The organism is Cryobacterium sp. TMT2-42-4 (assembly GCF_004402645.1).
In the GTDB taxonomy this organism is placed as follows: Bacteria; Actinomycetota; Actinomycetes; order Actinomycetales; family Microbacteriaceae; genus Cryobacterium; species Cryobacterium sandaracinum.
In genome coordinates this window covers 1-115,343 of the sequence record NZ_SOFT01000024.1, presented here as the reverse complement: position 1 = coordinate 115,343, position 115,343 = coordinate 1, and the positions used below count along the sequence as shown (strand labels likewise).

101 protein-coding genes and 2 riboswitches (1 of these 103 running past the window's edge) are annotated in these 115,343 nt (G+C 67.0%); of the genes, 45 read left to right on the top strand and 56 right to left on the bottom strand.

Going from position 1 to position 115,343, the window contains the following annotated elements:
* The 4 genes from E3O18_RS08335 to E3O18_RS08320 all read right to left on the bottom strand — a co-directional run.
* Window positions 1-1,251 carry the 5' portion of a PTS ascorbate transporter subunit IIC gene (locus tag E3O18_RS08335; RefSeq protein ID WP_134393537.1) on the bottom strand. 276 nt of this gene lie to the left of the window's left edge, so 1,251 of the gene's 1,527 nt are visible here — the first part of the coding sequence; its start codon is at window positions 1,249-1,251; its stop codon lies off the left edge, out of view.
* A 42-nt stretch (window positions 1,252-1,293) separates the two neighbouring features.
* Window positions 1,294-1,566, bottom strand: coding sequence for a PTS sugar transporter subunit IIB (locus tag E3O18_RS08330; protein WP_134342816.1), 273 nt, complete (start codon window positions 1,564-1,566; stop codon window positions 1,294-1,296).
* A 64-nt stretch (window positions 1,567-1,630) separates the two neighbouring features.
* Window positions 1,631-2,089, bottom strand: coding sequence for a PTS sugar transporter subunit IIA (locus E3O18_RS08325; protein WP_134393536.1), 459 nt, complete (start codon window positions 2,087-2,089; stop codon window positions 1,631-1,633).
* Window positions 2,090-2,286: 197 nt separating this feature from the next.
* The gene (locus E3O18_RS08320) at window positions 2,287-3,471 is read right to left on the bottom strand and encodes an ROK family protein (RefSeq protein WP_134393535.1); all 1,185 of its coding nucleotides are present in this window, start codon (window positions 3,469-3,471) and stop codon (window positions 2,287-2,289) included.
* A 94-nt stretch (window positions 3,472-3,565) separates the two neighbouring features.
* On the opposite strand from E3O18_RS08320, the gene tkt reads away from it, so the two are divergent.
* Window positions 3,566-5,632, top strand: a complete 2,067-nt coding sequence (gene tkt / locus E3O18_RS08315) for a transketolase (RefSeq protein WP_134393534.1) — start codon at window positions 3,566-3,568, stop codon at window positions 5,630-5,632.
* 51 nt (window positions 5,633-5,683) lie between these two features.
* The gene (locus E3O18_RS08310; RefSeq protein WP_134417883.1) at window positions 5,684-6,058 is read left to right on the top strand and encodes a YccF domain-containing protein; all 375 of its coding nucleotides are present in this window, start codon (window positions 5,684-5,686) and stop codon (window positions 6,056-6,058) included.
* A 75-nt stretch (window positions 6,059-6,133) separates the two neighbouring features.
* Here E3O18_RS08310 and E3O18_RS08305 read toward each other — a convergent pair whose 3' ends face one another.
* Window positions 6,134-6,925 (bottom strand): GntR family transcriptional regulator, encoded by a 792-nt coding sequence (locus E3O18_RS08305; protein ID WP_134393532.1) that lies wholly within the window; start codon window positions 6,923-6,925, stop codon window positions 6,134-6,136.
* A 125-nt stretch (window positions 6,926-7,050) separates the two neighbouring features.
* Between E3O18_RS08305 and deoD the strand changes: the two genes are divergently transcribed.
* From deoD to deoC, 3 genes are read left to right on the top strand one after another with little or no spacing between them, the layout of a single operon-like run.
* Window positions 7,051-7,776, top strand: a complete 726-nt coding sequence (gene deoD / locus E3O18_RS08300) for a purine-nucleoside phosphorylase (protein ID WP_134393577.1) — start codon at window positions 7,051-7,053, stop codon at window positions 7,774-7,776.
* Entirely contained in the window at window positions 7,776-9,182 is a 1,407-nt protein-coding gene (locus E3O18_RS08295; protein ID WP_134393531.1) for an MFS transporter, read from the top strand. The genes deoD and E3O18_RS08295 overlap by 1 nt, the downstream gene beginning before the upstream one ends.
* A gap of 9 nt (window positions 9,183-9,191) precedes the next feature.
* The gene (gene deoC, locus E3O18_RS08290; protein WP_134417882.1) at window positions 9,192-9,896 is read left to right on the top strand and encodes a deoxyribose-phosphate aldolase; all 705 of its coding nucleotides are present in this window, start codon (window positions 9,192-9,194) and stop codon (window positions 9,894-9,896) included.
* Window positions 9,897-9,948: 52 nt separating this feature from the next.
* Here deoC and E3O18_RS08285 read toward each other — a convergent pair whose 3' ends face one another.
* From E3O18_RS08285 to E3O18_RS08255, 7 genes are all read right to left on the bottom strand, one after another.
* Complete coding sequence (locus E3O18_RS08285) at window positions 9,949-10,983, bottom strand: NADPH:quinone reductase (RefSeq protein ID WP_134417881.1); 1,035 nt, start codon at window positions 10,981-10,983, stop codon at window positions 9,949-9,951.
* Window positions 10,984-11,182: 199 nt separating this feature from the next.
* Window positions 11,183-12,469: a hypothetical protein gene (locus E3O18_RS08280; protein ID WP_134417879.1), complete on the bottom strand. Its 1,287-nt coding sequence runs from the start codon at window positions 12,467-12,469 to the stop codon at window positions 11,183-11,185.
* Window positions 12,470-12,863: 394 nt separating this feature from the next.
* The gene (locus tag E3O18_RS08275; RefSeq protein WP_134417878.1) at window positions 12,864-15,764 is read right to left on the bottom strand and encodes a DEAD/DEAH box helicase; all 2,901 of its coding nucleotides are present in this window, start codon (window positions 15,762-15,764) and stop codon (window positions 12,864-12,866) included.
* Window positions 15,761-16,159, bottom strand: a complete 399-nt coding sequence (locus E3O18_RS08270; RefSeq protein WP_134417877.1) for a (deoxy)nucleoside triphosphate pyrophosphohydrolase — start codon at window positions 16,157-16,159, stop codon at window positions 15,761-15,763. The genes E3O18_RS08275 and E3O18_RS08270 overlap by 4 nt, the downstream gene beginning before the upstream one ends.
* A 75-nt stretch (window positions 16,160-16,234) precedes the next feature.
* Window positions 16,235-18,967, bottom strand: a complete 2,733-nt coding sequence (locus tag E3O18_RS08265) for a UvrD-helicase domain-containing protein (protein WP_166784903.1) — start codon at window positions 18,965-18,967, stop codon at window positions 16,235-16,237.
* Between the two features lie 28 nt (window positions 18,968-18,995).
* Window positions 18,996-19,358: a hypothetical protein gene (locus E3O18_RS08260; RefSeq protein ID WP_134417875.1), complete on the bottom strand. Its 363-nt coding sequence runs from the start codon at window positions 19,356-19,358 to the stop codon at window positions 18,996-18,998.
* Window positions 19,359-19,440: 82 nt separating this feature from the next.
* Window positions 19,441-20,133: a zinc ribbon domain-containing protein gene (locus tag E3O18_RS08255; RefSeq protein WP_134417874.1), complete on the bottom strand. Its 693-nt coding sequence runs from the start codon at window positions 20,131-20,133 to the stop codon at window positions 19,441-19,443.
* 116 nt (window positions 20,134-20,249) lie between these two features.
* Between E3O18_RS08255 and E3O18_RS08250 the strand changes: the two genes are divergently transcribed.
* Window positions 20,250-21,095 (top strand): uracil-DNA glycosylase, encoded by an 846-nt coding sequence (locus tag E3O18_RS08250; protein ID WP_134417872.1) that lies wholly within the window; start codon window positions 20,250-20,252, stop codon window positions 21,093-21,095.
* A 41-nt stretch (window positions 21,096-21,136) separates the two neighbouring features.
* On the opposite strand, the gene E3O18_RS08245 is transcribed toward E3O18_RS08250, so the two are convergent.
* On the bottom strand, window positions 21,137-21,640 hold the full coding sequence (locus E3O18_RS08245) for a cupin domain-containing protein (RefSeq protein WP_134417871.1): 504 nt from the start codon (window positions 21,638-21,640) through the stop codon (window positions 21,137-21,139).
* Window positions 21,641-21,891: 251 nt separating this feature from the next.
* Here E3O18_RS08245 and alr point away from each other — a divergent pair, with 251 nt between their 5' ends.
* Window positions 21,892-23,058 (top strand): alanine racemase, encoded by a 1,167-nt coding sequence (gene alr, locus E3O18_RS08235; protein ID WP_241978151.1) that lies wholly within the window; start codon window positions 21,892-21,894, stop codon window positions 23,056-23,058.
* 20 nt (window positions 23,059-23,078) lie between these two features.
* Here alr and E3O18_RS08230 read toward each other — a convergent pair whose 3' ends face one another.
* Window positions 23,079-24,287: a PucR family transcriptional regulator gene (locus tag E3O18_RS08230; protein WP_134398297.1), complete on the bottom strand. Its 1,209-nt coding sequence runs from the start codon at window positions 24,285-24,287 to the stop codon at window positions 23,079-23,081.
* Between the two features lie 296 nt (window positions 24,288-24,583).
* On the opposite strand from E3O18_RS08230, the gene ald reads away from it, so the two are divergent.
* Both ald and cycA read left to right on the top strand, forming a co-directional pair.
* Complete coding sequence (gene ald / locus E3O18_RS08225) at window positions 24,584-25,720, top strand: alanine dehydrogenase (protein WP_134417869.1); 1,137 nt, start codon at window positions 24,584-24,586, stop codon at window positions 25,718-25,720.
* Between the two features lie 127 nt (window positions 25,721-25,847).
* Window positions 25,848-27,314 carry a D-serine/D-alanine/glycine transporter gene (gene cycA, locus E3O18_RS08220; protein WP_134417868.1) on the top strand — a complete coding sequence of 489 codons (1,467 nt, stop codon included), beginning with the start codon at window positions 25,848-25,850 and terminating at the stop codon, window positions 27,312-27,314.
* A 49-nt stretch (window positions 27,315-27,363) separates the two neighbouring features.
* Here cycA and E3O18_RS08215 read toward each other — a convergent pair whose 3' ends face one another.
* The 4 genes from E3O18_RS08215 to E3O18_RS08200 form a co-directional block, all read right to left on the bottom strand.
* The gene (locus tag E3O18_RS08215) at window positions 27,364-27,756 is read right to left on the bottom strand and encodes a hypothetical protein (protein ID WP_134398294.1); all 393 of its coding nucleotides are present in this window, start codon (window positions 27,754-27,756) and stop codon (window positions 27,364-27,366) included.
* Window positions 27,757-28,071: 315 nt separating this feature from the next.
* Window positions 28,072-28,524 (bottom strand): hypothetical protein, encoded by a 453-nt coding sequence (locus E3O18_RS08210; RefSeq protein WP_134417867.1) that lies wholly within the window; start codon window positions 28,522-28,524, stop codon window positions 28,072-28,074.
* 370 nt (window positions 28,525-28,894) lie between these two features.
* Complete coding sequence (locus E3O18_RS08205) at window positions 28,895-31,117, bottom strand: MMPL family transporter (protein WP_166784902.1); 2,223 nt, start codon at window positions 31,115-31,117, stop codon at window positions 28,895-28,897.
* A gap of 83 nt (window positions 31,118-31,200) precedes the next feature.
* Window positions 31,201-31,833, bottom strand: a complete 633-nt coding sequence (locus E3O18_RS08200; protein ID WP_166784901.1) for a TetR/AcrR family transcriptional regulator — start codon at window positions 31,831-31,833, stop codon at window positions 31,201-31,203.
* A gap of 991 nt (window positions 31,834-32,824) precedes the next feature.
* Here E3O18_RS08200 and E3O18_RS08190 point away from each other — a divergent pair.
* The gene (locus tag E3O18_RS08190; protein ID WP_198410614.1) at window positions 32,825-33,628 is read left to right on the top strand and encodes an ice-binding family protein; all 804 of its coding nucleotides are present in this window, start codon (window positions 32,825-32,827) and stop codon (window positions 33,626-33,628) included.
* A 307-nt stretch (window positions 33,629-33,935) separates the two neighbouring features.
* On the opposite strand, the gene E3O18_RS08185 is transcribed toward E3O18_RS08190, so the two are convergent.
* From E3O18_RS08185 to E3O18_RS08175, 3 genes are all read right to left on the bottom strand, one after another.
* Window positions 33,936-34,334 (bottom strand): nuclear transport factor 2 family protein, encoded by a 399-nt coding sequence (locus E3O18_RS08185; protein WP_134417863.1) that lies wholly within the window; start codon window positions 34,332-34,334, stop codon window positions 33,936-33,938.
* Between the two features lie 229 nt (window positions 34,335-34,563).
* Entirely contained in the window at window positions 34,564-35,853 is a 1,290-nt protein-coding gene (locus E3O18_RS08180; protein WP_166784900.1) for an HNH endonuclease signature motif containing protein, read from the bottom strand.
* A 131-nt stretch (window positions 35,854-35,984) separates the two neighbouring features.
* Window positions 35,985-36,956: a LysR family transcriptional regulator ArgP gene (locus E3O18_RS08175; protein WP_198410904.1), complete on the bottom strand. Its 972-nt coding sequence runs from the start codon at window positions 36,954-36,956 to the stop codon at window positions 35,985-35,987.
* Window positions 36,957-37,025: 69 nt separating this feature from the next.
* Here E3O18_RS08175 and E3O18_RS08170 point away from each other — a divergent pair, with 69 nt between their 5' ends.
* On the top strand, window positions 37,026-37,655 hold the full coding sequence (locus E3O18_RS08170; RefSeq protein WP_134417861.1) for a LysE/ArgO family amino acid transporter: 630 nt from the start codon (window positions 37,026-37,028) through the stop codon (window positions 37,653-37,655).
* A 219-nt stretch (window positions 37,656-37,874) separates the two neighbouring features.
* Here the strand turns inward: E3O18_RS08170 and nagA are convergent, their stop codons facing one another.
* The 4 genes from nagA to E3O18_RS16780 form a co-directional block, all read right to left on the bottom strand.
* A complete protein-coding gene (nagA, locus tag E3O18_RS08165; RefSeq protein ID WP_134417860.1) occupies window positions 37,875-39,029 on the bottom strand; it encodes an N-acetylglucosamine-6-phosphate deacetylase in 1,155 nt (384 codons plus the stop codon).
* 69 nt (window positions 39,030-39,098) lie between these two features.
* The gene (locus E3O18_RS08160) at window positions 39,099-39,884 is read right to left on the bottom strand and encodes a glucosamine-6-phosphate deaminase (RefSeq protein ID WP_134417858.1); all 786 of its coding nucleotides are present in this window, start codon (window positions 39,882-39,884) and stop codon (window positions 39,099-39,101) included.
* A gap of 31 nt (window positions 39,885-39,915) precedes the next feature.
* Entirely contained in the window at window positions 39,916-41,160 is a 1,245-nt protein-coding gene (locus E3O18_RS08155) for a PTS transporter subunit EIIC (RefSeq protein ID WP_104171484.1), read from the bottom strand.
* 57 nt (window positions 41,161-41,217) lie between these two features.
* Window positions 41,218-41,967, bottom strand: coding sequence for a GntR family transcriptional regulator (locus E3O18_RS16780; protein ID WP_134417857.1), 750 nt, complete (start codon window positions 41,965-41,967; stop codon window positions 41,218-41,220).
* Between the two features lie 171 nt (window positions 41,968-42,138).
* Between E3O18_RS16780 and E3O18_RS08145 the strand changes: the two genes are divergently transcribed.
* Complete coding sequence (locus tag E3O18_RS08145) at window positions 42,139-42,411, top strand: PTS glucose/sucrose transporter subunit IIB (RefSeq protein ID WP_255570053.1); 273 nt, start codon at window positions 42,139-42,141, stop codon at window positions 42,409-42,411.
* Complete coding sequence (locus tag E3O18_RS08140; RefSeq protein ID WP_134398288.1) at window positions 42,408-42,866, top strand: PTS glucose transporter subunit IIA; 459 nt, start codon at window positions 42,408-42,410, stop codon at window positions 42,864-42,866. Before E3O18_RS08145 ends, E3O18_RS08140 begins: the two co-directional genes overlap by 4 nt.
* 170 nt (window positions 42,867-43,036) lie before the next feature.
* Here the strand turns inward: E3O18_RS08140 and E3O18_RS08135 are convergent, their stop codons facing one another.
* Window positions 43,037-43,696, bottom strand: coding sequence for a cob(I)yrinic acid a,c-diamide adenosyltransferase (locus E3O18_RS08135; protein ID WP_134417856.1), 660 nt, complete (start codon window positions 43,694-43,696; stop codon window positions 43,037-43,039).
* A 259-nt stretch (window positions 43,697-43,955) separates the two neighbouring features.
* Between E3O18_RS08135 and E3O18_RS08130 the strand changes: the two genes are divergently transcribed.
* Genes E3O18_RS08130 through E3O18_RS16090 form a run of 4 tightly spaced genes read left to right on the top strand, consistent with a single transcriptional unit; the run spans window position 43,956 to window position 45,559 of the window.
* Complete coding sequence (locus tag E3O18_RS08130) at window positions 43,956-44,822, top strand: BCCT family transporter (RefSeq protein WP_166784899.1); 867 nt, start codon at window positions 43,956-43,958, stop codon at window positions 44,820-44,822.
* Complete coding sequence (locus E3O18_RS16100) at window positions 44,819-44,959, top strand: BCCT family transporter (RefSeq protein ID WP_166784898.1); 141 nt, start codon at window positions 44,819-44,821, stop codon at window positions 44,957-44,959. Before E3O18_RS08130 ends, E3O18_RS16100 begins: the two co-directional genes overlap by 4 nt.
* Window positions 44,960-44,972: 13 nt before the next feature.
* Window positions 44,973-45,254 (top strand): BCCT family transporter, encoded by a 282-nt coding sequence (locus E3O18_RS16095; RefSeq protein ID WP_166784897.1) that lies wholly within the window; start codon window positions 44,973-44,975, stop codon window positions 45,252-45,254.
* Entirely contained in the window at window positions 45,200-45,559 is a 360-nt protein-coding gene (locus tag E3O18_RS16090) for a BCCT family transporter (protein ID WP_166784896.1), read from the top strand. Before E3O18_RS16095 ends, E3O18_RS16090 begins: the two co-directional genes overlap by 55 nt.
* Before the next feature lie 28 nt (window positions 45,560-45,587).
* Here E3O18_RS16090 and E3O18_RS16560 read toward each other — a convergent pair whose 3' ends face one another.
* Entirely contained in the window at window positions 45,588-47,204 is a 1,617-nt protein-coding gene (locus E3O18_RS16560) for an ADP-ribosylglycohydrolase family protein (protein WP_241978149.1), read from the bottom strand.
* Between the two features lie 364 nt (window positions 47,205-47,568).
* Window positions 47,569-49,305: a diguanylate cyclase gene (locus E3O18_RS08115; protein WP_134417854.1), complete on the bottom strand. Its 1,737-nt coding sequence runs from the start codon at window positions 49,303-49,305 to the stop codon at window positions 47,569-47,571.
* Window positions 49,306-49,463: 158 nt separating this feature from the next.
* Here E3O18_RS08115 and E3O18_RS08110 point away from each other — a divergent pair, with 158 nt between their 5' ends.
* Entirely contained in the window at window positions 49,464-49,748 is a 285-nt protein-coding gene (locus tag E3O18_RS08110) for a glutaredoxin family protein (RefSeq protein WP_134393741.1), read from the top strand.
* A 62-nt stretch (window positions 49,749-49,810) separates the two neighbouring features.
* Here E3O18_RS08110 and E3O18_RS16285 read toward each other — a convergent pair whose 3' ends face one another.
* Window positions 49,811-50,767 carry a hypothetical protein gene (locus E3O18_RS16285; RefSeq protein WP_194087725.1) on the bottom strand — a complete coding sequence of 319 codons (957 nt, stop codon included), beginning with the start codon at window positions 50,765-50,767 and terminating at the stop codon, window positions 49,811-49,813.
* 185 nt (window positions 50,768-50,952) lie between these two features.
* On the opposite strand from E3O18_RS16285, the gene E3O18_RS08100 reads away from it, so the two are divergent.
* The 6 genes from E3O18_RS08100 (at window position 50,953) to E3O18_RS08075 (ending at window position 55,880) form a co-directional block, all read left to right on the top strand.
* A complete protein-coding gene (locus E3O18_RS08100) occupies window positions 50,953-51,996 on the top strand; it encodes a sigma-70 family RNA polymerase sigma factor (RefSeq protein ID WP_134417853.1) in 1,044 nt (347 codons plus the stop codon).
* Between the two features lie 83 nt (window positions 51,997-52,079).
* Entirely contained in the window at window positions 52,080-52,274 is a 195-nt protein-coding gene (locus E3O18_RS08095) for a hypothetical protein (RefSeq protein ID WP_134417851.1), read from the top strand.
* A 151-nt stretch (window positions 52,275-52,425) separates the two neighbouring features.
* Window positions 52,426-53,412: a ring-cleaving dioxygenase gene (locus tag E3O18_RS08090; protein WP_134393737.1), complete on the top strand. Its 987-nt coding sequence runs from the start codon at window positions 52,426-52,428 to the stop codon at window positions 53,410-53,412.
* Window positions 53,409-54,113, top strand: coding sequence for an alpha/beta hydrolase (locus tag E3O18_RS08085; RefSeq protein ID WP_134417850.1), 705 nt, complete (start codon window positions 53,409-53,411; stop codon window positions 54,111-54,113). The genes E3O18_RS08090 and E3O18_RS08085 overlap by 4 nt, the downstream gene beginning before the upstream one ends.
* A 7-nt stretch (window positions 54,114-54,120) precedes the next feature.
* Window positions 54,121-55,401: a maleylacetate reductase gene (locus tag E3O18_RS08080; RefSeq protein ID WP_241978148.1), complete on the top strand. Its 1,281-nt coding sequence runs from the start codon at window positions 54,121-54,123 to the stop codon at window positions 55,399-55,401.
* Between the two features lie 92 nt (window positions 55,402-55,493).
* Complete coding sequence (locus tag E3O18_RS08075) at window positions 55,494-55,880, top strand: hypothetical protein (protein ID WP_134393735.1); 387 nt, start codon at window positions 55,494-55,496, stop codon at window positions 55,878-55,880.
* A 167-nt stretch (window positions 55,881-56,047) separates the two neighbouring features.
* Here E3O18_RS08075 and ppsA read toward each other — a convergent pair whose 3' ends face one another.
* Window positions 56,048-58,438: a phosphoenolpyruvate synthase gene (gene ppsA / locus E3O18_RS08070; protein ID WP_134393734.1), complete on the bottom strand. Its 2,391-nt coding sequence runs from the start codon at window positions 58,436-58,438 to the stop codon at window positions 56,048-56,050.
* A gap of 501 nt (window positions 58,439-58,939) precedes the next feature.
* Here ppsA and E3O18_RS08065 point away from each other — a divergent pair.
* The 3 genes from E3O18_RS08065 (at window position 58,940) to E3O18_RS08055 (ending at window position 62,336) form a co-directional block, all read left to right on the top strand.
* The gene (locus E3O18_RS08065; RefSeq protein ID WP_134393733.1) at window positions 58,940-59,572 is read left to right on the top strand and encodes a vWA domain-containing protein; all 633 of its coding nucleotides are present in this window, start codon (window positions 58,940-58,942) and stop codon (window positions 59,570-59,572) included.
* A 296-nt stretch (window positions 59,573-59,868) separates the two neighbouring features.
* The gene (locus tag E3O18_RS08060; RefSeq protein ID WP_134393732.1) at window positions 59,869-60,672 is read left to right on the top strand and encodes an ice-binding family protein; all 804 of its coding nucleotides are present in this window, start codon (window positions 59,869-59,871) and stop codon (window positions 60,670-60,672) included.
* Window positions 60,673-61,551: 879 nt separating this feature from the next.
* Window positions 61,552-61,625, bottom strand: a riboswitch (cyclic di-GMP riboswitch).
* 273 nt (window positions 61,626-61,898) lie between these two features.
* Window positions 61,899-62,336, top strand: a complete 438-nt coding sequence (locus E3O18_RS08055; protein ID WP_134393731.1) for a phosphohydrolase — start codon at window positions 61,899-61,901, stop codon at window positions 62,334-62,336.
* 223 nt (window positions 62,337-62,559) lie between these two features.
* Here E3O18_RS08055 and E3O18_RS08050 read toward each other — a convergent pair whose 3' ends face one another.
* Complete coding sequence (locus E3O18_RS08050) at window positions 62,560-64,533, bottom strand: hypothetical protein (protein WP_134417848.1); 1,974 nt, start codon at window positions 64,531-64,533, stop codon at window positions 62,560-62,562.
* Between the two features lie 124 nt (window positions 64,534-64,657).
* Window positions 64,658-65,449: a nuclease-related domain-containing protein gene (locus E3O18_RS08045; protein WP_166784646.1), complete on the bottom strand. Its 792-nt coding sequence runs from the start codon at window positions 65,447-65,449 to the stop codon at window positions 64,658-64,660.
* A gap of 116 nt (window positions 65,450-65,565) precedes the next feature.
* Between E3O18_RS08045 and E3O18_RS16085 the strand changes: the two genes are divergently transcribed.
* Window positions 65,566-65,736: a hypothetical protein gene (locus E3O18_RS16085; protein WP_166784645.1), complete on the top strand. Its 171-nt coding sequence runs from the start codon at window positions 65,566-65,568 to the stop codon at window positions 65,734-65,736.
* 28 nt (window positions 65,737-65,764) lie between these two features.
* Here E3O18_RS16085 and E3O18_RS08040 read toward each other — a convergent pair whose 3' ends face one another.
* On the bottom strand, window positions 65,765-66,565 hold the full coding sequence (locus E3O18_RS08040) for a nuclease-related domain-containing protein (RefSeq protein WP_134393728.1): 801 nt from the start codon (window positions 66,563-66,565) through the stop codon (window positions 65,765-65,767).
* A gap of 138 nt (window positions 66,566-66,703) precedes the next feature.
* Entirely contained in the window at window positions 66,704-67,561 is an 858-nt protein-coding gene (locus E3O18_RS08035; protein ID WP_166784644.1) for an SDR family oxidoreductase, read from the bottom strand.
* 180 nt (window positions 67,562-67,741) lie between these two features.
* Here E3O18_RS08035 and E3O18_RS08030 point away from each other — a divergent pair, with 180 nt between their 5' ends.
* Window positions 67,742-68,341 (top strand): hypothetical protein, encoded by a 600-nt coding sequence (locus E3O18_RS08030; RefSeq protein WP_134393726.1) that lies wholly within the window; start codon window positions 67,742-67,744, stop codon window positions 68,339-68,341.
* 213 nt (window positions 68,342-68,554) lie between these two features.
* Here E3O18_RS08030 and rraA read toward each other — a convergent pair whose 3' ends face one another.
* From rraA to E3O18_RS07995, 7 genes are all read right to left on the bottom strand, one after another.
* Window positions 68,555-69,019, bottom strand: a complete 465-nt coding sequence (gene rraA / locus E3O18_RS08025; protein WP_134417847.1) for a ribonuclease E activity regulator RraA — start codon at window positions 69,017-69,019, stop codon at window positions 68,555-68,557.
* 105 nt (window positions 69,020-69,124) lie between these two features.
* Complete coding sequence (gene menC, locus E3O18_RS08020; RefSeq protein ID WP_134398279.1) at window positions 69,125-70,240, bottom strand: o-succinylbenzoate synthase; 1,116 nt, start codon at window positions 70,238-70,240, stop codon at window positions 69,125-69,127.
* Window positions 70,241-70,455: 215 nt separating this feature from the next.
* Window positions 70,456-72,726 (bottom strand): alpha-galactosidase, encoded by a 2,271-nt coding sequence (locus tag E3O18_RS08015; RefSeq protein ID WP_134417846.1) that lies wholly within the window; start codon window positions 72,724-72,726, stop codon window positions 70,456-70,458.
* A gap of 13 nt (window positions 72,727-72,739) precedes the next feature.
* On the bottom strand, window positions 72,740-74,074 hold the full coding sequence (locus E3O18_RS08010) for an extracellular solute-binding protein (RefSeq protein WP_134393722.1): 1,335 nt from the start codon (window positions 74,072-74,074) through the stop codon (window positions 72,740-72,742).
* 55 nt (window positions 74,075-74,129) lie between these two features.
* Complete coding sequence (locus E3O18_RS08005; protein ID WP_134393764.1) at window positions 74,130-74,936, bottom strand: carbohydrate ABC transporter permease; 807 nt, start codon at window positions 74,934-74,936, stop codon at window positions 74,130-74,132.
* A gap of 107 nt (window positions 74,937-75,043) precedes the next feature.
* A complete protein-coding gene (locus E3O18_RS08000; protein WP_134393721.1) occupies window positions 75,044-76,006 on the bottom strand; it encodes a sugar ABC transporter permease in 963 nt (320 codons plus the stop codon).
* A complete protein-coding gene (locus E3O18_RS07995; RefSeq protein WP_134393720.1) occupies window positions 76,003-78,039 on the bottom strand; it encodes a beta-galactosidase in 2,037 nt (678 codons plus the stop codon). The genes E3O18_RS08000 and E3O18_RS07995 overlap by 4 nt, the downstream gene beginning before the upstream one ends.
* Before the next feature lie 192 nt (window positions 78,040-78,231).
* Here E3O18_RS07995 and E3O18_RS07990 point away from each other — a divergent pair, with 192 nt between their 5' ends.
* The 3 genes from E3O18_RS07990 to E3O18_RS07980 all read left to right on the top strand — a co-directional run bounded on the left by E3O18_RS07990 (window position 78,232) and on the right by E3O18_RS07980 (window position 80,677).
* On the top strand, window positions 78,232-79,254 hold the full coding sequence (locus E3O18_RS07990; protein WP_134393719.1) for a LacI family DNA-binding transcriptional regulator: 1,023 nt from the start codon (window positions 78,232-78,234) through the stop codon (window positions 79,252-79,254).
* A 281-nt stretch (window positions 79,255-79,535) separates the two neighbouring features.
* Window positions 79,536-79,805 (top strand): acylphosphatase, encoded by a 270-nt coding sequence (locus E3O18_RS07985; protein WP_134393718.1) that lies wholly within the window; start codon window positions 79,536-79,538, stop codon window positions 79,803-79,805.
* 218 nt (window positions 79,806-80,023) lie between these two features.
* Entirely contained in the window at window positions 80,024-80,677 is a 654-nt protein-coding gene (locus E3O18_RS07980; protein WP_134393717.1) for a Pr6Pr family membrane protein, read from the top strand.
* Here the strand turns inward: E3O18_RS07980 and E3O18_RS07975 are convergent.
* The 5 genes from E3O18_RS07975 to E3O18_RS07955 form a co-directional block, all read right to left on the bottom strand.
* Complete coding sequence (locus E3O18_RS07975) at window positions 80,664-80,933, bottom strand: hypothetical protein (RefSeq protein WP_134393716.1); 270 nt, start codon at window positions 80,931-80,933, stop codon at window positions 80,664-80,666. The two genes, E3O18_RS07980 and E3O18_RS07975, sit on opposite strands and share 14 nt — an antisense overlap.
* 342 nt (window positions 80,934-81,275) lie before the next feature.
* Complete coding sequence (locus E3O18_RS07970) at window positions 81,276-82,733, bottom strand: NAD(P)/FAD-dependent oxidoreductase (protein WP_134393715.1); 1,458 nt, start codon at window positions 82,731-82,733, stop codon at window positions 81,276-81,278.
* A 347-nt stretch (window positions 82,734-83,080) separates the two neighbouring features.
* Window positions 83,081-84,985: a methyltransferase gene (locus tag E3O18_RS07965; RefSeq protein WP_241978147.1), complete on the bottom strand. Its 1,905-nt coding sequence runs from the start codon at window positions 84,983-84,985 to the stop codon at window positions 83,081-83,083.
* Between the two features lie 50 nt (window positions 84,986-85,035).
* Window positions 85,036-85,884, bottom strand: coding sequence for an SDR family NAD(P)-dependent oxidoreductase (locus E3O18_RS07960; protein WP_134417843.1), 849 nt, complete (start codon window positions 85,882-85,884; stop codon window positions 85,036-85,038).
* Window positions 85,885-85,900: 16 nt separating this feature from the next.
* Complete coding sequence (locus E3O18_RS07955) at window positions 85,901-86,950, bottom strand: LacI family DNA-binding transcriptional regulator (RefSeq protein ID WP_134393712.1); 1,050 nt, start codon at window positions 86,948-86,950, stop codon at window positions 85,901-85,903.
* 213 nt (window positions 86,951-87,163) lie between these two features.
* On the opposite strand from E3O18_RS07955, the gene E3O18_RS07950 reads away from it, so the two are divergent.
* The 5 genes from E3O18_RS07950 to E3O18_RS07930 all read left to right on the top strand — a co-directional run bounded on the left by E3O18_RS07950 (window position 87,164) and on the right by E3O18_RS07930 (window position 93,677).
* Entirely contained in the window at window positions 87,164-88,423 is a 1,260-nt protein-coding gene (locus E3O18_RS07950; protein WP_134393711.1) for an extracellular solute-binding protein, read from the top strand.
* Between the two features lie 6 nt (window positions 88,424-88,429).
* Window positions 88,430-89,524, top strand: coding sequence for a sugar ABC transporter permease (locus tag E3O18_RS07945; protein ID WP_134393710.1), 1,095 nt, complete (start codon window positions 88,430-88,432; stop codon window positions 89,522-89,524).
* Window positions 89,521-90,429, top strand: coding sequence for a carbohydrate ABC transporter permease (locus E3O18_RS07940; RefSeq protein WP_134417842.1), 909 nt, complete (start codon window positions 89,521-89,523; stop codon window positions 90,427-90,429). Before E3O18_RS07945 ends, E3O18_RS07940 begins: the two co-directional genes overlap by 4 nt.
* 109 nt (window positions 90,430-90,538) lie before the next feature.
* Window positions 90,539-92,584, top strand: a complete 2,046-nt coding sequence (locus E3O18_RS07935; RefSeq protein WP_134417841.1) for a glycogen debranching N-terminal domain-containing protein — start codon at window positions 90,539-90,541, stop codon at window positions 92,582-92,584.
* 877 nt (window positions 92,585-93,461) lie between these two features.
* Window positions 93,462-93,677, top strand: coding sequence for a DUF2945 domain-containing protein (locus tag E3O18_RS07930; protein ID WP_104194386.1), 216 nt, complete (start codon window positions 93,462-93,464; stop codon window positions 93,675-93,677).
* Between the two features lie 309 nt (window positions 93,678-93,986).
* Here E3O18_RS07930 and E3O18_RS07925 read toward each other — a convergent pair whose 3' ends face one another.
* Window positions 93,987-94,442, bottom strand: a complete 456-nt coding sequence (locus E3O18_RS07925) for an SRPBCC family protein (RefSeq protein ID WP_134394939.1) — start codon at window positions 94,440-94,442, stop codon at window positions 93,987-93,989.
* A gap of 109 nt (window positions 94,443-94,551) precedes the next feature.
* Between E3O18_RS07925 and E3O18_RS07920 the strand changes: the two genes are divergently transcribed.
* From E3O18_RS07920 to E3O18_RS07905, 4 genes are all read left to right on the top strand, one after another.
* Window positions 94,552-94,983 (top strand): alpha/beta hydrolase, encoded by a 432-nt coding sequence (locus E3O18_RS07920; RefSeq protein WP_134417840.1) that lies wholly within the window; start codon window positions 94,552-94,554, stop codon window positions 94,981-94,983.
* 511 nt (window positions 94,984-95,494) lie between these two features.
* Window positions 95,495-95,570: riboswitch (cyclic di-GMP riboswitch) on the top strand.
* A gap of 17 nt (window positions 95,571-95,587) precedes the next feature.
* Window positions 95,588-96,442 carry an alpha/beta hydrolase gene (locus E3O18_RS07915; protein ID WP_347232340.1) on the top strand — a complete coding sequence of 285 codons (855 nt, stop codon included), beginning with the start codon at window positions 95,588-95,590 and terminating at the stop codon, window positions 96,440-96,442.
* On the top strand, window positions 96,439-97,893 hold the full coding sequence (locus tag E3O18_RS07910) for a diguanylate cyclase (protein WP_134394941.1): 1,455 nt from the start codon (window positions 96,439-96,441) through the stop codon (window positions 97,891-97,893). The genes E3O18_RS07915 and E3O18_RS07910 overlap by 4 nt, the downstream gene beginning before the upstream one ends.
* A gap of 333 nt (window positions 97,894-98,226) precedes the next feature.
* Window positions 98,227-98,580 carry a type IV toxin-antitoxin system AbiEi family antitoxin domain-containing protein gene (locus tag E3O18_RS07905; protein ID WP_166784643.1) on the top strand — a complete coding sequence of 118 codons (354 nt, stop codon included), beginning with the start codon at window positions 98,227-98,229 and terminating at the stop codon, window positions 98,578-98,580.
* Between the two features lie 53 nt (window positions 98,581-98,633).
* Here E3O18_RS07905 and E3O18_RS16555 read toward each other — a convergent pair whose 3' ends face one another.
* From E3O18_RS16555 to E3O18_RS07885, 3 genes are all read right to left on the bottom strand, one after another.
* The gene (locus E3O18_RS16555) at window positions 98,634-100,712 is read right to left on the bottom strand and encodes an FAD-dependent monooxygenase (protein WP_241976638.1); all 2,079 of its coding nucleotides are present in this window, start codon (window positions 100,710-100,712) and stop codon (window positions 98,634-98,636) included.
* An 80-nt stretch (window positions 100,713-100,792) separates the two neighbouring features.
* Complete coding sequence (locus tag E3O18_RS07890) at window positions 100,793-102,046, bottom strand: type III polyketide synthase (protein ID WP_241976637.1); 1,254 nt, start codon at window positions 102,044-102,046, stop codon at window positions 100,793-100,795.
* A 55-nt stretch (window positions 102,047-102,101) separates the two neighbouring features.
* Window positions 102,102-102,953, bottom strand: a complete 852-nt coding sequence (locus tag E3O18_RS07885) for a phosphatase PAP2 family protein (protein ID WP_134394943.1) — start codon at window positions 102,951-102,953, stop codon at window positions 102,102-102,104.
* A 62-nt stretch (window positions 102,954-103,015) separates the two neighbouring features.
* On the opposite strand from E3O18_RS07885, the gene E3O18_RS07880 reads away from it, so the two are divergent.
* Both E3O18_RS07880 and E3O18_RS07875 read left to right on the top strand, forming a co-directional pair.
* Window positions 103,016-103,231 carry a hypothetical protein gene (locus E3O18_RS07880; protein ID WP_134417839.1) on the top strand — a complete coding sequence of 72 codons (216 nt, stop codon included), beginning with the start codon at window positions 103,016-103,018 and terminating at the stop codon, window positions 103,229-103,231.
* A gap of 218 nt (window positions 103,232-103,449) precedes the next feature.
* Window positions 103,450-104,388: a phosphodiesterase gene (locus E3O18_RS07875; protein WP_134394945.1), complete on the top strand. Its 939-nt coding sequence runs from the start codon at window positions 103,450-103,452 to the stop codon at window positions 104,386-104,388.
* Here E3O18_RS07875 and E3O18_RS07870 read toward each other — a convergent pair.
* From E3O18_RS07870 to E3O18_RS07845, 6 genes are all read right to left on the bottom strand, one after another.
* Window positions 104,318-106,048 carry a stealth family protein gene (locus tag E3O18_RS07870; protein WP_134394946.1) on the bottom strand — a complete coding sequence of 577 codons (1,731 nt, stop codon included), beginning with the start codon at window positions 106,046-106,048 and terminating at the stop codon, window positions 104,318-104,320. The two genes, E3O18_RS07875 and E3O18_RS07870, sit on opposite strands and share 71 nt — an antisense overlap.
* Before the next feature lie 149 nt (window positions 106,049-106,197).
* On the bottom strand, window positions 106,198-106,401 hold the full coding sequence (locus E3O18_RS07865; protein WP_134394947.1) for a hypothetical protein: 204 nt from the start codon (window positions 106,399-106,401) through the stop codon (window positions 106,198-106,200).
* Between the two features lie 157 nt (window positions 106,402-106,558).
* A complete protein-coding gene (locus E3O18_RS07860; RefSeq protein WP_134394948.1) occupies window positions 106,559-106,933 on the bottom strand; it encodes a DUF488 family protein in 375 nt (124 codons plus the stop codon).
* Between the two features lie 50 nt (window positions 106,934-106,983).
* Window positions 106,984-108,999 (bottom strand): DUF255 domain-containing protein, encoded by a 2,016-nt coding sequence (locus E3O18_RS07855; protein ID WP_134417837.1) that lies wholly within the window; start codon window positions 108,997-108,999, stop codon window positions 106,984-106,986.
* A gap of 81 nt (window positions 109,000-109,080) precedes the next feature.
* Window positions 109,081-109,764 carry a nicotinamide riboside transporter PnuC gene (gene pnuC / locus E3O18_RS07850; protein WP_134394950.1) on the bottom strand — a complete coding sequence of 228 codons (684 nt, stop codon included), beginning with the start codon at window positions 109,762-109,764 and terminating at the stop codon, window positions 109,081-109,083.
* Between the two features lie 136 nt (window positions 109,765-109,900).
* Window positions 109,901-110,668 (bottom strand): helix-turn-helix domain-containing protein, encoded by a 768-nt coding sequence (locus tag E3O18_RS07845; protein ID WP_134417836.1) that lies wholly within the window; start codon window positions 110,666-110,668, stop codon window positions 109,901-109,903.
* A gap of 121 nt (window positions 110,669-110,789) precedes the next feature.
* On the opposite strand from E3O18_RS07845, the gene hrpA reads away from it, so the two are divergent.
* Window positions 110,790-114,701, top strand: coding sequence for an ATP-dependent RNA helicase HrpA (gene hrpA, locus E3O18_RS07840; RefSeq protein ID WP_134417835.1), 3,912 nt, complete (start codon window positions 110,790-110,792; stop codon window positions 114,699-114,701).
* 224 nt (window positions 114,702-114,925) lie between these two features.
* The coding region (locus E3O18_RS07835) for a hypothetical protein (protein ID WP_134417834.1) at window positions 114,926-115,343 on the top strand (418 nt) is incomplete at its 3' end.

The window sequence follows — 115,343 nt, the reverse complement described above, 5'->3', positions numbered from 1 at the left end:
GCTGTTGGCGAAGCCGAAGTCGCCGAGGACCAGCAGCAGGATGGCGGGCAGGATGGTGATGATCACGCCGTTGACGAAGCCACCGAGCATGGCACCGAGGCGTCCGCCGGTCGCGTTGCCGTAGACACCGGCTCCACCACCGGTGAAGAAGTGCGGCACCATGCCGGGGAGGATCAGTGCGAGCCCGAACATCGGGTTCAGCCAGATTGCCAGCACACCTAGCGCAAGGAGGCCACCGGCGAACGAGCTCAGGAAGCCGATGAGCACGGCGTTGGCGCCGAACGGGAACACGATCGGGATGTCGAGCGCGGGACGCGCACCGGGCACAACCTTTTCGGCGATCCCCTGGAACGCGGGGACCAGCTCGCCGAGCACGGTGCGCACACCGTAGAGGATGACCGCGACACCCACACCGAACTGCAGGGCCTGGGCAAAGGCCGCCATGATGAACGCGCCGGCGTCGGCGGAGCCGAAGATGTCCAGCGCCTCCTGCAGCGGCAGGGCGATGAGGCCCCAGATGGCGAAGACCATGTAGATGAGAACCATCGACAGTGAGGTGGCGACCATCGAGTCGCGCAGGAATTTGAGGCCCTGCGGGAACTTGATCTCTTCGGTCGACTTGCTGCGGTGACCGACGGCCTGGCCGGCGGCACCGGCAGCGATGTAGCCGAGGGTGCCGAAGTGGCCGATCGCGATGGTGTCGTTGCCGGTGATCTTCTTGGTCCAGGGGTGCGCGAACGCGGGCATGACCACCATGATCACGCCGAGCAGCAGAGCGCCGATGACGACCACGAGCCAGCCGGCGCCGTCTCCGAATCCGACGGAGAGCACCACGGTGAGCATCGTGGCCATGAAGACCATGTGGTGCCCGGTGAGGAAGACGTACTTCAGCGGGGTGAAGCGGGCCAGGGCGAGCATCACGAGGAACCCGAGGGTGAGCACGTAGGCGCTCTGAGCGCCGAACTCATCCTGCGCTATGGCGGTGATGACCTCGTTGGTGGGAATAACGCCCTGGGCGCCGGTGACCGCGAGGATCAGTTTGCCCAGCGGGTCAAGGGAGCCCACCACAACGCCGGCGCCGGCGCCGAGGATCAGGAAGCCGAGCGCCGCTTTGAGTGCGCCGCCGATCACCTGCCCGGCGTTGCGTTTCAGCGCCATCAGGCCGATGGCGGTGATAATGCCGATCAGGTAGGCCGGCACATTGAGAATCTGTTGTCCGATGAAGTTCAGTACGACGACGAGCCACTCCATTGTGGGAGCTCCATATTCTGTGAGAAGGGAAGGTGAAAGGGGTTACTCGACTGCGGCGGTGAGCTTCTCGGTGATCTCCTCGAGATCGAAGAAATTGTTGATGACGATGACCTCGGCGGGAACATCGCCGAGTTCTTCGGCCAGCTCCGCCGAGGTGAGCACGATCTCGGCCGTCTGAGCGGCGCCGCGAGCCACGCCCATGTCGGCGGCCTCGACATCCGCATCGATCCCGAGCTTGGCGAGAACCTTCTCGGCGTTCATTTTCAGCAGCACTGAGGTTCCAATGCCCATTCCACAGACGGCGACGATCTTCATGGGGTGCCTTTCGATTGGGTGAGAGAAGAGTGAAGAAGAGTGGGGTGGATGCGTGTGCCGCGCTTTACGCGACCGAGGAGAGCCCGCGGAGCACGGCGCGAACGTCGTCGGGGCTGGTGGCCGCGGTGAGGCGCTCCATGGCCGAGCTGTCGGAGAGAACACCGGCGAGTGCACGCATCACGGTGAGGTGAGCGTCGTGGTCGACGGCGGCGAGCCCGATCACGAGGTTGACGGGGTCGTTGGCCTTGTTGCCGAATTCGACGGGGGTGGCCAGGCTCACCCAGCTGAGTCCGCCGGTGAGAACCGCCGACGACGGCCGTGAGTGCGCCAGGGCGATGCCCGGGGCGATGACGATGTAGGGGCCGTGCTTTTCGACCGCGTCGATCATCTCGTCGGTGTAAGCATCCGTGGTTGCTCCACCCCACACGAGGCCGTCGCCGGCGAGACGGATCGCGGCGCGCCAGTCGGCTGCATCCGCCTGGGTCACGATGGACGACAGTGATTCGGCGAGGTTGAATGCCACGAATTAACTCCGTTGTTTGGATTCGATCCACCCCCTGACTGCGAGGGCGATTGGGATGACTGTACAAGCCTAAGCGACCTTTTGTCTACAAATGTACCAAAGTTTTTGAAATTGACTATCTAGCGTCGCCAAATGGCGTCGTGGGCAACGAATGGCGGGCGCGGGAAGTGTGGAAACTGCCAGGACTCCAGCGCGAGTTAGATCGACGGGACGGGCAGGGAGAGAGCGGGCAGGCCGCCACGAGTGAGCCGGCTGATGCGGTCGGGTTCAAAGAGTGCGTCCTGGGCGATGAGCGAGGCTCCCGTGATGCCGGCGATGTGGCCGAGACGAGATTTCTCCACCACAAGCCCCTGTAGAGCGAAATCCCGGGCGCCGGCGAAGATAGCGTCGCGGATGGCGCCGAGGAACGGCTCGCCGGCCTGGGCAAGGTTGCCGCCGACCACCACGGCCTGCGGGTTGAGCAGACCGACCACGTGCACCAGGCTCTGCCCGATGGCGGTGCCGGTCTCGTTGAGCAGCCGCAGCGCCTCGGGGTCGCCCTGGTTGGCGAGGCCGACGATGTCGTTGCTGGTGCGCACCCGGTAGCCTTGGCGCTGCAGTTCGCGGCGGATCACCGCACCGCTGGCGCTCGTTTCGAGCCGTTCGGTGCGAGCTCCGCCGGTGCGCACAGGGCTGAGATCGCCTGCGCCTCCTCGGGAGCCGTGGTAGATCGCGCCGTCGAGCACAAACGCCAGACCGACCCCGATGCCGGCTTTGAGCACCGCGACGTCTCGGTATTCGCTCCAGCCCCGCCGCGCCTCGGCGAGCGCCATGATGTTCACGTCTCGGTCCACGGCGAATACGGCATTGTCGAAGCGGCCGGCGAAATAGTCCTTCACCAAGACGCCGTCCCACTGCGCGTCCACCTGCCCGGTGGCGAGCCGCCCGGTCACAAAATCGACCGGTCCGGGCACACCCACGCCGATCCCCACCACGTCGGCGCGGGTCTTGCCGAGCCGATCGAGCATGTGGTCGAAGACCTGGCCGGCCCATTCGAAGATCTCGGCCGGCCCCTCGCTCAGTCCGATGTCGGCTTCATCCTCACTGAGGATGGTGGACACCAGGTCGGTGATGGCCAGCCGGGTGTGCGATCCACCGATGTCCACGGCGAGCAACAGGCCGGCGTGCGGATTGACCGCGAACTCCTCGGGTGGGCGGCCGCCGCGGGAATCGAGTTGCCCCACACTCACCACGATCGACGCGAGCAACAGTTCGTCCAGGCGCCGCGCCAGGGTGATCCGCGACCAGCCGAGCTGGTCGATGAGGTCGCTGCGGGTGGTGGCGAGACCGGACCGGATCAGGCCGAGCACCACGCCCGAGCCCGTGGATAGAGTGTGCGCCATCGTATTCATACCCCTCCGACGCATCCGTAGGCGCGCTACACACCCGACGGATCCGTTATTGACTTACGTACATTTGTATACCAAAGTATCTCGCATGGCTACCGAAATCCCGAATCTTTCGTCAACGATGACGCATACCGAACTCGACGCTCGCGCCGTCGCGAGCGCCCAGGCCCTGGCCGCCCACATAGTGCAGGCAAAAGGTCACGGACACGGCGGCACCGCCATGGCATTGGCGCCATTGTCCCATGTGTTGTTCTCCCGAGTTCTGCGCCACTCCCCCGCCCATCCCGACTGGCCCGCCCGAGACCGATTCGTTCTTTCGGCCGGTCACGCCAGTCTTCTGCTCTACACCCAGCTGTTCTTCACCGGCTACGGCCTCACCCTCGACGACCTCGCCAAGAGCCGCACCCTCGGCTCGAAGACACCGGGGCACCCCGAGGTGCACCACACCGTGGGCGTGGAGATGAGCACCGGGCCGCTCGGTCAGGGCGTCGCCTCGGCCGTGGGCATGGCCATGGCCGCCCGGCACGAGAGCGCCGTGTTCACCCCCGGCTCCACCCTGCTCGACCACAGCGTGTGGGTACTGGCGGGCGACGGATGCCTACAGGAGGGTGTCTCCGGTGAGGCGTCGAGCCTGGCCGGCACGCTCGGCCTCGACAACCTGGTGCTGATCTGGGACGACAACGGCATCACCATCGACTCCAGCACCGCCGACACCTTCACGGAAGACGTGCGCGCCCGGTACCGGGCCTACGGATGGCGGGTGCTCGAGATCGACACCCCGAACGACCTTGACGCTCTGGAACACACCCTCCGCGCCGCAGCGGAACGCACCGGCCGCCCCACCCTCGTGGCTCTCCGCACGGTCATCGGCACCCCCTCCGCGAAGTTCGGTGGCTCGTCGGCTGCGCACTCGGGCGGCTTCGGCGCCGACGAACTCGCCGCGGTGAAGACAACACTGGGCTTCGCACCCGACGCTCCCCTCGAAGACCTCGTCGACCCCGAGACCCTCGAGCACACCCGAGGTGCGCGCGCCCGCGGCGAGCAACTACACAGCAGCTGGGAGGCCGACCTCACCACCTGGAGCACCGGCGACCCCGAGGCGGCGGCGCGCTGGACCGCCTTCCGCGGCGGCGAGTTCGACAGCTCCGCCCTCGACACCGTGAACGTCGGCAGCGCCGGCGACACCATCGCCACCCGCAAGACCAACGGCGCCGTGCTCCGCGCGCTGCAGGGCTCAGTCCCGCTGTGGGGCGGCTCCGCCGACCTCGCCGGTTCCACCACCGTGGAGGTCGACGGCGACCGCTTCTCCGCCGCGAACCCTGCCGGCGAGTTCATCCGGTTCGGCATCCGCGAGCACGCCATGGCCGCCATCCTCAACGGCATCGCCCTGCAAGGGCCGTGGCGCCCGTTCGCCTCCACCTACCTGGTGTTCAGCGACTACATGCGGCCGAGCATCCGTCTCGGCGCACTAATGGGACTCGGCGCGGTGTACGTGTACACCCACGACTCGGTCGCCGTCGGCGAAGACGGCCCCACCCACCAGCCGGTCGAGCAGATCGCGTCACTCCGCACCGTTCCGGGGCTCGACGTGGTGCGCCCCGCCGACTCCGTCGAGGTCGTCGCCGCCTGGCGTCGTATTCTCGCCTCCCCCGACCGGCCGGTCGCCCTCGTCCTCAGCCGGCAGGACCTGCCCGTGCTCGAGAGCCACGACACCACCCCCGCGGGGGTCACGGCCGGCGGTTACGTGCGCTGGCAGCACGGCGATGGGAACCACCTGGCCATCCTCGCCACCGGCAGTGAAGTCCACCTCGCGATCAAAGCCGCCGCACGCTTGGCTGAGGACGGCATCTGCGCCCGGGTCGTGTCCATGCCCTGTGTCGAGTGGTTCGCGGAGCAAAGTACCGACTACCGCGAGGTCGTGCTGCCGGAGGCCCTGCGTGCCCGGGTCGCCGTCGAGGCCGGCCGCGGCGATGCCTGGTACCGCTGGGTGGGCCTCGACGGGCGCGTGGTGTCGATCGAGGAGTTCGGCGAGTCGGGCAGCGGCCCTCAGGTTCTGCGGCGCCGCGGCATCCACCTCGACGCTGTCATCGCGGCAGCGCACGCCACCCTCGCCGCCACCCGGCTCAGGGAATCGGCAGGATCACGCGCTCGGTGAGCCACACCGTCGGCCCGGCGACCCGGCCACCAGGGAGAGAATGGAATCACTATGACAACCATCCTCAACGTCATCTGGCTCGTGTTCTCGGGCTTCTGGCTGTTCCTCGGCTACATGCTGGCGGCGCTGATCATGTTCGTGCTGATCATCACCATCCCCTGGGGCATCGCAGCGGCCCGGATCGGCGTCTACGCGCTCTGGCCGTTCGGCAAGACCGTGGTCGACAAGCCGAACGCGGGCGTCGGGTCCTTCCTCGGCAACGTCGTGTGGGTGATTCTGGCCGGCTTCTGGATCGCCCTTGGGCACCTCTTCTCGCGCATCGCGCTCTGCTTCACGATCATCGGCATCCCGTTCGGGATCGCCAACTTCAAGCTGATTCCGGTGGCGCTGATGCCGCTCGGCAAGCAGATCGTCGACATTCGATAAGGGTTCACCGTTGCGCGATAGAGACCGCAGCTTTGCGCATCGCCCGCGACTAAGCCCAGTCGCCGAAAAGCACCCCTAGTTCGGGTTGTGTTGCCTTACCGACAGTGACCCGTGCCCGGGCGCGACGACACATTTTGCGGCGTAGATCGGAACTCCGCCGTGCTCCGCTGTCTGGGTCAGAACGAGGACCGCCGCTGCCGGCTCTATGTTCAGCAGTTTCCCTCGCGTGGGGCCAGCGTCGGTTGCGACGATCTGGCACACGCTGTTTGTGAAGACGTGGCCGTTGGCCTGCATGGATGCGAGGAGTGTCCGTGGTTCGGCGGCGATCTCCGAGAGTTCGGATGCGATTCGCGCGCTCACATCACTGAGGTAGCGCCCAGCGGGGAGATGCTCTTGAACAGTGGCAACGGGAACGCCATCCTGCAGCAAGACGCTCTCGCGGATCCAGGCGTTGGCAGCCGGGTCGAGCGAGAGTCGGTGGGACACGAAGTCTGTAACCCCTTCCAACTCGAAGCGCACCGGCTGGACAGTCAACGTCATGTTCGGGTCGGCTAAGGCGATCTCAAATGGCCGCAGCTGCTCCAGTCCGCCGTGCGGGATGAAGTCCGTCACGAATCGTCCAACTCCGCGACGGGTGACGAGTAACCCGTCTTCTTCGAGGAGCATCAGCGCCTCGCGTACGGGTGTGCGGCTGACGCCGAGCATTGCCGAGAGCTCTGTTTCCCTCGGCAGCATTTCGCCGAGCCGGAACACACCAGAGCGGATTCCATCTGCGAGCCGCGTGTAGACGGCGACTCGAATCGGCTGGCCGACCGTGAGGTAGAGCTGCTGGTGAAAGAACGGGTGCGGTTCCAAACGGGTCGCCACGAGGCCTCCTTGTCACCCCGAACGTATCACATTTGATATGCTACCTGAGAGGTATAACTTCATACTATGCAGACGAAGGGGTCAATATGAGTTCAACCACCACGAGGGTCGGATCACCGTTAACGATGAAGGGTCTGTATCCCCCCACGAGCAGCACGCCGCACATTGATCCGAAAGGGGTGGACATCGCCGAGACGATCCTCCTTCCGGGGGACCCGCTGCGAGCAAAATTCATCGCCGAGACCTACTTCGACGACATCCGGTGCTTCAACGAGGTTCGTAACATGTTGGGCTTTACGGGCACTTACCGGGGGCGTCCCGTGTCCGTGATGGGCACGGGTATGGGCATCCCCTCCATCTCGCTCTATAGCTATGAGCTGATCCACTTTTTCGGGGTCAAGAACCTGATCCGGGTGGGCAGCTGCGGCGCCATGCAGAAGAACATGGAGCTCTACGACGTAGTTATCGCCCAGGGCGCGTCGACCGACTCCAACTACCTGCACCAGTTCAACCTGCCCGGTTCATGGGCGCCGCTGTCGTCGTACAGGCTGCTCGAGCACGCCAAACGGATCGCCGACGAGCGCGGTCAACGCACCCACGTGGGCAATGTGCTCTCGTCCGACCTGTTCTACGGCGCCGATCCGGACGCCATGGGGAAGTGGATGAAGATGGGCATCCTGGCCGCCGAGATGGAGTCGGCAGGGCTGTTCGCCAACGCCGCGGCCGGGGGCGTCGATGCGCTTGGCATCTTCACTGTTAGCGACCAGCTCGTCACCAACGCCAAGACCACCCCCGAGGAACGGCAGACCGCCTTCACCGGAATGATCGAAATCGCGCTGGAACTGATCTGATGAGCAACGCGAGTCACGCCAAGCGTCCAACCCCGGCCTTCACACCGACCCGGGCCGTTCCTATCCTGCTGTTCCTCTTCGTGTTTTCGCTGGTGCTGGACAACGGCTTCAAGTTCATGTCGCCGGCGCTGGCGCAGGACCTCAACCTGCCCGTCAACACCGTCAGCCTGCAAGCCACGCTGACCGGCATCCTGATCGGTATCGGTGCCGTAGTTTACGCCGCGCTGGCCGACTCGATCAGTATCCGGAAACTCATCATTTTCGCGATCCTCGTGATGACGATCGGGTCGATCGTCGGCTTCATCTTCCAGGCCAACTTCTGGCTGGTCCTGGTCGGCCGGCTGATCCAGACCGCCGGCTTGGCGGCCGCCGAGACCCTCTACGTGATCTACGTCACCAAGCATTTCAGGGGCGACGAGCAGAAGAAGTACCTGGGCTTCAGCACCGCAGCCTTCCAACTGTCGCTACTGATCGGCACCGTCGGCAGCGGCTTCATCGCCACCTACATCGGCTGGGCGGCCTTCTTCCTGGTCACGTTGCTTTCCCTGCTGACCATCCCGCTCGTGCTCCGCACGGTTGCTGCGGAGGAAACGAACGACAGCCACGTGGACGTGCTCGGGCTTTTCCTGATCGCGGTGTTCGCCACCGGCATCATCCTGTTCATGCAGAACTTCAACCCGTGGTACCTGGTGCCAGTCATCGCGGGGCTGATCCTGTTCATCTGGCACATCCGAACCAACGACAACGCCGTGATCACCATCGCGTTCTTCGCCAACGCACAATACTCGCTGATGATCAGCGTGGTATTCGTCATCTACACGGTCCAGCTCGGCTACACGTTCCTCTTCCCATTCCTGGTATCCGACATCTACGGCTACAACCTGGGTGAGGTCTCCCTGCTGCTGATCCCCGGCTACATCGCCGCCGTGATCGTCGGCTCGGCCACCGGCAAAATCGCCCGGTTCCTCACCTCCAAGCAGGCCATCACCACGGCGTTGATCGTGATCACCGCCTCGATGCTGATCCCGGCTCTGGTGGTGGACAAGTGGATCGGGATCTTCGTGATCTCGATGGTCTTGTTCGGCATGGGCTTCGCGTTGATGTACGGCCCACTCGTATCGACCGCCATTGGGCGGGTGCCGGTCGAGAAATCCGGTATCGCCATCGGCTTCTACAACCTCACCATCAACATGGCAGTGCCGATCGGCATCGCCTACACCGCAACCCTGATGGACCTGAAGCCCAACCTGCTCGGGGGCATCACCGGCACCGACCAGGCAGCCTCTTACGGAACGGTGTTGCTGATTCTCGCGGCGGTCGCCGCCCTCGGACTGGTGCTCTACCGCGCCTTCATCGTGGTCCTGGAGCGCCAAGGCGAACCCGCACCCGAACCCGTAACCAACTAAGGACATACCATGATTTCGACCTCCACCCTCTCCCTCAGCTCCGCGATCGTCGCCCAGCACATCGACCACACCCTCCTCAAGCCCGAGGCCACCGCAGCAGACGTGACCGCACTCATCGCCGAGGCCATCAGGCTCGGCACCTACTCGATCTGTGTCTCCCCGTCGATGCTGCCGCTCTGCATCCCCGCCGGCTCCGACCTCAAGGTCGCGGTCGTCTGCGGCTTCCCCAGCGGCAAGCACCACAGCGCTATCAAGGCCGCCGAGGCCGCCCTCGCCATCGAGCAGGGCGCGGACGAGGTCGACATGGTCATCGACATCGGTGCCGTCAAGGCCGGCCGGTTCGCGGACGTGCAGGCCGATATCGCGGCCGTTCGTGTAGGCGTCCCCGCACCGAAGGTGCTCAAGGTGATCATCGAATCCGCCGCGCTGACCGACGCCGAGATCGTCGGCGCGTGCCAGGCATCCGTCGCCGCGGGGGCCGATTTCGTCAAGACCTCGACCGGTTTTCACCCCGCCGGCGGGGCGACCGTGCACGCCGTTCGCCTGATGAAGCAGACCGTGGGCGACCGGGCCGAAGTCAAGGCCTCGGGCGGTGTGCGAACCTTTAACGATGCCCTGGCCATGATCGAAGCCGGCGCCACCCGCCTCGGCGTCTCCGGTAGCGCCGCGCTGCTCTCCGGTGCGTCTTCGGCCGAAGGCGCTGGCAGCTACTGACAACCGGCCGGGCTCGCACATTCCATCTTGTGTAAGCCCGGCGCGCATGTTCTTACCGGCCCACCGAGACGTCGATCAGCACCTTCCCGACAACGCCGCTCTCGACCAGGGCATGCGCGTCCGCCGTGTGCGCGAGATCGGTGCGGTGCAAAGGCAACCCTGCCTCCTCCCCCACGCCCAGCGCGCCGTCGACGAGGGCCGCGGTGATGTCCTCGGCCGCCGCCCGAATCACGTCGGCCCCCACCGTGTAGAGCAATACGAACTGGTAGCGCACGTTGAGGCTGAAGTGCTGGCGCACGTCGAGCGTCTCCTGGTCGCCGCCGTTGTTGGCATAGACCGCGATCGACCCGCGATTGCGGATGACGGCCAGGTCGAGCGGCGCATTCTGGGCCGGTGCGACCTCCACGATCAGGTCCACCCCCTCCGGCGCGATCGCCCGAATCTGGTCGACGATGTCCGGGTCGGTGTAGGTGAGCACGTGCTGCGCGCCGGCGGCCGTGGCGAGCGCCGCTTTCGCCGGACCGCTCACGGTCGTGACAACGGATGCCCCCGCCCACCGAGCCAGCTGGATCGCCGCGTGCCCGACCGCACCTGCTCCGCCGGCCACGAGCACGACCTTGCCGGTCAATGCACCCGGGTGCAGCCGCCGCGGGCCGTCTTCGGCCACCGTCAGCGCGCGGTACGCCGTGATCGCCGGCACGCCGAGGCTCGCGCCCTGGTCGAAGCTCGCATTCGCCGGCAGCAAGACGACGCGCTCCGCCGGAAGCACCGCGTATTCCTGCGCCGTGCCGCTGTGCGCACGTTGGTACGCGGCCAGTGCCAGCCACACCCGGTCGCCCACCGCGACGTGCGCCACGCCGACGCCGACCGCTTCCACAATGCCGGCGCCGTCCTGGCCGGGCACGACGTCGTCGAACGCGAGCGCCTCGCCCGGTGCCGAGCCGCGGCGAGACTTCCAGTCGGTGGGGTTCACGCCGCTGACCACGATCCGCACCCGCACCTCGCCGGCTCCGGGTTCTGTCACCGGCCGATCGACGAGCTGGAGCACGGACGGGTCACCGGTCTGGCTGTACACAATTGACTTCATGTCAGGGGTAACGCGGGTGGGGGCGGAATGTTTCCCACGGTGCCGATTGCACTCCCCGCGGCACAGGTGCCGGCAACCCGGCTCCGGACCCATGCTCGCCGAACGCGGCATTCACCATGACTATGACGACCTCGACCCCTCCGAGCGGGCGCAACCGCGACCCCCACCGAGCCAGGCTGTGGCGCCCCAACCGTCGCCCTCAGCTGTGCCAGTGATTACGGTTCTGAACTACCCCATCAATTCCAAGATCCTGCCAAACGGCTTCCGACAACCAATCCGAGTGGGAAAACCAACTGACCGGTGATGGCTCGTGTACGACAAAGTTGCTGGAATGGAAGTATCCATTTGAGGCCCTCCCAGACAGCCAAGGGAGTGGAAATCTTGAGGCGATCCAGTCCGCGAGGATCGCGTAGTCCATGTGCGTTCGCAGCGCGACAGCACCGCCTGTATTCCCGTTAATGGTGGCCCATGAATGGCGGCTGCGCACTAATGCTGGAGTGCTCAGGAGCACGAGGAATCTGACCTGCAGACCCTGCTCGATGGCTGACAATGCTACGTTGCCGCCGTGGCTGTGTGCATACAAGACGTCCAGTGGCTGGCCGTCGTTGGCTCGGTAGTTCCACTCGACGAGTTCCTCGGCCGCACGGTCCCTGTCTGAAGCCCGATACCGGCCAGACCACCGAAATGCTCCCTCAGCCTGTCCGTACAGCCCAGGAGAATGATCGCGGGCAAGGTATCGATAGAATTCGCTGTTCGGTGCGAGCGGGGACTTGCCATAGGGCGAGAACGTTCCGTGCACCCCAATGCCGAGGTCAGCCCGAGGCATGTGGATTGGCGAACTGCGCCGGGCCCGGGGGACTTGTTGCGGGGGTTCGAGCGCCTCCAGCATTAGTTGAGCAACAGCCCGGGCGCGGGGGTCATTTGAGCGGTTTCCCTCAAGTAAGACGCGAACGAGCCCGTACGGAAGTTCATCGATCGTGCTACCGGCAGACAATTCGAGCAACACGAAAGATCCTGCGGAAGACACTCTGACAAGCTCTGCCTCATCGTCCATGCCTTCGTGAACCAGCTCAATAGCTGCTTCGGTGTCACCCTCGCTGGCCGCATTCCACAGCTCCCGGTCGTTCCGCTTGGCTCCCGACTTCTCTCGAAGCTTTCGCACTGCATCACGGTCAGCCATACCGCCGTCGACTAACAGCGAAGCTAATCGTGGCACGCGGAGGTCCGCTGTCTCCAATAGATACTCGGACACGACCTCTTCACTCGGTAGGGAGCTGCCTGCGTCGACGAATCTCGTCTTGTCAGGCCGCGTGAGTTGCTCTGTAATCGACATGATTTGAGTAGCTCGCGACACGTCGTTTCGGCCATTCTTCTCTTCGAAAGCTTCCCGCCCGGCTTCGCTATGACCAAACACTGGATCAAAAATCATTGAGCCCCCGCCCGCCTCAATGTGGACTGAAAATCCACGACTCGCTTCAAATTCCATGATGGCAGAACTGCAGAACAATAGTCGACACATGGTCACGCAGGTACACCTCAATCCAAGCGACCCGCGCCTTCAATATCTCCACAAGCCCCGTGGGGTGACAGTTCGGAAGCTCATAACGAGGTTTGACAAGGAGCATGTGTCGGAAAGGCAGGTGGCTTCTGCAGTTTGGCGGTGGGGTGGCGCCGTCCGTCGCAGACCGGACCTCGACCATAGCTACTGCAGCTCTGGATCACGGCTACGTCAGCCTCCACGGATCGCGCCACTTTTGCTGATGTGCATTGCTATGGATGCACTCTCGCACCTCGGGCAGACCATGGAATCGAGAGCCTCACCGATGGCCTCGGTGCACGCAATCCCGAGTCCCGGATAAGTGCCCTGCGAGACGAGGCTCTTAGGCTGCCGAAGCCGAAGCCGCAAAGTACTCGTAGAGGCTCGACTCGATTGGGCTGGCCAGGCCAAGGGTCATGGAGACCACATCATGCCCACTCTCTCCGGACATCTTTGTCTGGCGAGCCTCCTGAGATTTGGCTCTGCCGAGATAGTAGAAGTCAGTGCCTTCCGCATCGTCTTTCTTGGCGAAGACATGCAGCGGAAGCCGATTCTCAACGATGGCTTTCACCTCGCCACTCGCGAGCGTTCGTCTGCTGCGGGTATACCAAGTCAAGGTTGATGGATTGAGGAACTCATCCTCATACTTCGTGCTCTCGGACACGTCTGACCCTTTGTGGTAAGTCACAAAAATCGGGCAACTATTAGAGAAGTAGTCGACCTTATATCCGTAGATGGTGCTCTGTTGGTTCGACTGCCAATTGAGCAAACGACAGACGTCCTTGCGAGAGTAGCGCTGCCCCACTTCCAGCTCCCCGCTCCACTTGTAGCGGTGGCGCGCAAGATACAGTCCCGTGTCAACGACATCGCGAACGTGCATTTTGAAAAGCGGATCTGCATCCCATGCCACCGCGAATTTTTCGCTCAGACGATATACGCCATCGTCAAGGGAAATAATCGGGGCTGAGCCATACTTGGCTGCTTCGGCTTCGGTGAAGAAAGTCAGGCTCACTACGGCCAGGACAGAACTGAGAGTCGCCTGATCATTGGCCAGGCCGCTTACCCCGAGCGCAGCTTGATAGCCCTCGATCGTCACTCCGCCAGAACGCGACAGGAGCTTGTCGAGAAGCAGTAGCTCGTGGGGTCGCTTTCCGTTGAGCAGTTCTCCGGAGAGGAACGTTAGGAAAGCATCCTCGAACTCCCCGGCCGTGGCATCCGTTGCCCCGACCTTGTTGAGAAATCTCCAGTAGTTCTTCTGCTTGGTCGCAATGACCGTCGGGTCGACGGTGTCGAAGCGTGCGAAGTCCATGAGCAGCGGTGATCGACCGAGGCGGTTCTTGAGGTCGACGAAGGCCTTCTTCAGGTTCGACATGCTGTCAAGTGTTGTGGTCGCGAGGGAAGCGAAGATCTTCTCTCTAGATATCGCGTCAAAGTTGACACTTGAGAGACCAGCTATCGCCCCAGCTTCTTGCGCATCGATGATCTTCTTGCGGATCGAATCCTTGTTAAGAGTGCTGTCACCGAAAAGCGCGATGGGGATCAGGTAGTTGTTGTCATAGTTGCCAATGAAATCGATCACGACGAGGTGGTCTTTGCCAGCAGCCTTGCGAAGCCCGCGACCCAACTGCTGGGTGAACACGATGCTCGATAGGGTCTGCCGGAGCATCACCACTTGATTCACCGAGGGGATGTCGATGCCTTCGTTGAAGATATCGACAGTCGCGATGTAGTCAAGCTCACCGCGCGCCAGCATCTGCACGGCCAGCTCGCGCTCCTCGACCGAGTTCTTCCCGCTCAACGCGCGTGTTCGAAGTTGCTGCCCGTGGACATCCCGCTGGTTGAGGATTCCAGAGAGCTCAGCAGCCTCGGCATTCTTGCTGCAGAAGATCAACCCTTTGACCGGCACACCTGCATGGCCATATTTTTCGATGGTGGACACGAGATGGTCGACGCGCTCAGACGCGACCAACCGGCTGAGATCCGCGACCTGATCGATGACTTCGCCATTCGATTTCACGTAGTCGGTGACCCCGTAGTAGTGGAACGGCGCCAACATGTCGGCTTCAAGCGCCTTCTGCAAACGGATTTCGTAAGGCACGTTGAAGTCGAACAGCTCAAACACGTTGAACTCATCGGTGCGCTCCGGAGTCGCTGTCATCCCGAGCAGGAACGCCGGCTCAAGGTGATCGATCAGCGTGCGGTAGCTCGCGGCGCCAGCGCGGTGGACTTCGTCGACCAGCACGTAGTCAAAGGCGTCGGGCGCAATTGCGAGCAGATTCTCTGGACGGGAAAGCGATTGAATCGATGCGAACACATAGCGTCGATCGAGCTCTTTCTTCGACCCAACGAACTTGCCGAAGTCACTGTCCGGGGCATCGAGCACGCGCTTGAACTCATCAATCGCCCGGTCCAAAATCTGCTCGCGGTGAACGACGAACAACATTCGTTCGGGCGCGTACGCCCGAACGTCCAGCGCGGAGAGGATGGTCTTTCCTGTCCCTGTGGCCGAAATTACGACGGCACGGCTCTCCCCAGCATCCCGCAAAGCCTGAATCTCAGCGAGGGCTTCTACCTGCATTGAATTTGGGAGGATCACTCCCTCCGGTAGCGAATCACCGAGCGGTTCAACCCCTGTTGTGGACCGGAGCGGGTTGTGAGGCTGCAGAATCCACGTGAGTGCGTACTCATCGATCCACGCCCGCGTCAAGGCGGTCGAAGCATCCCTATGCACTTGCACGGCGCACGTGAGTTGCTGCACGATGTCACCATCGGGCAGAGCAGAAAAGCGCAGATTCCACTCCTGGTTCTTCAGCAACGCCGAGGCCGTCAAGTTGGAGCTGCCGACGATCGCCGTGGTGCTCGACTCCTGCTCGAATATGTACCCTTTCGCGTGGAACCCAGCAGCGGAGTCCGGATAGACGAAGACGTCGATGCCATCGAGGTTGAGAAGCTCACGGAACGCGGCAGGCGAGTTGAATCCGAGATACGTGGAGGTGATGATCGTGCCCGTTCCTCGGTAATCGAGGAGTGCCTGTTTGAGCAGGGCGATCGCGCTTGGCGTGATGAATGCGACCGAGAACACGAAGTTGCGCGACCGCTTGAGCTCATCAAGGATTGCTTTGAGCATTGTCTGGCCATTGGCGTTCGATACAAGAGTGGGATGGAAGACCTGGTCAGCCTTGACGCTTGAATCCAAGAATCCAAAAGCATTGTCGAGCGTTAGTTGACTGCGAGTCTCACTCAAACCAGGAAGTCTTTCATCACACGCGCGACTGCGGGGATGTCGGCGGGCGCCCACTCAAGCTGATCAAGCTCAGCGGCTTGCACCCAGCGAATCTCCGAGTGCTCAGTCAAACGAGGTTCCTTGCCAATCAGCGAGCAGTAGTAGGTGGTGAGGATGACGATGCCAAAGTCATACTCATGCTCGGTGGTTTCGATATGCTCGCCAATTTCTGCGGAGCAGAGGAGCTCTTCTTCGAGTTCGCGCAGTAGTGCTTCCTGAGGCGACTCGTTCGACTCAATCTTGCCTCCCGGAAACTCCCACATGCCGGGCAACGACATTGTCGAGCTCCGCTGTGCCGCGAGGATAGTTGCGCCTCTAGTGAGGACGGCGCCGACGACTTCGATTCTCTTCTTCAAGTGCTCACTCCGTTGCTTGGCCGTCGATGCGTATTGCCAGCTTATCTAGCGGTGGGGACACCCTCAGGGCCGGATTCATACCAGTGCGAGCGTGCTCTTGCAGCGCGGATACCGCCGGCAGCCCAGGAACGCCCCGCGCTTGCTGGTGCGCTCGACCATGAACGCCCGGCCGCACCGGGGGCAGACGACGGAATCGAGCGGCTCGCCGATGGCGTTGGTGCGCACGATCTGGTGGTCCCGAATCAGTTCCATCAGGAACGGAGACTCCCTGTTCTTGACGGTGAAGAGCAGCACACCTCGCCGAGCGCGCGTCATGGCCACATAGAAAAGTCGCCGCTCCTCGGCCCGTGTGAAGTCCTCGGCAGCGGGCATCGCCATCCGTAGGACCGGATCGTTCGGAATGGTGCTCGGAAAGCCCCACTTGCCCGAGACCATGCCCGGGATCACGATGTAGTCCGCCTCGGCGCCTTTCGAGGCGTGGATGGTCATGAACTTGACGTCGAGCAGGTCGTTGAGGTCGCGACAATCCGGCACGCAGTCGATCTGGTGGCGGTAACGTCCGAGGACGAACACGGTGACCTTGACACCCACAGGCTGAGGGATTCTGCCCCGGACGATCTGAGTGTGCAGCGCCTTCAGCCGGTAGTGGATGGCTGCCTTCACGGCGTTGTCGGTGTCGACCGAGACGGCACTGATCGTCGGCGGGAACTCCGCGGTCGAGGACACGACCCGCTTGACCAGCTGGCTGGGGTTCTGCAACACGAACGTGCTGGAGACATCCGCTATCGATTGAGGAAAACGGAACGTGCGCTCGAGCCGCAGCACCTCACTCGGCCCGAACAGGTGCTCGAAGTCGGTCATCACCGACAGGTCGGCGCCGGCGAACCGGTTGATGCTCTGCCAGTCGTCACCGACGGCGAACAGGTGACGGCCGGGCTGGGCGACGAGGGCGCGGGCGAGCCTGGCCCGGGCGTGGCTGGCGTCCTGGAACTCGTCGACCATGACCAGCTCGTAGGGGCTCTCCCAGTCGCCGGCCTCCAGGTGCTCGGCGGACAGGTTGAGCATGTCCTCGAAGTCGATGCAGCCCTCGGCGGCGAGCTTCTTGTCCCATTCGCGCCGGATCGGGGCGAACAGGCGCAGGAACGCGGCGTCGCGGAAGCGCAGCTCACCATGCGACTGCGCCTCGAGGCGATCCCGCAGCTGGTCGTCGCTCAGGCGATTGCTCTTCGCGTGGGTGAGGAACGAGCGGAACGTCTGAAGCAAGCGCCCATAGTCAGTGGGTGCCTGCCCGGCCAGTAGCCGCTCAGGGTTGGCCTGCAAACGGATGCCGCGCGCGGTCAGCTCCTTCTCCAGATGGCTGAGGCCCTCACCGCTCCACAGCTGGGCCATCGTCGTCTCCAGAAGCGTGGTGCCGTGGTGGCGGTGGGTCTCGCGCTTCCACTGCATGCCGTCGAGGTAGCCGACGAACTCTTCCGGGGCCTCCCCGTTCTCGTCGACCGCCCAATGTTCGTGGTACGCGTCGATCTGTGGGTAGTAGAAGTCCGGGTGGTACTGCCGGTGCTCGGAGTCGGCCAGGTCGACCTCGTAGGAGCGTTCGTAGACGTACTCGACGCTGTTGAAGTAGAGCCAGTCGGCGATCATCCGTTCGCCGGTGCTTCTGACCTGCTCGCCCTGGGCCGTGCGGAAGGCAGTCGGCTTGTCCGTTTCGCTGGCCTCTGCGTCAGGGTCGGGATAGTCGCGAGCGAGCACCGCCCGGAAGAAGTCCCAGTGCAGGCGGAAGGGCGGGTTGGTCGCACGGAGGACGTCGACGATCCGGCCCAGCTGGACGAGGTCTCCCCCGTCGAGCCAAGGAGCCAACGACGACTTGCGGCCGGTGGCCTGCCCGATGATCTCGAGGCCAAATGCGTGGAACGTCTTTGCGACGACCTTGTCGGCATCCAGCCCCAGGGGCGCCAGCCGTTCCTGGGTGCGAGCACCCAGCTCCTTCGCCGCTGCATTGTTGAACGCCAGCATCAGGATCTTGTCGGCCGGAATCAGGTTGCGGTGCAGCGCGTAGCCGGCTTTGGCGACCATCGTCGAGGTCTTGCCGGATCCGGCTGCGGCGACGACGAGCATCCGGTTGTCGAAGCAGACGACCGCGCGCGCCTGCTCGAGTGTGAGGGGCGATTTTTCGACGGTCTCGAAGAACTCGTGGCACTCGTCGAGTTCGGCCTCGAGGTGGCGCTCGTTCTGGGCGGCCATGAACGCGGGAAGGTCCTCACGCCAGATCTTGACCGTCTCTGTGGCGACCGCGGAGAGGGCTTCGATGTGCGGCTGCAGATCGGGGTCGTCGAGCAGCTGGCCGAAGCCGACGGCGGCTTTGCGCGCAGCCCAGTATGCGGAGAACTCGGTGGTGAGCCAGCCCTTCGTCTTAAGCTGCGCGGCGACGGCGGTGGCGAGAGCTTCGGTGAAGAGCCGCACCTGGTTGGCGGCCTGATCGAATTCGTCGACCAGTTGCAGCAGCCTGAGCACGTGCTCGGCCTCGGCTTGGGCCGCTTTGAAGGCGATCGCAAAGGATGCCGCACGCCGGTTCGGGATGCCGCGGAACCGGAAGCGCCGATCCGGGTGGTCCAGCTCGAGGTGTGACCAGACGCGACCTGCGGTCACAGTCAGGCCGCCGAACGAGCCGATGTTGCGGGCCACTGGCTCACCGTCGAGGGTGATCGTGAGCTCGGGCCAGATCAGCGTCAGTCGCCAGTCACGGGATTTCGTGAAGCGCTTGCCGAGGGCCGACGGGCGCCAGGCCTGCGGTGCGGCCGGGACAGTCACGGGCGGCTGTGCTGGGCGAAACGGACCATCACGCTGCCGCTCGCCGAGTCTTCCATAGCAGCTTCGCGGTTCGAGATAAGAACGCAAGCAGCGCCAGCGCAGTCGAAAATGTGAGCAGGTATTGGGCAACCGTAGACATGCTGCCCAGCGTCACCAAGGTCACTGAGGGGTTTTCGGTCCCGATGTGCCACAGTACATACCCGATGCCGGCAAGCACCGCCGATATGGAGAAGGCTCCCAGTAGCATTTTCGGGCCATTGCCGCGGAGAATTTGAACGATGCCATCCAAAAGAAAGGAGGCCACGAACGGCAGGAAGACCGTTCCGACGAGAATCCCGCAATACGCCACGAGCAGCCCACTGAACCCGGCCAGTACATCTTCTGAACTCACTCTTCAGTCCCCCAACTGTTTCATCAAGTCAGTTTTTAACCGTCGCAGCCTCAGCGACAGTGCCAAACACCGCAGCCTATACTCAGTCGCCCAGGTGCCACGTGTAGGAACCATCGTCCCAATTCATGGTCGCGGAGAAGCGGTATCCGCTTGCCGTGCCATCCGCATTCTCTTTGTTGATTGCGATACAGGTGAATGTCGTTGTTATGGCGGTGAGGTCATCAGTGGAGCCGCCACCCAACGGCGTGCACGATGACTTGTCGATGGGGCCGTCGAGTATTCCCTCAACAACCCGGGCCTGCGCATCCGTCGTAATGGACGCCTCAATCTCACCAACAGTTGTCATGCGCACGTCACGTTCAGCAGAATCCAAAGCTTCCTGGGCGGCCTCTTCAGCAGCCACTTTGGCGGCCACGGCTACTTCGGCGGCCTTTTCCTTCTTAGCAGCGGCCTCTTGAGCAACAACCTCGTTGTTGTGCACGACGGTCCGTGAAATGACTGCGGTCCCCCCACCCAGAACGATTAGTGCAGCAATCGCGATTGCAGCGATCTTGACTGTTTTTCGGGATGCGCGCGAGTGAACGAAGGGTTTCCCGCAGTTGGGGCAGAATGCGCCATTCGTTCTGGACTGGGTGCTGCAGTGTGCGCAAACCTTGGTAGGCACATCGCTGTCGATTGGCTGCGTACCGGGTTCCTCGCCACGTTCAGTACCAGGCTCTTGAACTGGATTGTCCTGAGCTTCGTCGTCTCGGTCGGGTGTTTCTTGGTCTGCCATAGTGCCAGCCTATGGGCGTGGAAAGTCGCAAAAGATCCAGATGAACAGCCCATTTGACCCCAGTTGGGGGCGATCCCATTCTCGGGGCAACACTCGGTCACACCTAGGCTTCAGACATGACCCGACGGATGTCCGACCCAGCATTTCGCGACGACCAGATGAGCCGAATAGACGAGCCGCAGGTGCGCGCGATCAACGCACTCTGCGATGAGCTTATGCTCGAGAAGCCACAGTTTTCGGTGCCGTACATCGCGCCCCACTACGGAGCGTCAACCGCCGTCATCCTCGCCCTATCCTCAAACCCCGGGCCACAGGCCGGCGGTGCGAAGGGCTCCGGCATGCTCTCCCGAGAGAACAACGACGGCTCGGCTGCCCGGATGAGCGACATCTACGAGACCGTGGGCCTCACCGACGACCAGATCGTGCCGTGGAACGCGTACCCGTGGCACGTGCACGAAACGCACCCGAACGGCCTGCCGAACAATCTCATTGACGACGGTCTCGATGCGCTCAAGCGCGTTCTCGACCGGCACCCCAACATCCATTCCGTCGTTGCCCATGGCGGTGACGCTCACCGGAGCGTGAAGCAGTTCATGTCGAAGAAGCGATTCGGCGCCTACGCGGATGCCCGTGGGTTGAAGGTCTGGAACACGCGCCACACCAGCAACCGGGCTTTCATCCTGCGCGAGCCGGAGAAGTCCATCGCCCTGGAGGGGGTGTGCGAGGTCTATCGCGAAGCGATGCGGCACGCCGGGCTCAAACCTATCGCCGCGCTCAAGGTCGACCTGCCCGCTCCAATGACCGGGCCTGAGCTTCGTACGGCCGCTCGGGGCGAGCTCCTCCCCCTGCTGCCGGGTGCGGTCGAAGCCGAGGCTCGGATCAGCGAGTATGTGAACGCGCTGCCGGCGCAGAGGAGCCAGCGCTTACTCGTCGAGCTTCTGCTCCGGGATCTGGCTTCGTAGGCCACGGCAAGTCTGGCCTGCACGTGAGGTGTTGCCGCAGCTCAGAACACGAGCCCGTGCCGCTGCATCAGGGGCATGGTGGCCTCGAAGTCGACCTCGCAGCCGTATTCGGCCGCCAGCGGCGGGAGCGTCACCGGGTCGTACTCGCCCCCCGGTTCGGCCAGCTGGCGGAAGAGCTGTTCGATTCCGCCAGGCACGATCAGCTCGAGCACCCGCAGAGGCTCTTCGCCGGCATTCCAGAAGGTGTGCCAGCGACCCCTCGGCTTGAAGACCAGGTCGCCCGGCGAGGCAACGACTTCGTCGCCGTCCTCGAAGACTCCGAGCCGCCCGGCAAGCACGAGACTGTATTCGTCTTCCCGGCTGTGCCGGTGGATCGGTGCCGCGAGGGTGCGCGGCGCCAGCAGGTGTTCCACGACCGCGATAGCTCCACCCGAGTCAGCACTGTCAATGAGGTACCGGTCCAGAGCGCTGGCGTCTCCGGTCGACTCGATGTCGCGGGCAGTCTTCACACGGATGCCGGCCGACCCGGCTCGGTTCACGTTCATGATTCCTCCTCCTAGTGCGGGGACAGCGGGGTTGACGCGTACAGTGCGAACGCTAGGCCGCCCCCAGCCGATTGGATACCGGGATGGCGCCCCGGTTGAGGTCATTTACAACCCGTCACGGGCGCGCTCAGGTCAGCGCAAGCGTGCTCTTGCACCGCGGATACCTGCGGCATCCCAGGAACGGCCCGCGCTCGCCGGTGCGCTCAGCCATGAACGCAGGGCCGCACCACCCGAGGGTTAGGCTGCAACGTGTGAAAGCAGCAGCCGTGCCCACCGCCACCGAACGGCTGCCGGAGCGCGCAGCCGTGATCGACCTCGACGCGATCAGACACAACGTTCGCCACCTCGTTGCGCTCGCCGCCCCAGCCCGGCTGATGGCGGTCGTCAAAGCGGACGCCTACGGTCACGGGGTTCTCCCCGTCGCTCGCGCGGCGCTCGAGGCGGGAGCGGAGTGGCTCGGCGTGGCACACATATCGGAGGCACTGGCACTCCGCGCTGCGGCCATCCCGGTGCCGGTACTGGCCTGGCTGAACACCACAGACAGCGACTTCTCCGCGGCAATCGCCGCGGACATTGATCTCGGATGCTCCGGCTGGGAGTTGCCGCTCATCGCCCTGGCCGCGCAGCAGCAGCAAAAAACCGCACGCATTCATCTCAAGATTGACACCGGTCTGGGCCGCAACGGCAGCACCCCCACGGAGTGGGCCAACCTCGTGGCCCGCGCCCGACAGGCGGAAGCCAGCGGATCTGTGACCGTCGTGGGCATCTTCTCGCACCTCGCGGTGGCCGATGAACCCGACCGCGTCGAGACCGACGAACAGGTTGCGGCATTCACGACGGCCGTTGCTGTGACGCAGGAGGCGGGGCTGAGCCCGATGCTGCGGCACCTCGCCAACAGCGCCGGCACGCTGTCCCGCCCCGACACGCACTTCGATCTGGTGCGGGCGGGGCTGGCCATCTACGGCCTGTCGCCGTTCGCCAACCAGACCTCGAACGACCTCGGATTGCGCCCGGCGATGACCTTGCGCACGCTTGTATCGGTGTGCAAAGACGTTCCCGCCGGACAGGGCGTCTCCTACGGGCTCAACTACCGCACCACGGCCCCGACCACGCTCGCCCTGATTCCATTGGGCTACGCCGACGGCATTCCACGCATCGCCACGGGAGGCCCGGTGCGAGTCAACGGCGTGACCTATCCCGTGGTCGGGCGCATCGCCATGGACCAGATGGTCATCGACCTCGGTGAGGCCGCACTCGTGGCCTCCGGCTCGTCGGTGATCGGTGCCGAAGCGGTGCTGTTCGGCCCCGGCGGCGACGACGCATCCGTTGACGAGTGGGCGGCGGCCGCCGGCACCATCAATTACGAAGTGGTCACCCGCATCAGTCCCCGCGTGCCCCGCGTCTACCGAAACGTCTGAGACCAATCCGGGCAGGCCCGTCAGAGGCGCGGACGGCCAGCCCAGCGGTCGGCCTTGAGGGCCAGGTGCAGCTCAAGGCGCGCCTGCCCGCCGAGCGGGTCGACGCCCAATGCGGAACGGATGCGTCCCAGCCGGTTGTAAATACTGGTTCGGTGCAAATGCAGGTGCTCTGCGACCTCGGCCACGGACCCGTTCTTGTCGTAGAGCATCTCGAGCACGGGCAGCAGTTCCCCGTTTCGGTCGAGTGCCCGGAGTTCGGAGAAGAGCGCTGACTCGGACGGCAACACGTCTCGACTTGCGACGGCCAGGAATTGGTAGACCCCGGTAGCGCGAAACGATACGAGCGTGCCGAGCTGGGTATCAACCCTGGCCGCTTGCACGGCGCTCCGCGCCTCGGAGTAGGCACCGGGCAGCCGTCGCAGGTCGGTGAAGGGCTCGCTCAGCCCGATCAGGGCGGGTGCAGCCACCTGCCCACCGCGGCGGGACACCTCGAACTCAAAGCGCATTCGAACCTCGGACAGGTCGAAGCCGTCAATCTCGTCGTGGAGCAGCAGAACGGCATGCGTTTCGGTGCCGGCCGAGAACAGCACGGTATTGATGCCAAGCGTGGCATAGAGTGCGGCGAGACGGTGCAGCAGGCCGCTCTTGGCGGGGTCGCGCTGCGCGTTGTCACCACGCTCGAGCAGCGCGGCGAGCCGCCAGGGTCCGCGCCCGTGCACACCAGGCCAACCGTCCACCGCCACGCCGGCATTGCGGTCCCCCAAGCACGCGGCGAGGAATTGGGCCTCGTCGGTGCGCCGCGCTTTATAATCGGCGCTGGAACGGTTGAGCAGCATCTCTGCGAGGGCGTCCATCTCCGGGCGGATGAGCCGCAGCTCACGCAGAATCACCTCGGGCGTTTGCTCGTCGTCGAGCTGGAGGACCCACAGATACCCCACCCGGAATCCACGTGCCAGCAGCGGCACGCACACGCGGCCCAACATTCCGAGGTCGGCGTTGGCCGGCACGGGCACCGGCTTCACTGCCGAGGCGATACCGTGGCTGAGCTGCCAGGCGCTGACATCGGGCGGAACAACCTTGCTCAGCAGAAAGTTCGTGCGCACTCGGTCGGCCGTGGGTTGATGCGCGCTATACGCGAGCAGCCCGCCGTCGAGGTCTTCAAGCGAGAGAGCCCGGTCAATTCGCGCGGCGATGTTGACCACTGCTTGGTCAATATCGGCCGTTTTCATAGATTCAATCTAACGGAGCAGCGTGGACGTCAGGAGACGATCGACGCACCTGGGCGCTACAGATGTCGAGCCGACTGCGGGGTGTCTGCACGATGAATCCGCCCCTGACCACCGGCCTCGGGAAAGACAAATACCTGTGTAAACGGCAATTTTCTGCCTTGTGCACCGCGCGACGGAGTTGCCCTCGGCCTCCGTTGTCCCCATGGCGGAGCCGGGGCGGCCTTTAAATCCGGATTTATCATTTTAAAGCTGACCAAAGTCGATCAGCAGGCGTCTACAAGAAGCAGGAGTTCCCCATGATCATTGGCGTTCCAACCGAAGTCAAGAACAACGAGTTCCGCGTGGCCATCACCGCCGCCGGAGTGCACGAAGCCAAGATTCACGGCCACACCGTGCTGGTACAGGCCGGCGCGGGAATCGCCTCCGGCTTCGCTGACACCGACTACGAAGCCGCCGGTGCAACCATCGTCAAGACCGCCTTCGAGGTGTGGGCCAGCGCCGACATGATCCTCAAGGTGAAAGAGCCGATCGCGGCCGAGTACTCGTACTTTCGTGAGGGCTTGATCCTCTTCACCTACCTGCACCTCGCCGCCGAGCCCGCCCTCGCCAGCGCCCTGCTCGAGTCCGGCGTGACCGCGATCGCTTACGAGACCGTGCAGAAGGCTGACCGTTCACTGCCGCTGCTTGCCCCGATGAGCGAGGTTGCCGGACGCCTCGCCGTTCAGGTCGGCGCCGCGTCGATGACCCGACCGGGTGGTGGCCCGGGCATGCTGATGGGCGGGGTGCCCGGGGTGCGGGCCGCCAAGGTGACTGTGATCGGTGCCGGCGTCGCTGGCTCCAACGCCGCCGCCATGGCCATCGGGATGGGCGCTGACGTCACCATCCTGGACATCAACATCGACCGCCTGCGCGAACTCGACGCCCAGTACGCCGGACGTCTGAAGACCATCGCCTCGAACGCCTACGAGATCAACCGTTCCGTCACCGAGGCCGACCTCGTGATCGGCTCCGTGCTGATCCCCGGCGCCAGGGCCCCCAAGCTCGTCACCAACGAGCTCGTGTCGCGCATGAAGCGGGGCTCCGTGCTCGTGGACATCGCGGTCGACCAGGGCGGCTGCTTCGAAGGCACACACGCCACAACGCACGAGAACCCCACCTTCCCCGTGCACGGTTCGATCTTCTACTGCGTCGCCAACATGCCCGGCGCCGTTCCGCAGACGTCGACCCTCGCGCTGACGAACGTGACTCTGCCCTACGCTTTGTCGATTGCCGACCGTGGCGTGCGTGCAGCATTCGAGCGGGACGCCGCCCTTGCCGGTGGCCTGAACATCGCCGCCGGAAAGGTCGCGAACCGCTCGGTCAGCGTCGCCCTCGACCTACCGCTCACGGATTGGACCGACCTCGTCTCAGAGGTCGAGCTCGCGCTGGTCTAGCAGCACTGGTCGCGGATGCCGGGTACGGCCTGATCGGTCGGCCCCGGCATCCGCGACCCACAATTTCTGCAGAGATCGGTGACCCCGACACTGTGCCCATTGCCTGGACTACAAGGAAGTATCTCCGATGTCGCAAGTGAAAACCAGCACGCATCCAGCGCCGAACGCGCAACCACACCTGGCACGATCGCTCTCGAACCGTCATATCCAGCTCATCGCCATCGGCGGTGCGATCGGAACGGGCCTGTTCATGGGCTCGGGGAAGACGATCTCCCTCGCGGGGCCGTCCGTGATCTTCGTCTATATGATCATCGGCTTCATGTTGTTCTTCGTCATGCGGGCCATGGGCGAGTTGCTGCTCTCCAACCTCGAATACAAGTCGTTCAGCGACTTCGCCGGTGACCTGCTCGGGCCGTGGGCCGCCTTCTTCACGAGCTGGACGTACTGGGTGTGCTGGATCGTCACCGCCATCGCCGAGCTGATCGCGATCGCGCTGTATACGAGCTTCTGGTGGCCCGATCTGCCGCTATGGATTCCGGCGCTCGTGGCGGTAACGATTCTGCTCGGCTTCAACCTCACGAGCGTCAAGGCGTTCGGCGAGACCGAGTTCTGGTTCGCGCTGATCAAAATCGTGGCAATTGTCACGCTTATCGTCGTGGGCCTCGTGATGGTGTTCACTCAGTTCCAGTCCCCCAACGGCACCCCGGCGAGTTTCACCAACCTGTGGAACGACGGCGGGATGTTCCCGACCGGCCCGATGGGGTTCATCGCCGGTTTCCAGCTCTCCGTGTTCGCGTTCCTCGGGGTCGAGCTCGTGGGCACCACGGCCGCCGAAGCGCAGCACCCGGAGAAGAACCTTCCCAAGGCAATCAACTCCATTCCCATTCGCATCATGCTGTTCTACGTTCTCGCCTTGATCATGATCATGACGGTCACGCCGTGGCGTGAGGTCCGCGCCGATGTGAGCCCGTTCGTGGCGATGTTCGCCCTCGCAGGGCTCGGCGGGGCCGCGGCCGTGATCAACTTCGTCGTGCTCACGAGCGCGACATCCTCAGCGAACTCCGGTCTGTATTCAACATCCAGAATGCTTTTCGGGCTGTCGGTCGAGGGCACGGCATCGGGGCGGTTCCAACGTCTGACCCGCCACAAAGTGCCGGCCAACGCCCTGCTGTTCTCGTGCATGTTCCTGCTCATATCGGCTGTGCTGCTGTATTCGAGTTCATCGATCATGGCCGTGTTCACCGTGGTGACAACAATGGCGTCGGTGCTGTTCGTCTTCGTGTGGACCATCATCGTGGTGAGCTACATCGTGTATCGCAAGCGCCGCCCGGCGCTGCACGCAGCATCCAAGTTCAAAATGCCCGGCGGCGTGTACATGAGTTATGTCCTGCTCGCGTTCTTCGTATTCCTGATCTGGGCGCTCACCCAGAAGACGGATACGCTGCAGGCGTTGGTCGTGACGCCGGTGTGGTTCATCGGGCTCGGCATCGCCTGGCTCATCATCCGCCGTCGCCCCGAAATGGCCGCTAATCAAGAACTTCACCGGGCGAGTGTCGAGGCCGATCGGGCTTTGGCGCTCGCCTTCCGCGACTGAGGGTCGAGACGAGCCGGTCAGTCCGAGGCAGCGCGGTGCTCAGCCGGCGTCACAGGGGAGACATCCGCATGTACTGCAGCCTGTCCGCCTCCCGCCGGGCGTCCCGGAGGAGCCTCACCGTTCGCAGCACGAACCCGATCAGCGCCAGCACAGTGGAGACCGCGACCAGGTAGAGGGAAACCGTGACCATGAGGGCCGGCCTCTCCATTTCCACTCCGGGGTAGCCGGCTCCGAACTGCCACAGGGCGTATCCGGCACCGGCAAGCAGAACCACCAGGCCCAGGCTGCCCAGGAACAGCTTCGGGCCGTCGCCTCGCAGAAGCTGCACGATTCCGTCCAGGAGGAACGACGCCGCGAACGGCAGACACACCGTGCCCATCAGGATCCCGCAGTGCGCCACGACCAGCGCCCCCGTTGCGAGCAACACATTATCCGAACTCACGCTTCAGTCCCCCAACTGATTGGCTTTACTGCAAAGTTCAAGCCTAGGTGGGGGCGCGCCGCAAAAGAGGGCTTTGGCCTGCTTTTTTGTCCCCAGTGGGGGTGTCCCGGCAGTGAATAGGGATGCCTGCGCCAGGTCCGGAACAGACTTCACACCGATTCGGAGGCTCCTGATTCGCCCTACCGAAGCCGTGAGGGGTCACAAATCGACCTTCAATCGACTCAGGAAGGTCGATTTGCGACCCCTCACAGCCGTCTTCAGCCACCGTGGCGGTTGGCGCTATCGAAAGTCGGTGACTTTGAGCCGCCGCTAACGTCATGGAGATGCGGCGAACACCTCGCCAAGCGTGACCAATTCGTTCCCGCCGAAGTATTTTTGTACGTCGGCGGGACATTCCACGGCAGCGATAGAAGGGGGCATATAGACATCAACCCGGTCGCCCACGAACTCGACCTCGATGCTGACGCAGACCAACACGTTGGCAACCCTCGAATTGAATCCACTTCCGGTGGAGCTTTGCCCCGATGCGGCGTAGCTAACCAGCACCTTCGGGTAGGACATTGATCGATCGACTACCGCGCCGAACGCCGCTCCGCGAGCCCAACCGGGTGTCTGTTCATCTGTGTCTTCGCGGATTGTGGCGAACGCCGGCTTGGGCCAGACGTCTCCTGTGGACACCGCATCCAAGTAGCTGTCGAGGTTGTGGCCAATGGCGCTTTCGATGGCTAGGGCGGAGACCTTCTCTATGGTGATCCTGGCCTCAAACATTGCCTCCTCTCGTATATTCGGACGCGAACCTGAGCACGCCGAAAGAGGGAGGATCAGGCACAAAACGAGAGCGGTCTCAACAACCCGTCGTGAATGCCACGGCGCATGTGTATCTCTGCTTGACAATCGATCTCCATTTTTCGCGGTGGGGCATCAGTAATGCGGCGCCTGGATGGTGCTTGGTGTTGATCGTGAAGACTCCACCCGGGCCGAATCTAGCGGGCGTGGCACCGCTGGCTACATCCCCAGAACGGGCGGGCCGTCCCTCGTGACGCGGACCTGGGGATCTTCAGGAAAATGTAGGGCAGCCTGGCGCACGGTAGAACGTAAGCCAGTTTCCACAGGGTGCGCCTCGGCATCCGTCACGCGGCTATTTCTGCACCAACACCCTGGTCAGTCCTGCTGCTCCGGAGCCCGTCCCACCATCGGGGCCGGCCTCCGCATCGGCCGACGACCGGCGCTTCGGGCGCCCCCACGCTCCGCGGCCCGCGATCGCGAGCAGCGCCGGCACGAGCACCAGCATCACGACGAGCGCGTACACGGCGACGGACATCGCCAGGCCGAAGCCGAACATGGTCACGGTGCGCTGGTCGTTGAGAATGAAGCTGCCGAAGACGACGACCATGACGGATGCCGCGGCCAGGATCACCCGGGCCGTCGCGGCCAGGCCGTCACGCACCGCCCGGTCGGCGTCTCCCGTGCGGGCGAGCTCCTCCTTGACGCGGCTGAGCAGGAACACGGTGTAGTCGGTGGACAGCCCGAACAACACCGCGAACAGCATCACCGGAACGAACGATTCCACCGGGCCGGAGGACACCCCGAGCAGGCCGGCGGGCCACCACCCCCATTGGAACACGGCGACGACCGGGCCGTAGGCGGCGCCGACCGCGAACAGGTTCATGATGACGGCCATGGCCGCGATGAACGGCGCCCGGAACTCGATCAGCAGAACGATGAAGGCCAGCACGACGACGATCAGGATGAACCAGCCGATCTGCGCCAGGAGCGTGTCGGCCAGGTCGATGCTGGTCGCGGTTGCCCCGCCGACGTGGGCGGCCGCGCCCGGTGCCGCGGCCGGCAGCACGGTGTCGCGCAGGTCGTGCACGAGGGTTTCGGTGGCGGCGTCATCCGGCGAGCTGGTGGGGATCACGGTGAACAGCGCGGTCGTTCCGTTCTCGGCCAGCCGCGGGGGTGTGACCGCGCTGACGCCATCCGTTGCCGCCAGTTGCGTGTGCACGGCCATGCTTGCGGCCTGGCTCTCGGGCGGCGTGGAGTCGGCGCCGAAGTCGACCGTGACCAGGAGCGGGCCCGCCCACCCGGCGCCGAAGCCGTCGACGATGAGGTCGTAGGCCTTGCGCTGGGTGGTGTCGGCGGCCTGGGATCCACCGTCGGCGGTGCCGAGGCGAAGGGACAGCAGCGGCAGGGCGAGAATCGCCAGCACGAGCACGGCGGCGAGCGCCGAGACCCAGCGCCGACGCTGGATGCCGCCGACCCAGCCGCGCCAGCCGGAGGCGGGCCGCGGGTGGGAGGTGCTCGGGGCATCCGTCGCGGCATTCGTCACGGCCGTCTTCTTGCGGAGCTTGCGCACCCGCACGCGGTCCAGGTTGGTGCCGAAGATGGCCAGCAGCGCCGGCAGCAGGGTGACGGCGGCGAGCATCGTGGCACTTACCACGATGGCGCTGGCCAGCCCGAGGGAGGAGACGAACGGGATGCCGATGGCGTAGAGGCTGAGGATGGCGATGATCACCGTGGCGCCGGCCACCAGAACGGAACGGCCCGCGGTGGTCATGGCCGCCTCGATGGATGCGTTCGGGGCCAGGCCCTGGGACATCCCCTCACGGTGCCGGGTGACGATCAGCAGGGCGTAGTCGATGCCCACGCCCAGGCCGATCATGGCGGCCACGATCGGACCGGACGTGCCGATGGTCACCGTCGAGGCGATCATGGTGATCGAGGCGAGCCCGATGCCGAGGGCCATCAGTGCGCTGACCAGGGTGACCAGCATCGCGAAGACGGAGCCGAATACCAGGAGCAGCACCAGGGCGGCGGCGAGCAGCCCGTAGGCCTCGCTTCCCGACGGCCCGGACTCGGCCTGGGCGGCGGGGCCGCCGAATTCGACCTGGACCCCGGCATCCTGCACGCCGTCGAAGGCCGCCTGCGTCTCGGCCAGCGTCTCGACGGGGATGTCCTTGGCCCGCTCGGTGAACTGGATGGTCACCATCGCCGTCATTCCGTCTTCGGAGACCATCGGCTGCGGGGGGCCGTACGGTGAGCGCACGGCGGCGACACCGTCGAGGGCGGCCAGCTCGGCCACGGCCTCCTCCACCGCGGTGCGGGTGGCCGGAGACGTGACGGGCTCCGCGGCATCCGTGCTGTGCACAATGGCCTGCATGCCGTCACCGGACAGTTCCGGGAACTGCTCGCGCAGGGTGTCGTAGGCGGCCTGCGAGTCGGTGCCGGCGAGGGTGAGGTCGTTGCTGAAGGTGCCGCCGATCACCCGGCTGCCGACCAGGGCGCCGAGGAGCAGCACCAGCCACAGTCCGACCACGATCCAGCGGTGCCGGGTTGATATGCGAGCGAGTGCAGAGAGCACGGAGAGTCCCATCACGGTTCATCGAGTCCGGCAGCACCATTCGGGCTGCTGATCTGAGACTAAAGGAAATGAGACAGCGTTGTCTAGTTTTGTGCCTGGGAGTTCTTGTTGTCTGTCGTCTTGTTGTCTGTCGTCTTGTTGTCGGTCGCGATGCCGCCGACCAGGGTGCGGAAGATGAGGTCGGACACGTCGGCGTCGGAGTGCTTCGTGGTCGGCGCGGCCCGAACGGCGGCGATGAGCAGGGAGGCCATGGCCGTGACGATCCACTCCGGTGACAGGTCGGAACGGATGTCGCCTTCGAGCTGACCGCGCTTGACGACGTCGACCACGGGGGCGAGCACCTGGTCGCGCTGGGTGAGGAATCGCGGGCTGGCGTCCGACGCCTTCATCAGGATGATGCGGAAGCGCATCCCGTGCTTGCCCAGCGCGCCGATGACGCGCCGGAGCACCTCGAGCGCGTTCCCATCGTCGAGGCGACACGCGAAGAGGGTCTCCGACGCGCGGGTGAGGGCCTCCGCCTGGATCGCCTTGAGCAGGGTCTGCCGGGTGCTGAAGTGGCGGTAGAGGGTGGCGCGGGTCAGGTTCGCGGCCTGCGCGACATCCGCCATCGATGAGTCGGGGTCGCGGGCGAGCACGTCGGCCGCCGCCGCAAGGAGGGCCCGCTGGTGGCGTTCCACGTCGATGCGCGGCACGGCTGGCTGTTTAGGGCTGGGCATGGAACCTTTCCGGGGAGTGCGTCGCTGTCGAGAATACGCGACGGGGGCATCCATGGCGGGCTGGGCCCTCGATCTGCTGGCCTGCTGTCGAGGTGCCGGTCAGTGTCCACTCGGACACCCCGACACCGTCGTTGCACACCCAGTGCCGGTCGTCACCGTAGTGCACATCGGAGATGCCCTCGAACCGCTTCGCAAGCCCCGGCTGCGCCTCCCACCAAGGCACGGACGCTCCCCCGCCAACGCGAAGCGGCTGCTCGAGAGCATTGCGCCGGCAAAGCGGCCGAGCGCCCGTTGGCCGAGTGAATCTCGTACTGGTCTCGCCGAATCACGGAGGAGCACCGCCTGGTCTATGCCGTGGAAGAGGAGCGGATCGTCGTGATGGCGACGAAGTATCACCACTCGGGGCGGTCGGGCATCCGTGCTGGTCAGAACGGGACTGGTCAGAACGGCGCATCGTCCGGCGGCAGTGGCCGGGCGGGTCTCGCCGTACGGGGAGGAGTCCACTACTCACCCGGTGGGGCGATCGGGGTGGCCGGCTGTACTTCGCCACGTATGCTCGCCATCCACGGTTCTACCGCCCAGGACGTTTCCGTCTTCCACCGATGCGGCGCCATGCGGCGCCATGCCGATGACACTATCGGCCGCACGAGCCCGGCCCTCCATACTCATGGCGTAGTCGAGATATTCCCCTCAGTGGCACGTGGCTCCTCAGCGACGCGAACTATTCATCTGAACGCCACGCGCCGTGTTCGGGGGCGCAGTTATCACCCCTAGTCTGGGGTTAGACAGATTCGATTCGTTGGATTCCAGCTCAGTGGGGCGCACTTTCTCGTGCGCGATGCCCGTCTTTCCTTCGCGGCTGGAGAGGTGCATTCCCGGCACACTTCCGCCAGTGAGCGAAACCCGGCCATCGTTCCGGGGACCGCCATGTTCAGCGGCCCTGCCCTCGCGTCCGCGCTCGCGGATGTGTCTCACGGGAAAGGCAATCACCATGTCCACTTTCACTAAGAAACCACACTCCGGCATCCGTCGTTGGCTGCCGGCAATGCTTTTCGCAGTCGCCATCGCAGGCGTCGGCACGGCCGGCCTCGGCACCGCGGGCGCCACCCCGGCGTCGGCAGCCGTGCCCATCGGGTCCGTGCGCGCGCCGATCGCGCTCGGCTCCGCCGGCACCTTCGCCATTCTTTCCCAGACTGGTGTGACGGATGTCTACGCGTCGGCGGTCAACGGAAACGTCGGCGCCAGCCCGATCACGGGTGCCGCCATCCACCTGAGCTGCGGCGAAGTGCAGACCGGCATCATCTACACGGTCGACGCCGCCGGCCCGGCCTGCGCGGTCACCGACCCGGCCTACCTGAACACCGTCGTCGGCGACATGGGCATCGCCTACCAGGATGCCGTCAGCCGCGGCCAGGCTGACGCGATCGACTTGGGCGCCGGTGAGATCGGCGGCCTCACGCTGAACCCGGGCCTCTACCAGTGGACCACCGGAGTCACCATCTCGAGCGACGTCACCCTGACCGGCGGCCCGAACGACGTGTTCATCTTCCAGGTCGCCGGCAACATCAGCGAGGCTAGCGCCAAGCAGGTCACCCTCGCCGGTGGAGTACAGGCGAAGAACGTGTTCTGGCAGACCGCCGGCTCCGTGTCAATCGGCACGGCGGCGCACTTCGAGGGCGTCGTGCTCTCCAAGTCGCTCATCGCGGTGAAGACCGGCGCGACGGTCAACGGTCGCCTGCTCTCGCAGACCGCCGTCACCCTGCAGATGAACACGGTCACCCAGCCCGCACTCTAGCGCGCACTCCGCGCCGCCAGGTTCGTGGCCGCACCGGACACCTGTGTCAGCCGCCCGGCCGCACTCGTCCGGTGCGGCCACAATCAGCTGCTTGGCGCCGTCACCGGCTGGCATCCAGCGAACACCGCTGCAGCGGCCAACCTGATCGGATGCGCGCTAGCCGCGGCTCAGCCGATGACTTTTCACCGTGCACAAGTTCTCCTGCGGTCGTGGCGCGTGGTGTGGAAGCGGGCGCACGGTAGAACATGCGCCCACTTCCATAGGGTGCGCCGCGGCATCCGTCACACGAGCCTGGGCGCCGTTGGCGTCACTCGACGATCTTCCAGAAGGAATCTTCGCGGGTGATCTTGGCGTGCTCGTGGAACTCGAGCAGGTCGAGCCCGCGCACCTCGATCTGCTGGCCCGCGGTCGAGGTTCCGGTCAGCGTCCACTCGGACACCCCGACGCCGACGCCGTCATTGACACCGTCGTTGCCCACCCGGTGCCGGTCGTCGCCGTAGTGCACATCGGGGATGCCCTCGAAGCGCTTGGCGAGCCCGGCCCTGACCGCCTCTTTGCCCACGAACCGGTCGCCGCGCGGCTTCGCACCCCTCGGCAGGGAGAAGACGCAGTCGTCGGCGAAGTAGCCCATGATGGCGTCCAGTTCATGCCGGTTGAAGGCATCCAGAAAGCCATTCAGCACTTCGCGTGTCACTTTGTCGCTCATGTGAACCTGCCTCCTCGTGTGCCGTGCGAGCCCACCGGGCTCGAGCGATGAATCTGTGCGAGCGTAACCAGCGACGCGCAATGTTTCAAGGACGCGCAATGCTTCAAGGATTACGCCCAGGCTGCGCCTCCCAACACGGCTCGGATGCTCCCCGCCAACGCGACCCGATCGCGGCGAGGTATCGCTACTAGGGGCGGTCAGGCATCCGTTCTGGTCAGAGCCGTGCCGGTCAGAACGGCACCTCGTCGGGCAGTGGCGGCCGGGCGGGTCTGGACGTTCGGGGAGTTGTCGGGGGCGCACCCGGTGGGGCGATCCGGGTGGCCGGCTCCGTCACGAACTCGCGTCCGGACGGTGAATTCCAGGTGAGGATGCCGCCGGGTTCTTGTTTCACCGTCCACCCGGTCTCGGTCTTCAGCGCGTGACAGCCCGGGCAGAGATGGGCCAGGTTGTTGTGGGCGGTGTGACCGAGGTCTTGCCACTCATGGGTATGGTCGAGGTCGGCGGTGCGGGCCGGCTGATTGCAGCCGGCGAAGCGACAGGTTTCGTCGCGTAATCGGAGGAACCGCCGGAGCGCCTTCGGAACCTTGTACCGTTCGCGGCCGACCGAGAGCACGATCCCCGTCTCGGGATGGGTCAGGATGCGCGTGAAACTCGGCGCTCGCGAGGCCAGGTCGCGGGCTGTGTCGGGGTCGATCGGCCCGTAACCCTCGAGGTAGCCGGGTTCTTCGCTGTGGCCGAGGAGCGTCATCACCGGGACGGTGATCTGAACCGTGGCACGGATGCCCTTGCCGATGCCCGACGGGGTCACACCGTCGATCAGCAGGTCGCTGATCACGTCGGTGCGCACCTGGGTGAGGGACCGCTGCTCCCCCGGCCCCATCAGGCTGAGGGCGGCGTCGTTCGCCCGGGCGAAGATGGCGTGCACGGTGTCGGCGCTCGTGGTCACGGTCAGGGTCGCCATGCCGTCGGGTTCCGCCTGAAGATAGGAGGTGCGCTCCGCGAAGGATTTCTCTCGCCGGGCGGTGATGGATTCCGGGTGCAGGCGCTCGCGGAGCACGCGGGCCTTGTGCTTGAGCTTGGCCGCCGTCAGGGTGCGCGCGGCCGGCAGCAGCGCCTCCTCGAAGGCGGGTAGCGCCGCTTCGGGCACCGAGCAGGCCTGCCCGATCAGCACCTGGGCGTGACGGTAGCTGATCTCCCCGGCCTGCAGCGCCGCCCGGGTGCCGGGGAGGTCTTCGGCCAGGGCCCGGGACTCGGCGATCAGGCTCACTGCGGTGGGTTCGGGGATGCGCAGGGTGCAGGCCAGTTCGCTGGAGAATTCACGCCGGGCGATCTCGTCGGGCTCCCACCGGGCACCCGCTCGGCGGGGTGTGTTTGCGGCAAACTTCTCGCTGAAGCGGCGGGCGTCATCGATCAGGTCGGCCCGCTGTGCGAAGCCCCGCGCGAGGCTGCGGTCGACGGCGGCTATCGCGTCGAAACGCGAGCCGAGCTGGGCCTGCGAGGTGCTGACTGAGGTGGTCATAGCAGTCACGTTACGGGGTGCCACTGACATTCTTTGAGGGTTTCTCAGCGGCTCGAACAAGCTGGTCAAAGTATTTTTGGGGAGGGATTGTCGGCAGCGACGCCCGCTTCGCCGGGCGGCTCGGCGAGGCCCTAGGGGTGGAGACTGGCCGCTGCGACGCGGCCCACGGCATCCGTCACCTGGTTCAGCAGCCGGGAGGCGATGTTCCAGCGCTGCCAGTAGAGCACCACGTCGATCGGATGCCCCGGGGCCAGTTCCACGAGCCGGCCGTCGCCGATCTCGGTGAGGCATTGCTGCTCGGGCAGCAGCCCCCAGCCCAGGCCGAGCACCACCGCGCGGGCGAAGTCGGCCGAGGTGGGGATGTGGTGACGCGGGACATCCGCGGCCCGGCCGCCGATGCTGCGCAGGAACCGGTGCTGCAGGTCGTCGCGACGGTCGAAGTTGACCATCGGGGCGGTGTCGAGCCCGGCGAGGTCTGGCCCGGCGGTGTCTGGCCCGGCGAGGTCTGGCCCGGCGAGGTCAGGCCCGGCGAGGTCAGGACCGGCGGTGCTTGCCACACCGCCCAGCCAGGCCTCGACGAACCGGGGGCTGGCCACAGCCCGATAGCGCATCGAGCCCAGCCGCGCCGAGCTGCACCCCTGCACCGCCTCCGCCGTGGAGGTAACCGCCGCCATTACGGCAACTGAACGCAGCAGCGAGTTGGTGTGCTCCTGGTCCTCACGGTAGATATCGAAGACAGCGCCGCTGTCGGTGGGCACGGCGGCGAGCGCATCCAGGAGCCAGGTGCCCAGGGAATCGGCGTTGACCGCCAGCGCCAGCGAGGTGCGGCCGCCCGTCTGCAGGCCCGCGCCGAGCTCGGTGGCCACGTCGCTCTCGAGCAACTGCACCTGCCGCGCATGCCGCAGCACGATGTCGCCGGCAATGGTGGGCAGAACCGGGTTCACCCGCTGGACCAGCACTTGACCGGCATCCTGTTCCATGGCCTTGACCCGTTGCGAGACAGCGGATGCCGTCAGCCGCAGCCGCTGCGCCGCCGCCTCGAACGTGCCCTCCTCGACGAGCGCAACCAGGGTGTGCAGGTGGTCCAGCTGGAACGCCATCATTAGCCTCGCTTAGGTATGCTTCGAAGGTTTAGCTGTACTGCGTGTTGAGCGCCTCCTAGATTTGCCACCATGGACCTCGCCACCACCCTCCTCCCCGCGCTGCTCGGGTTCGGCACCGGACTCGCCCTGATCGTCGCGATCGGCGCCCAGAACGCCTATGTTCTGAGGCTCGGGATCGAGGGGCGCACGCGCACCATCCTGCCGGCGGTGCTGATCTGTTCCATCTCGGATGCCGCGCTCATCTTCGCGGGAATCCTCGGCATCGGCCTGCTGGTGGAACAGACCCCGGTGGCGCTGATCGTGATCCGGGTTGTCGGGGCCGCGTTCCTGCTGGCCTACGGGGTGTTCGCCGCCGTACGGACCTTCAAACCGGGCTCCCTGGTGGCGAATGCTTCGCCGACCCCGATCGGCACCAAGGTGGCGGTGGCGACCATGCTCGCACTCACCTGGCTGAACCCGCACGTCTACCTGGACACCCTGATCTTCCTCGGGTCGGTCGCCAACCAGCAGGGCGAGGCCGCCCGCTGGTGGTGGGGCGCCGGCGCCATCACGGGCAGCTTCGTGTGGTTCTTCAGCCTCGGCTTCGGCGCCCGCCATCTGCGGCGGTTCTTCGCCCGCCCGCGTTCGTGGCGCATCCTCGACGGTTTCATCGCCGTCGTGATGCTCTCGCTCGGGGTACGGATGGCTTTCGGGGTGTAGCGGCGCCCGGGGTAGGGGTTTGTTTGCCGCCCGCCGCGCCGCCGCCCGTTCCACACCGCCCGCCGCCCGCCGCCCGAACGAATTCGACGGAGATTTTGGCTCAAACGCCCGAAAAAGGCACTTTCAGGCACGTTTTGGCGAGAATCTCCGTCGAATTCGTTCGGGGCTGGGCGGGGGAATGGGTCAGGGGAACGAACGGGGAGTCGGAACACGGACGAGCTACCGCGCGCACCAGACCCCGGCCTGCATCGTCGCCGTGACACACAGGCCCGCGTCGAGCACGATCAGGTCGGCGCGGAGGCCGGCGGCGAGCCGACCGCGGTCGGGGAGGCCGATCATGTCGGCCGGGTTCTGGGTGGCCGCCCGCACCGCGACGGCCAACGGCACTCCGGCGGTGTGCACGGCGTAGCGCACGGCTTCGCTCAGGGTCAGCACGCTGCCGGCGATCGTGCCGTCGGCCAGGCGCGCCACGCCGTCGGCGACGCTCACGTCGAGGCCGCCGAGCTTGTAGGCGCCGTCGTCCGCGCCGGCAGCGGCCATGGCATCCGTGACGAAGACGGGCCGCGACGGGCTTTCGATGATGAACCGCACGACGGCCGGATGCAGGTGCACGCCGTCGGCGATGAGCTCGGCGAAGACGTTCGGGTCTTCAAGCAAGGCGAGAGCCGGGCCGGGCTCACGCTGGTGAATTTGCCGCATCGCATTGAATACGTGCGTTCCTGCCGTGGCCCCCGCCGCGATCGCCTGCCGCGTCAGGTCGTAGTTCGCGTCGGTGTGCCCGATCGCGGCCACGGCCCCGTGGCCCGCGATCTGCGTCACGGCCAGTAGCCCGCCCTCCAGTTCAGGCGCGATGGTGACCATGCGCACGGTGCCTCGCCCCGCCCGCATCAACCGGTCGACGGTCTCAGTATCAGGCTCGCGCAACAAGCTCTCGTCGTGGGCCCCGCGGTGAACCGGACTCAGCCACGGGCCCTCCAGATGGATGCCGGCCAGCACTCCCCGTTCGACCAGCCCGGCCAGGGCTGCCACGGTGCGCTCGAATGTGTCAAGGGGACCGGTGACGAGACTGGCCATCATCGTGGTCGTGCCGTGAGCCCGGTGGGTCGCGGTGATCCGCGCCACGGCGGCGTCGGTGTCGGCGTCGTTGAAGCTGCTGCCGCCGCCGCCGTGCGTGTGGATGTCGACGTAGCCGGGCGCCAGGGTGCTCTCCGCGAAGACGTGGTCGGGCGCGCGGGGCGGCTCGCCCGCGCCGCACGCCACGATCCGTCCCGCACGGATGTCCACCCACCCCGGCGTGTGCACCGCATCGGGTGCGATCACGGCCCGGGCAGCGAGGAGCGTCGAGTCGACCTGGGTGGGTGCGGGCGGGGTCATGAGGGTGTCTCCAGGAGTCAGCGAGTTGCACGGAACGGGGTGAGGAAACGCGTCAGGATTCGCGGCGCGTCAGATCCCCTGCCAGGCGTGCTTGTTGGCCCAGGCGTACTTGTAGTAGGCGAGGTTCTCGAGCCGGGAGGCGGCGGCCTCGTCGACGATGACCGTCACATGCGGATGCAGCTGGATGACGGATCCCGGCTTGCTCGACGTGATCGGTCCCTCGACGGCGGCGGCGATGGCATCCGCTTTCTCCTCGCCGAAGGCCAGCAGAATGAGGTGCCGGGCCCGCAGAATGGTGCCCAGACCCTGCGTCATGCAGTGGATCGGCACGTCGTCGGGGGATGCGAAGAACCGCGCGTTGTCGACGCGGGTCTTCTCGGCGAGGGTCTTGATGCGCGTGATCGACGCGAACGACGACCCCGGCTCGTTGAACCCGACGTGCCCGGTACGGCCGATGCCGAGAATCTGCACGTCGATGCCGCCGGCGGCGCGAATGGCTGCCTCGTAGTCGACGCCCGCGGTCTCGATTGTGGCCAGGTCGCCGTTCGGCACCTGGATGTTCCCGGGGGTGAGACCGATCGGCATGACGGCGTCGCGGGTGATCACGGAGCGGTAGCCTTCCGGGTGGTCGGCCGGCAAGCCGACGTATTCGTCCAGTGCGAAGCCGCGCACCCGAGAGACGTCCATCGGGTTCTCCGCCAGCGACGCGGCGAGCGCCGCATAGACCGAGAGCGGGGTCGAGCCGGTGGCCAGACCCAGCACCGCGTCGGGCTTCCGGGTGATGAGTGCGCGAATGGACGCCGCCGCGAGCGTTCCCGCCGCGGCCTCACTGTCAACAAAAACTACTTCAGCCATTATTCGTGCTCCAGATTCTGGATTGTGTGGACTAGACCGACGTCGAGGAGGCGGAGTCCGGCGCACTGGCGTCGGGCACCTCGTCGTCGCCGCGGCCGGGGGTCTTCAGATTCCACTTGCGGATCACGAAGCGGAACAGGAAGTAGTAGATCGCGCCATACGCCAGCCCGATCGGGATGAGCAGGAGCGGTTTCTCGGCGAGGCCGAAGTTGAGCACGTAATCGAACAGACCCGCGCTGAAGCTGAAACCGTCGCGAATGCCCAGTGCGTTCACCAGAGCCATCGACGTCCCGGTGAGGAACGCGTGGATGACGAAGAGGGGGAACGCCACGAACATGAACGAGAACTCGAGGGGCTCGGTGACGCCGGTGAGCATGGCGGTGAGGGCACCGGAGAGCATGATGCCGCCGACGATCTTCTTCTGGGACGGCTTCGCCTCATGCCAGATGGCGAGGGCTCCGGCGGGCAGGGCGAACATCATGATCGGGAAGAACCCGGTCATGAAGGTTCCGGCGGTGGGGTCGCCGGCGAAGAACCGCGCGATGTCGCCGCTGGCGCCGTTGTAGTCGCCGATCACAAACCACACCACGGAATTGAGGATGTGGTGCAGCCCCACGGGGATGAGCAACCGGTTGGTGGTGCCGTACAGGAAGCCGCCCCAGATGTCGTTGGAGGTGACGACATCGCCGAAGGCCGTCAATCCGCCGGCGAAGGCCGGGTAGACGAAGCTGAGGAGAACGCCGAGTGCGAGCGCCACCACGGCGGTGATGATCGGGACGAAGCGTCGGCCACCGAAGAAGGCGAGATAGCTGGGCAAGGAGATGCGGTGATATTTCTGCCAGAGCACCGCAGAGACGATACCCATCAGGATGCCGCCGAGCACGCTGTAATCGACGAGAACCTGGGGGTCACCCTTGGCCGGCAGCCCCAGTACGAGAGGCGACATCGCCTCACCGACCTTGGAGAAGACGAGATAGCCGACCACGGCCGCGAGGGCGGTCGAGCCGTCGGACTTCTTCGCGAAGCCGATCGCGACGCCGACCGCGAAGAGCAACGGGAGGGCACCGAACAGCGCCCCGCCCGCCGAGGCGATGACGGCTCCGCCCGTTTCGAAGCCGGGAATGGCGCCGAGCAGGTCAGGCTGACCGATGCGGAGAAGCAGCCCGGCGGCAGGCAACGCCGCGATGGGCAACATAAGGCTGCGGCCGACTCGCTGAGCCTGGCCCAGGCCCGGTATTTTTCGTCGCGTCCCGGCGTCTTCGGTGATGCTGGACATGAATTCCTCCTGTGATGGGTGTGGTGAGTGGGGCCCGGTCTCATGCCGGGCCGGAGATCAGAGCTGGTGCCGGAGATTCAGGGTCATGTGAATCTGGTAGCGATCACCGCGGTACCAGGACGTGACGTACTCGATGGCGGCTGACCCCGCCGACGAGGTGCGCCGGAAGACGATGAGCGGCGCCCCCGCGGTGACGCCCAGCGTCTCCGCGAGTTGGGGACCGGCAGCATCCGCCCAGACCGCCTGCTCGGCGTTGTCGATGCGCAGGCCGTATTCGGTCGCGAACGTCGCGTACAGGGAGCGGGTGAGGTCTTGCTCGCCAAGATTCGGCAGCAGCTCCGCCGGATAGTAGCCGCGTTCGAGGGCCATCGGGGTGCCGCCGGCCAGCCGGAGCCGTTCGACGACCTGCACCCGGGCGCCCGCGCCCAAACCGAGTGCCGCCCGCACATCGAGCGGTGCCTCGATCAGCGCGGTGGCCAGTAGGAGTGTTGCCGGAACAAGACCGCGACGGCGCATGTCCTCGGTGAAGGAGGCCAGGTGCAGATCGCTCTGCACACGCTCGCCCGCCACGAAGGTGCCCTTGCCCTGGATGCGGTAAAGCAGACCCTCCTCGACCAGCTGACGGATGGCCTCCCGCACGGTAGACCGGCTGACGCCGTATTTCGCCATCAGCTTGCGCTCGGGCGGAATCGCGGCGTGTGGAGCCAGGGTCTTCTCGACCAGATCCTGCAGGATCGAGCGCAGCTGCGTTTGCTTGGACACCGGCCCGGCTGCGAGCATTGAGCTCTCCTCCTGAGTCTGGCTCATGGCGTTGCCTTTCACTTGTTGATCGGTTCGGTCGGCGTCGAGCCCGAGTGGTGTAGTACCACTTCCACTGAGTGGTCCGTACTGGTACGATCCAATAGTTAGATCATGAAGGCAGGGCACCCCACTTGTCAACACCGAGTGCGGCCCGGGCCTTCGATCGAATCGCAGTCGATGAGCCCGTCGCAGTGCCCACCACAGAAGGAACAGAAGATGACTAGCAAAGCCGCGCAGATCCTGGCCGCCCTCGGCGGAAAAACCAACATCGTCGAAATCGAGGCGTGCATCACTCGCCTGCGCACCGAGGTGACCGACCCCGCGGTCGTGAACGAGGCGGCGCTCAAGGCCGCCGGAGCGCACGGTGTCTTCCGTTCCGGCACCATTGTGCAGGTCGTCGTAGGCCCCGAGGCCGACAACCTGGCCGAGGACATCGAGGACCTGCTGTGATCGTTCTCTCCCCCGTGCCCGGCCGCGCCGTGCCGCTCGCCGAGGTACCCGACCCCACCTTCGCCCAGGCCATCGTGGGCCCGGGCGCCGCGATCGACCCGCCGCGCGGCGTGGTCGACGCCATCGCCCCGATCAGCGGCACCCTGCTCAAGGTGTTCCCGCACGCCTACGTGATCGTCTCCCCCGACGGCCTGGGTGTGCTTGTGCATTTGGGTATCGACACCGTCGAACTGCACGGCGAGGGCTTCACCCTGCTCGCACAACAGGGCGACCACGTCTCTGCCGGCGACATCATCGTCACCTGGGACGTGTCGGCGATCGAGGCCACCGGGCGCAACCCGATCGTGCCGGTGATCATCCTCGAACAGAAGGCGGAGAACATCACGCTGGCGGATGCCGTCACGGCCGGCGCCCAGCTCGAGTCGGGCGACGTCTTCCTGACGGTCACCCGCTGAGCGTCCACCGCTGACCGTCGACCGCTGACGCATCCGCCGGGGGATTCATGGCGCTGGCGCTGGTACTGGTGCTGGTACTCGTGCTCATCGTGCCGCCGCCCGCGGCTCGCCTGCGGTCCGGTCGGAGGTTACGTGCGCGGCCGCGTCGCCGATCTCGGCGAGCAGCACCGTCAGGCGCCGCCGGCGCCCGTTTCCGGACGGTCGTCGCCGACCTCTTCCTGCGCCATCGCCCGAGCCGAAGCCTCGGGCACCCACATCACGTCGCCGTGCTCGGCGTTGGCTCCCCGGGCCAGCACGAACATCAGGGACGACAGCCGGTTCAGGTACCGAGCGGTGAGCGGGTCCACGGAGGTCGGGTGCAGGTCGATGGCAACCCACACCGCTCGCTCGGCACGGCGCACGACGCCACGCGCCTGGTAGAGCAGTGCGGCTGCGACCGTCCCGCCGGGGAGCACGAAGCCGCTCAGGTCTGCGGCCTGCTGCGCAAAGTGATCGACGGCACGCTCGAGCCGGGCACGGTGCGACTCGCGGATGCGTGCCGGTGCCGGCTCAGGGTCGTCGAGGGGCACGGACAGGTCGGCCATCAAATCGAACAGGTCGTTCTGCACGCTGGCGAGCGTACTGGTCACCTCGATGGGCAGGCCACCGGCAGCCATGGCAAAGCTGACTGCCGCGTTGGCCTCGTCGCAGGCTTCGTAGGCGGCGACACGCACGTCGGTCTTGGCCACGTCGCCGTGCCGGCCGAAGGTGGTGCGGCCGGAATCGCCCTTGCCGGTGTAGAGGGCCGGTTGGGCCGGTTGGGCCGATTCGAATTCTCCGAGGTCAGCCATAGCGGCCACGATAGTAATCGCCGCGCCATCCGCGTCGCGTTTAGGCGAGCCGCAAGCAGTTTTCTTCTCGCACCTTCGGCGACAGTGACGTGACGGGAACTGTCCGATCGACGGGTGTTCGATCACCGAGGAGCGATATGTCCAAGGATTCAGCAGATGGTATCGAGTCGGAGCTCGGGGACGCGGTCAGTGAACCGCACCGAGAGGGCCTGGCCACCATCGACAAAACGGTTTCGGCGTTTCCGCCGGCATCATCGTGGTGATCTGTCTGGTCGGGGTGCTGTTCACCGAGACCGTGGGCACCGTTTCGGCATCCGTTCTCGGCTGGGTAACCGGCAACCTCGGCTGGTTGTTCATTCTCGGGGCGTCGGGCTTCGTCGTCTTCTCGTTGGTGCTGGCCTTCGGGAGGTACGGCAGCATTCCGCTCTCCCGAGAGGGGCAGAGCACCGAGTTCTCGACAGTCTCCTGGGTGTCGATGATGTTCAGTGCAGGCATGGGGATCGGTCTGACGTTCTTCGGCGTGTACGAGCCGGTCACCCACCTGGCGACGCCGCCACCGTTCGTCGACGCGCCGGCGAACAGCCCGGAGGCTGCCAACGCGGCCATGGCGTACACCTTCTTCCACTGGGGTCTGCATCCGTGGGCGGTCTATTCGGTGGTCGGCTTGGCCTTGGCCTACTCCACCTACCGGATGGGCCGCGGCAACCTGATGAGCGCTCCGTTCCAGGCCCTGTTCGGCAAGGAACGGATCGAGGGCCAGGGCTGGGGCAAGCCGATCGACATCCTGGCGATCATCTGCACCCAGTTCGGTTCGGCGACATCGCTCGGGCTGGGCGCACTGAAGATCGCGGCCGGTGTCTCACTGCTTCGTTCCGGCCAATTCGAGGAGGATCCCGGAACGGTCGTGCCGATCATCACTATCTGCGTGCTGACCGTGGGGGTCGTGTTCTCCGCGGCGAGCGGGGTGGCGAAAGGCATCAAGTGGCTGAGCAACACCAACATGGTGCTGTCGGCCCTCCTGGACGTGTTCGTCTTTGTGGTCGGCCCGACCGTCTTCATCCTGAACCTGTTGCCGTCGTCGATCGGCGCCTATCTGACCGATCTCGTACCGATCTCGTACCGATGAGCTTCCACTCGGCGGTGTTCGGCGGCGACGACTGGTTGGCGAGCTGGACGATCTTCTACTGGGCGTGGTGGATCTCTTGGACCCCCGTTCGTAGGCACCTTCATCGCCCGGATCTCCCGTGGCCGCACCATACGTGAGTTCATTCTCGGCGTGCTTCTGGTGCCGACGGGGGTCAGCATCCTGTGGTTCGTCGTCTTCGGCGGCACGGAGCTGCACCTGCAGCTGAACGGTGTCGACATCGCCGGCACCGGCAGTGCGGCGGCCGGCTTCTTCGCGGCGTTGCAGCAATATCCGTTCTTCATCGGCTCGGCTCTCGTAGTGATGGTGCTCACAGCCGTGTTCTTCGTCAGGGGGGGGGGGAGGATGCGGGCGCTCTCGTGCTCGGGACGCTGTCGAGTCGCGGTCGTAAGGAGCCCTGGAAGCCGCTGGTGATCCTCTGGGCGATCCTCACCGGCGCCGTCGCTGCGGTTCTGCTGTTCGTGGGCGGGCTGGGTGCCCTGCAGACGTTCACCATCCTGGCGGCGACCCCGTTCGTTCTGATCATCATCGGGCTGTGCGTGTCGCTCCATGTGGATCTGCGTCGTGACCCGTCGCGCCAGCGCACCGTCGGGCCCGTGCGCACCTCCTCGGAGGCGCTCGGCGCGGTCCCGTTCACGAATCCGACCGCGGAGAGCACAGACCCGGGCGTACAACCGGATGCCGCGTCACCCCTCGACCCGGATGGCCATCGCCCCTGAGACCGGCCTGTTATTGCAGGCCGATCGCTTACGCCAGAGACGTGAGCGCCTGCAGGAACGCGGTGTTCGGATGCGCGTGCGGCAGGACATCCGTCACCTCGCGCAGCGCCTGCTCGATCGGGATCCCGCGGTGTCTCGCAGCGTAGAGCGCACCAACCGCGGGCGTGCGACTGACCGCTTGCACGCAGTGCACGAGCACGGTGCGTCCCTCGGCGCGCAGGGCCGCGATGACATCGACGGTGTCCGTGAGCACGAAGTCGAGGTTGGGGTTGGCCTTCTCCGCGGGCTCGTCGATCAGCCAGACCGCGACCTTGTTCTCAGCACGGATGCGGCCGGGAACCTGTGCGCGGCCGACCCGGCAGAGCGACACGACGGCGTCGATTTCCACCGGCAGGTCACCCAGGATACCGATCGCACCGAGCCAGACGCCGTCGTCGTGCGGGTGCCGTACCAAGGTGGAAATGTCGCCGGAGGTGGAGTACGGCAGGTGATCGGCGGTAGGCCAGGTGGTGGCGGCACGGTCCTTGCGGGACCGACGGTCGAGTACGGCCACGTCGCGGGGCTTGGCTGCACCAGGCTCGTTCCGGTCGGTGCCGGCCCGGTCGCGGCGCTCGGCCAGCACCGGGGACCCCGACACGCTCGACCACCGGGATCGCCCACCGTTCGAGCGGGCGGCCAGCACACCGCGGCGCACCAGTTCGTCGGCGCGCAATCCGCCCGGCCAGCCGTGCACGATGCGGCGCCAGGCGGCCGGCACCGCGGATGCGCCGTAGCGCGCCCCGAGCAGCCCACCCGCGATCGCGGCGACCGTGTCGGTGTCGCGGCCGCCACGCACGGCGATCTCGAGGGCGTCCTGCAGGTGCCCGGCGGGGGTGGCGGAGACGGTTCCCGTGCCGGAAGCGCCACCCGGCGCGCTCCGCGGCTGAATGATCGCCGACCAGGCCGCCTGCAGCGCCTCCACGACCCAGCCGTTCCGGCCGAAGTCGGAGGGAACGCCGGCCTCGGCCACGACGAGACGGGCCTCCCAGAGCGCGCGGCGGTCGGCGGGCAGGGCGTCGAGGCCCACCCGAACGTCGAGGGCGCCCTCGAGCACCGCGTGCCGAATGGCCAGGCACCAGAGCACGCAGGCGTCGCCGGCATCCGTTTCATAATGGGTGAGCGTGCTGATCGTGCGCGCAACGCCGGCGAGCGCCACCGGGTCGTCGAGGTAGGCGAGCGCTACGGGCGCCGTGCGCATGAGCGAACCGTTGCCGCCGCTGCGGCCGTGCCGGTCGTGATGGGCGCGGGCAACGACGCGCACCGCGGATGCCGTGGGCTCGGTTCGGGAGAGCACCGCGCGCAGCTGGTTGCCCACGTCCGGTGCCGTGCGGGCCCACTCGACCCAGGCAGCCACGATCTCGTCGAGCACGGCCTCGTCGCGGAGGTCCTGACCGGCCGCGATCGCGTTGACGATCGGCACGGCCATGGAGGTGTCGTCGGTCCACTCTCCGGGAGCCCAGTCGAACCCGCCGCCGCCCCTCATCGTGACCACGGCGTCGCTCGCGAGCGGCGGGCCGAACTCGTAGCCGGCGCCGAGGGCGTCGCCACAGGCCATGCCCAGCAGAACGCCGGCGGCGCGGTCCAGTTGTGCGGACGTCAGTTTCAAGCGTTTCCCCCGTGCAATCGTGCGATCGTGCAGCCAATGAAGTCGGGCTCCGGCAGGCCCGTTTTCCGGGCCCCCGAGGCACAAAACCCCGCGTCGAGCCTACGGGCGAAACGCCGCATCCGTCGCCGCCGCGTTCGAGGGTCAGTGCCGGCCATGAATCGGGGGTCGTCCGTTTCCCCGCCCGCGGCCCTGCCGCACCTCCGCCCCCAACGAATGCGACGAAGATTTTGCCCATAAACCCTGTTCTGGGCCTCAAACCGGCCCCTCTCGGCACAATCTTCGTCGACTTGGTTCACGGCCGGGCACGAGGCTTCGGATGAGGGGGCTTCGGATGGGGGTCTTCGGATGGGGGTCTCCTCGGGTTCTACGCCGCCGAGAGCACCACGGCGGTAACCCTCTGGTCCCGGCCGGAATCCTTGGCCTGGTAGAGGGCCGCGTCGGCGCGCGCGAGCCAGCCCGCCACGGTCTCGCCCGGGGAGAGTTCGGCCAGGCCGACGCTCACGGTGCAGGCCAGCTCGGGCGCCAGGGCGCCCCAGTGGTAGCCGCGGACCGAGGCCAACAGGCGCTCGCACGCCTGCTCGGCACATTCCAGGGTGGTGTCTGCGAAAACGAGTAAGAACTCCTCGCCGCCCACGCGCACGGCCAGATCACTGTCCCGGGTGACGGCGCGCAACAGGGTAGCCATGGCGTTCAGCACCTGGTCGCCGGTGGCGTGCCCGTGCTCGTCGTTGACCCGCTTGAAGTGATCCATGTCGATCATGGCCACGCAGATCGGTTGCCGGGTGTCGCGGGAGCGCCCCATCAGAGGCGGCAGTTGACGGTCGAGCGCCCGGCGATTGGGCAGTCGCGTCAGCGGGTCGGTGTTCGCCTGGTGGTCCAGATCGTCGGCACGGATGCGCAGCCGTGCCGCATCCAGTTGCGACCGCTCCGCCTCGTGGCGGGCCTGCTCGATCCCCAGGGTGTTGATCAGCATCTGGGACTGGATGCCGGCCGTCTCGGTCGTGCGTTTCAGGATCAGGGCGTGCAGCTTCTCGAAGTGTCCGAGCGCCTGCTCGAACCGGCCGGACTCCTTGTGCATCTCGAACAAGGCCTGCTGCAGCTTGATGTGCAGAGCCGGATCGTCGTCGAGGGCGGCGACCAGCAGCTGGGCGTTCATCATCGCGGTGGCCCCGTCGAGGTCACCCTCGGCCCTGGCCACCTCGGCCAGCTGCGCGTCGTTGTTCTCCTCGAGACTGCGGAACCCGTGCGCCTTCGCCAGACGGCGCGCCCGGCCGGCCTGCTCGCGGGCCTCTTCGTGCTCGCCGAGTTCGATCAGGATGCTGACCAGGTTGGTGCGGGCGATGCTCTCGTAGAAGTTGTGCCGTTGGGCGTGGGCCACGGCCACGGCCTCCCGCACGAGCAGGAGGGCCTGCTTCAGGCCTATCTCCACGTTCATGCCCTGTGCGCTCTGCCGCTGAGCCTGGATCAGGCAGGTGTCACCGAGGTTGTTGAGACCCACGAACCGCGCCTCGGGGTCGTCGATCGTGCGCGCCAGGCCCAGCGCCTGCCGCCCCAGTTCGAGCGCCCGTTCGGACTCGCCCATGCCCTCGTGCACCATCGACGAACGGCTGAGCGCCCAGAATTCGGCCAGGGCGCTACCACTGCCGCGGGCCGTCTCCACTGCCGCGAGCACGTGGCGCAGCGCCGGTTCGTAGAGCCCCGTGTCGCTGTAGGCCAGCACCAGGGTGCAGTGCACCTTGGACTGCCGCAGCAGATCGCCGGTGCCGTCCAGGAACTCCAGCGCCAACAGTCCCTGCTGAACGGATGCCTCATAGTCGCCCAGTCGCAGCCGATGCAGCGCCAGCAGTTCACGGGCCCGCGCCTGCTGCAGCAGCGTCGCCCCGGTCCGGGCCAGCACCGCCTCGGCCTGCCCGACACCGTCGAGATGGCGCCCGCTCGCGCTCGATCGCTCGCAGTCGGCGAGGACGTCGTCGATCGAGGATTCGGGCGCCGGCGCTGGCGCCGGCTCTGGCGCCGGCGCTGCGTGAGGCGCTGCTGGTCGTGGCAGGTCGATGGCCGGTTTTCCCCCTGAGTCGTGTGCGGCATCCTGGTCTGAATGCATGTTCAGTCCCCCAACTGTTCGCGCTCAGAATGAACCTAGCAGTCGGCCTGCCTCAAAAAACCGGTTCTCGAGGGCATCGAAGATGGCGCTCTGCCCCAAAACGAGGCGCAGGCACGCCGACCCGCGGGGCACTCAGGGTGCCGACCTAGGATGAGATCATGTCCGACCTCGCCGCTCCCCCTGCTCCCGACGCCCAGCGCCTCACCATGTTCGGGGCGGAGTGGTGCGGCGACTGCCGCCGGTCGAAGAAATTCCTCGACGCGCGGAACGTCGACTACGACTACGTCGACCTCCTGCTCGTGGGGGACGGCGCCGACCGTGCCCTTGCGATCAGCGGCCGCACCCAGATCCCGGTGATCCTGTTCCCGGACGGCACCCACGTGGTGGAGCCCAGCGATTCGATGCTGCATGCGAAGCTGACCCAGCTCGGCAGCATCCGCTAACCGGCTCGCTTGCCCTCTCCGCAGCGGAGGCCGGCTCGCCTGTCCGCGTGCCCGCGCCCGGTTCAGGGGAAGTAGTCGGCGAGCACGTGCGCGGTCACGAGCGCGAGCTTGCGGTCGAGCCGCTCATACAGGGGCATCAGCGCCGTGGCGCCCGAGGTCGTGTGCACCACCCCGGCAGAGTCGAAGATCGCGATCGGCTCGAGGTCGCGCAGCAGCGCCCAGAACGGCTGGAAGAAGTACACGCTGCGACCGCCCGCCTCGAACTCATCGAGGGTCATCGCGACATACTCGGCCCGCGCCCGAACGGTGGAGGGGAAGTCGCGGAAGAACTCGCATCCGGGGTTCTCCGGATCTTCGTCGTGCAGCATGGGCGCCGGAACCGCGTACCACTCGTACCGGTCGTTGGTCGCGGTGGCCAGCGCGCTGGCGATCACCCGGTAGGTCAGCGCCCGGGCGGACGTGGCCGGTGTGGTCTTCGGGATGCCGAGTCCGGTCGCCACCTCGATACGCTTGACGATCGTGTGCGGGTTGAGCGCGGCCAGCATCTGGATCCAGCTGATTTTCTGCACAACCCCGTTGACCAGGAATTTGCAGCCGCCCTCGAGGTCCCACTGCACGCTCATGCCGTCCTGCTCGTCATGCACGATCAGGAGGCGGTCGGCCTCGTCGACCTCCACCCCGGAGATGCGGAGATGCGGATGCCGCCGCACCAGTTCGCTCGCGATCCACCACATCTGGGCGGTGAGGAAGCGGTCCGCCGGCGGGTTGTAGACCTCGTAGCCGTCAACCTCGCTCTCGCCGACGCCGCCGCTGACGCCGCCGCTGTCGCCTCCGCTATTACCGCCGCTATCACCGCTGACGCCGCCGCTGTCGCCTCCGCTATTACCGCCGCTATCACCGCTGTCGCCGCCACTGTCGCCTCCGCTATTACCGCCGCTATCACCGCTGTCGCCGCCACTGTCGCCGTCGCGGTCGGGCAGAAAGTTCTCGCCGGAATCGTTTGACTCTGCATCACTCATAGTCGCGTCCCTCCACTCGATGCCGCTCTGCCCGCTCATCATCGTCGATCCGGGCCCCGAGCGAAACTCCCCGTTCGAGGTCGGTCGGCGCACGGGGTTCCTGCACAGCCGGACCCGTGCGGTGATTCTGCACACGCTGCGTCGGCCCCGAGGTCCCGACCCCGGCCCGCGCCTACGGTACCGGCATGACCACCGCCGAGAGCCGTTCCCGTTCCCGTCACCGCTTCTCCGCCGATTCCGTGGGCGCCTACCTGCACGAGATCGGCCGTGTGCCACTCCTGACCCAGACGGATGAGATCGAGCTCGCCCAGCGCGTCGAGGTCGGGCTGCTCGCAGCGGAGAGACTCTCACGGCTGCGACCGGGTGCTTCCGACGAGGGGGCCGCCGACCTCGGGGACGAGCTCCGCTGGCTCGCGGCCGACGGCGGGCGGGCCATGAAGCACCTGATCTGCGCGAATCTCCGGCTGGTGGTGTCCGTGGCCCGGCACTTCATCGGCCGCGGGCTCGACCTCCTCGACCTGATCCAGGAAGGCAATCTCGGCCTGATCCGGGCGGCCCCGCGTTTCGACCACACCCGCGGTTTCAAGTTCTCGACCTATGCCACCTGGTGGATCCGCCAGAGCATTCAACGCGCGCTGGCCGACCAGGCCCGAACCATCCGTCTCCCGGCCTACCAGGTCGAGGCGCTCACCGCCCTCAACCAGGTGCAGCACCGGCTGCGGCAGCGGTTCGGCCGCGACGGCACCATCGCGGAACTCGGCCAGGCCAGCGGGCTCACCACGCAACAGATCCTGACGCTGCGAAACCGCACCGGCCAGCCGCGGTCGATCGACGCCCCAGTCTGGGCCGACCTCGGCAGCGGCCTCGAGAACGTGCCCTTCGCCGACACCATTTCGGATGCCACGGCGCTCGACCCGTGCGACGCCGCCGGCCGCACCCTCCTGCTGGAGCGCCTCGCCTGCCACCTCGCCCTCCTGCCCGACCGCGAAGCCAGCGTCCTGAGCATGCGGTACGGCCTCGGCGGCGACATCGCGAGGCCCCGGCGGGAGATCGGAGCGCAGCTCGGTGTGTCCTACGACCGGGTGCGGCAGATCGAGCTTCAGGCCCTGGCCCGGCTGCGGCCTCCGTTGGCCTCCGGGCGGGTTCCCGCGCGGGTCAGCGCCCGCGCGGAGACGACGGAACGGGGCGTCGGCAGGTTCGTGGCAGCATCCGTTTCTCGAAGTGCTTGACGGCGAATCCTCCGCGAGCGTACCGTCGAACTGTTGCCCCGGACCCCGGCGACCGCACTGGAAAAGCCGACTGAGGGGGTTCGATGTTTGGGAACGCGGGGGCACAACCGCCGACGGATGCCAACGGCCGGGATTCGAGCTCCGAGGCGTCGTCCTCGGTGCCGCCGGGGCTGGCGTGTCCCGCAGAGAGCAGCATCTCCCTGGTGAACGACAATTCGGTCGGGAACTGGCTCGAGGACCTGCCGGAGCGTTCCTGGGATGTCGGCCCGGGAGAGTAGTCCCGTCCGCCCGCCCGAGGCTGGGAATGAATCCACAGAAACATGTGTTTGCATAGAAGCCGGCGTCACGCCGGACTGCGCAGGTCAGAACGCGCATGCCAGACCCGACGCCAACAGCACACCGACCAGCTTCCCGCCAGAAAGGGACCCCGTGACTCCGCACACCTCCGGACTGCACCACGTCACCGCGATTGCCGGTGCACCGCAGCGCAACATCGACTTCTACGTGACCGGCCTCGGCCTGCGGCTCGTGAAGAAAACGGTCAACTTCGACGACCCCGGCACCTACCACCTCTATTACGGGGATGACGCGGGCCGCCCGGGTTCGCTGCTCACCTTCTTCCCCTGGACGGGCATTTCCAGCGGGCGCCCCGGCTCGGGCCAGTCCACGTCCACCGCGTTCTCGGTGCCGGCCGGCAGCCTCGGCTGGTGGGCCGGCCACTTCACGCAACTCGGCGTCGAATCCGAATTCGTGCGCCGCTCCGCCGACGAGGAACGCCTCTCCCTGCGTGACCCCGACGGTCTGCAGCTGGATCTCGTGGCCTCGTCGACGATTGATCCGCGCAATCCCTGGGACTCGGCATCCGTGCCCGCCGAGTACGCGGTGCGCGGCCAGCATTCCTCGGTGCTCACCGTCGCCGACCCGACCGGCACCGTCGAGGTGCTCACCCGCGACCTCGGCATGCACGTGATCGAGGAGACAACCGACCGCATCCGGGTGGGTGCCGGCGACGGAGCCCCCGGCAACATCGTGGACATCCTCGCCGACCCGAACGGACAGGTCGGCCTGACTGCCGGCGGCAGCGTGCACCACATCGCGTTCCGGGTGCCGGACAAGACCACGCAGGAGCAGTGGCGCCAGGAACTCGTCGCGCGCGGCTACGGCGTGACGGCGATCCTCGACCGGCAGTACTTCACGTCGATCTATTTCCGCGAGCCCGGCGGCGTCCTGTTCGAGATCGCGACGGACACCCCCGGCTTCGACATCGACGAGCCACTGCTGGAACTGGGCCGCTCGCTCAAGCTGCCACCGTGGCTCGAGCCCAGCCGGGACCAGATCGAGCGCGCCGTCGTTCCGATCACCCTGCCGAGCGAGAACAACCCGGCCCTCGTCGCGGGGAAGCAGGACCCTCGATGACCGAACAACGCGACTCCCCACAGACCGATCTCGACTGGGTGCACGTTTTCCGGGCGGGTTCGTCGACGGCATCCGGCGACTCCGGCCCGCCCGGCTCAGACCCGGCGGATGACTCCGCCCCCGTGCTGTTGATGTTGCACGGCACCGGCGGCGATGAGCAGGAGATCCTCGCCCTTGCCGACACGCTCGATCCCGGCGCGACCGTGCTCGCCCCGCGCGGGCGCGTCACCGAGGGCGGCATGCTGCGCTGGTTCCGCCGCCTCTCCGAGGGCGTGTTCGATGTCGAGGACGTGGTGCTGCGGGCCGGAGAATTGGCCGGTTTCATTGCCCGGGCCCGGCAGCACTACGACCTCGGCGGGCGCCGCATTATCGCCGTGGGCTTCTCCAACGGGGCCAACATCGCCCTGGCCACGGCCCTGCTGCACCCCGACGTTCTCGACCGGGTCGTCGCGTTCTCCGGCATGTTCCCGCTCGACGATCGCCCGCTCGCCACGGACCTCGCCGACACGACGGTGCTGATGCTCAACGGACGCTCCGACTTGATGGCCCCGCTCGCGAGCGCCGACCGGGCCGCCGCCACCCTCATCGGGCGCGGCGCCCAGGTCGACCGCGAGCTGCGCGACGGCGGTCACGGCATCGCCGCCACGGATGTCGCCGCCGCCCGAGCCTGGCTGGCCCGCCCCCTGCAGACCCGCGCGTAGGCGTGCCGTGAGGGAGCAGCCCGTCGGGCCGGGACTCGATTTCGAGTATCGAACGCAGCGACAGCGCGTGCTCTTCGGCACCGGGCGGGCCGGCGAGCTGCTCGCCGAGGTGCTCGGCAAGGTGCTCGGCGAGCAGCCGGCCACGGTGCAGGCCGGCGGCACCGGCACCAGCACGGGGAGCGTGATCGCTCCGGCGGGCATCGCGGGTGCCAGCGGCACCCCCGGCGCCCCGCGCGTGATGGTGATCGCGACCCGGCGGGAACTGGAGCGGTCCGCGGCGGTGCTCGCCGGTATCCGTTCGGTGCTGGTGTTCGATGAGATCGTGCAGCACGTTCCGGCGGAGTCGGCCGAGCGCGCCCATCGGGCGGCCCAGGCGGCTCGCATCGACGTGGTCGTTGCCCTCGGCGGCGGGTCGGCGATCGGGTTGGCCAAGATTCTCGCGTTGCGCAGCGAGCGGACCGGCGGACTGCCGATCGTGGCGGTGCCCACCACCTATTCCGGTTCGGAGGCCACGGCGGTCTGGGGGCTGGTCGAAAACGGGGTGAAGACCACCGGGTTCGATCTGAGGGTCCTGCCCGGCACCGTGATCTACGACGCCGACCTCACGCTGTCCCTCCCCCGCGAGCTGAGCGTGTCCAGCGCGCTGAACGCCCTTGCCCACGGCGTCGACGCCCTCTGGGCCCCGGGCGCGAACCCGGTCAGCGCGCTGCTCGCCGCTGAGGGAATCCGGATGCTGGCCCACGCACTGCCGCGAATCGCCGTGGCCCCCGGGGCCGGCCCGCGCACCGCGGAAGCGGCCGGATCGGACACATCGGGGAGCGATCCGGTTCTGGGGGGCGGCGGCATCCACGGAGCTCCGGCCGGCCGGAAGGATGCCCTCTATGGCGCGTACCTGTCGGCGAGCGCGTTCTCCAGCGCCGGTTCGGGTCTGCATCACACGATCTGTCACGTGCTGGGCGGGACCTTCGGGCTGCCGCACGCGCAGACGCACGCGATCGTGCTGCCGCATGTGGTCGCCCTCAACGCGCCCGCCGCCACCGAGGCCGAGGCGCAGATAGCCGCCGCCCTGGGCTCCTGCACCGCCGTCGAAGGGTTACTCGCCCTGCGGGACAGCCTGCACGCACCGACTGCGCTGCGGGACTTCGGGTTTCAGGAGTCGGACATCGCCCGGGCCGTGGCACTGATCCTGCCGGCCGTCCCCGCGTCGAACCCGCGCGCGGTCACCCCCGACGACCTGACTCTGCTGCTGCGGAATGCCTGGTCCGGCGCCGCCCCGGGCGGGCGCTAGCCGCTGGGCGCGGGCGGCGCAGGCCCCGCCGACGCTCCCATTTGCCGCAGACACCTGCCGCGCTAGGCTGCCAGCGGGAAAAGGGAGACACGATGAGCAACACGGAAAGCGGCGACGGTGCCGAGCGGTACAACACCAACCAGAACGGGTCCGAGCAGAGCATGGTTCCCGTCGAACGGACCCCCGCGGAGGCCGCCGACCGCCTCTCGCGGAAGTTCGCGCAGGAATCGAGGCTGCGCATCCTGCGGAGCAAGGCCGCCGTCGCCCGGTCCGAAGTCGACGCGCTGGCTGCCGTGCACCTCGACCCCGACACCCTCGAGGACCTGCTCGACACGGCCAGCCCGCGGGCGGCCGAACGACTGCGCACATCCGAGCACGAGATCAGCGTGCGCGTCGCCGACGCCCGTCAGAAGGCGGAAGCCGCCGAGGCCGCATACGAGCAGGCCGTGCTCGACGACTTCGACGAGGCCGAGCGCTAACCACACCGAACACGTCACACGCAGACGGATGCCGCACACCGGCATCCGTCTGCTGCTGCCGCCTCTCGCCCGCGACAACGCGCCCTCCACCACCGCGACCCTCCGACGGCGTGTCCCGTGTCCGGCGCATCCCTCCGACGCCGTGTTTCGTGTACAGCGCGTCCCTCCTACGCCGTGTCGTGGTCCCGCTCCGCCTGCGCGATTCGGCCCACCGTTTTGAGGAAGCTGTCCGGGTTGAGCGAGATGGAGTCGATGCCCTCCTCCACCAGAAAGGCCGCGAAGTCGGGGTAGTTGCTCGGCGCCTGCCCGCAAATGCCGATCTTGATCCCGGCGGCGTGGGCCTTGTGTATGGCCTCGCGGATCATCTGCTTCACGGCGTCATCGCGTTCGTCGAAGAGGGCGGCGAGGTCCTCGGCGTCGCGGTCGACGCCCAGCACCAGCTGGGTGAGGTCGTTGGAGCCGATCGAGAAGCCGTCGAACCGGGTGGCGAAACGCTCCGCCAGGATCACGTTGGCCGGAATCTCACACATCATGTAGATCTGTAGCCCGGACTCGCCGCGCACCAGCCCGTTCTCCGCCATCACCGCGAGCACACGGTCCGCCTCGGTCACGGTGCGGCAGAACGGTACCATCACGATCACGTTGTCGAAGCCGATCTTCTCCCGCACCTGCTTGATCGCCCGGCACTCGAGGGCGAAGCCCTCCCGGTAGCGCTCGTCATAGTAACGGGAGGCGCCACGGAAGCCGAGCATCGGGTTCTCCTCCGAGTGCTCGAAGACCGACCCGCCGATCAGGTGCGCATATTCGTTGGTCTTGAAGTCGCTCATCCGCACGATCACGGGGTCAGGATGATACGGCGCGGTCAGCTTCGCGATACCGAGCGCGAGCGCCTGCACGAAGTATTCCTTCGGGTCCATATATCCCCGGGTGAGCTCCTCGATCTGACGGATGGCGGCCCGGTCGGTGACCCGCTCCGGGTGCACGAGCGCCATCGGGTGGATCTGGATCAGGTTGTTGATGATGAATTCCATCCGGGCCAGCCCCACGCCGTCGGCCGGCAACCGCCACCACTCGAAGGCGGCGGCCGGACTCGCGATATTGACCATGACCTTGGTGCGGGTCTTCGGCACGGTGCCAAGGTCGATCTCCTCGGTTTCAAAAGCCAGCTTGCCCTCGAAAACGTAGCCCTCGTCGCCCTCGGCGCAGGAGATCGTGATCATCTGGCCATCCGTGAGCGTGTCGGTGGCGATCCCGGTGCCAACGACGGCCGGCACGCCCAGTTCGCGGCTGACGATCGCGGCGTGGCTGGTGGGACCGCCGTGGTCGGTGACGATGCCGGCCGCGCGGGTCATGATCGGCACCCAGTCCGGATCGGTCATCTCGGTGACCAGGATGGCGCCGTCGACGAACTTCTCGATGTCGGCCGGGTCCTTGATCACGCAGGCCACGCCGCTCGCGATACTGTCGCCGATCGCGACCCCGGTCACCAGCAGCGGCCCCGTCTCGGTCCGGGTGCTCACCGTGAACCGGGTGCCGCTCGCCTGCGAGTGCACGGTCTCCGGGCGCGCCTGCACCAGGAACAGTTCGCGGGTCAGGCCGTCTTTGGCCCATTCCATGTCCATCGGCCGGCCGTAATGGTTCTCCACGATCACGGCCCAGCGGCCCAACTTCACGATCTCCGCGTCGGTCAGCACGAACGCCTGTCGCTCGCGATCGGGGGTGTCGATAGTGCGGGTGCGGGCGCTGCCGCCCTTGGCGTAGACCATCTTGCGGGCCTTCTCGCCGAGAGTTTTCTCAATGATGGGCGTGGCACCGGGCTGGTCGAGCAGCGCCTTGAACACCAGGTATTTGTCGGGATTGACCGTGCCCTGCACCACCGTTTCGCCGAGCCCCCAGGCGGCGCTGATCACGGCCACGCCCGGGAAACCGGTGTCGGTGTCGATGGAGAACATCACCCCGGAGCCGCCGACGTCGGCTCGGATCATCCGTTGCACGCCGATCGAGAGCGCCACCTCGAGGTGGTCGAATTTCTTGACCTCGCGGTAACTGATCGCTCGGTCGGTGAAGAGTGAGGCGTAGCAGCGGCGGCAGGCGTCGAGCAGATCGCGCTCACCCGTCACGTTGAGGAACGTCTCCTGCTGGCCGGCGAAGCTGGCGTCGGGCAGGTCTTCGGCGGTGGCGCTGCTGCGCACGGCCACGGGCAGGTTCGGGTGCCCAGCCTTCTCCGACAGTTCCCGATACGAGGCACGGATGCCGTCGGCGATGTTCGCGGGAAACTCACCCCCCAGGAACAGCTCGCGCAGGGCCTCGCCCGTGACGCGCAGCGAGGCGCGGCCGTCGTGGAACAGGTCGAGCTGGCGCCGCAGTGCCGGCTCGATCCCGTTCGCCGCGATGAACGCGCGATAGGCGTTCGCGGTCGTCGCGAACCCCTCGGGCACCTTCACGCCATCGTCGCTGAGGGCGCGCACCATTTCGCCCAGCGACGCGTTCTTGCCGCCGACCTGCGGAATGTCACCCAGTCCGATCTCGTTGAACCACACCACACTGCTCTCGAGCATTGTTCTTCCACCCCTCTGTGAGTTCTGCGACCCGGTGATCTGTGGCCCTACGGCCGCGTGGCCGCGTGGCCGCGTGTCACGCGGATTGTGCCACGTGGTGGCAACCTACTCCCCCCGAAAGTGTCTCCGGCTCGTTGAACCGCGCCCCGAACGAATTCGACGGAGATTTTGGCAAAATCCATCCTCCACACACCGGAAAGCCGGTTTTCGCCGGCATCTCCGTCGAATTGGTTCGACGTCGGGCAGCCGTGCTTGTCAGGCTCCGCAGGCCTGCGGGCTCGCGGAGAACGACAGTTCCGGTCGAGTTCGGCCCGCAGACCTGTCGTACTCGACCGAAGGTGTCGAAGTCGGCAACGGATGGCCAGAGCCGCACTGCACCACCACCGCCGCCGCCGCCGACGCACCACTGCCACGCCACTGCCGCACCACTGCCGGCACTGTCAGTGGCTCCTGAGACTCTGAAGTACTCCCCCACGAGGGAGCCTCAACCAGGAGGTACAGATGACTGATCCCAACTACACCGCTCTGCTTCTCGTGATCGACCGGAGCGGCTCGATGTCCGGCATCCGTGACGACATGGTCGGCGGCCTGACCGCGATGCTCGCCGCACAGGCCGCCGAGCCGGGCCTGCTCACCGTGGATATCGTGACCTTCGACGATGAAATCGAGCACACCCACACCCTCGCCGACCCAAGCGATATCACCGTCGAACTCGACCCGCGCGGCATGACGGCGCTGCACGATGCGATCGGCATCGCCGTCACGGAGTTCGGCGAGACGCTGCGGGCGCTGCCCGAGCACGCGCGTCCCGGCACCGTCCAGGTCGTGGTTGTGACCGATGGCGGCGAGAACTCGAGCAGCGAATACTCCGCGGATGCCGTGCGCGCGCTGATCAACCGGCAGACCGAATCGTACAGCTGGGACTTCGTCTTCCTCGGCGCCAACCAGGACGCCGTTCTCACCGGGGCCGCACTCGGCTTCGACGCCGCCAGCTCAATGACCTTCGCTGCCGCTTCGGGCGAGGTCGCCGCGATGAGCGCGAACCTCGGTCGCTACGTGACGGATGTGCGCAAAAAGGAGAAGCGCGGCTTCACCTTCGAGGAGCGCACCGAAGCCGGAGGTGATGGCGTGTAGGCAACGATTGGGTGAAATTCGGGGGGCCGACACCCCTCTTGGCGGAGGGCGTGAAAACTACCCCTAATCTGGGGTTCAGACAGATTCGATTCGTTGGAAGCGGTCCCGTGGGGCGTGCGATGGTGTGCGTGGAGGACGCCTGTTTGCCGTGAGACCGGGGGCTCTATTCGGGGTGAAGTCGGCCCTGACAGGCCCTGCCGGCGCGAAGAAACCCGACGTGTAGCGTCGGGGACCACTCCCACAGTGGCCCTGCCCCAGACCCGCATCGTGCGGGACTGGCGAAAGGAAGGACCACCATGTTCCACTTCCACGAATCATCCGTCCGCACGTCCCTAGCCCGCGCATCCACGGCCCGGAAGCGAGTTCTGGCACTGCTTGTCGTCGTCGCCGTGGTCGGCGTCGGCAGCGCCGGACTGGGCGGAGCGGCCGTCGCCGGCTCACTCCCCCAAAGTCCCGTCGAGCTCGGCACGGCGGACTCCTTCGCGATCCTGTCGAAGACCGGCGTGACGAACGTCTACGCGTCCGCAGTCAACGGCAACGTCGGGGCCAGCCCGATCACCGGCGCCGCGGTGCTTCTGACCTGCCCTGAGGTCATGACCGGCACCATTTTCACTGTCGACGCCGCCGGTCCGCCGTGCGCGGTGACGGACCCGAGCTTCCTGAGCACATCCGTCGGTGACATGGAAATCGCCTATTCCGACGCGGCTGGGCGCACGAACCCCGACTTCATCGACCTGGGTGCCGGCGAAATCGGCGGTCTCACTCTCAAGCCCGGCCTCTACAAGTGGAACACCGACGTGACCATCTCCAGTGACGTGCGCCTCACCGGCGGCCCGGACGACGTCTTCGTGTTCCAGATCGCCGGCAACATCGACCAGGCCTCAGCCAAAAACGTGACCCTGCTCGGCGGAGTGCAGGCCAAGAACGTGTACTGGCAGACCGCCGGTGCAGTCTCGGTCGGCACCACCGCGCACTTCGAGGGCACGATCCTGAGCAAGACCATGATCGCGATGAAGACCGGCGCGTCGATCACCGGCCGGTTGCTGGCCCAGACCGCCGTCACGTTGCAGAGCAACTCTGTGACGAAGCCGGCCCTGTAACCACCGGTCGGCCGTCTTCGGGAACCGGTTCGGCGGCATCCGTCGTCGCCCGGTTCTCGGAGACCAGGCCACAACCGCCCGCGCGGGTGTGGCTAACTCAGGAGAAACCGCCAACGCGGCCGAAACTTTGCCGCGTTTCCGGGGCTGCCGGGCAGCATCCGCCCGCATCTCCTGAGTTGGCCACGAACGCACCGGCTCCGCTCACGACGGATGCCGATGGGCGGCTCACGGGCGGCGTCGGAACCCCGCGCGGGGCTTACGCCGCTGCGCTGGAGGCGCGCCACGGGCGCAGCGGCGCAGCACCCGCGCAGCACCAGCGCGGCACCAGCGCACCACCCGCGCAGCAGCAGCGCAGGTCGAACAATTCGAGCACGAGCCTGGGCGCGGTGACCCACCGGATCGGCGGCGCAGCAGCCACAACCTTCCAGCCTCGGCGATCGGAACGGCGAAGCGGCCCGGTTGACCGGGAGGGGCCCGGCGTGTACGGAGGTCCTCGGCGGCGGGTTCTGTTGCCGGTCCTTGATTCTGCGGATGTGCGGTTCAATGCCTGCGTCGGTGCAGTCATCACGGGTGGTGTTCCCGGGTGAGCCGGTCGTTCTCGGATCGGCGGGCCGGGCTTCTCAGCGCGGGCCGTGCCAAGGTGTGAAACAAGCATGCGATCGGGAACCGAACCCGAATCGATTCCCGATCGCACTGCCAGATCAGGACGAGATCCCTAATCTCGCCCGGCTTCCACCGTTTCAGTCGTGCGCCTACCCAAGGGGACGACAAAACGGAGGTGTGTCCACCGCGCCACGAGACGACAGAGACGCGGCTGAGCGGCCGCATCTGGTGTCGGCCTCGAGGGAGGTGAGGTTCATCTGGGGCGGTTCCTTTTCATTCGGTAGGCCGGCTGACCCGAGGGTTCCGTGCCTTTGCGACCCCGCCTCACGACGGGTGTGCCCTTGCGATTGACGTGAAAGTGACCGTCTCTCCAGCGACCAGTCGGTCACCTGAGAAAAACTTATCAGTCAGGTTCGGCGCGCAACCGGCGAGGCTAAACTTTTCGCCGCTCAAGAGCCCCCCAAATCGAGGGGTGCGTCCGGCACAGACTCGGGGTGACGGATGCCGAGGCGCGCTTTCCCGGCGCCGATGTCCTAGCACCGGGCGGAGGCCCGGGCTAACGTTGCAGGCGTGGGCGGAGCCGCTCACACTGCTCTGTTCGTAATGCCAAGAGGGGGGTCTCCATGACAGTCACCACAGCCGATGCCTACGTCGCCGCTGCGAAAACAATCGCCACAACCGCACATCTGGGCCAGGTCGACAAGCTCGGCGCCGCCTACATCAACCATCCCCGTCGCGTTTCCGAGCGCCTCAACGATCCCCTCGAGCAGGCCACCGCTTGGCTGCACGATGTGCTCGAAGACTCGAACATCACCCGCCACGACCTGCTCAAAGCGGGCATCCCGGGTGGTGTGGTCGAGGCCGTCACGGTGCTCACCAGAACGGATGTCGTCAGCGACGCCGACTACTACGCCGGCATTCGCGCAAACCCGATCGCTCTCGCCGTGAAGCGCGCCGACATCGCCGACAACCTGGAGCCCTGGCGGGTGGAACAGTTGGACGCGAGCGCGCAGAAGAGGCTCGCGGCGAAATACGGGTCGGCGCTGGCGGCGCTGGGTTAGGCCGGCTCGGGGCTCCCCGCTGCGGTCGAACCGCGCTGCGGTTGTCTCACGCTGCGGTTGACTCACGCCGCGGGTTGACCCCTGCTGCGGGTTGACCCGCGTCGGCCTCAATGACGTCATCCAACACTGTCGGCGGAGTGCCGGTGACGCAGTGAACCCCGTGCACCAGCGGGTAGGAATCCGTCCGGACGAGGGGCTGGATGCAGTCCGTCCCGGTCGAGGCCTAGGCTTCCATGTCGTCGTGGGTGACGATGCGGCCCAGCTCGATGCCGCCATCCGGGAGCTGCCAGAAGTGCATTCGACGCGCGGCGGGGGTGTTCTGCTCGATCGAGACGCGCATGCAGCGGGCGCCGTCCCAGCGCAGCAGGTGCGGGTCGGCCGGCCCTGCGCCCTGGCGCAGCGCGTGCAGGTGCCGCCCCTTGAGGGTCTTCACCCGGCCGGTGAGCACGTCGACGGATGCCTTGAACGCCTTGGCCAGCTGCCCGTCGTCGAGCCCGGCGAGAGATTCGGTGAACCGCTCCCCCAGCACGTAACTGTGCGGCAGCTTCCATTCCTCGCGGTCCGACTCCGGAACCCGGTCGACCCAGGCGAGGAGGATCTCATGCCGCACCCAGCCGGAGGGTTCCTCCCAGGCGGCTCGCCGCGACTCGTATTCGCTGACCGTGGAGTGGGCGGGGACGGTGCGGCGGGATTCGCGCAGCATCCGTCGTTGGGCCCGCTGGTCGTCGCGCAGTTCCGCGACCGTGTGGCGCAGGGTGGCGAGTTCGACGAGGGCATCGCGCAGTTGCAACTGTGCGGAGCGGGCCTGCTCGCGCAGTTTGGCGAGGTCGGAATCGGTGGCGCCGGCCTCGGAAAGCTGATTCTCGAGCCGCACGATGCGGGACTTGGCCTCGGCGAGGGACAGCTGGGTCGATTGCAGCGCGGAGTGTGGCGCGGGAACGGGCGTGGGCGTGACCCGGAACGGGATGGCCCCCGTCGTGGCCGGACGCAGGGCGTGCACGCGGCCCGGACCCGGCGACGGGCGCGGGTGAAGGCGGTCCGATGTCGGGCCTGCCGTGATCAGGACCGTGACCCCGGAGACGCCGGCAGCATCGAAGACCCCGGCAGCACCGGAGAGACCGGAACCAGCGGAGAGACCGGAACCACCGGAAATGCCGATACGGGCGACCCCCGCGGCGCGGCGGGCCGATGCGGAGGCACCCACGAGCGCGGGCTGGCTGTCGAGTTCGACCACGGCGGCGGCGTCTTCCTCGACCTGAGGCAGCAGCGGACGATTCTCCTGCAGCCAGGGAGGTCCGTTCCGCACGGCACACAGCGACGGCAGAACGGTTTCGTCGTCGTCGACGTCGCTCAGGCACAGGTGCAGGGCACCGCTCGGCAGGTGGATGACCCGGGCCGCGACGACGTCACCCTCGGAGAGCAGGGCATCGACCTTGTCGAGCGGGTTGGCCGAGATATCGGCCCGGGTGATCGTGAGCGCCAGGTGCGGGTGCAGGGCCAGAACCGCTCGCTGCGCAGTGACCTTCTGCACCAGAGCGAGCGTGATGCTGCCGTGCGGGTAGCGCTGTGCGATCGTGGCCACGGAGGGCGGCTTGATCTCGACATTGAGACGATGGGTGGGTGCGTCGAGCGCGCCCTGGATGCGCTGACCGGTCTGCAACGTCCAGTCGAGGGGCACCGGCGGGTAGGTCAGCTCCTGCCAGACGGTGGCCATGCCACCGCCGTCGAGTTCGATCAGTGCCCGGGAACCGCCCAGCATGAACCCCTTGACGGTGCCGTCCACGGTGATGACGGATGCCGGGGCGAGCGCGAAGAGGCCAGCCTGATGCGCGTGGGCGAGGGCATCCGTCACCAGCTGATCGGTGGCGTGCTGCGGGTCGCCGTGCGTGAAACGAAGCCGGGAACGGGCCAGGTCGGCAAACGCGTCGCCGACGGGGTAGGAACGGCCGGCGCTGCCGTAGACCTGGAACTGGGCCGGGAGCAGGTCGCCGAGCTGGCGGGTGAGCTCGCCCGTCTCGATCAGGAAGACGCGCGCGACGTCGCCGATCTGGCCGGCGAGTTGGTCGATTCCGATTTCGGGCAGGGTGGTGCCGAACGGCGACGACACCACAACCCAGGGACGATCACGGCCCGCATCGTGCAGACCGTTGGCGAGTTGTTGCACCGCGACGCTGGACTGCACGCGGGTATACACCACTGACTCCCCTTCCAACCTTCGTGAGAGGCTGTGCCTAGAGGGTACGCCTGTCGCCTGTGAGAATGACCCCGAGCGTTAAGGTTCAGGGTGTAGGGAGCCCGATATCACCTGTTGTCCCCCGGTCTCACGGGGACGCGAGTATCCCCACGACCATCGTCGTCGCCGAGTTCAGCACGATGAAGGCGGCCACCGCTGCCACCGCCAGCTCGAGCGGCAACAGCACCGTGCGCTGCAGAGCTGCGGCGCGCACCGCGGAGTCGAGCCGAGAGAAGCCTTCGATCAGGCCCTCGCCCGAACCCAGCGGAACATCGATCCACATGTCGGGGTCGTCGAGCAGTTCGATGACGCGCAGGCGATCCGCCGGGCCCAGCACGATCGGCAGGGACGTCAGCCACGGAACGAGCTCGGCGGCATCGAGAACAGTCACCGGCTTCGGCGATGACCGCACGTCGATGCTGCGCGCACCGACGAGGACGACCAGGGGGATCACGGGGGTCGGGAGCGGGCGGCGGTCTTCCAGCAGCGTCGTGACCCGTTCCGCCTCGAATTTCGCGTGACGCAGGTAGGGCACCGGCCGGCTGTCCACCAGAACGCTGCGTTCCTCCACGAGCACGCGCTGGCGGCGATGCTGTTTGGTATTGATGGTGATGACGCCGCCGGGGCCCACCAGCACGTGGTCGATGTCCCAGCCGTGTCCGCCGATCGGCAGCGCGTGGAAGACCGCCCACTCCGGCGACAGCGTCGCCAACTTTTCGCCGACCACGATCTCGCCCTGGGCGCCCAGGTACCAGCCCTCACAGTTCACGCCGAGCGGAGAACGCCCCAGAAACCTGGCCCACAGGGTTCGTGGAGGAATGCCGCTCTGCTCGCGCAGCAGCTTTTCGATCATGAACTGGGCCGCGAAGCGCTGGCGCATTCTGGTACTTTCCAACGTCATCTTTTCTGGTCCCCCACCGTCGATTGTAACGGCTCACCCCAACGGGTGGCACTCCCTCTGGGGGCGGGCCTGAACCGGCCACCTACGATGGTCGGATGGTAAATAACATGAGGGTCGTGCAAACCCAGCTCGGGCTGCTCGAAACCCACATCAACACGATCAAAGAGGACGCCGCGGCACCCCGCGGGGTGGAGGAGTCTCTGGTGGCCATCTGCACCGCGCTCGACGCGCTGACGGACGAGTTCCGCCGCCGCCTGCCCGAGTAGGCCCCCGCTTCGGGAGCGTCGTTCCGGCTCAGGCCGTCGCGAGCGCGGCTTCGATGAGCCGGAACACGACGTAACCGGCCGCGATGGTGCCCGCCGCGGCGAACAGGACCCACAGCATCCGTCGGATGCCCGCGGATCGCACCCGCGTATCGAGCGCCGTGAACCGCTCACGCACATCATCGGGAGTGGTGTCGGGCAGCACGTGCCACACGTGCGGGCTGTCGAGAAGGTCCGCCACCTCCTGCACCTCACCGGCCGACAGCACGGGGTGGAGCCTGACCAGCCACCGGCGCAGTTCGTCCGCGTCGAGCACTTTGACCTGCTCGGGCTTCTGCTCGATGGTGAGCAGCCGAGGCTCTACGAACACGATCACCGGCTGCACGGGCGCGACCAGGGGCATCCGTTCTCGCACCAGGCTCGTGACGCGCTCGGCCTCGGATGCGGCGTTGTGCAGGTACGGTACGGACTCGCCGTCGACCCGCAGCGTGTCCCGAGCGACACGGATGTCATTGCTCGGGTGGTGCTTCGTGGTGATCGTGAAGATTCCGCCGGGTCCGATCACGAGGTGGTCGATCTCGGCGGTCGAGGAGCCGACGGGCACGGCGCGCAACACCGTCCACTCGGGTGGCAGCGTCGCCAGGATGGAGCCCATCACAATCTCTCCTTTGGCCCCGCGATACCAGGACATGCTGTCAGCGCCGTGCGGGGACAGGCCGAAGAACCCCGCGAACCGCGACCGTCGGGGCACGCTCCCCTGAACCCGCAGCAGCTGCTCTGTGATTGACAGCGCCGCGAGGCTCTCCTGCAACGTGGCACTGTCCAGCGTCATCGCAATCCCCTTTGCTGACTCGAATCTAGCGACCGGGGACGGGGAGCACGCAGTCCCCGAAGGGGGGTGTCGACGGCGTGGCGACTGGCGCACCGGGTTCGCCCGCGGTCCCGGTGCCGATGCGGGTACCGGTGCGGCCTACGACCAGACGTCGCGGTGGTCCGTGGCGAACTGCCGGAAGGTGGTTGCCGGATCGCCCGAGAGCCGCCGGATCACCCGGTTCGGACACGCGGAAACCCCCAGGCGCACCACCCGGTAGATCATCTTCTGCACGGCGATGAAGTCGGCCTCTGCGCCCTGCACGGCCAACCGGGCGAGGTAGTCATCGACGCTCGGCCGCGCATAAACGATGCGCCGCCCGAGCACCGCCGAGAGGATGTCCGCCACCTGGTAGTAATCCAGCGACTGCTCGCCCGACAGCGTGTAGGCCCTGCCGAGGTGCCCCGGCTCGGTGAACACCCGCGCGGCGACGCGCCCGATGTCACGGGCGTCGACGAACGCGGTGCGCGCCCTGGCCGCCGGAAGATAGATCTCGCCGCGCTCCCGGATGCCAGCACGGTACACGGTCGACAAATTCTGCATGAAGAAGTTCGGCCGTAGAAACGTGTACGGGGCGCGCCGACGCCGCAGGTGCTTCTCCACGGCGTGGTGAGGAGTGGCCGGGTTGAACTGAACACCCTGCAGGGAGAGAAAGACGATCTGGCGGATGCCGTGCGCCAGCGCCGTGTCGATCACCGGGATCAGGGTGTCCGCCACGTTCGCGATCGCGGGCGGGCGCAGCAGAAACAGCCGGTCGACTCCGGCGAAGGCGCCGGCCCAGCCGGTCGGGTCGGAGAAATCGAAGGCACGGGGCGTGCCGGCCGGTGGGTTCAGGGCGAATTCGGAGCCGGCCGGGTTCCGCACCGCGGAGATGACGCTCTCGCCGGTGGACGCGAGCGCCGCGGCCACGGCCCGGCCGACGGTTCCGGAGGCACCGGTGACGAGGATGCGGCCCATCAGATGCCTTTGGAGTTTTCGCGAGCCGGAGTGGGAGAGGAGCCGGACATGAGTCACGCCTTTCGTCGAATGCATTTAGTTTAGCGACTAAGGCAAATTGACCCGGTGGAGGGCGCGGTGGAGGGCGCGGTGGAGGGCACGGTGGCCTCCAGGCCGCCCGGAGTCCCCCAGACTGGGGGTGTGAATGCAATCAGGGTGCCCGGAATCCGACAGTCAACCTGGATCGCGGCTGCGGTGGCCGCCACGGTCGCCGTGGGTGCCGGCGCTGCCGGAATCGCGGCCGCCACGGGTCTCGGCGACGACGAGACCACCCTGACCGACACCGAGCTGGCGCGTGCGAGTCGCGCGGCCCTGACCGAGGTCGGGCCTGCCACGGTGACGGATGCTCAGCGCGGCCCCGCCCTGTCTCCCGCGCTTTCCGCGTCCTCCGAGTCCTACACGGTCGACACCCGGCTTCCGAACGGCGTCGAGGTCGCGGTTCAGCTCGATGAGACCTTCACGGTCGTGTGGGTGAGTGCGCCCGGCTGGAGGGGCGACGCGGCATCCGTGGCCGAGCCCCGGGTGCTGACCGCTGCGGAGCTCGCAAGCGTCGACCGCACGACTGCCGGACAGGCGGCCCTGGCCGAGGTCGGCAGTGGCACCGTGACGGACTTCCGCCGCAGCCGAGCGCTCGACCACGCCTTCGAGGTGGAGGTCACCCTCGACGACGGAACCCAGCGGGTCGTCGAGCTCACCGAGCGCAGCCAGGTCGTGAGCTCCGACCGCCCGACGCTGCGCTGAGCTGCGCCGCCGGATCGGTACGAATCGTTAGCTCGCAGATGGTGACAAGGCGACCAATGACGAAGTACCGTTGCGGAGTAGGTCCGAAACGGCGTATGTCGAACGAATCAACAGTGACGTCGGCCCCCGCACCAGCGGCTCCACCTGAGTGAGGTTCCTCGGGTGGCGCCGCGCGTCTTGCCGGGGCGCGTGCTGGGTCGCGTCCGCTGGGCGTCACCGCTCGACGAGGATCCCGTCCTCGTCGCAGTAAATCGTGCGGCCGGGGGTGAACGTCACGCCGGCGAACCGGGCGACGGCATCCGTGACTCCAGCGCCGGCCTTCGAGCTCTTGCGCGGGTTGCTGCCGAGGGCCTTCACGCCCAGCGGCATCGCTCCGATGGCCACCCGGTCGCGGATCGCGCCGTTGATCACCACGCCGGCCCAGCCGTTCTGCACCGCGAGGTCGGCGATCATGTCGCCCATCAGCGCCGTGTTCAGCGAGCCGCCGCCGTCGATCACGAGCACCTCGCCGGCCGCGGGCGTCGACAGCACCGCCTTGAGCAGGGCGTTGTCCTCGAAGCAGGTCACGGTGCGAATCGGGCCGCTGAACCGGGCGAGACCACCCAGGTTCAGGAACTGGAGCGAAACGGATTGCAGGTCTTCCCCGCGCTGGTCGTACAGGTCGGCGGTCAACAGCAATGGTGTCCTCCAGGAGTTCGGTGCGGTGCAGGTTTTCTCCCTTAGGCTAGCGGCTCGCTCAGGCGCGTTGCGCTGCGGGTGGCGCTGCGGGACATCCGTCGGCCGTCAGGTCTGGAACCTGATGTCGGTGACGGATGCCGTGACACCGGCCAGCACATCGGGCAGCACCTCCACGCCGATGCCCGGTCCCGTGGGAACGCGCAGGTGCCCGTTCTCGAGCACGAACGGCGCGGTCAGGTCCTGTTCGTAGTATCGACTGGAGGCCGAGGTGTCGCCCGGCAGCACGAAGTTCGGCAGCCCGGCCAGGGCCACATTCGCCGCCCGGCCGATGCCGGTTTCGAGCATCCCGCCGCACCAGACCGGCACGCCGTGCGCGGCCGCCACATCGTGGATGCGACGGGCCTCCAGGTAGCCGCCCACCCGCGCCGGCTTGACGTTGATGATGCTGCAGGCACCGAGGGTGATGGCCGTCGCCGCATCTCGGGCCGACTCGATTGACTCGTCGAGGCAGATCGGGGTTCTGATCCGTTGCGCCAGGTGGGCGTGGCCGAGCAGGTCGTCCTCCTTCAGCGGCTGCTCCATCAGGAGCAGGTCGAAGGGGTCGAGCCGGGCGAGGTGGCGGGCATCCGCGAGGGTGTAGGCGGTGTTCGCGTCGACCTGCAGCAGCATCTCGTCGCCGAAGCGTTCGCGCACGGCGCGCACCGGTTCGAGGTCCCAGCCGGGCTCGATCTTGAGCTTGACGCGGAGGTAGCCCTCCTCCAGGTAGCCGGCCACGGCCTCGAGCAGCTCGTCGATCGAGTCCATGATGCCCACCGACACCCCCGCCGGAACCGCGTCGTGCACGGCGCCGAGGTAGCCGCCGAACGAGACGCCGGTCTCCTTCAGTTGCGCGTCGAGGATGGCCGTTTCCAGCACGGCCTTGGACATCGTGTGCCCCTTCACCGGCTCCAGTGCCCCGGCGACGCGCTCGGCGGTGAGCCGGTCGCCGAGCCCCTGCAGCCGCGGGATCAGGTGGTCGCGAATGACGAGGTCGCTGCCGTCGAGGAACTCCGAGCTGTAGAGCGGACTCGTATCGGCGGCGCACTCGGCCCAGCCCTCGGCATCCGCGGTGGTCACCCGCACGATCGTGACCGCCCGTCCGGTCGACGTGCCGAACGAGGTGCGGAAGGGCCGCACGAGGGGAATGTGCACGCGCCGCAGTTCGATGTTCTCGATTTTCATGCCAGTTCCTTCGGTACGAGGGTGACCCGAGGAGCCGGTCTCCCCGAGGCGAGTGCTTCGATGAGGGTACTGCCCGGGGCTGGTGTTTCTGTGCCGCCACCCGACCGCAACCGGGTGAAACCTGCCACGACCTGCACCGCCCACCATGTGCGCCGAGAGTCGCCGCGTCTCGGTGCGCTGACGGCCCGGGTGACGGATGCCTGGTCAGTGACTATTCAGCGGTTGCAGTCGACCGCGTCGACCGTGAAGAGCGCGGCCTGCTCCGGGGCGAGCAGCGGCGCGGGCAGCCCGACGAGAGCGAGCACAGCCCCGGTCAGCGTCACTGAACCATCGGTACCAAAAGCACCGGCGGCACCGGACGAGCCCGGCTCCACCAGCCAGGCCGGCGGGGCATCCTGGATCGTGCGCGGGGGCGCGCCGAGCGAAAGCGGTGCCACCCGGTAGCGCCGCTCGGGCGCGAGACCGGGGAACCGCATCCGCTCCGGCAGCGCCGCGCGCGGGGCGGCGAGCGCCACCTGGGCGAACAGGGCCGAGTTCTGGTCGAGCGAGACGACGCCGTGCAGCTCGAGGGCCGGGTCGCTGGGGTCGGCCCGAACGACGACACCGGAGTGCAGCAGCGGCCGCAGCTGCTTGTAGCGGGCGATCCAAGTGGCGATCTGCACCCGCTCGGCCTCGTTCGCGCGGGTCAGATCCCACTCGATGCCGGCGCTGCCGAACAGGGCGGTCGCCAGCCGGAAACTGAGCTCGGAGGTGCGCCCGGTGGTGTGCGCGGTGGCCGCGCCGAGATGCCCGCCGAGGTACTCCGGTGGTAGGAGCACGCTCGAGTACCGCTGGATCTGCTGCCGCTCGAGCGGGTCGTTGGTGTCGCTGGTCCAGACCCGATCGACGCGCTCGAGAATTCCGAGATCGACCCGGGCTCCCCCCGACGCGCAGGACTCGATCTCGACGCCCGGGTGCTCGGCACGCACGGCATCGATGAGCCGGTACAGCGCCACCGTCTGCCGGTGGGAGGAGCCGGCCAGCAGGTCGCGATTGTGGTCCCACTTCAGGTAGGCGATGGGGTACTCGTTGAGCAAGGCGGTAAGGCGGGCGAACACCCAGCCGAAGGCATCCGGGTTGCCGAGGTCGAGCACGCGCTGGAACCGCCAGGTCAGCGCCGGCGACGAAACACCGACGGATGCCGAACCAGTACCGGCCCCAGAACCACCGACACCAGCCGCGTCCACCCCGCCGAGCACCCACTCCGGGTGCGCGCGGGCGACGTCCGAGTCGGCGCTGACCATTTCGGGTTCGACCCAGAGACCGAAGTCCATGCCGGCCGCGTGCACATGCTCGATCAGCGGGTGCAATCCGCCGGGCCAGGTGACCGGGTCGACGAACCAGTCTCCGAGGGCCCGCCGGTCGTCCGAGCGGCCGGTGAACCAGCCGTCGTCGAGCACGAAGCGCTCCACCCCGACCACGGCCGCCGCGTCGGCCAGGCGGGCCAGGGTCGGCAGGTCGTGGTCAAAGTACACGGCCTCCCAGGTGTTCAGCACGACCGGGCGGTGCCCGGTGATGGTCGACCAGGAACGGACCCACGGATGCAGCCGAGCCGAGAGCCCGTCCAGCCCGGCAGCCGAGTACACGGCCACCGTCCACGGGGTGGTGTGGCTCGCACCGGGAGCCACTCTCAGCTCGCCGGGAGCCAGCAGCTCGCCGCTGCCGAGCGCCGAGTAGCCCAGCGCGCTGTTCTCGGCCCAGACGTGTTTGTCGCCGCTCCAGGCCAAGTGGGTGGCCCATACCTCGCCGGTGCGGAAGCCGAACCCGGGCGTTCCGGCCGCCATCAGATAGGAGTCGTCGTGGCCGGGGCGGCCGTGACGGGACTCCCGGCTCCACACGCCGTGGCCGAGCGTACTGCGCTGCGGCCGACGCTCGTGGGTCCACAGCCCGGTGAAGTCGAGCAGTTCCCCGGCGCGGTCGGGCACCGGCAGGATGACGTCGAGCGAGCCGAGCTCGAAGGGTGCGGAGGCAGGGTCGTCACCGGTGTTGGTGAGGGTGTGGCGCAGTCGCAGCACACCTTCGACCGAGAGTTCGAGGTCGGTGCGCACGGCCACCCGGGCCGCGGTATCCGTCAGAAAGATCGTCAGGACTTGTGTGCCGGGCAGCGTGCGGCCGGAGGCAGACGGCACGCCCGGACGCACACCGCCCGACTGAACCTCGGTGAGGCGCAGGTCGAGGGCCACGCCGCCGCGCCCACCGGGCCGGAACCCGCTCACGCCCGGACGCCCGCTCCAGCCGGCCGCGAGGGTGGGCAGTAACGAGAGCCGTAGGGGCACGTCGATCGAACTCGGCGAGATGGCCGGCACGGATGCGTCGGCCAGCGTTTCCAGCAGTTCACCGTTCAGGTCACCCAGGTCGGCGCCCCAGTGCACGATGACGGGCACGCCCGTGCCGCGGGCATCCAGCACAAGGCTGGTGCCCGCGGCACGGAGGTAGGGAATCGACACAGTGGAGCTGATGCTACTTGGTGACCGGGATCGACTGAGCCTCGAGAGCGTCGATCGTGCTCTGCTGAGCGCTCGTGAGAGCATCCGTCAGAGTTCCGCTACCGGTGACGGCACCCTTGAAGCCGTCGGAGGTGTCGTTGTAGACCTGCGTCATGGTCGGGCCCCAGATGAAGTCGGGCGAGACATGACCGGATGCCTCGGCGAACACGTCGTAGATGGCCTGGCCTCCGTAGAACTCGATGCCTTCCTTGAGGGCCGGCAGTTCGAGGCCGCTCTTGGCGGCCGGGTACAGGTTGGCCGACTTGTTCAGCATCGTGAGCGCCTCGTCAGAGGTGTTCAGCCACAGCGCGAACTGGGCCGCCTCGTAAGGGTGCTCGGAGCCCTTGAAGACTGCGGTGGACGAGCCACCCCAGTTGCCGGCGGCGTTCTCGCCGGCAGCCCACTGCGGGGAGAGGGCGACGGACCAGTTGCCGGCGGTGTCCGGAGCACCGCTGGCGATGGAGTTCGCACCCCAGGCTGCGGAGTTCCAGGTCCAGTTGGATCCGGTGTTGTAGGCGTTGTTCCACTCGTCGGTCCACGGCGGGTTGGTCGAGACGAGGTCGCGGTCGATCAGGTCCTGCCAGTAGTCGGCGACCTTGACGGACTCGGGGCTGGTCAGGTCGATGGTCCAGTTCTCGCCGTCGTTCTCGAACCAGCTTCCCCCGGCCTGCCAGACGAATCCGGCGAACTGGTTGATGTCGCTCTGCGAGAAGTTGGTGATGTAGCCGCCGGTGGCGCGCACGGCTTCGGCGGCAACCGCGAATTCTTCCCAGGTGGTCGGGATCGCGATGTTGTTGGCGGCGAAGAGGTCGGCACGGTAGAACATCGCCATGGGCCCGGCGTCCTGCGGCACCGCGTAGGCCGCGTCTTCTTCACCGAAGTTGACCTGTCCCCAGGTCCAGTCCACGAAGTCGTCCTTGGCGTCGAGAACACCCTCACAGGCGGCGAGGTCCATCAGGCCGTCCTGCACGCGGAAGTTCGGGAGGGCGTCGTATTCGATCTGGCCGAGGTCGGGCGCGTTGCCCGCCTTGAGCTGGTTGAAGAAGTTCTGGTACGTGCCGCCGTTCCCGTTCGGGCCGGTCTGCACCTTCACCTGAACGTCGGGGTTCTCCTCATTCCAGACTGCGGCGACGTCTTCCATCCCGGGGATCCAGGTGGTGAACGTGAGGTCGACCTTGCCCTCGGAGGGTTCGCAGGCGGCGGCGTCGCCACCGCCGGACGACGTGCTCGAGCCCGACGCACAGCCGGTCAGAACGACCGTTGCTGCGGTGAGCAAGGCGACGGCGGCTGCTCTCTTCTTGATCTGCATTATTCTTCTTTTCTCTTGGGGGTGGGGGTGGTGCAGCTAGGGGGGGTGAGGTCGGCTACTTCACCGAACCGGCGCTGAGGCCGTTTCGCCAGAAGCGCTGGAGGAGCAGGAAGATGATGATCAGCGGGATGATCGACAGCAGGGCGCCGATCAGAACGTAATCGCGCAGCACGGGGATCTGGTTGACCTGCGAGTTCCAGGCGTAGAGGCCGAGCGTGACCGGGAACAGGGTCTCGTCGCGCAGCATGATCAGCGGCAGGAAGAAGTTGTTCCAGATGGCGACGAACTGGAAGAGGAAGACGGTGACCAGGGCCGGCACCATCATCCGCACCGAGACCGTGAAGAAGGTGCGCAGTTCGCCGGCGCCGTCGAGGCGGGCGGCCTCGATCAGTTCGTCGGGAACGCTGGCCGACGCGTAGATGCGGGAGAGGTAGACCCCGAACGGGCTGACCAGGCTGGGCAGGAACACCGACCAGAACGTGTTGGTCAGGCTGATCTGGCTGAAGATCAGGAACAGCGGCAGCGCCAGCGCCGTGGCGGGCACGAGCACCCCGCCGAGCACGACGTTGAAGATCAGTTCGCGTCCCGGGAAGTTGTACTTGGCCAGTGCGTACCCGCACATTCCGGCGATGAGCGTGCCCACGAGGGCGCCGCCACCGGCGTACAGCGCGCTGTTGAGCATCCACTTGAGGTACACGCCGTCGCGGTAGGCCACCAGGTTTCCGATGTTCTCGAACAGGGAGAAGTCGGCGAACCAGAGCGGGTTCGTGCTGTTGAACTGGGATCGGTTCTTCGAGGCCGCGACCAGCAGCCACCAGATCGGCACCAGGAAGTAGAGCGTGAACACGCCCATGACGACCATGGCGCTGACCCGGGCGAACGGGCTCTCGCGCTGGGCGCGCGGTGCCTTCGCCTCGGTTGAACGGATGCCGCGAGCCGGCTTGGCGGGGGTGGTGGGGGTCAGGGTGCTCACTGGGCTTCCTTCCGCTGGGTGAACTTCAGGAACGTGAAGGAGAGGATGAACGTCGCCAGGGCCAGCACAACGGAGAACGCGGCGGCCAGGTTGAAGTTCGGGATCGACGAGGTGGAGTACACCGTCAGGTTCGGGGTGAACGTGCTGGTCACGGCCGAGCTGAAGCTGCGGAAGACCTGCGGTTCGGCGAGCAGCTGCAGGGTGCCGATGATCGAGAAAATGGCGGTCAGGATGATCGCCGGCATGATCAGCGGAATCTTGACCGACCAGGCGATGCGCAGCTGGCCGGCGCCGTCGAGGCGGGCGGCCTCGTAGAGTTCGGTCGGGATCGCCAGCAGCGCGGAGTAGATGATGAGCATGTTGTAGCCCACGAACACCCAGGTGACGACGTTGGCGATGGCCCAGAGCACGAGGTCGGCCGAGAGGAAGTTGATGTTCTCGGTGATGGCGCGAAACGGCGACAGATTGGGTGAGTAGAGGTAGCCCCACATGATCGCGGCGATGACGCCGGGGACCGCGTAGGGGACGAAGAACGCCAGCCGGAAGAATTTCTTGCCGCGCACGAGCGGCGAGTCCAGCAACAGGGCGAACAGCAGCGCGAGACCGAGCATGATCGGCACCTGCACGGCGCCGAAGGCGAGCACCCGGGTGATCGACTCCCAGAACGGCCCATTCTGGAACACCAGGATGTACTGGGTCAGTCCGCCGAAGACCTCGGTGGCCTGGCCGAAGGTGCCCTCGCGCTCGATCACGAGCAATGACTGGTAGATCGCGTAGCCGATCGGGACGAGGTAGAACAGGGCGAACAGGGTGCCGAACGGGAGAACGAACGCGAGGATCGCGCCCGTGTGCTGCACGCGGGGCTTCGCTCCGGGGGCCCTGGCTGGCTTGGCGGCGCGGGGCCTGTTCCGGGCAGCGCTGCCCGGGGCATCCGTCAGGGGAACGGCAGGTGCGCTCATGATGAGGGGTCCTCTCTAATCACGCGGACGGCTCCGGCCGGCACGCGCACGATTCGACCGACGGGTTCGTCGGTGACGAGCTCGTGGCCGGCGGCCGGAAGCTCGACGTCGCCCGAACCGTGGTTGATGATGAACAGATAGCTGTGGGTGGAGCCCACGCGGCGCACGACCTCGATGGCTCCGGTGCGCTCCGGGCCGACCGCGGTGACCCGGGCCTCCTGGGAGATCGTGCGCAAGACGTCCCGCAGGCCGTCGGCCTCCAGCGCGGTGGCCACGTACCAGGCGGTGCCGCCTCCGTGCCGGTTGCGGGTGATGGCGGGGATGCCGGGCAGCGGCCCGTCGATGTAGCAGGCGACGACCTCGGCGGTGTCGACGCGCAGGCGTTCGCTCCACAGGCTCGCGGCGGCGCCGGTGTCGAGAGCGAGAACGTGGCCGGGCAGCAGCGGAGAGAACTCCTCCACCGTGATGCCGAGGATCTCGCGGAACGCGCCGGGGTAACCGCCGGTGCGCACCCGGTCGTCTTCGTCGACGATGCCGCTGAAGAAGGTGATCAGGGCGTGGCCGCCGGCGGCGACGTAGGCGTTGAGATTGTCGGCCTGCGCGTCCGAGACCAGGTAGAGGCACGGGGCGACGACGAGGCGGTAGCCCGAGAGGTCGGCATCCGGGGAGACGATGTCGACCGTGACACCGAGTTCGTGCAAGGCCGTGTAGGCGGCGTGCACCTGGTCGAGGTAGCGCACCGCGTGGGAGGGACGGGATTCACCGTCGCCGGCCCACCAGGATTCCCAGCTGAAGATGATTGCCGCATCCGCGACGACCCGGCTGCCGGTGACCTCGGCAAGACGATCCAGGGTTGCGCCCAGGGCCACGACCTCGCGCCAGAGCACGGTGTCGGTACCGGCGTGGGGCACCAGGGCGGAGTGGAATTTCTCCGACCCCTGCGGGGAGGCGCGCCACTGGAAGAAGCAGATGCCGTCCGCGCCGCGGGCGACGTGGGCGAGGGAGTTGCGGGTCATTTCGCCGGGCGCCTTGGCCAGGTTGTGCGGCTGCCAGTTCACAGCACCGGCGGCCTGTTCCATCAGGAGCCAGGGCTCACCCTGGGCGAGCCCGCGGGTGAGGTCCGCGGCGAAGGCGAGCTCGGTGGCCGGGTCGGCGAGGCGGTGGTCGAGGTAGTGGTCGTTGGCGACGATGTCCATGTCGCCGGCCCAGGACCAGTAGTCAAGGTTGCGGATGTGCGCGGTGACCATGAAGTTGGTGGTCACGGCCACGTTCGAGTGGCGGCGCAGCACCGCGCACTCGCGGCGATAGTAGTCGAGCAATTCGGCGGAGCTGAACCGGTGGAAGTCGAGCACCTGGCCGGGGTTGTGGCTGGACAGCGTGAGCCGCGGGGTGAGGATCTCGGCCCACTGGCCGTATCGCTGGCTCCAGAAGGAGGTACCCCAGGCTGCGTTGAGAGCATCGATGGTGCCGTAACGCGTCTGAAGCCAGAGACGGAACGCGGCGGCGGTGTCGTCGCAGTAACAGAGCGCGTTGTGGCAGCCCAGTTCGTTGGACACGTGCCAGAGGGCGATGGCCGGGTGGTGGCCGTACCGCTCGGCGACCTTTTCGACCAGGGCCAGCGCGTGCTCACGGAACACGGCCGAGCTCGGGCACCAGGCCTGGCGACCGCCGGGGAAACGGGTCGTGCCGTCGTGGGCGACCGGAAGGATCTCGGGGTGAAGTGTGGTCAGCCACGGCGGTGGCGACGAGGTGCCGGTGCCGAGGTTGACCCGGATCCCGTTGGCGTGGAGCAGCTCGATGATCGTGTCGAGGGTGGCGAAGTCGTACTCGCCCGCACGCGGTTCGAGGTGGGACCAGCCGAAGATGTTGATGGCCACCAGGTCGACGCCGGCCTCGCGCATGAGGCGCACGTCCTCGGCCCAGATCTCGGGACCCCACTGCTCCGGGTTGTAGTCACAGCCGTAGGCGATGCCCTCGTGCACGAACGGGTGGGCCGGGGCCGCACCGTTCGAAGTGGCTGCTCGCGAGTTCATGTGCTCCCTGACTGTGGCGTGCACTTCGTGGTGACGACACCGTGGTGACGACTCTGTGCTGACTGTTCTGTGAACGTGCACAGAGTCGGGAGCAAAACTCGCCGCTGGGTTTTCTGTGAACGTACACAGAGTATGTATCCCCCGTCGGTCGTGTCAAGCGCGGAGCGTGTGCGGGAGCGTTACAGTTATCGAATGGTGACAATCCCGTCTCGACGCAAACGCGCGACGATCCACGACGTCGCCGTGGAAGCCGGAGTCTCCCGCGGCACGGTCAGCCGGGTCGTGAACGACGAACCCTACGTCTCGGCGTCGGCCCGCATCGCCATCGAGGCGGCCATCGAGAAGGTCGGCTACGTGCCGAACAACGCCGCCCGAAGCCTGGTCATGCAGCGCTCGGAGGCCGTCGGTTTCATCGTGCACGAGCCGCACTCCCTGTTCCTGGACGACCCCAACATCGGCGGAATCCTACTCGGCGCCAACACCGTGCTCTCCCGCGCCGACTACCAGATGGTCAGCCTGGTCATCGACTCCCAGCGCGACACCGAGCGCGTCGCCCGCTACCTCAGCGGCGGTTTCGTCGACGGGGTCGTCATCGTCTCCGCCCGCCAGGAAGACCCGATCACCCGGGTGATCGAGAAGCTGCGCCTTCCGGCCGCCTTCGTGGGACATCCGCCCGACCTGCGCCAGCTTCCCTTCGTGGGCATCGACAACCGGGCGTCGGCGCGCGCCATCACCGAACGCCTCATGCAGACCGGCCGCACGCGCATCGGCATGATTGCCGCCGCGCTCGACCGAGACTCCGGCGCCGACCGTCTGGCCGGCTTCACGGATGCCCTCGGCGACCGCTTCGACCCGGCTCTCGTGGCCCGCGTTCCGCTGTACACCTTCACCGACGGGGCCCTCGGCATGCGTGCGCTGCTCGAGCGTGACCCGCTCATCGACGGCGTGTTCGCCGCCTCCGATGCGGTCGCGGCCGGAGCCATGGAGGCTCTGCGTCATGCCGGGCGCACCATTCCCGGAGACGTCGGCATCGTCGGCTTCGACGACAGCTCCTGGGCGCTGCGCACCCAACCGCACCTGTCCACCGTGCACCAGCCCGCCTTCGGCCTCGGTGAGCGGGTGGCGGAGTGCGTGCTGGGCCAGTTGCGCGGCGAGGAGCAGCCGGTCGGGGGCATCCTGCTCGAGACTCCGATCGTCTGGCGTGACTCCGCCTGAATCGGAGGTTGGCGGCGCAGGGCTACCGGCAGCAGCGGGCTTCGGGCTGGCCGGAGCACTCCGGCTGCGCGTCTCTCCACCGCGCGTGGCTAACTCCCCCCGCGCGTGGCTAACTCAGGAGAATGCTCGGGCCGGTTAGGGGCATCCGCGTGTTTCCGTGGGCTTTTCGGTGCACGACGGATGCCCGCGCTGGATCTCCTGAGTTAGCCACAGCGCGGGTCGGTGAACGGGCCGGGTGGGCGACGGATGCGGGCTCGCCTGCGGCGGGGCACACTGGAAGCATGGTTCGCAAGCAGGCCGTTGTGCGCGGGATGGTGCAGGGAGTCGGGTTCCGCTACTACACCCAGACCGAGGCGCGCCGACTCGGGCTCGCGGGGCATGTGCGCAACCGCGGGGACGGGGCGGTGGAGGTCGAGCTGGAGGGCGACGCGACAACCGTCTGGGTGATGCTCTCGTGGCTGCAGCACGGCCCGCCGTCGGCCCGGGTCGAGGCGGTCGAGGTCACCACGATTCCGCCGCTCGGCGAGACCGGGTTCCGGATCGGTTTCTGAGCGGAACGGCTGGCTGAGCGGCGGCATCCGGTTGACACCGAGGTCAGCGGGCACCCGACCGGCTGGCGTAGCGTGGGAGCATGTGCGCGCGAGCTGCCGATCCCGCTCGGACGGATCCCCCGAAGCGCGTCCACGCGGCGGCGACGAAATCGGGCGTGCACGCTCTCCCTGCGGCACCCGTTCGCCGGGCCCTCTCCCGAACCTCTCGGACGCCCCCCGTGCACACCGTGCGCCGCGGGTTCGGCATCGGCCGCCTGCTCCTCGCCGGCCTGGGCGTGGTGGCCCTCGCCGGCTACTTCGATTATGTGCTCGGTTTCGCCACGTTCCAGATCTACAACTACTTCAGCTATTTCACCGTGCAGAGCGGCATGGCCGCGATCGTCGCCTTCGCCGCCGCCGCATTCGTCGCATTTCGGCACACGACCGACCCACCCTGGCTGAACTGGTTCCGGTTGCTTGTGACGACCTACATCACCGTCTCCGGGATCGTATTCCTGACCATCGTCATCCAGTCCTCCTCGCTGGACTACACGATCGAGGTGCCCTGGTCGAGCCAGTTGCTGCACTTCTGGATTCCCACGATCGCACTCCTTGACTGGCTGACGGATGCCGGCAAGGCCCGCCTGCCCTGGAAAATCCTGGTCTGGGTTCTCGTGGTGCCCTCGATCTGGGGAGTGTTCACGCTCATCCGCGGGTCGATCGTGGGGTGGTACCCGTATTTCTTCCTCGACCCGGTGCAGGTGCGCGGCCCACTCGAGACCGTGATCTACTGCCTGGTCGCGCTGCTGCTCTTCACCGCGATCGCCGCCGTACTCACGGCCACGTCGCGGCTGCCCCCGCGAGCGCAGGAACGCGAACCTACAGCGGCGTGAAGGTGTATCCGCTGGTCAGGTGCTCGCCCTGGCAGGCGCCGCAGTAGAGCACGCCGGATGCCTGCATCGCGAGAACCCGGGGTGTGCACTGCACGACCTTGGGGCCGCAGCACGGAGAGACCACCAGGTAGGCGCCGGGGGCGGTGGGTTGGTGCCCGCTCAGGCCACGAATGTGGTGAGTGCCTTCACCGGGTTGGTCAGGGTCGAAGTCCAGAAGGACGACGGATTCGAGGTCGATGTCGATGAGGATATCCATGGGAGCACAGCAATCACACGGTCACGCAGAAAAGTGGAGCAGTCGCGGGCGGGGGTGGTGCATCCCGGTGACGACCGCACTGGGATGGCCGGCGGAACGAGCCCGGCCTGGACCGGGGGTATTCACCCGTCAGAATCCGTCGGCAAGGCCAGTCAGGGTAACGACTGGACCTCTGGGCGCTGCACCACGACGGGCTGCGACTGCATGAGAACGTGCCCCCGAATGGGAGCCAGAATTCATCGACTGGACGTTGGCAGGACGATACACCACGAATCTCAGAATTGTGACGGGCCGACAATCGCGAGGGGCTGGCCCGGGCTTCGGGGAGCGGCGTGGTGAGACCTACTCCGGGGTCGGCTTGTCGGTCGGCACGGCCGAGTGGAACGGCTCGAGGCTGCTCAGGGCGGCGGCGAGGAACTCGTCGTCGTCGACCTCCGCGAGGCGCAGAGCGGTCTCCGCCGCCACCAGGCCCACCAGCACCGGTTCGCCGGTGAGCGGAACCATGTTGATCCAGACGCGGAAGTCGTCGTCGCCGCCGACCGTGGACCAGAGCGGGGCATCCGTGTCCCAGAACGGCTCGTCGAATTGCAGCCAGATCTTGTCGAGCGTGCCCATGCCCAGGGCCGATATGGCGCCGCGGTGCGTGAAGGGCAGCGGCGGGTCGAACTCCATCACCGTGGTCTTCAGCACCCCCAGCGGCACGGTGACGACGACCCGGTCGGCGGAGAGCGACTCGCCGGTGCCGAGCCGGAGGCTGGCGCCGGCGTCGCTGTAGGCGATCTTGGTGACCACGCTCGACCCGAGCACGTCGATGCCGTCGCTGAGGTCGGTAAGCAGGGTGGCGAAGCCGCCCAGCACGATTCGGTCCTCGCCGGGGTCGGTGTCGGGGTCGGGGTCGGCCTGACGGTTGGCGTCCGAGTACCAGGAGGACTGCTCCGGAACGGGGGCCCCTGCCTGTGGGTTGAGCACCACCGTGATCTGGTAGTCGAGCCAGTCGGCGTCGGAAACGCCGGTGTCGGCATCCGTCGTCGAGAGCTTGGAGGCCCCCGAATCGGCGAGGGCCTGCGCGATGGACACGTCGGTGGGCTGCTCGGCGGCCCAGGCCAGCGCCGTGGCGACCGCCTGAGCGCCGGTGTCGGGCACCTCCACGACCGTGCCGGCCGCGGTGCGGGCCTCGGGCGGATCGGTGAAGGGAGCCGTGGCGACGCCGCGGTCGGTGAGGTCCTCGTCGAGGGTGGTCTGGCCGGTGCGCCGGACGAAAGCCGCGCCGAGCTCGATCGGGAATGGCCAGTCCTTGTCGGTGACGGTGTCGATGCGGCCGCCGATGCGGTCGCGGGCCTCGACCAGGAACACGTCGAATCCGGCGTCCTGAAGGTCTCGGGCCGCGGTGAGTCCGGCGATTCCGGCGCCGATCACGGCGATGCGCTCCCCCTGGCTCGCCGCTGCGAGCACGTCGCGGGCGGCGCGCTTCCCGGAATCGCGGGCGCCCTGCACCGTGCCCGGTGCGTCGATGGAGGTGGCCTCACCGGCGAAGAACAGGCGGTCGTCGACGGGCTGGCCGAGCGCGGCGCGCTGCTCGGGCGTGGCCCCTACCGCGGGGTAACTGTAGGAGCCGCGGGCGAACGGGTCGGCCGACCAGGATGTGCGGCGCATGGCCGCCGGCTTCGGCACGAGCGAGGGTGTCGACGTCGGCTTGGGCGTGACGGATGCCGTGGGCCGCGGAGTCGGCGTCACGCACGCGGTGAGCGCGACCAGGCTCAGGCCGGAGACCGAGCCAAGCAGAAAGGTTCGTCGTTTCATCGCTGTGTCGGAGCCAGGTATGGCGCCGACGTCCTCCTCTCCGCGCGGGCCGGGCAGTACGACCAAGCTACCTCAGAGCGGGGGGAAGTGGCCGGTCGGGGGATGGGGGTGGGGGGTTGGGGTGCGCGCACGTTACTGCGGAGATTGTCGCGACACGCGGCATCCGGCGCCCTGAAATGCGGCGTGTCACGCAAATCTCCGAGTTTGCGTTCGCCGGTGACGCGCCGGCGGTCCAGCGTGCGTCGGGGGCGGGCGGGGTCCTCGTCAGCACGTCAGCTCACAGCACGTGGGGCGGCAGCAGACAATGGCAGCAGACGATGGCAGCTCACAGCGCGAATCACAGCGCGTCAGGCGAGCGGATGCTGCAGAAAGCCGTCCTCGAGCAGCTCCCGCACGCGCGGGAGCAGGTCCGCGGCGAGTTCGCTCTCATCGACGTCGAGCAGCTGGGCCAGCGCAGCGACGATCGAGCCGACGTCGAGCTCACCGTCCGAGGCGCCGACCAGGGCGGCGAGGCCGGTGTCCAGCGCGATCGACCGGCCGAAGCCGGTGCCCTGATGCAGCGTCAGCAGGGTGGGGTCCTCCTGGCCGGGCCAGTAGTGCCGTTCCTCGGTGACATCGGATGCGACGGCGAGCCGCGCGCGGGCGAGGCCGGCGTCATCCGTGGCCGCGTGCCAGTCGTGGGCGGCGAGGCAAGCGGCAAGATGGCTACCCATGCCTCCCGGATTGTGGCCGAGGGTGCCGGGGAGGCGTTCGAGCCGACGGAAGGTGGGGGTGCCGGCGGCCGGGCGGCGCAGCAGCATGTAGCCGAAGCCGACCTGGCTCACGCCGCGCGCCTCGAAGTCGTCCAGCCAGGCCCCGTAGAGAAGGTCGAAGTCGGCGGTGTCGGCGCGGGTACCGCCGTCGCGGATCCACGTCTCGGCGTAGAGCGTGGGAGCCTGCACCTCGCGTTCGATGATCCAGGCGTCCAGTGCGGCGGCATCCGTGGCCGGCGCGGTCTCCTGCTGGCCCCCGTGCGCACCCTCGGCACCGGCCCCGGCGGCGTGCCCGGCCCCCGCGGCACCCTCGTCCCCGGCGACACCCTCGGCCCCGGGCGTGTGCGAATTCGACGGAGATTCTGCTCCCAGAGGGACCATACGCGCCGAATTCGGGCTGTTTGGGGCAAAATCTCCGTCGAATTCGTCAGGGCGCAGCGGGGCGGAAGCTGGCGATGCAGGGGATGCGACGGGGGCGACGGGAGTGACGGGGGCGACGGGAGCGACGGGGGCGACGGGAGTGACAGGGGCGTCGAGCCAGGCGGCCAGACGCTCGAAGGCATCCTGGTCGGCGTGGTACTCCCAGTTCCCGAGCAGCTGGGCGATGCCGCCGGGGGTGAGATGTTCGGCAGCGCCGCGCACGACCGCCTCGACGAGCGCGTCGCCGACCAGGCCGCCGTCGCGGTATTCGTAGGCCGGCACTCCCGGCACACGCGGGGTGATCACGAACGGAGGGTTGGAGATGATGTGGTCGAAGCGCTCCCCCGCAACCGGTTCGAACAGGCTCCCGAGGCGAAACTCGATATTCCCGATCTCGTTCAGCTCCGCGTTGAGCGCGGCAAGATCCAGGGCTCGCACCGAGATGTCGGTGGCTACCACCCGGTCGGCGTGCCGGGACGCGTGCATGGCCTGGATTCCGCATCCGGTGCCCAGGTCGAGGGCGCTGGCCACCGGGGTCGGGATCAGCAGCCCGGTCAACGTGAGGGATGCCCCACCCACCCCGAGCACATGGCTTTCACCGAGCGGGTGGCCGAGTGCGAGCTCTCCCAGGTCGGACACGATCCACCAGCTCCCGGCGCCATGCGCGTCGACGAAGCTGTAGGGCCGCAGTTCGAGGAGCGGGCGGAGGGTTCCGGCCGCGACGGATGCACCGGAACCAACAGGGCCGACGCTCGGAAGGACATCGGCAACGACACCGGCGTCGACGGATACCACGAGGCCGAGCTCCTCGGCCCCGGCGGCACCCAGCGCGGGGAGGGCGGCATCGAGATCCGCACGGTCGACGGGCAGGCCGAGCACGAACAGGCGAGCCAGTGTGGCGCAGGGTTCGGCGTGCCCCAGCCTCTCCCGGAGACCGTCCAGCCCCCGCAGCGCCGGGACCCGCTGGTTGCGGCGCAACGCGGCATCCGCTTCGATCCCCCACAGGCCGGTGAGGGCCGAGACCGAGAAGTTGGCGGCGGCAAGGTCGGCGCGAAGCCGGTCGATCGGTGCAGAAGTCACCCGTCTATTCAACTGCACGGGCTGCTGCACCGGCTGACGGACCTGCTGCGCTACCGGCGCTCCTCCGCCACGCTGTTACCGCCGTCGACGACGATTGTCTGGCCGGTGACGTATGACGCGCCGGGCGAGGCCAGCCAGGCGATCACGGAGGCCACCTCGGCAGCCGTGCCGCTGCGCCCGACGGGCACGAGCGCGCCCTCGACTGCCTCGCTCTCCAGCTGAGACCCGGTCTCGATCCAGCCCGGTGCGACCGCGTTGGCGGTGATGCCGAGCCAGGCCTCATCCACGGCGAGCGCCCGGGTGAGCCCGGCCAGACCGGCCTTCGCGGCCGCATACGTCAGGTCCCCGCGCGACGCCATCACCGGCCCTGACACGCTGGAGACTGTGACGATGCGCCCCCAGGCCGCCGCGTGCATGAAGCCGATCACGGTGCGCGTGGCGTGGAAGGCGGTCGATAGGTTGATCGCGAGGCCGCGGTCCCACTCGTCCGGCAACGTGGTGCTCACGTCGCCGTGCAGCATCTCGGCGTCGCCGACCGCGACCATGCCCGCGTTGTTCACCAGAATCGTGGGCGCCAGCCCAGCGGTCGCAAGGGAGTCGGCGAGCACCAGTGCGCCGGCCTCGGTGTGCAGGGTGCAGACGATGCCGGATGCCGCGATGCCCCGTTCCGTCAGCTCGGCCGCTCGCTCGTGCACGCGTTCGGTCGTGGCGGTGAGCACGACGTGTGCACCGAGCTCACCCAGCATCCGTGCCGCGGCGAATCCGATCCCGGAGGCGCTGCCGGCCCCGGTGACCAGGGCCGTATGACCGGCGAGGTTCCACGCGTCGGGCAGGGCGAAAGCGAGAGGGACTGGGACACCGACAGAAACAGGGAGTCCGACAACCTCGGGGAGCGTCATGGCGCCATGCTAGCGGCTACCGCGGCACGTCCATCGGGATAGCGGCGAACTCGCGCACGACCAGCCGGGGCGTGACCATCCGGTGCCGGGGTTCGGCCGACTCGGGGGCTCCGTGCACCTTGCCGCCGAACTCTCCTGTGAGCAGTTCGAGCACTCCGGCGGCCACCTCGTCCACTGCTTGGTCGACGCTGGAAAGCCCGATCGCGGCGGCGATGGGGGTGTTGTCGTAGCCGATGACCGGCACACGCTCGGGGTTCGCGATCATCGCCCCAAGGGCGAGCGAGTCGCTCGCGCAGAGCACGGCATCGATCTGGCCGGCGTTCTGCCGCAACTGCTGCATGGCCGCGGTGCCCTGGCTGACGCCGTCAGTGGTGACGATCTCCAGCCCGGCCAAGTCCCGCTCCGAGACGTCGCCGCGTTCGATCATCGCGTCGTACCAGCCTCGTCGGCGATCGTCGCCGGTGCCCGACGGGCTGGGCCAGCCGATGTAGGCGATGCGCCGGGCTCCGGCCTCTTGCTGCGTGCGCGTGGCGGCGTGCAGGCCGGACCAGCCATCCACATCCACCCACAGGTGCTGCGGGTCGTTCATATCGTCGACTCCCCACGGCCGCCCGAAGGTGACGAAGGAGATGCCGTTCTCGATCAGCCATCGGGTGCGTGGGTCGCCGGCGAACGTCGACGTGAGCACAAAACCATCGACGTCCGCTCCGTCGTTCAGGCGCCGGAACTGGATGATCTCGTCTTCGGGGCTCGTGGCCGTGAACAGCAGAACCCGCAGCCCCTGCGCGTCGGCCTGCTCGGTCACGGCGTGCAGAAACCGGTCGAGCACCGAACCGGAGATGCCGTCGATCATCGGATCCAGCCGGATGCCGATGGTCGAGCTGCGCCGCGTGCGCAGCCGGCGGGCGGAGGCGTGCGGCCGGTACCCGAGCTCGGCGATGGCAGCCTCGACCCGCTGGCGGGTGTCGGTGCGCACGATGCCGGGCGAATTCATCACATTCGAGACGGTCTGCCGGGAGACGCCGGCCGCGAGCGCGACATCCGTCACCGTGGGGAACCCACCCATCGCCGCTCCTGCCCCACGCCTTTGCCGGACGCGCCTGCCCCCGTGAATTGAACGATCAAATATTGTTCTGCACAGAATACCGCGTCTCGAGGGATCGCGGAAACACGGTGATTAGATCGATCAAAAAAAAAGTTTGATCGATCAAATAAATTCAGCTATCGTGACCTTTACACAAGCAAACGCGCATCGATGCGCGACTCAAGGAGAAACAAGATGCAACGACGCAACTCCCGCTGGCTGATCGGAACCGGGCTCGCCGTGGCCGGCGCCCTCACCCTCAGCGCGTGCGGTTCCGGATCCGGCTTCGGCGGCGACACCGCCGATTCGGGCGGAGAACTCACGAGCGATTCCACCCAGGGGCTCAACATTCTGATCGGTTCCAGCGGCGACGCCGAGACCGCCTCCGTCAACGCCGCCGTGGCCGCCTGGTCCGAGACCTCTGGCACCGACGCCAAGGTCAGCGTCGCCAGCGACCTCAACCAGCAGCTCGCCCAGGGCTTCGCGGCCCAGAAGCCCGCCGACGTCTTCTACCTGTCGACGGATGCGCTCGCCGGCTATGCCTCGAACGGCTCGCTCCTGGCCTATGGCGACGATCTGGCCAACAAGGACGACTTCTACCCGAGCCTGGTCAGTTCCTTCACGTACGAGGGCGACTTCTACTGCGCGCCGAAGGACTTCTCGACCCTGGGTCTGATCATCAACGACGACCTCTGGGCCCAGGCCGGGCTGACGGATGCCGACATCCCCACCACCTGGGACGAGCTCGCGGCCGTCAGCAAGACGCTCACGACCGACAGCCAGGTCGGCCTCGCCCTCGGCGGCGAATACGCCCGTCTGGGCGCGTTCATGGCCCAGGCCGGCGGCAGCCTGATGAGCGAAGACAACACCGAGGTCACCGCGAACAGCGCGGAGAACGTCGCGGGCCTCGAATACGCGCAGACCCTCCTGAACGACGGAGTGATGAGCTACGCCAGCGAAATCGGTGCCGGCTGGGGTGGCGAGGCGTTCGGCAAGCAGCTCTCGGCCATGACCATCGAGGGCAACTGGATCACAGGCGCGATGAAGAGCGACTTCCCCGACGTCAACTACACGGTCGCGGAGCTGCCTGCAGGCCCGGAGGGCCAGGGTACCCTGCAGTTCACCAACTGCTGGGGCATCGCCGCCGACAGCCCCAACCAGGCCGGCGCGCTCGAGCTCGTCGAACAGCTCACCAGCAAGGACGCCCAGCTCACCTTCTCGGAAGAATTCGGCCCGATGCCTTCTATCAAGTCGGCCGCCGAAGACTGGAAGAGCGCCAACCCCACCCTGGTGGCCTTCCTCGACGGCGCTGACTACGCCACGGGCGTGCCCAATGTGAAGGGCGCCGCTGACGTCACGAGCGACCTGAACGCCCAGCTCGAGTCGCTGAAGACCGGGGACGCGCAGGCGATTCTCGATTCCGTGCAGAACAACCTCGAAGCACTGCTGAAGTAGTCCACCATGTCGACGCCTGCACGCACGGCTCGCCGCTCCGGTATTCGGGGCGGCGAGACCGCCTCGGGGTGGCTCTTCACCGCCCCGATGATCATCCTGCTGGGCTTGTTCCTGGTCATCCCGGTGCTGATGGCCCTCTGGGTCAGCTTCTCCGACTGGAACGGCCGCGGCAGCCCCTTCAGCGGCACAGTATCGTTCGTGGGCCTCGACAACTACTCCGCCCTGGTCGGCGGCGGCGGCCTGGCCGAACAGGACTTCGGCACGGCGCTGCGTAACAACGCCTGGTACGTCCTCCTGGTCGTGCCGGCCCAGACCATGCTGTCGCTGCTGCTGGCCGTGCTGGTCAACCGGCAGATCCTGCGCGGCCGCGGCTTCTTCCGCACCGCGTTCTACTTCCCGTCGGTGACCAGCTCGGTGGCCATCACGGTGCTGTGGCTGTTCCTGTTCAGCGCCAGCGGCGCCGTCAACAAACTGCTGGCGTTCATCGGCGTCAACGGACCGAACTGGTTCAACGACCCCAGTGGCGTGCTGCACAACATCCTCGGAGCGTTCGGCGTCGAGACCGGCCCGGCCGCGCTCACCGGCAACACGTTCCTCGGGATCTCTTTCTGGGAGTGGCTCGCCGGGCCATCCGTGGCCATGAGCGCCTTCATCCTGATGGCCGTGTTCACCACCAGCGGCACGTTCATGCTGCTGTTCATCGCCGCGTTGCAGAACCTCAGCGGCGACGTCGTCGAGGCCGCCATGATGGACGGCGCCAACGGCTGGCAGCGGTTCTGGCGGGTCACCCTCCCCCAGCTGCGGCCGACCCTCTTCACCGTGCTCACCCTCGGCCTGATCGGTGCCTGGCAGGTCTTCGACCAGATTTACACCGGCACCCAGGGTGGACCAGGCAAGACCACGCTCACTCCGGCCTATCTCTCCTATCAGGCCGCCTTCACCAACCAGGCCTGGGGCCAGGGCGCCGCGATCGCTTTCATCCTGTTCGTCATCATCGTGGCCTTTACCCTGTTCCAGCGCGCTCTGCTGGCCGAACGCAAGGTCTCCAACCGGCGGATGCGTCCGTATCTGCCGATTCCGACATCCGGAGGTTCGAAATGAGCACCACGGTGAGAACCCGCGAGCGCACCGTCTCTCCCTCCCGACGTCTGCGCGCCCTGGGCCGGGAACAGTTGCCGAACCGCCAGATCGCCGGCCGATCGCTGCTGTACGCGATCCTGATCGTGCTCGCGATGATCTACATCGCCCCGTTTCTGATTCAGGTCGCCACCTCCTTCAAAACGGATGGCGATGCCGCCAGCAATCCCATATCGCTGCTGCCGCAGACCTGGTCCACGGCCGCGTACGAGAGGTTGTTCCTCAACTCGGACTTCCCGGTCTGGTTCCAGAACTCCGCCATCGTCACCGTCCTCGTCACCCTCGGCCGCGTCTTCTTCAATTCCCTGGCCGGTTACGCCCTCGCGCGGCTGCACTTCCGGGGCCGCACCGTGATCTTCGCGCTGCTCATCGCCGTGATGAGCGTGCCCGGGGTCGTGCTCCTGATCCCGAAGTTCCTGGTCATCAACCAGCTCGGCATCTACGACACCTACGTTGCAATGATCGTGCCGCTGCTCACGGATGCCGCGGGCGTCTTCATCATGAAGAACTTCTTCGAGTCGATTCCGACGAGTGTGGAGGAGCAGGCCCGCATCGACGGGGCCGGCACCTTCCGGGTGTTCTGGTCGATCGTGCTGCCGATGGCCCGGCCAGCCCTGGTGACCATCATCATCCTGTCGTTCCAAGGGTCCTGGAACGAGCTGTCCCACTTCATCGTGGCCACGCAGTCCCCCGAGCTGACGACGCTGACCAAGGGCGTGGCGTCACTGGCCTCCGGGCAGCTCAGCCAGGGCACGCAATACCCGCTCAAGCTGGCCGCGGCGGCGATCATGACCATCCCGGTCGCGGTGATGTTCTTCATCTTCCAGAAACGCATCATGAACACCACCGATGGGGCGGTGAAGGAGTAGTCCTCCTTTCCACCCTTTTCCCCCGTTCCTTCACTACTTCCATTCCTCCCGTTCCTTTTGTTCCTTCCGCAGATCCGCACCACAACCCCTCTGGAGTCGTACCTCGCTTATGTTCTCTCACCCCGTCCAGCCTCTGCTCCATGACTCCGCCATCGTTCTGGCGGCCCCGACCCAGGCGTGGTCGCGGTCCGACGGGCAGACTGACAAACCCATCCACGGCTTGTACCACGCGGACACCCGGATCCTCTCCGGCTGGTCCCTGCTGGTCGGCGGCCGAACCGGCGAAGCGATCGGACACGCCCAGCGCGGCGCGGGAGAGGTCACCTTCACGTCGCTGCTCCGTCACCTCGACGACCGCACCGCCGACCCCCGACTGCGGCTCGAAGTCACCCGCACGGTCACCGCGGGCCGCCTGACCGAACGGATCGAGATCATCTCGGGACTCGAGCAGGCTGTCGACACGACAGTGTCCGTGCGCCTGACGCCCGATTTCGCCGATATGCAGACCGTGAAGGCCGGCCTCGCGGTGGCCGCCGAGCGCGACGCTTTCGGGGGCGTGGACCTGCCCGCGGCACCGGATGTCGGTGTGACGGAGGCGAGCGGGGGCATCCGTCTGTCGACCGACACCGTGGCGGCGCTGGTGGGGGTGAGCGACGACGGGGTGCTGACCGGCTCGACCGCCGAGGCTGACACCGAGGTCACCGGCACCTGGTCGGTCACCGTGCCCGCGAAAAGCAGCGTCACCGTGGAGTGGACCGTCGAGATCGCGCACGCGGCCACCGTGGTGCAGGCCGCAGCGGGGCTGCCTGAGTGGTCCGGGGTGTTGGTGCGCTCCGGCGATGCACGCCTCGGCCGCTGGGTGGCACGTGCGCTCGACGACCTGACCGGTCTGCGGATGGCCACCACGACGAGTCCGGCCGAGCCGTTCCTGGCCGCCGGCGCCCCCTGGTTCTTCACCCTGTTCGGCCGGGATTCCCTGTGGGCGGCGCGCTTCCTGCTGCCGCTCGGCACCGAGATCGCGGGCTCCACGCTGCGCCTGCTCGCGCAGCTGCAGGGCACCAAGAGCGACACCGAGACCGCGGAACAGCCCGGCAAGATCATGCACGAACTGCGCCCCGATGTGTACTCGATGCCCGGCGAGAGCCTGTCGCTGCCGCCGCTGTACTACGGCACCGTCGACGCCACCCCGCTCTGGATCTGCCTGCTGCGCGACGCCTACCGTTGGGGTTTGGCCACCGAAGAGGTCGAGGCTCTGCTGCCTGCCCTCGAAGCGGCCCTCGGCTGGATGCGCGACTTCGGCGACAGCGACGGCGACGGCTTCCTCGAATACGTCGACATCACCGGCCACGGCCTCGCGAACCAGGGCTGGAAGGACTCCGGCGACTCGATCCAGTGGCGCGACGGCAGCCTCGCCGATGGACCGATCGCCCTCTGCGAGGTGCAGGCCTACGCCTACGAGGCCTATATCGGCGGCGCCGAACTGCTCGACGCCTTCGGCAGGGCCGGCGGCGACGCCTGGCGCGCCCGGGCGGCCGCGCTCCAGACCCGGTTCCGGGACTCGTTCTGGATCGACGCGCCCGCCGGCCGCTTTCCGGCCGTCGCCCTCGACGCCTTCAAGCGCCCGGTCGACACCGTGACCAGCAACATCGGCCACCTGCTCGGAACCGGGCTGCTCTCCGCGGAGGAGTCCGCCCTCGTGGCCGCCCGGCTCGTGTCCCCGGAGTTGAACTCCGGCTACGGTCTCCGCACGATGTCGACGGACTCCGTCGGCTACTGGCCGCTGAGCTACCACGGCGGCTCGGTGTGGACCCACGACACCGCGATCGCGATCGCCGGTCTGGGGCGCGCCGGTTTCGGCGCCGAGGCCGGCATCCTGATCGAGGGGCTGCTCGCGGCGGCCGAATCATTCGACTACCGCATGCCGGAACTGCACTCGGGCGACGCGTCCTCCCTGGTTGCCGCCGCGGTTCCCTACCCGGCCGCCTGCCGCCCGCAGGCCTGGTCGGCGGCGGCGGCGGTCTCCGTGCTCGGCACCGTGCTCGGCCTGGAACCCGATCCGGTCACCGGCCAGGTCACCTCCACCCCGATCATCCCCGCGGTCGTCGGCGACGTTGCAGTGCGCGGCCTCCGGACCCCACCGGCCAGCGTCGGCTAGCCGCGGCCCGGCCCGGCCCGGTCGGCCCGGCCGGTGCGGCCCGTCGCGGCCCGGCCTGTGCGGCCCGGCTCTGCGCACACCCAGCTGAGCCTTCCATTTCGTGGCTAACTCAGGAGATTCCACGAGCTGCGGTTCCAGCTCCGCAAAGTTCCGCATGAATCTGCGGGCAGGCCGCGCCGTGCGCTCGTTTCTCCTGAGTTAGCCCCAACGACCTGCCCGACCGGGCCAGCCCCGCCCGGCCCGCACCACCCGGCCGGCCTGGGTCATCCGTCGCCCCGGTGCATAACTCCTACAAATTCTGGTGCGTGCCCGGAACCTCCCAGGCGTTCCGGGCATCCGTACCGCAGCTCCGCCGAATTGGCGGAGTTGTGCACGTACCGACCTGCACCCCGAATCGGGCAGCAGCATCAGCATCCGCGCACACGTTGTGGCCAACCTAGGAAACTCCGGCGAGCGGCGGCCACGCCCGCGCAGATTTCCGAATGTTTGCGCGAAGGGAGGCCCTCGATCGGGGTGAAGCGTCGCCCTGTTCCATCCAGTCGGAACCTGCAGCGGCCAGAGTTGTGTGGGTCGTGCGTGTCCCCCTACGATGACGGGCGTCCCCGACAGGATCGCGATTGGGCCATCAGGGGGGGGTGTTCGAGAAGAAAATGGCAAGAATTGAGTATTATGGGCGGCAGTGCCCGGCTGAGTCGGCCACGTCCCGCTGAGAGGTGGAGAGATCTTCACAAGCGGTTCGCCACCCTTGTAATCGAGCGCGTGACAATCATGCGCGGAAAACGAATGCGCGGGCACGATCTTCCCCGAGAACCGACAGGAACATGACACTCAGCCCAACCCGCTAGCCCAGGTCCGTCGCCGTCCGTATGCTTCAAGAATGACAGACTTCAGCACAGGCGACCGGGTGAGTTGGGCAACGTCTCAGGGGCGAACTCAGGGGGAGGTAATCGAGAAGAAGACGAGCGATTTCGACTTCGCGGGCAAAACGTTCCACGCCTCGAAAGATGACCCTGCGTTTATCGTGAAATCTGAGAAGACGGATGCCGAAGCTGCGCATAAAGCCAGTGCCCTTCGCAAGCTGTCGCCACGTTAGGGACAACTGAGCGCGCGGCCGCCACCAGGTGAAAACGGAGCCGGAGTGCCCCTGGAATGTTGAAGAAATCGTCGGCCCTGGAAAACTCAGGCTTGGCCCGTGGCGAATCTAAATACGGTTTTGAACAACTGAACAAAGGACCAGCGATACCGATTCACGCGGCGGCGCCGGGGTAGGCCTGCACGGTCAAACTCGGCTCAATGTCTCTGACAACCTGCCAAGCGCTGCGAGCGTCGCGTCACCTCAAGCGGTCGAACTCTGGTGTGAGGTCCGGACTATCTCGCATCGTGGGTTGGTCTTCAGGCAGCGTCAGGCCTGCACATCTCCGCGCCATCCACCATCATCGGTTCCCTTCGCCTCGATGAACTCCTTAAAGTTCGTGAGGTCTTTCTTAATGGCGTGATTGTCGATACCGAGAGCGGCCCCGGCTTTCTCAAGCAGCCCTGTCGCCTCCCAGTCAAGTTGTACCGTCACCCGTGTCTCGTTCGCGGCCAACTTATGGAACGTGACAACTCCCGCGTGGTCAACCTGGCCGCCGGTGCTGTTCCAGGCAACACGCTCATCAGGGTGCTGCTCAGTTATCCGAGCCTCAAACACGCGCTCCACGCCGCCGACTTTAACCTTCCACTCGGTGAGAGTGTCGGTCACCTGCGTCACGGATTCAACAAAACTAAGAAACTTTGGAAACTCCTCGAATTTTGTCCACTGGTTGTACGCGACGGTAACGGGAACGTTGACGTCGACAGTCTCGATGGCGTTGGGCATGATGACCTCCTAATGCGAATTCGACGGATGAAATAGTTTCTGCAATCCCATTCACAGTACCGAAGGTTAATCCAAGGGCAACCCCGGGTAAGGAACATCGCCTCCCAGCGTGTACTCGTCAAAGCAAAGTCCCTCGAAACTTCCCGGTCAAGTCAGGCCATCTCTTACCGACGACATCGAGCACCTGCGTGTCCATCTCGGCCTTGATCGCGTCGTTCTGATGGCTCACTCAGCGGGAACAAGATTGGCCCTTGCCTGCGCGGCGCAGTTCACACTCAGTGTTGCCAGGTTGGTGCTGACCACTCCTCCGGCGGCATATCTCGTCGATGAGCCGTCCGATGCTCACACGCTCATTGGGAAGCGGCGCGGAGATCTGCTTTTCGAGGCCGCTTTCGCAGCTTTGGAAGCGGGGCGCCAGACCGTTGACGATGACGGCTTTAACGCCTGGCAACAGGAGTCGGCGCCGGCCGGATACGCAACCTGGGGTCGCAACAGAACGATCCCACGGCGTCAGTCAGCGGAGGACGGGCGCGGGCAATGAGTTGTTTTCCTGCGATGGTCACCAGAAACGATCGCGATAAGGGCACCGATCACCAAGATTATGATCAGCGCCGCATGCGGGCCCAATCGACTGCTGACCCAGCGGGTAGCCCGCGCGAGGCGACGGCCAGACCAGGTCCGCTCGATGGGGACGGTACCGCCGTGCTGCACCAGGGGGGACGATGTCTTTACCGAGCTGATCAGCAGGACTCGAACACTTTCGTGTAACACACACGCCATTCATCGCCGGATCGAAGAGTCGCCGCGCGAAAGTATGGCGGGCCGATCACCTGCGCGTTTTTGACTGAGCGTCGGGGAGATCGTCTCCGCCGGCCATGTTTGAGGGACCTCTCCCCGTCGTCGGGCAGGGGCTGCCCTCGATTCCGGCCGAGGTCGTAATCCGGGCGTCTGCGGCGGATTGGGCAGGGCAAAAACAACGAGAACTGGGAGCAGCGAACGCGGTCCGTGTGGTTGGGTCCCCTGATAGAGTCAGCCGACGTATGGGCGTTTGCTCATCATGCAGGCAAACCCGGCGCGAGCCGGGGACGCAAAGCCACGGGGACACACGCTGTCAGCCGGGCTACCGAACAGCAAAGGCCACGCGCATGCTCATGGAAGCTGGGCCGCCCTCGCCCGAGGAGGCGACTGTTGCCGTTGAAGAGCTCTCGGCTGTCTCGCGGCGCAACAATGTAACGGTGAGTGGTAACCCGAACGGACGTGCGATCGTGTTCGCACACGGCTTCGGGTGTAACCAAAGCGCATGGCGACTGGTCACCCCGGCCTTTCTCGCGGACTACAAGGTCATCGTGTTCGACCACGTTGGAGCAGGCAGTTCCGACGCATCTGCCTACAGTCTCTGGAAATACGACTCGTTGCTCGGGTACGCGGACGACCTGCTCGAGATCCTTGATGAGCTGGACGTGACCGACGTGGTGTACGTCGGTCACTCTGTCAGCGCGATGATTGGTGTGCTCGCCGCGAACCGTGACCCGTCCCGCTTCGGCGCTCTCGTCCTGATCACCCCATCCCCTCGATACATCAATGCGCCGGGCTACGAGGGCGGATTCGAGGTCGAGGACATCAACTCAATGTTGGATGATCTGGATTCGAACTATTTCGGCTGGTCGTCGGTCATGGCACCACTGATGATGGGCAACCCGGACCGACCGGAGCTAGGAGATGAGCTGACGGAGAACTTCTGCAGCACCGACCCGACGATCGCCCGCCATTTCGCTCGTGTCACGTTCCTTTCCGACAACCGGGAGGACCTCCCCCTGGTCACCAGGCCGACTCTGATCCTGGAATGCACCGCCGACATCGTCGCTCCCGCCGCCGTGGGGCGCTACGTTCACCAACAGATAGCAGGCAGTACCCTGGTCACTCTCACAGCCACCGGCCACATCCCTAACCTGTCGGCACCCGACGCTCTAACGGATGCCATTCTTGCCTACCTGAAATGACTGACGGTGGCGAACGTGGGGTCGAGGGCATATTCGAGGACCTCTACGAGCACGCGCCGTGCGGGCACCTCTCCACAACGATCGACGGCATCATCATCCGAGTCAATAAGACTCTGCTGAAGTGGACAGGGTATCAGCGCGAAGAGCTCGTCGGCCAGCCGTTCGTCTCGTTTCTCCGACCCGGCAGCCAGTTGATGTTCGAGACTCGATATCTCCCGGTGCTCCACCTGCGAGGTGAAGTGAAAGAGGTGGCGGTGTCGTTCCGGCACGCGAACGGCACCGCGCTGCCAATGATGGTCAACAGCACTGTGACCACCGATGAAAATGGGGAACCCGTCACCATCCGGACGGCCGTCTTCGATGCCAGCGAACGCCAGGAATACGAGCGAGAGCTCCTCGCCTCCCAACGCAAGGCGGAGGCGTCGGAAACTCGGATCAGGGTGCTGCAGAACGCATCGAAAGTGTTGACCGGAGCCACTACCGACACCGCGCTGGCGTATCAGCTGACGAAGATCATCCGTGAGGCATTCGCTGCGTCTAACGTCTCGATGTACCTCCTGAGCGCTGAGGGGAAGCTGGACCTGACATCGGGAAATCCGGCGCTGGGACTGCTCGATCTGTCCGGCGACGGACCAGCCACGGTACTGGCCCGCACCGAGGACACGATGATTCTTTCGCGCGCTGATCCCATGGCCAAGTCATCAGGGCTCGCCGAAGTGATGCGAAGCGCCCAGGTGGAGACACTCGTGTCCGTGCCGTTGTCGGAAGAAGCATCTCCGCTCGGTGTCCTGATCAGTTCCTTCGCACGTTCAAGAAGTTTCGAAGCGGACGACATCGGGCTGTACGAAGCACTCGCACGTCAGTCCGCCCAGGTGCTGACGCGCATCCATCTCCACCAACGACTCGAACGACTAACACTCATCGACCAGCTCACGGGCCTTGCCTCCCGTCGCCTCATTCAACAACGCCTCAGCGACGCGGTGACCCTCTCACGACTCAACCGCCGTTCGATAGCACTTCTCCTCATCGATCTCGACGGTTTCAAACTCATCAACGATGAACTGGGACATGCCACCGGTGACAGCGTGCTCAGCGAGATCGGCGCCAGACTGTCGTCGGTCGTCCGTCACGGCGACCTCGTAGGCCGACTCGGCGGGGACGAGTTCGTGGTCCTTTGCGAGGACGTGAAACCCGAAGAGGTGGACCGTGTCGTCGAACGACTCCATGCCGCCCTCCGCGAGCCGCTCACCGGGCGCGCGAGCCAGAAACGGGTCACCGGGAGTATCGGCACCATCCTGTATCTCGGCGGAGTCCCGGATCACATCCCTCCCGACCTGATACTCGAACAAGCCGATGAGGCGATGTACCGGTCCAAGCGCGCGGGGAAGAACCAGGACACCACCGTCATAGTCGGAGACATCTCGCCCGCGGAGAACCACCCGATCCTCTAGTCGGCGACACGGTGTGCTCATCAGAGCTCGATCCCGTCACCCGGGCCTGTCCCGCCCTCGTCCACCCCTGTCAGTGTCAGGGCACCTCCAAGAGCCATGCCAGCGAGTGTCAAGGAATGAAGAAACCGACGATATCTGACGTCAGTTCTAGACTCCGACCTGACGTCCAGCTGGGGTGCACTCCAACGAGGCGTGTTCATCGGGCGCCCCCCTGATCACCACCATCTCGCCCTGAGTACTTCAATATTAACGTTTACATGCGATTGATGAAGCATGAAATCTCGTGACGTGCTTCGTACCGCGCAGGATCTTGCCTCCTCACAGTGACGTTTGGTGACCACACCGCAGGCCCGTCGTCTTGGTGCTACTGCCGCTCAGCTGGCCAGGTTCTCGGAGCACGGCGCCCTGGTGCGGCTGCAGCATGGCCTGTATGTGGTTGCCGGTGTCCCCGCAGCCCGAGGAATCGATTTGCCCCGCGCCATGCACCTGCCATCCCCGTCCTGGACCACCGGTTACAAAGCAGAAATGCGACAATTCTCAGCAATCCCCCAGGCCTGTCACGACTTCGACGCCGCACTCGAATTCACTGCAGCATGCCTGAACCCGCTCCTGAACGGCGAGATCATCTCCGGTTCATGGGACGCCCAAACAAGACTGTGGCGGGACTCCACACCAACATCCCCCTAGCCGGTATCTCTCGGTGCGGCTGACCAGAGACCGGGCCGCCCGGCGGCGGCGAGCTACAGCCAGCGCATGGTGAAGGCGCGGGCGAGCACGGCGCTGGCGGGCGGCGCCGCGAGGGCGCGCACGAGGCCGTTCCGCGCGCGCAAGCGAAGCCCCTGCACGGGTCCGCCCATCGCCATGTTGAAGTCGGCCTGCCGGGCGGCCATCCGAGCGCTGCGCCGGCGGCGGCGGTCGTAATCCCCGAGCACGCCTGAAGCGGCCTCCGGATCCCGCAGCGCCCGTTCCAGCGCCGGGGCCAGCTGCAACGCGTCGAGCCAGCCGAGGTTCATGCCCTGCCCGCCGATCGGGCTGATCTGGTGCGCCGCGTCGCCGATGAGCACGACCCGTCCCGCTACAAGACTCGTGGCGAGGCGCTGCTGCACCGAGAAGGCGCTGGCCGCCGCGGTCGTCGGAGGCAGCTGCGTGCCGGTGCGGGCACGGATGAGCGCAGCCAGGTCGTCGGACGTCGCATCCGTCTGCAGGGTCGGGGTCATGGCCACCCAGCGGCGCCGGCCTCCCGGCAACGGGAACGACTCGACCACACCACCCCGCTCGAAGAAGAGCACGGCCTCCCCGGGATGCTCCCCCGTGTCGGGGTAGTCGCTCATCAGGTACGTCTCGCCGCCGGTGCGCGCGGTGCAGCGGATGCCGAGTAGGTCGCGCACGAGACTGCGGGCGCCATCGGCGGCGACCACGTAGCGAGCCTCGAGAATCTCGCCGCCCGTCCCGACCGTCCCGACCCCCTCGACCGTCCCACTCGTCCCGCCTGGCTTCACCGTCTCGACTGTCGTAGCCGTCTCGACCGCGACCCGATCACCGCGCTCCGACACCCCGGTCACCGTTACGCCGCCGCGCAGCCGGCCGGGCGCGAGTTCGGCGAAGCGCGCGCGCAGCACGGCCTCGGTCTCGAACTGAGGCAGAGAGATCACGCTTTGCATCCGGTCGACGGTTTCGGTGAACGCCAGCCGGCCCAGCGTGCGCCCGTCCGAGCGCACCACGCCGCCGCGGATGCGCACCGCCCGGGCCAGCACCTCCTCCGCCACACCCAGTTGATCCAGTGCCCGCAACGACGGCGGGTGGATGCCGATGGCCCGGGATCGCAGCGACGGCTTGCCGCGCTGCTCGATCACCTCCACGTCGACACCGCGCACCGCCAGCAGTCCGGCGAGCAGGATGCCCACCGGTCCCCCGCCGACCACGATCACATCCCGAACCCGTGCCTCGCTGTCGTTCGCCTGCCCCCGCTCGTGCACGTGCGCGCCTTCCGGTTCCCCCGATCGAGAGCGCCCGTTGCGCCGGTCCCTCCTGACCGGAAAGGACACGCTCGCCGACGCCGTGTCAGCAAGAACCGACCCAGACGCCGACACGGCCGACGCGAGCCCGGCAGACGCCGGTCCGGCCGGCACCTCCCGGCGCAGCACGAGGCGCGACGGATGCTCCCGCGTCACCTGCCACCCGGGCGGCACCACCTCGCGCAGCTCGGCCGCCGTAAAACTGCGGCGAATGGAGGTGAGCCCGTCGTCGCGGATGAACGACCGGCGAAAGAGCGGCCAGGTGCCGAGCCCGAAGCCGAGGTACGCGAACCGGCTTCGTTCGATGTCGGCGTGCAGCACCCGGTGCGCGGCGAGCCGTTCCGAATCGGCGAGCAGTCCGCCGAGCTGTTCGCCGGTGAGGTGGTGCAGCACATGGTTGGAGACGACGACGTCGAACCGGCGTCTTTCTGCGACGAGATCGGAACTGAGCGCCCGCCGAAACGTCAGTCCGGGCAGAGGGGGCAGGCTCGTCGCGTAGGCGTGCGCGCGGGCATCCGGGTCAACGGCCGTGATGCGCAGGCGCAGGCCGTCCCGGGCGGCCCAGCGGGCCAGCGCCCGCGCCACGTCGCCGCCGCCGCAGCCGACGTCGAGCAGGGTGTTCTCCCGGGTTTTCGACAGCAATGGCCGGATGTCGCGCCGGTACATCCCGCGCCACCCCGACACCACGGCGTTCACAAACCGGAAGTTCGCGTAGGTGCTGGCAAGTTTGTCGGGGTCGCAGTCGGGGTCGTCCATGAGCTCGACGGCGTCACTCGCGCGCCGGCGCAGCGACGGAACGCGCAACGACGAGACGCCCAGGAAGGGTCGACTCCGCGACGATCGGCGCGCCGAAGCGAAATGCATCGACGGGATGCCCACTTCCGCTACCCGGCGGTGACGGTCATCAGCCCGGATTCGACCGTGAGCCCCGGGCCGAACGCCATCGCGCAGACCCGCTCGCCGTCATCCGTGGCCGGGGAGTCGAGGATGGCCTTGAGCACGAACAGGATCGTCGCGCTGCTCATGTTGCCGAAGCTGCGGAGAGTCTCCCGCGAGGGCACGAGCTGCGCCTCGCTGAGCCCGAGTTTCGCCTCGGTCTTGTCCAGGATGCTGCGCCCGCCCGGGTGGATCGCCCAGTGCGCTATCGCGGTGGCCGGTGTGGTGACCAGGACGACGTCAACCGGGGCGACCAGGGTTGCGACCGACCCGGCCGAGACACCCTCCGACACTCCGGCAGGCAGGAGCGGCGGCACCCTGGAAGGCACCAGCGCCGGCGCCAACACTGCGCTGAGCGCGACGTCCCGCGCGAAGAGGGGCGCCAGCGCCCCCTCGATGTGCTGGTCGATGATGTGCGGCACGTAGGTGCTGAGGATCATCTCGAACCCTTCGTCGCCGATCTTCCAGGCCATGTCCCCCTCTCCGATAGGCGTGATCACGGTCTCGAACAGGTCGAGGTTGAGGGCCTTCTCACCCGCAGCGGGGGCGCGGGAGCTGACGATCCCGGCCGCAGCTCCATCCGAGAACAGCGAGGAGGCGACGATCGTGTCCGGGTCGTCCGAGGTGCGCAGGTGCAGCGAACACAGCTCGGCGCTGACGACGAGCACGACGGCGTTCGGGTCGGCGTCGACGAACTGCTTCGCCGTGCGTAGGGCGGGCATCGACGCGTAGCAGCCCATGAAGCCGAGGTGGTAGCGCTGGGTCGCGGGGTTCAGGCCCAGCTCGCGCACGAGCATATAGTCGGGTCCCGGAGCGTAGAACCCGGTGCACGACACGGTCACCACATGCGTGATGTCCGAGGCCTCGATGCCGGGGCACGCCTCGAGGGCCCGCCGCCCGGCCTCGACGAACAGCTTCGTCGCCTCCACGATGTAGAGCTCGTTGCGCACCCGGGTGCTCGGCTTGAGCAGCTGCTGCGTGGCGGCGTCGAAGAACTGGGGATCGGACGACGCGCCGTCGAGGGTGAGCTCGTCGATGACGGTGTGCCGGGTGTCGATCCCGGACAGGTTGAACGACGCGGTCACCAGGCGCTGGGCCAGGCGACTGAGTCCCGGCTGGGCGGCGAAGACGTCGCGCACCTGATCCTGGATCAGTACTGTCGGGGGGACCACGGTCTGGAGCGCTCTAAGAGTGACGGACATAGCCCCAGTGTTACACGTGGGCACGGCCCGGCACACCCCCGTAAATGCCGTCAGATCAGGGCAGCGGGGCGAACAGACGGATGCCCGTGAGCCCGATCCCGAGCCCCGCGGCAACGATCGCGGTGACGCCGCCGATGTACGCGACGAGGGTTCCCGGGGTATCGCCGAACGCGCGGAAGTACGTGACCAGGAACGCGGCGACCGCGACCGCGGCGAAGGGGATCAGGATGCGTCGCTGCAGGCGGTCGACTCTGGGCGGGCGGGCGTTCTTCCCGCCGCGCGGCGCAGCGCCCATCGACCACGGGCCGCGGGTCAGCACCAGGCCGGCCACGCAACCCCAGACCGCCACGACGAGCAGGGCCGCGATGACATCGCTGGGCCGGTGCCAACCGTTCGCCAGCGTGGCGACCCCGGCCAGGATGGCGAAGCCGGAACCGCCGAGGGCGGCGAGGCCGCGCGTGCGGGGACTCGCGACCAGGAAAACGGCGAGCGCGGATGCCGCCGCCACCGTTGTGTGTCCCGAGGGGAACGAATTGCCGTCGTAGCCCTCCACCCCGAGGTCCGGCCGGGTCAGGAGCATGATCTTCAGCAGCTGAGTGCTCAGCACGGCGGCCAACGCTACCCCGCTGGCCACGATCAGGGTCCTGACGTTGCGCCGAACGACGGTCACCACCCCGGTGAGCAGAAGTCCCGCGATGACGGAGACCAGCGGAACGGCATCCAGCAGCTCCTGCGCGAGCGGGGTGACGCTGCGGCGTCCGAACTCCGCGCCGTCGAAGGCAAGCTGGTCCATGGCTTGGCCGGAGAGGGTGCGCACGAAGTAGAGGTAGAGCCCGGCGAACAGGATGATTGCAACGAACGCCCCCACCAGGTAGCGAACGGGGCTGATCGACGAAGAGGTGCGCACGCTCTAGCTTCGCACGCGGCGGCGCGGTTGACTCCGTTCGGTATCGGCGTAGCTTCTGAAAGATGGTCGGGAAAAAGCTGGGGCAGGCACGGGTCGCCCGAAATTCGCGCAGAAAGAGCGAAGCACAGATCGGCGGTTTCACGGGTCTGGAGGGAGACTTCGAGGCGGAACGGCGTCGCGCCACGGAGGCCGCCCACGAGCACACCGGGCCCTACGAGGACGACAGCTTCGACAAGTCGGTCTTCCCCGATTCGACCTCGGGTCTGACCCATCCCTAGGTGAGCCACCTCGTCCGAGCAGCCGTTGCCGGTGCACGAGGGCACGAAGAAGACCACGTCCTGATCTCGCGGTGACGACGGGCCCGGAAGTGAAACCTCCGGGCCCGTCAGTGTGTTCGCGCTCCATTCACCTAAGGTTCAGCCCATGCTGCTTAAATAATCAGAGTAGAGTCGGCGAACTCAACGAAGAGTCCTTAGCCCCAACGAATGGATGCTCCGTGAACATTCGAACGGCCGAATACCCCAGGCCGGATCATTTTCTGCTCCACCTCAGCGACACCCACCTGCTTGCGAACGGCGGTCGCCTGTACGATCAGGTCGACAGCACCGCCCATCTCGCGCAGCTGTTCGCGGAGGTCGAAGCCTCCTCCGGTCGACCCGACGCCATCATCATCACGGGCGACCTGGCCGACAAGGGCGAACCGGATGCCTACCGGGCCGCTCAACGGATCGTCGAGCCAGCCGCGGCGCGGCTCGGTGCCCGCGTCTTCTGGGTGATGGGCAACCACGACGATCGGGCGGCATTCCGCACCACGCTGCTGAACGAGCCGGCGACCACAGAGCCGATAGACCATGTCGACTACATCGGCGGCCTGCGCCTGATCACGCTCGACACCTCCGTTCCCGGCCACCACCACGGCGCCGTGACCGACGACCAACTGCGCTGGCTGGCCGGTCAGCTGAGCGTTCCAGCGCCGGACGGCACCATTCTGGCCATGCACCACCCGCCCGTGCCGAGCGTGCTCGACCTGGCCGTGTCGGTCGAGTTGCGCGGCCAGGCCCGTCTGGCACAGGTGTTGCGCGGCTCGGATGTGCGCAGCATCCTCGCCGGGCACCTGCACTACTCCTCGACCGCGACGTTCGCGGGCATTCCGGTGTCGGTGGCGTCAGCCACCTGCTACACCCAGGATCTGAATGTGCCGGTCGGCGGCACGCGCGGCCGCGACGGGGCACGCACCTTCAACCTCGTGCACGTGTTCGCGGACACGGTGCTGCACTCGGTCGTTCCGCTGGGCGACTACCCGGCGCTGGACTACATCGACGCGACGGAGAGCGCGCGCCGGCTCGCCGGCGACGGCATCCGGATCATGCCCGCGGGTACTCTGCCAGCGTTCCGCGAACCCCCGATGACCACACCGATCCCGGTTCTGCACTAGACGGCGGCGTGTGCCCGGCCTGGCCGGGAACGAGCTGGTTCTCGCGTTCCCAGGGGGCGACGATCGGGAAATAACGTTCGAGGAAGTCGGTCACGGCAGCGCGGCGAACCTCGTCGGAGATCTCCGGGTTGCTGCCGTCGTTGAGGCAGAACATGTCCTGGTCGCGGCGCTTGCGCAGGGCGTTCATCTGACGCAGCGCCAGCTTGAGCGTGGTTTCGATGTACAGCGAGCGCGCCTGGGTCTGCTCGACCGCCCGCCCCGTCATCAGCGCGTAGTAGTGGTACAGCGAGTTCGTGACCGAGATATCGGTCGCGGAGCGGAACTGGCTGGCCGCGGTGCGGGCGAAATCGTCGGGGAACTCCGCTTCGAGTTCCTGCATCACAGTCCTGCGGAGCGGCGCCGCCGTGTGCTCGAGGTGCCGCGTGGTGACCTTGCCGAAGCGATCACGCAGCAGGGCGCGGTTGACCCGGGCGCCGTTCTCGAACCCACTGCGGCTAATGTTGTTCTCGCCGAGGCCGATCCGGGTGGATGCCTCGATGAACTTGGTCACGCCGCCCGGCGAGAAGAACAGCTCCGGTCCGACCGGGCGGCCGAAAAACATGTCGTCGTTGGAATAGAGGAAATGCTCGGCCAGTCCGGGGATGCGGTGCAGCTGACTCTCCACGGCGTGCGAGTTGTGCGTGGGCAGAACACTCAGGTCGGGGAAGAAATCCTCGCTGCGCATGATGGTGACGCGCGGGTGCTCAGCCAGCCACACCGGGGCCGGCGAATCCGTGGCGATGAAGATGCGGCGCACCCAGGGCGCGAACATGTAGACGCTGCGGAGGGCGTACTTGAGCTCGTCGATCTGGCGGAAACGGGCATCCGAATCGTCGCCGTCACCGACGACATAGGCCTGCATGCGCTTGGCCCGTTCACGCTGGAAATCACTGGACGAGCCGTCGACCCAGGAGAAGACCATGTCGATGTCGAAACTGACGTCGCTGGCGAGGTCGTCGAACATGTGTTGCAGGGTGCGCCAGGTGCGCCCGAAGAGGTCGATCGTGGTCTCGCGGGCCTCCGCACGCGGCAGACGTGCCCGCATCAGCGAGTTCTCGACGGGCGCGACGATCTCATCGTCGCCGAAGTGCCAGAGCTCGAACTGGAAGGCCGTCTCGGCGCCGTAGCGCAGGCGGCCGATCGGCTCGATGCGCGGTCGGTAGACCCGGAAGACGGATGACTCACGCAGCGTCGTCAGGGCGCCGTCCGCCAGGAGCAGGGCCGGGGTCAGATTCCCGTCGAGGGGCTTGGCGTAGAAGGGTTCGTTCGCGAAAGCCTCCGCAAGGATGCGGGTGAGGTTCTTGCGGCGTTTGCGGTCGACCGCGATCACCGGGCGGTCCCCGTCGCCGCGCACGAGCAGGAAGTCGATGCCGGCCCGTTCGAGCGCGTCGCGGACCGCGAGGAGGTCCTTGACCATCGACTCGTGGGGGGTGAAGTGACCGTTGATCAGGTTGATCTCGCCCTTGCGCACGACCACGTCATCACGGTCGAAACGGCGGGTGCGCGGGTCGGGTGAGAGCAGCACGAGCTCGGGTTCCTGACTCAGCGTCAGCACGGGCAGGTTGTCTGCCGGTTCGTTCGAGGAGCGACGCTCGGTTTCCGGGCGATCGAACGTGGCCATGGTCCTCCTCGAGAAGAATTGGGAACGCTCATTCACGAGGCAACCACACGCAGTGCCGGGGAGAGTGCGTCCGTTGATGCCGGACAGCAACGACCGGTTCAGAGACCGGAGCGAAGCAGCCGGCGGAACGCGGTGGCGCCGCTCCTATTCTACGTCTTCTGCGTCCCCCGCTCGCCGCGGTGACGGGACCGCCCGGTGATCGCGGTCGAGCTTGTGCGCAGGCTCTCCTCGTCGTGGCCGACGGCTGTCAGCCAGGAGGTACCGAACGCCAGGCGGGAGTACCCGATCGCGCCGACGACCATGCTGGACGCGGTCGCCAGGAGTCCGGCCCCGATGGTGATTTCGGGGACCATCGCCGGAGTCCGTCCGGTCGTCGGCGCCGACCGGTGAGGTCGGCTGGTATGAGGTCACCGGCTTGAGGATACCGGCTTGAAGTCACCGGCTTGAGGTCACTGCGGAGGCCGGACGGCCGGCGCGATTTCCGCTCAGGTGCCGGGTCAGGCGGACGGGTCAGGCCTTGTCGATCAGATAGTCGGCCAGGATCCGGGCGTGGTTCACCATCGGGTCCCGAGCACCGTAGAGCAGCGTGGTTGTCGTTCGCGTCTCCTCGTCGCGGGCGATGAGCGTGCGGAGTTCCTGCACGGCCGCCGTCGTCTCGGGCGCGGTGTCGAGTTCGGCCCGGTAGCGCACCGCGAACTCGTCCAGCCGGGCCCGGTCGTGGTTCCACCACCGGCGCAGGTCCGGGCTGGGCGCGATCTGCTTGAGCCAGGCGTCGAGCCGGGCTCCCTCCTTCGAGACGCCGCGCGGCCACAGCCGGTCGACCAGAACCCGGGTCCCGTCGGTCGCGGAAAGTTCGTCGTAGACCCGCTTGATCTGTATACCCATCTGTCCATTCTGTTCCCGGCGCGGCCACCGGCCGACCAGTCTCCGTCCGGTCAGGCCATCGGCAGGTCGGCCGGATCGGTGATGGGCAGGCGGCAGACGAAGTCACGGCAGAGGTAGGCCGTCGGCAGACCCTGGTGTGCGACCCGGTCGCGGAACAGTTCGAAGCCGGCGTCGGCGAAGGCCTGCGCCTGGACCTCGGTGACGGATGCGACGAGCCCGCTCCCGCGTCGGCGCACCGCGTCGAGCAGTGCGGCGGGTTGCCCGGGGGCGGCCCCGTCCGGCCCTGCCCCCGGCCCGACCACGTCCGCCCCGACCACCACGAGTTGTTCCACGGGGCCGGTCAGAATGCCGGACAGTCGCAGGGCCGCCCCGAAGGCGAGCGGGCGTTCGAGCGCGCGCTCGGCCAGGGCCGCCATCGCGGCAACCGCGGCCGCGCGGTACCGGTCGTCGCCGGTCAGCAGGTAGAGCAGGTTCGCCGCCTCTGCGGTCGCCGTGATCCCGGACGGATAGGCCCCCTCCGACGGGTCGACGTCCAGGGCGAGTCCCTGCGCGGCAAGCACCGGGTCGGGCCCGTCGGGAGCGCGAAACGGCATCCCGCCGGCGTTAGTGCCGAGAGTGACAGTGCCGGCGGTGGCGGCGTCGGTGGGAGCACTGGTGCCGGGAGTGCCGGTGCTAGGGATGTCGGCGGCGGGCGGTACCGTTTTGGCATCCGTTCCCCCCAGCGTGCCGTCGATGAGCCGGCGCGCGGCCGCGGCATAGCGCACCTCGCCCGTGGCCAGAGCAAGCTCGAGGAGACCCTGTGCACACATCCCGAAGTCCTCCAGGGTGGCCTGAGCGGCAGACGTGCGCCCCGCGATGGAGGCCCGCACGAGGCTTCCGTCCCGGCGCAGGTGACGCGTGAGCAGGTAGTCGGCGGCCCTCGCGGCCGCCGTCGTGAGGTCAGGATCAGCGAGGGCGAACCCGGCGCGGGCCAGGGCTCTGATGGCAAGGCCGTTCCAGCCGGTGAGCACCTTTTCATCGAGCGCGGGAGGCTCCTCCTGCAGCCGGGCGTCCTCGTCCAGGGTGTAGTAGACGCCTTCGACGCGGCGACCGGCAACGGTGCTCTCGGAGTCCTGCGCGCTGGCGAACCCGCCGCCGGGCAGGCGCAGCACGGTCGTGAGGAACCCGGCGACACCCTCGGCGACCGTCTGCGCCCATTTCTCGCCGGTGAGCTGCCAGGCCTGGGTGTAGAGGTCGAGCAGCTGCGCGTTGTCGTAGAGCATCCGCTCGTAGTGCGGGTCGCTCCAGTCCCGGTTCACGGCGTAACGGAAGAAACCGCCCTCCACCGGGTCGCGCAGGGGCGAGGCACCCATGCGCTTCAGGGTGCGCAGGGCGAGGGCCTGCGCTTCCGGAGCCTGGCCCACGGCGCCCGGCCGGCCGAGCAGAAACCCCAGCACCGGCGCTACGGGAAACTTGGGCGCGCCACCGAATCCGCCGAAGCGGGGGTCTTCCAGGCCCACGAGTTCGACCTGGACCCGGTCGAGCGCGGCGGGGCTCGGTAGCGCTCCGCCGGCACCCCGCTGCACGGCGGCGGCCGCGAGCGCCTCGGCGACGAGGGACGCGCTTGCGGTGACCTCGGCGCGGCGGTTCGTCCAGGCATCCGTCACCGCTTCGAGCACCTGCCGGAACGACGGATGCCCCGGCAACGGCAGCGGCGGAAAGTAGGTGCCGGCGTAGAAGGCCTGCCCGTCGGGGGTGACGAACACGTTGAGCGGCCAGCCGAGCCCGCCCACGAAGGCGCTGGCCGCGGCGAGGTAGCTGGCGTCGACCTCGGGATGCTCCTCCCGGTCGACCTTGATGCTCACGAAGTGCCCGTTCAGGTAATCGGCGAGTTCCGGGTCGCTAAAGCTCTCCCGGGCCATGACGTGGCACCAGTGGCAGGTCGAGTAGCCGATCGAGACGAGCACGGGCAGATCGCGCAGCCGAGCCTCCACGAAGGCCTCCGAACCCCAGCCGTACCAGGCAACGGGATTGTCGGCGTGCGAGCGCAGATAGGGGCTGATTGCGTCGACGAGGTGGTTGGACATGCCTCCATTGTGCCGCTGTCCCCGGCCGGACGCTCCCTGCATCTTTCTTCAACGAACCTGAGCGGAGCAGGTCAGGGCAGGTCAGAGCCGGGCGGCCGCCAGGTCGACGGCGAGGGTTCTGCGGGCGCGGCGCTGCACGCGCATCCAGACGAAGAAGCCGGCGAGGGTGAACGCGCCGTAGAAGATGTAGAGGATGGCCGAGGCGTAGTAGCCGGCGCTGAGCAGCAACGGCACCCCGACGATGTCGACCACCACCCAGATCAGCCAGAACTCGGTCCAGCCCTTCGCCATGCCGTACGTGGCCAGCAACGAGCCGGTGAAGATCCAGGCATCGGCCCAGACGGGCTCGAACGAGCCGAGCGCACGGAAGACCGGCGTGAGCACCAGGGTGCCCGCGACGAGCCCGAGTCCGAGCAGGATGCGCGCGCGAGCACCGGCCCAGTGCGGGGCCACGGCAGCCTGCGCGCTCCCCCGACGATGGGTGGACCACTGGACCCAGCCGAAGATCGACACGACGATGAACATGATCTGCCGCCCGGCCTGGCCGAGCAGATTGATCGGGTTGGGCGTGCCGAACACGGCGCCGAGGAACACCGTGAACAGCAGCACGTTGCCCGCGATTCCGATCGGCCAGGCCCACACCTTACGGCGCATCCCGCCGACGGCGCTCAGGATGCCGAAGGCGTTGCCGATGATCTCGCGCCAGAGAATGGTCTGGGTTCCGATCTGCAGCTGTGCGTCGAAAAGCCACTCGATCGGGTTCATCCGTCATCTTCCTCGCCGGGCGGTTCCCGCCCTCCCCAACCTAACCCTCCTCCCGGGCCGTTATTCCCAGTGGCGGCAGGGCAAAGCGAGACGGCGCGAGGCGGAGCGCGTCAGTTCACGTCGTCGGGCTGCGCGCTCACTCGGCCGGCGGACTCGGCTCGGCCCACTCACTTCCGAGGTGCAAGTGGCACAGCTCGGGACCCACGAACGGGCGCAGCCCGACCTGGTCCGGGTCGTGGCCGAGCTCGCGGGCGACCCCGCGCACGAGGCCCAGGTGCACCGAGCAGATGACGTCGGGGGCGTCCCGCGCATCGGCGCGAAACGGGCAGGCCAGCAGGGTGATCAGCGGGGCGGAAACGTCGGCGACACCGTCGGAGTCACCGTCGGAGGCACCGGCGTCCGCCGCGGACTCGGCTTCCGCAGCCGGAGCCGGCTCCACCGCCGAAACCAGCTCCGGATCGAAGCCGAGCCGGTCGAGGATACTCAGCAGCGGCGCGATGCCCTCTGCGGCGCTCCCCCGCAGCTCGTCGGCGTAGCTCTCGGCCCAGGTCTCACCGGCGCGGATCGCCCGGGCCCGCCCGCTGTCGGCGTCCTCGGCGAGCGCGGTGGCCAGCACCCGGCTCAAATCGTGCTGGGCACCGCCTTCCCGGGCGGCGGGTCCAGCGGTGAAGAGGATTCGCGGGCGGCCACGCGTTCCCGCGCGCCCGACGGCGCGCCGGATCAGGTCGGCGTTCTCGAGCTGATCGAGATGGAACCGGGCGGTCGTCACGTGCAGCCCGATGCGCGCCGCGACCGCGGCGGCGTCGAGCGGGGTGGCCGATCCCATCAGGAGGTCGAGCACTTGGCGGCGCGCGTCGGAGGCAAGGGCGGCGTGCCGGTCCCCCGTCCCTTCGTCGTTGATCATTCTTTGATGCTAACATCGTGCGGTTAAAAACGCGCCGGTACAGCCACAGCCGTCGGGCCGATCACCAGGCGAACCCGGGCAGCATCCGTCGTTCACCGCGAGGTCATACGATGGAAGGCTCATGATCCCCGTCGAAGTCACCTTCCCGCCCGAGCTTCCGGTCAGCCAGCGCCGGGAGGACATCGCGCGCGCCATCCGTGACAACCAGGTGGTCATCGTCGCCGGCGCGACGGGTTCCGGAAAGACCACCCAGCTGCCGAAGATCTGCCTCGAGCTGGGCCGGGAGAACATCGGCCACACGCAGCCCCGCCGTCTCGCCGCGCGCACGATCGCTGAACGCATCGCCGAGGAGCTCGGACAGGAGGTCGGCCAGACGGTCGGCTACCAGGTGCGGTTCACCGACCAGGTCGGCCCGGACACCCGCATCAAGCTGATGACCGACGGCATCCTGCTCAACGAGATGCATCGCGACCGTCTGCTGCGAAAGTACGACACGATCATCATCGACGAGGCGCACGAGCGCAGCCTCAACATTGACTTCCTGCTCGGCTACCTGCGGCAGCTGCTGCCGCAGCGCCCCGACCTCAAGCTCATCATCACGTCCGCGACGATCGACCCGCAGAGCTTCGCCGAGCATTTCGCCACGCCCGACGGCACGCCGGCCCCGATCATCGAGGTCTCCGGGCGAACCTACCCGGTGGAGATCCGCTACCGGCCGTTGGTCGCCGAGGTGATGGACGGGGACGACGACGACACGACGGATGCCGCGCCCACGGTGGACAGGGACTACATCGAGGGAATCTCCGCCGCGCTCGATGAACTCGAACGGGAGTCCAGCGGCGACGTTCTGGTGTTCCTCAGCGGTGAGACCGAGATTCGGGACGCCGCGGACGCCCTGCAGGGCAAGTACGCCTCCTCGGGGCGCACCAGCCCCACCGAGATCCTGCCGCTGTACGGGCGGCTCTCCTCCGCCGACCAGCACAAGGTGTTCCAGCCGTCGAAGGTCGCCGGCGTGCGACGCCGCATCGTGCTGGCGACAAACGTGGCCGAGACCAGCCTGACCGTGCCGGGCATCCGCTACGTCATCGACGCCGGGACCGCCCGGATCAGCCGGTACAGCGTGCGCTCGAAGGTCCAGCGGCTGCCGATCGAGGCCATCTCGCAGGCCTCCGCGAACCAGCGCTCGGGCCGAAGCGGCCGCACCAGCGACGGTATCGCCATTCGCCTCTATTCGGAGGAGGACTTCACCCGCCGGCCCGAGTACACCGAGCCGGAGGTACTGCGCACGAACCTGGCCGCGGTCATCCTGCAGATGATCTCGCTGGGCCTCGGCGACATCGCCGCGTTCCCGTTCCTCACCCCGCCCGACTCGCGCGGCATCAAGGACGGCCTCGACCTGCTCGCCGAGCTCGGCGCGGTGGCTGCGCTCACCGCCGGCCACAAATCCGGCATCTCCAAGCCCGGTATCTCCAAGCCCGGCATCTCCACACTGACCCGCATCGGCCAGCAGCTCGCAAAGCTGCCCATCGATCCTCGGTTCGGACGAATGGTGATCGAGTCGAAGACGCAGGCGGTGAGCCGCGAGGTGATGGTGATCGTCTCTGGGCTCACCATCCAGGACCCGCGCGAACGGCCCCTCGAGCGCCGCGCGCAGGCCGACCAGCAGCACGCCCGGTTCACCGACCCGACGAGCGACTTCCTGAGCCTGCTGAACCTCTGGAACTACCTCGAGACGCAGCAGAAGGAGCTCGGTTCCAGCGCCTTCCGACGCCTCTGCAAGAACGAGTTCCTCAACTATCTGCGCGTGCGCGAATGGCAGGACGTGTACAAGCAGTTGCGCCAGATGGCCAAGCCGCTCGGTCTCCACATCGGGGATCCCAGCGTGAATCCCGATGGGATCCACCGTTCGCTCCTCGCCGGTCTGCTTTCCCACATCGGTCTCAAGGACACCGCCAAGAAGGACTACATCGGCGCGCGCCAGCAGCGTTTCGTGATCTTCCCGGGCTCGGCGCTGGCGAAGAAGCAACCGAACGCCGTGATGAGCGCGGAACTGGTCGAGACCAGCCGCCTGTTCGCCCGGATGAACGCGGTCGTCGACCCCGCGTGGGCCGAGCCGCTCGCCGGCGACCTCTGCAAGCGCAGCTACTCCGAGCCGCACTGGGAGAAGAAGCAGGGCGCGGTCGTCGCCTACGAGCGGGTCACCCTGTACGGGGTGCCGATCGTGCCGCGCCGCCGGATCCAGTTTTCCCGGGTCGACCCGGCGTACGCTCGCGACCTCTTCATCCGGCACGCGCTCGTCGAGGGCGAATGGGACCTTGACCGAATCGACCAGCGCGTCACGGCCTTCGACCGGGCGAACACGAGCCTGCGCAAGGAACTCGCCGAACTCGAGGAGCGCACGCGGCGCCGCGACATCCTGTTCGACGACGAGGCCGTGTTCGAGTTCTACCAGAAACGCATTCCGGCCGACGTATGCTCGTCGCGCACGTTCGAAACCTGGTGGCGCCAGGCGCGCACCCAGACGCCCGATCTGCTCACGATGACCGCCGAGGCACTGGTGCCCGAGGACGCGCCGGAGATCGACGAGGCCGTGTTCCCGCCGATCTGGCGCCAGGGCGACCAGAAGTTCGCGCTCGGCTACCGGTTCGAGCCCGGTGCGGACGACGACGGCGTGACCGTGCAGATCCCGCTGGCTCTGCTCGCGAGGCTCTCTCCCACCGGCTTCGACTGGCAGGTACCGGGCCTGCGCGCCGACCTGGTGACCGCACTGATCAAGTCGCTGCCAAAGAGCATCCGTCGCAACGTGGTGCCGGCGGGGGACTGGGCCAAGCGACTGTTGAACGAGTTGCCGCCGGCGCCGGGTGAGGTCTCGGTCGGGGTGTCGGGCCTGGGCGAAGCCACCCGCGGCTCCATGTTCGACCGCGACGATGTCCCCTTCACCGAGACGCTCGCCGCCCTGATCCAGAAGCTCACCTACGTGTCCGTGAAGGCGAACGACTTCGAGCTGGTCCGGGTTCCGGCCCACCTTCGCATGACGTTCCGTGTCGTGGACGAACGCGGTCGCCCGAGCGCCTCCGGCAAGGACCTGCTGGAGCTGCAGCGCCGGCTCGGCACCCAGGCCCGCGAGAGCGTGGCCGCGGCATCCGCTGCCACCCCCACCAACGCGATCGAGCGCTCCGGCCTCACCACCTGGGACTTCCCCGAGCTGCCCAGGTTCCTCGACACCAAACAGGGCGACAACACCATCCGCGGTTACCCGACCCTCGTCGACGAGGGCACCTCGGTGGCGATCCGCATGATGAGCACGGAGGCCGAACAGGCCCGCACCCTGCCCGGCGGGGTGCGCCGACTGCTGCTACTCGCCACGCCCTCCCCGGTGGCCTACGTGCAGCAGCACCTCACGGGGGCCGAGAAGCTCAGCCTGGCCACCAGCCCGTACCGCAGCACCCAGGCGCTGTTTGACGACTGCCTCGCGGCGAGCGTCGACGACGTGCTGTTCCGGGTGAAGCCGGGCGGTCAGGTGTTCATGCGCGCCGAGTTCGACACCATCCGCGACCGGGTGTCCGGCGTGGTGATGGACTCCATGTTCGACACGGTGGGCCTCGTCGCCCGCATCCTCGCCGCCGCGCGCGTCGCCGACAAGGCGCTCAAAGCCTCCACCAGCATGGCCCTGCTGCCGGCCCTGACGGATGCCCGCGCGCAGCTGGCCGGGCTCGTCTACCCCGGTTTCGTGAGCGCCACCGGCCTCGTGCAGCTGCGGCACCTGCCACGCTACTTGGCCGGCATCACCGCCCGCATCGTGAAGCTCGGCGACAATCCCAGCCGCGACCGGGTCTGGATGAACGAGAGCCAGGCAGCCACCGGACGGTTCGAGGATGCCGGCGGCAGGATCCCCTTGCAGGCGAACGCGGCCGCCAATCTGGTGCGCGGGCGCTGGCTGATCGAGGAGCTGCGGATCAGCCTCTTCGCCCAGGAGCTCAAGGCCGCCGAGCCCGTGTCCCTGCAGCGGATCCACAAGGCCCTGACCGGCTGAGGTCTCCGTCGTTCTCGGTATCCGGCACCGCTGCGCTGGATCATCGGTAGCCCACCTGCCCGAAGTCAGCGTTGAGATGGTCCTCCCAACGATCCCTCATCGATACGGTTCCGGGCGGGGCTCCTAGCGGGGCTCCATTAGGAGGCGTATATAACTACGATATATCTCTAGTTTTTTCTAGGCTAGCATGGTTTATTTGTTCACAATGAGGTAAACTCGGGTTTGTGATCAACCTCCTGGAACACCCCGAAGCGGATGCCGCGCACGGCCTGTCCGCGGCGGCTCGGGCGGTCGCGGAGCTGCATGCTCTCGCGGCGGGGCTCGGGGAATCCCTGCGGTGTTCGGCGGTGCGCGGTCTCGACGACGACGGCCTGCTGCAGGTGACCGCGGCGGTCGAGGTCCTCGGCCGGCGAGTCTACGCGCTGCGGGTGGCGGCCGCGGCGGAGGTCGCCGACCGGTGCCGGCCCGAGCTCGGCACCGGGCAGCTCTCGGCGAAGCGGGGCTGCCGCACCGCCGGAGAACTACTCGAGCGCCTGACGCTCGTCTCCGGGCCGACCGCGGGGCGACGGATGCGGTTGGGCAGGCAGCTGCGCACCGGCCGTTCCCTGGGTGGCGAACCGCTGCCGCCCACCTTCCTCGCCA

Coding starts and splice junctions, on each gene's coding strand:
- E3O18_RS08330 (WP_134342816.1), bottom strand. CDS start 1,566: ATGAAGATCGTCGCCGTCTGTGGAATGGGCATTGGAACCTCAGTGCTG.
- E3O18_RS08320 (WP_134393535.1), bottom strand. CDS start 3,471: ATGGCGCACACTCTATCCACGGGCTCGGGCGTGGTGCTCGGCCTGATC.
- tkt (WP_134393534.1), top strand. CDS start 3,566: ATGGCTACCGAAATCCCGAATCTTTCGTCAACGATGACGCATACCGAA.
- E3O18_RS08310 (WP_134417883.1), top strand. CDS start 5,684: ATGACAACCATCCTCAACGTCATCTGGCTCGTGTTCTCGGGCTTCTGG.
- deoD (WP_134393577.1), top strand. CDS start 7,051: ATGAAGGGTCTGTATCCCCCCACGAGCAGCACGCCGCACATTGATCCG.
- E3O18_RS08295 (WP_134393531.1), top strand. CDS start 7,776: ATGAGCAACGCGAGTCACGCCAAGCGTCCAACCCCGGCCTTCACACCG.
- deoC (WP_134417882.1), top strand. CDS start 9,192: ATGATTTCGACCTCCACCCTCTCCCTCAGCTCCGCGATCGTCGCCCAG.
- E3O18_RS08285 (WP_134417881.1), bottom strand. CDS start 10,983: ATGAAGTCAATTGTGTACAGCCAGACCGGTGACCCGTCCGTGCTCCAG.
- E3O18_RS08280 (WP_134417879.1), bottom strand. CDS start 12,469: ATGGAATTTGAAGCGAGTCGTGGATTTTCAGTCCACATTGAGGCGGGC.
- E3O18_RS08255 (WP_134417874.1), bottom strand. CDS start 20,133: ATGGCAGACCAAGAAACACCCGACCGAGACGACGAAGCTCAGGACAAT.
- E3O18_RS08250 (WP_134417872.1), top strand. CDS start 20,250: ATGACCCGACGGATGTCCGACCCAGCATTTCGCGACGACCAGATGAGC.
- E3O18_RS08245 (WP_134417871.1), bottom strand. CDS start 21,640: ATGAACGTGAACCGAGCCGGGTCGGCCGGCATCCGTGTGAAGACTGCC.
- E3O18_RS08230 (WP_134398297.1), bottom strand. CDS start 24,287: ATGAAAACGGCCGATATTGACCAAGCAGTGGTCAACATCGCCGCGCGA.
- ald (WP_134417869.1), top strand. CDS start 24,584: ATGATCATTGGCGTTCCAACCGAAGTCAAGAACAACGAGTTCCGCGTG.
- cycA (WP_134417868.1), top strand. CDS start 25,848: ATGTCGCAAGTGAAAACCAGCACGCATCCAGCGCCGAACGCGCAACCA.
- E3O18_RS08210 (WP_134417867.1), bottom strand. CDS start 28,524: ATGTTTGAGGCCAGGATCACCATAGAGAAGGTCTCCGCCCTAGCCATC.
- E3O18_RS08200 (WP_166784901.1), bottom strand. CDS start 31,833: ATGCCCAGCCCTAAACAGCCAGCCGTGCCGCGCATCGACGTGGAACGC.
- E3O18_RS08190 (WP_198410614.1), top strand. CDS start 32,825: ATGTCCACTTTCACTAAGAAACCACACTCCGGCATCCGTCGTTGGCTG.
- E3O18_RS08185 (WP_134417863.1), bottom strand. CDS start 34,334: ATGAGCGACAAAGTGACACGCGAAGTGCTGAATGGCTTTCTGGATGCC.
- E3O18_RS08180 (WP_166784900.1), bottom strand. CDS start 35,853: ATGACCACCTCAGTCAGCACCTCGCAGGCCCAGCTCGGCTCGCGTTTC.
- E3O18_RS08175 (WP_198410904.1), bottom strand. CDS start 36,956: ATGATGGCGTTCCAGCTGGACCACCTGCACACCCTGGTTGCGCTCGTC.
- E3O18_RS08170 (WP_134417861.1), top strand. CDS start 37,026: ATGGACCTCGCCACCACCCTCCTCCCCGCGCTGCTCGGGTTCGGCACC.
- nagA (WP_134417860.1), bottom strand. CDS start 39,029: ATGACCCCGCCCGCACCCACCCAGGTCGACTCGACGCTCCTCGCTGCC.
- E3O18_RS08160 (WP_134417858.1), bottom strand. CDS start 39,884: ATGGCTGAAGTAGTTTTTGTTGACAGTGAGGCCGCGGCGGGAACGCTC.
- E3O18_RS08155 (WP_104171484.1), bottom strand. CDS start 41,160: ATGTCCAGCATCACCGAAGACGCCGGGACGCGACGAAAAATACCGGGC.
- E3O18_RS16780 (WP_134417857.1), bottom strand. CDS start 41,967: ATGAGCCAGACTCAGGAGGAGAGCTCAATGCTCGCAGCCGGGCCGGTG.
- E3O18_RS08145 (WP_255570053.1), top strand. CDS start 42,139: ATGAGCCCGTCGCAGTGCCCACCACAGAAGGAACAGAAGATGACTAGC.
- E3O18_RS08135 (WP_134417856.1), bottom strand. CDS start 43,696: ATGGCTGACCTCGGAGAATTCGAATCGGCCCAACCGGCCCAACCGGCC.
- E3O18_RS16100 (WP_166784898.1), top strand. CDS start 44,819: ATGAGCTTCCACTCGGCGGTGTTCGGCGGCGACGACTGGTTGGCGAGC.
- E3O18_RS08115 (WP_134417854.1), bottom strand. CDS start 49,305: ATGCATTCAGACCAGGATGCCGCACACGACTCAGGGGGAAAACCGGCC.
- E3O18_RS08110 (WP_134393741.1), top strand. CDS start 49,464: ATGTCCGACCTCGCCGCTCCCCCTGCTCCCGACGCCCAGCGCCTCACC.
- E3O18_RS16285 (WP_194087725.1), bottom strand. CDS start 50,767: ATGAGTGATGCAGAGTCAAACGATTCCGGCGAGAACTTTCTGCCCGAC.
- E3O18_RS08100 (WP_134417853.1), top strand. CDS start 50,953: ATGACCACCGCCGAGAGCCGTTCCCGTTCCCGTCACCGCTTCTCCGCC.
- E3O18_RS08095 (WP_134417851.1), top strand. CDS start 52,080: ATGTTTGGGAACGCGGGGGCACAACCGCCGACGGATGCCAACGGCCGG.
- E3O18_RS08085 (WP_134417850.1), top strand. CDS start 53,409: ATGACCGAACAACGCGACTCCCCACAGACCGATCTCGACTGGGTGCAC.
- E3O18_RS08075 (WP_134393735.1), top strand. CDS start 55,494: ATGAGCAACACGGAAAGCGGCGACGGTGCCGAGCGGTACAACACCAAC.
- ppsA (WP_134393734.1), bottom strand. CDS start 58,438: ATGCTCGAGAGCAGTGTGGTGTGGTTCAACGAGATCGGACTGGGTGAC.
- E3O18_RS08065 (WP_134393733.1), top strand. CDS start 58,940: ATGACTGATCCCAACTACACCGCTCTGCTTCTCGTGATCGACCGGAGC.
- E3O18_RS08060 (WP_134393732.1), top strand. CDS start 59,869: ATGTTCCACTTCCACGAATCATCCGTCCGCACGTCCCTAGCCCGCGCA.
- E3O18_RS08055 (WP_134393731.1), top strand. CDS start 61,899: ATGACAGTCACCACAGCCGATGCCTACGTCGCCGCTGCGAAAACAATC.
- E3O18_RS08045 (WP_166784646.1), bottom strand. CDS start 65,449: ATGCGCCAGCGCTTCGCGGCCCAGTTCATGATCGAAAAGCTGCTGCGC.
- E3O18_RS16085 (WP_166784645.1), top strand. CDS start 65,566: ATGGTAAATAACATGAGGGTCGTGCAAACCCAGCTCGGGCTGCTCGAA.
- E3O18_RS08040 (WP_134393728.1), bottom strand. CDS start 66,565: ATGACGCTGGACAGTGCCACGTTGCAGGAGAGCCTCGCGGCGCTGTCA.
- E3O18_RS08035 (WP_166784644.1), bottom strand. CDS start 67,561: ATGGGCCGCATCCTCGTCACCGGTGCCTCCGGAACCGTCGGCCGGGCC.
- menC (WP_134398279.1), bottom strand. CDS start 70,240: ATGAAAATCGAGAACATCGAACTGCGGCGCGTGCACATTCCCCTCGTG.
- E3O18_RS08010 (WP_134393722.1), bottom strand. CDS start 74,074: ATGCAGATCAAGAAGAGAGCAGCCGCCGTCGCCTTGCTCACCGCAGCA.
- E3O18_RS08005 (WP_134393764.1), bottom strand. CDS start 74,936: ATGGTCGTCATGGGCGTGTTCACGCTCTACTTCCTGGTGCCGATCTGG.
- E3O18_RS08000 (WP_134393721.1), bottom strand. CDS start 76,006: ATGAGCGCACCTGCCGTTCCCCTGACGGATGCCCCGGGCAGCGCTGCC.
- E3O18_RS07995 (WP_134393720.1), bottom strand. CDS start 78,039: ATGAACTCGCGAGCAGCCACTTCGAACGGTGCGGCCCCGGCCCACCCG.
- E3O18_RS07990 (WP_134393719.1), top strand. CDS start 78,232: ATGGTGACAATCCCGTCTCGACGCAAACGCGCGACGATCCACGACGTC.
- E3O18_RS07985 (WP_134393718.1), top strand. CDS start 79,536: ATGGTTCGCAAGCAGGCCGTTGTGCGCGGGATGGTGCAGGGAGTCGGG.
- E3O18_RS07975 (WP_134393716.1), bottom strand. CDS start 80,933: ATGGATATCCTCATCGACATCGACCTCGAATCCGTCGTCCTTCTGGAC.
- E3O18_RS07970 (WP_134393715.1), bottom strand. CDS start 82,733: ATGAAACGACGAACCTTTCTGCTTGGCTCGGTCTCCGGCCTGAGCCTG.
- E3O18_RS07960 (WP_134417843.1), bottom strand. CDS start 85,884: ATGACGCTCCCCGAGGTTGTCGGACTCCCTGTTTCTGTCGGTGTCCCA.
- E3O18_RS07955 (WP_134393712.1), bottom strand. CDS start 86,950: ATGGGTGGGTTCCCCACGGTGACGGATGTCGCGCTCGCGGCCGGCGTC.
- E3O18_RS07950 (WP_134393711.1), top strand. CDS start 87,164: ATGCAACGACGCAACTCCCGCTGGCTGATCGGAACCGGGCTCGCCGTG.
- E3O18_RS07945 (WP_134393710.1), top strand. CDS start 88,430: ATGTCGACGCCTGCACGCACGGCTCGCCGCTCCGGTATTCGGGGCGGC.
- E3O18_RS07940 (WP_134417842.1), top strand. CDS start 89,521: ATGAGCACCACGGTGAGAACCCGCGAGCGCACCGTCTCTCCCTCCCGA.
- E3O18_RS07935 (WP_134417841.1), top strand. CDS start 90,539: ATGTTCTCTCACCCCGTCCAGCCTCTGCTCCATGACTCCGCCATCGTT.
- E3O18_RS07930 (WP_104194386.1), top strand. CDS start 93,462: ATGACAGACTTCAGCACAGGCGACCGGGTGAGTTGGGCAACGTCTCAG.
- E3O18_RS07925 (WP_134394939.1), bottom strand. CDS start 94,442: ATGCCCAACGCCATCGAGACTGTCGACGTCAACGTTCCCGTTACCGTC.
- E3O18_RS07915 (WP_347232340.1), top strand. CDS start 95,588: ATGCTCATGGAAGCTGGGCCGCCCTCGCCCGAGGAGGCGACTGTTGCC.
- E3O18_RS07910 (WP_134394941.1), top strand. CDS start 96,439: ATGACTGACGGTGGCGAACGTGGGGTCGAGGGCATATTCGAGGACCTC.
- E3O18_RS07890 (WP_241976637.1), bottom strand. CDS start 102,046: ATGTCCGTCACTCTTAGAGCGCTCCAGACCGTGGTCCCCCCGACAGTA.
- E3O18_RS07880 (WP_134417839.1), top strand. CDS start 103,016: ATGGTCGGGAAAAAGCTGGGGCAGGCACGGGTCGCCCGAAATTCGCGC.
- E3O18_RS07870 (WP_134394946.1), bottom strand. CDS start 106,048: ATGGCCACGTTCGATCGCCCGGAAACCGAGCGTCGCTCCTCGAACGAA.
- E3O18_RS07865 (WP_134394947.1), bottom strand. CDS start 106,401: ATGGTCCCCGAAATCACCATCGGGGCCGGACTCCTGGCGACCGCGTCC.
- E3O18_RS07860 (WP_134394948.1), bottom strand. CDS start 106,933: ATGGGTATACAGATCAAGCGGGTCTACGACGAACTTTCCGCGACCGAC.
- E3O18_RS07855 (WP_134417837.1), bottom strand. CDS start 108,999: ATGTCCAACCACCTCGTCGACGCAATCAGCCCCTATCTGCGCTCGCAC.
- pnuC (WP_134394950.1), bottom strand. CDS start 109,764: ATGAACCCGATCGAGTGGCTTTTCGACGCACAGCTGCAGATCGGAACC.
- E3O18_RS07845 (WP_134417836.1), bottom strand. CDS start 110,668: ATGATCAACGACGAAGGGACGGGGGACCGGCACGCCGCCCTTGCCTCC.
- hrpA (WP_134417835.1), top strand. CDS start 110,790: ATGATCCCCGTCGAAGTCACCTTCCCGCCCGAGCTTCCGGTCAGCCAG.